General features: G+C 71.1%; 90 protein-coding genes and 1 pseudogene. 39 read left to right on the top strand and 52 right to left on the bottom strand.

All coding sequences use genetic code 11. The annotated features are described in order from the left end of the window. Positions 1 to 644: 644 nt before the first annotated feature. The 5 genes from proC to ACZ68L_RS32915 all read right to left on the bottom strand — a co-directional run bounded on the left by proC (position 645) and on the right by ACZ68L_RS32915 (position 5,039). A complete protein-coding gene (gene proC / locus ACZ68L_RS32935; RefSeq protein ID WP_469584386.1) occupies positions 645 to 1,454 on the bottom strand; it encodes a pyrroline-5-carboxylate reductase in 810 nt (269 codons plus the stop codon). Between the two features lie 116 nt (positions 1,455 to 1,570). Further along, positions 1,571 to 2,401, bottom strand: a complete 831-nt coding sequence (locus tag ACZ68L_RS32930; RefSeq protein ID WP_469584384.1) for an ABC transporter permease — start codon at positions 2,399 to 2,401, stop codon at positions 1,571 to 1,573. Next, positions 2,398 to 3,165, bottom strand: coding sequence for an ABC transporter ATP-binding protein (locus ACZ68L_RS32925; protein ID WP_469584381.1), 768 nt, complete (start codon positions 3,163 to 3,165; stop codon positions 2,398 to 2,400). The genes ACZ68L_RS32930 and ACZ68L_RS32925 overlap by 4 nt, the downstream gene beginning before the upstream one ends. Before the next feature lie 868 nt (positions 3,166 to 4,033). Then, on the bottom strand, positions 4,034 to 4,597 hold the full coding sequence (locus tag ACZ68L_RS32920; RefSeq protein ID WP_469584380.1) for a hypothetical protein: 564 nt from the start codon (positions 4,595 to 4,597) through the stop codon (positions 4,034 to 4,036). 115 nt (positions 4,598 to 4,712) lie between these two features. Further along, a complete protein-coding gene (locus tag ACZ68L_RS32915; protein WP_469584377.1) occupies positions 4,713 to 5,039 on the bottom strand; it encodes an SH3 domain-containing protein in 327 nt (108 codons plus the stop codon). A gap of 137 nt (positions 5,040 to 5,176) precedes the next feature. On the opposite strand from ACZ68L_RS32915, the gene ACZ68L_RS32910 reads away from it, so the two are divergent. Then, a complete protein-coding gene (locus ACZ68L_RS32910) occupies positions 5,177 to 7,501 on the top strand; it encodes a protein kinase domain-containing protein (RefSeq protein ID WP_469584374.1) in 2,325 nt (774 codons plus the stop codon). A gap of 39 nt (positions 7,502 to 7,540) precedes the next feature. On the opposite strand, the gene ilvD is transcribed toward ACZ68L_RS32910, so the two are convergent. The 4 genes from ilvD to ACZ68L_RS32890 all read right to left on the bottom strand — a co-directional run bounded on the left by ilvD (position 7,541) and on the right by ACZ68L_RS32890 (position 12,204). After that, positions 7,541 to 9,391 carry a dihydroxy-acid dehydratase gene (gene ilvD / locus ACZ68L_RS32905; protein ID WP_469584372.1) on the bottom strand — a complete coding sequence of 617 codons (1,851 nt, stop codon included), beginning with the start codon at positions 9,389 to 9,391 and terminating at the stop codon, positions 7,541 to 7,543. Positions 9,392 to 9,573: 182 nt separating this feature from the next. Next, positions 9,574 to 10,215: a TetR/AcrR family transcriptional regulator gene (locus tag ACZ68L_RS32900; protein ID WP_469584369.1), complete on the bottom strand. Its 642-nt coding sequence runs from the start codon at positions 10,213 to 10,215 to the stop codon at positions 9,574 to 9,576. Next, positions 10,212 to 11,039: a sugar phosphate isomerase/epimerase family protein gene (locus ACZ68L_RS32895; RefSeq protein ID WP_469584366.1), complete on the bottom strand. Its 828-nt coding sequence runs from the start codon at positions 11,037 to 11,039 to the stop codon at positions 10,212 to 10,214. Before ACZ68L_RS32895 ends, ACZ68L_RS32900 begins: the two co-directional genes overlap by 4 nt. A 217-nt stretch (positions 11,040 to 11,256) precedes the next feature. Beyond that, positions 11,257 to 12,204 (bottom strand): Ppx/GppA family phosphatase, encoded by a 948-nt coding sequence (locus tag ACZ68L_RS32890; RefSeq protein ID WP_469584363.1) that lies wholly within the window; start codon positions 12,202 to 12,204, stop codon positions 11,257 to 11,259. Positions 12,205 to 12,244: 40 nt separating this feature from the next. Here ACZ68L_RS32890 and ACZ68L_RS32885 point away from each other — a divergent pair, with 40 nt between their 5' ends. After that, positions 12,245 to 13,087: a DUF3109 family protein gene (locus ACZ68L_RS32885; protein ID WP_469584357.1), complete on the top strand. Its 843-nt coding sequence runs from the start codon at positions 12,245 to 12,247 to the stop codon at positions 13,085 to 13,087. Positions 13,088 to 13,357: 270 nt separating this feature from the next. Here the strand turns inward: ACZ68L_RS32885 and ACZ68L_RS32880 are convergent, their stop codons facing one another. Next, positions 13,358 to 15,220: a BACON domain-containing protein gene (locus tag ACZ68L_RS32880; protein ID WP_469584352.1), complete on the bottom strand. Its 1,863-nt coding sequence runs from the start codon at positions 15,218 to 15,220 to the stop codon at positions 13,358 to 13,360. A 252-nt stretch (positions 15,221 to 15,472) separates the two neighbouring features. On the opposite strand from ACZ68L_RS32880, the gene radA reads away from it, so the two are divergent. Together radA and disA are read left to right on the top strand one after the other, a co-directional pair. Continuing rightward, positions 15,473 to 16,885, top strand: coding sequence for a DNA repair protein RadA (gene radA, locus ACZ68L_RS32875; RefSeq protein WP_361446929.1), 1,413 nt, complete (start codon positions 15,473 to 15,475; stop codon positions 16,883 to 16,885). Between the two features lie 80 nt (positions 16,886 to 16,965). After that, entirely contained in the window at positions 16,966 to 18,090 is a 1,125-nt protein-coding gene (gene disA, locus ACZ68L_RS32870; protein ID WP_469584349.1) for a DNA integrity scanning diadenylate cyclase DisA, read from the top strand. 193 nt (positions 18,091 to 18,283) lie between these two features. Here disA and ACZ68L_RS32865 read toward each other — a convergent pair whose 3' ends face one another. Then, positions 18,284 to 19,099 carry a hypothetical protein gene (locus tag ACZ68L_RS32865; RefSeq protein WP_469584346.1) on the bottom strand — a complete coding sequence of 272 codons (816 nt, stop codon included), beginning with the start codon at positions 19,097 to 19,099 and terminating at the stop codon, positions 18,284 to 18,286. A gap of 173 nt (positions 19,100 to 19,272) precedes the next feature. Here ACZ68L_RS32865 and ACZ68L_RS32860 point away from each other — a divergent pair, with 173 nt between their 5' ends. The 6 genes from ACZ68L_RS32860 to cseC all read left to right on the top strand — a co-directional run bounded on the left by ACZ68L_RS32860 (position 19,273) and on the right by cseC (position 24,607). Further along, positions 19,273 to 19,932: a phosphatase PAP2 family protein gene (locus ACZ68L_RS32860; RefSeq protein ID WP_469584344.1), complete on the top strand. Its 660-nt coding sequence runs from the start codon at positions 19,273 to 19,275 to the stop codon at positions 19,930 to 19,932. A 146-nt stretch (positions 19,933 to 20,078) separates the two neighbouring features. After that, positions 20,079 to 20,981, top strand: coding sequence for an HhH-GPD family protein (locus ACZ68L_RS32855; RefSeq protein WP_469584340.1), 903 nt, complete (start codon positions 20,079 to 20,081; stop codon positions 20,979 to 20,981). 174 nt (positions 20,982 to 21,155) lie between these two features. Beyond that, positions 21,156 to 21,791 carry a SigE family RNA polymerase sigma factor gene (locus ACZ68L_RS32850; RefSeq protein ID WP_469584337.1) on the top strand — a complete coding sequence of 212 codons (636 nt, stop codon included), beginning with the start codon at positions 21,156 to 21,158 and terminating at the stop codon, positions 21,789 to 21,791. Beyond that, positions 21,779 to 22,513 carry a hypothetical protein gene (locus tag ACZ68L_RS32845; RefSeq protein WP_469584335.1) on the top strand — a complete coding sequence of 245 codons (735 nt, stop codon included), beginning with the start codon at positions 21,779 to 21,781 and terminating at the stop codon, positions 22,511 to 22,513. The genes ACZ68L_RS32850 and ACZ68L_RS32845 overlap by 13 nt, the downstream gene beginning before the upstream one ends. Before the next feature lie 10 nt (positions 22,514 to 22,523). Beyond that, a complete protein-coding gene (gene cseB / locus ACZ68L_RS32840) occupies positions 22,524 to 23,228 on the top strand; it encodes a two-component system response regulator CseB (RefSeq protein ID WP_469584332.1) in 705 nt (234 codons plus the stop codon). Next, positions 23,225 to 24,607 carry a two-component system sensor histidine kinase CseC gene (gene cseC, locus ACZ68L_RS32835; protein WP_469584329.1) on the top strand — a complete coding sequence of 461 codons (1,383 nt, stop codon included), beginning with the start codon at positions 23,225 to 23,227 and terminating at the stop codon, positions 24,605 to 24,607. Before cseB ends, cseC begins: the two co-directional genes overlap by 4 nt. 75 nt (positions 24,608 to 24,682) lie before the next feature. On the opposite strand, the gene ACZ68L_RS32830 is transcribed toward cseC, so the two are convergent. After that, positions 24,683 to 26,293, bottom strand: a complete 1,611-nt coding sequence (locus ACZ68L_RS32830; RefSeq protein WP_469584326.1) for an MDR family MFS transporter — start codon at positions 26,291 to 26,293, stop codon at positions 24,683 to 24,685. Between the two features lie 126 nt (positions 26,294 to 26,419). Between ACZ68L_RS32830 and ACZ68L_RS32825 the strand changes: the two genes are divergently transcribed. Further along, positions 26,420 to 27,004: a TetR/AcrR family transcriptional regulator gene (locus ACZ68L_RS32825; protein WP_469584323.1), complete on the top strand. Its 585-nt coding sequence runs from the start codon at positions 26,420 to 26,422 to the stop codon at positions 27,002 to 27,004. A gap of 20 nt (positions 27,005 to 27,024) precedes the next feature. Here the strand turns inward: ACZ68L_RS32825 and ACZ68L_RS32820 are convergent, their stop codons facing one another. Both ACZ68L_RS32820 and ACZ68L_RS32815 read right to left on the bottom strand, forming a co-directional pair. Then, the gene (locus ACZ68L_RS32820; protein WP_469584320.1) at positions 27,025 to 27,714 is read right to left on the bottom strand and encodes a M23 family metallopeptidase; all 690 of its coding nucleotides are present in this window, start codon (positions 27,712 to 27,714) and stop codon (positions 27,025 to 27,027) included. 617 nt (positions 27,715 to 28,331) lie between these two features. Next, positions 28,332 to 30,860, bottom strand: coding sequence for an ATP-dependent Clp protease ATP-binding subunit (locus tag ACZ68L_RS32815; protein ID WP_093894034.1), 2,529 nt, complete (start codon positions 30,858 to 30,860; stop codon positions 28,332 to 28,334). Positions 30,861 to 31,289: 429 nt separating this feature from the next. Here ACZ68L_RS32815 and ACZ68L_RS32810 point away from each other — a divergent pair, with 429 nt between their 5' ends. After that, positions 31,290 to 31,898 carry an SCO3374 family protein gene (locus tag ACZ68L_RS32810; RefSeq protein WP_469584314.1) on the top strand — a complete coding sequence of 203 codons (609 nt, stop codon included), beginning with the start codon at positions 31,290 to 31,292 and terminating at the stop codon, positions 31,896 to 31,898. Here ACZ68L_RS32810 and ACZ68L_RS32805 read toward each other — a convergent pair. From ACZ68L_RS32805 to ACZ68L_RS32760, 10 genes are all read right to left on the bottom strand, one after another. Beyond that, entirely contained in the window at positions 31,877 to 32,212 is a 336-nt protein-coding gene (locus ACZ68L_RS32805; RefSeq protein WP_469584311.1) for a histone-like nucleoid-structuring protein Lsr2, read from the bottom strand. The genes ACZ68L_RS32810 and ACZ68L_RS32805 overlap by 22 nt on opposite strands. A gap of 144 nt (positions 32,213 to 32,356) precedes the next feature. Further along, complete coding sequence (locus tag ACZ68L_RS32800) at positions 32,357 to 32,914, bottom strand: amino-acid N-acetyltransferase (protein WP_469584308.1); 558 nt, start codon at positions 32,912 to 32,914, stop codon at positions 32,357 to 32,359. A gap of 9 nt (positions 32,915 to 32,923) precedes the next feature. Continuing rightward, complete coding sequence (locus tag ACZ68L_RS32795) at positions 32,924 to 33,436, bottom strand: BlaI/MecI/CopY family transcriptional regulator (protein ID WP_469584306.1); 513 nt, start codon at positions 33,434 to 33,436, stop codon at positions 32,924 to 32,926. Positions 33,437 to 33,545: 109 nt separating this feature from the next. Next, on the bottom strand, positions 33,546 to 33,725 hold the full coding sequence (locus tag ACZ68L_RS32790) for a hypothetical protein (RefSeq protein ID WP_469584303.1): 180 nt from the start codon (positions 33,723 to 33,725) through the stop codon (positions 33,546 to 33,548). A gap of 61 nt (positions 33,726 to 33,786) precedes the next feature. Next, on the bottom strand, positions 33,787 to 34,365 hold the full coding sequence (locus tag ACZ68L_RS32785) for a hypothetical protein (RefSeq protein WP_469584407.1): 579 nt from the start codon (positions 34,363 to 34,365) through the stop codon (positions 33,787 to 33,789). A gap of 137 nt (positions 34,366 to 34,502) precedes the next feature. Next, positions 34,503 to 35,300, bottom strand: a complete 798-nt coding sequence (locus tag ACZ68L_RS32780; protein WP_114245204.1) for a type III pantothenate kinase — start codon at positions 35,298 to 35,300, stop codon at positions 34,503 to 34,505. After that, positions 35,300 to 36,343: a carboxylating nicotinate-nucleotide diphosphorylase gene (gene nadC / locus ACZ68L_RS32775; protein WP_469584300.1), complete on the bottom strand. Its 1,044-nt coding sequence runs from the start codon at positions 36,341 to 36,343 to the stop codon at positions 35,300 to 35,302. The genes ACZ68L_RS32780 and nadC overlap by 1 nt, the downstream gene beginning before the upstream one ends. A gap of 2 nt (positions 36,344 to 36,345) precedes the next feature. Further along, complete coding sequence (locus ACZ68L_RS32770; RefSeq protein WP_469584296.1) at positions 36,346 to 38,088, bottom strand: L-aspartate oxidase; 1,743 nt, start codon at positions 38,086 to 38,088, stop codon at positions 36,346 to 36,348. Further along, positions 38,085 to 39,164, bottom strand: a complete 1,080-nt coding sequence (gene panC / locus ACZ68L_RS32765) for a pantoate--beta-alanine ligase (protein WP_469584294.1) — start codon at positions 39,162 to 39,164, stop codon at positions 38,085 to 38,087. The genes ACZ68L_RS32770 and panC overlap by 4 nt, the downstream gene beginning before the upstream one ends. Further along, positions 39,161 to 40,111: a Rossmann-like and DUF2520 domain-containing protein gene (locus ACZ68L_RS32760; protein WP_469584290.1), complete on the bottom strand. Its 951-nt coding sequence runs from the start codon at positions 40,109 to 40,111 to the stop codon at positions 39,161 to 39,163. Before ACZ68L_RS32760 ends, panC begins: the two co-directional genes overlap by 4 nt. 196 nt (positions 40,112 to 40,307) lie before the next feature. On the opposite strand from ACZ68L_RS32760, the gene ACZ68L_RS32755 reads away from it, so the two are divergent. Further along, entirely contained in the window at positions 40,308 to 41,555 is a 1,248-nt protein-coding gene (locus ACZ68L_RS32755) for a threonine aldolase family protein (RefSeq protein WP_469584405.1), read from the top strand. A 102-nt stretch (positions 41,556 to 41,657) separates the two neighbouring features. Here the strand turns inward: ACZ68L_RS32755 and ACZ68L_RS32750 are convergent, their stop codons facing one another. Further along, positions 41,658 to 41,900: a hypothetical protein gene (locus tag ACZ68L_RS32750; RefSeq protein WP_469584287.1), complete on the bottom strand. Its 243-nt coding sequence runs from the start codon at positions 41,898 to 41,900 to the stop codon at positions 41,658 to 41,660. A 104-nt stretch (positions 41,901 to 42,004) separates the two neighbouring features. On the opposite strand from ACZ68L_RS32750, the gene ACZ68L_RS32745 reads away from it, so the two are divergent. Further along, the gene (locus tag ACZ68L_RS32745; protein WP_469584403.1) at positions 42,005 to 43,120 is read left to right on the top strand and encodes a DUF5937 family protein; all 1,116 of its coding nucleotides are present in this window, start codon (positions 42,005 to 42,007) and stop codon (positions 43,118 to 43,120) included. 178 nt (positions 43,121 to 43,298) lie between these two features. On the opposite strand, the gene ACZ68L_RS32740 is transcribed toward ACZ68L_RS32745, so the two are convergent. Then, positions 43,299 to 43,976, bottom strand: a complete 678-nt coding sequence (locus ACZ68L_RS32740) for a response regulator (RefSeq protein ID WP_469584283.1) — start codon at positions 43,974 to 43,976, stop codon at positions 43,299 to 43,301. Between the two features lie 42 nt (positions 43,977 to 44,018). Beyond that, entirely contained in the window at positions 44,019 to 45,221 is a 1,203-nt protein-coding gene (locus ACZ68L_RS32735) for a sensor histidine kinase (protein WP_469584280.1), read from the bottom strand. A 96-nt stretch (positions 45,222 to 45,317) separates the two neighbouring features. Here ACZ68L_RS32735 and ACZ68L_RS32730 point away from each other — a divergent pair, with 96 nt between their 5' ends. Continuing rightward, the gene (locus ACZ68L_RS32730; protein WP_469584277.1) at positions 45,318 to 46,310 is read left to right on the top strand and encodes an SAM-dependent methyltransferase; all 993 of its coding nucleotides are present in this window, start codon (positions 45,318 to 45,320) and stop codon (positions 46,308 to 46,310) included. Between the two features lie 110 nt (positions 46,311 to 46,420). Then, on the top strand, positions 46,421 to 47,563 hold the full coding sequence (locus ACZ68L_RS32725; RefSeq protein WP_469584273.1) for an NADH-quinone oxidoreductase subunit D: 1,143 nt from the start codon (positions 46,421 to 46,423) through the stop codon (positions 47,561 to 47,563). A gap of 28 nt (positions 47,564 to 47,591) precedes the next feature. Here ACZ68L_RS32725 and ACZ68L_RS32720 read toward each other — a convergent pair whose 3' ends face one another. From ACZ68L_RS32720 to ACZ68L_RS32705, 4 genes are all read right to left on the bottom strand, one after another. Continuing rightward, on the bottom strand, positions 47,592 to 48,602 hold the full coding sequence (locus tag ACZ68L_RS32720) for a hypothetical protein (RefSeq protein WP_469584270.1): 1,011 nt from the start codon (positions 48,600 to 48,602) through the stop codon (positions 47,592 to 47,594). Between the two features lie 94 nt (positions 48,603 to 48,696). Next, positions 48,697 to 49,686 carry an ABC transporter substrate-binding protein gene (locus ACZ68L_RS32715; protein WP_469584267.1) on the bottom strand — a complete coding sequence of 330 codons (990 nt, stop codon included), beginning with the start codon at positions 49,684 to 49,686 and terminating at the stop codon, positions 48,697 to 48,699. Positions 49,687 to 49,816: 130 nt separating this feature from the next. Beyond that, positions 49,817 to 50,494, bottom strand: a complete 678-nt coding sequence (locus ACZ68L_RS32710; RefSeq protein ID WP_469584264.1) for an ABC transporter permease — start codon at positions 50,492 to 50,494, stop codon at positions 49,817 to 49,819. A 3-nt stretch (positions 50,495 to 50,497) separates the two neighbouring features. Next, positions 50,498 to 51,208 carry an ABC transporter permease gene (locus tag ACZ68L_RS32705; RefSeq protein WP_469584261.1) on the bottom strand — a complete coding sequence of 237 codons (711 nt, stop codon included), beginning with the start codon at positions 51,206 to 51,208 and terminating at the stop codon, positions 50,498 to 50,500. A gap of 130 nt (positions 51,209 to 51,338) precedes the next feature. On the opposite strand from ACZ68L_RS32705, the gene ACZ68L_RS32700 reads away from it, so the two are divergent. Next, positions 51,339 to 52,526 carry an ABC transporter ATP-binding protein gene (locus ACZ68L_RS32700; RefSeq protein WP_469584258.1) on the top strand — a complete coding sequence of 396 codons (1,188 nt, stop codon included), beginning with the start codon at positions 51,339 to 51,341 and terminating at the stop codon, positions 52,524 to 52,526. 154 nt (positions 52,527 to 52,680) lie between these two features. Here ACZ68L_RS32700 and ACZ68L_RS32695 read toward each other — a convergent pair whose 3' ends face one another. Then, a complete protein-coding gene (locus tag ACZ68L_RS32695; protein WP_469584255.1) occupies positions 52,681 to 53,802 on the bottom strand; it encodes an alpha/beta hydrolase in 1,122 nt (373 codons plus the stop codon). A gap of 139 nt (positions 53,803 to 53,941) precedes the next feature. Between ACZ68L_RS32695 and ACZ68L_RS32690 the strand changes: the two genes are divergently transcribed. The 6 genes from ACZ68L_RS32690 to ACZ68L_RS32665 all read left to right on the top strand — a co-directional run bounded on the left by ACZ68L_RS32690 (position 53,942) and on the right by ACZ68L_RS32665 (position 58,881). After that, positions 53,942 to 55,783 (top strand): phosphatidylglycerol lysyltransferase domain-containing protein, encoded by a 1,842-nt coding sequence (locus ACZ68L_RS32690; protein WP_469584252.1) that lies wholly within the window; start codon positions 53,942 to 53,944, stop codon positions 55,781 to 55,783. A gap of 30 nt (positions 55,784 to 55,813) precedes the next feature. Next, positions 55,814 to 56,674, top strand: a complete 861-nt coding sequence (folP, locus tag ACZ68L_RS32685; protein ID WP_469584248.1) for a dihydropteroate synthase — start codon at positions 55,814 to 55,816, stop codon at positions 56,672 to 56,674. Then, the gene (locus ACZ68L_RS32680; protein ID WP_469584246.1) at positions 56,671 to 57,153 is read left to right on the top strand and encodes a nuclear transport factor 2 family protein; all 483 of its coding nucleotides are present in this window, start codon (positions 56,671 to 56,673) and stop codon (positions 57,151 to 57,153) included. Before folP ends, ACZ68L_RS32680 begins: the two co-directional genes overlap by 4 nt. Before the next feature lie 194 nt (positions 57,154 to 57,347). Continuing rightward, positions 57,348 to 57,707 (top strand): dihydroneopterin aldolase, encoded by a 360-nt coding sequence (gene folB / locus ACZ68L_RS32675; RefSeq protein ID WP_469584242.1) that lies wholly within the window; start codon positions 57,348 to 57,350, stop codon positions 57,705 to 57,707. After that, positions 57,704 to 58,315, top strand: a complete 612-nt coding sequence (gene folK, locus ACZ68L_RS32670) for a 2-amino-4-hydroxy-6-hydroxymethyldihydropteridine diphosphokinase (RefSeq protein ID WP_469584239.1) — start codon at positions 57,704 to 57,706, stop codon at positions 58,313 to 58,315. Before folB ends, folK begins: the two co-directional genes overlap by 4 nt. 83 nt (positions 58,316 to 58,398) lie before the next feature. After that, a complete protein-coding gene (locus tag ACZ68L_RS32665; RefSeq protein WP_469584236.1) occupies positions 58,399 to 58,881 on the top strand; it encodes a DUF3180 domain-containing protein in 483 nt (160 codons plus the stop codon). 37 nt (positions 58,882 to 58,918) lie between these two features. Here ACZ68L_RS32665 and folE read toward each other — a convergent pair whose 3' ends face one another. The 6 genes from folE to dacB form a co-directional block, all read right to left on the bottom strand. Further along, positions 58,919 to 59,524 (bottom strand): GTP cyclohydrolase I FolE, encoded by a 606-nt coding sequence (gene folE / locus ACZ68L_RS32660; RefSeq protein WP_469584400.1) that lies wholly within the window; start codon positions 59,522 to 59,524, stop codon positions 58,919 to 58,921. Between the two features lie 151 nt (positions 59,525 to 59,675). Next, positions 59,676 to 61,706, bottom strand: a complete 2,031-nt coding sequence (ftsH, locus tag ACZ68L_RS32655) for an ATP-dependent zinc metalloprotease FtsH (RefSeq protein ID WP_469584233.1) — start codon at positions 61,704 to 61,706, stop codon at positions 59,676 to 59,678. Positions 61,707 to 61,966: 260 nt separating this feature from the next. Next, on the bottom strand, positions 61,967 to 62,506 hold the full coding sequence (gene hpt / locus ACZ68L_RS32650) for a hypoxanthine phosphoribosyltransferase (RefSeq protein WP_469584397.1): 540 nt from the start codon (positions 62,504 to 62,506) through the stop codon (positions 61,967 to 61,969). 99 nt (positions 62,507 to 62,605) lie between these two features. Further along, a complete protein-coding gene (gene tilS, locus ACZ68L_RS32645) occupies positions 62,606 to 63,670 on the bottom strand; it encodes a tRNA lysidine(34) synthetase TilS (protein ID WP_469584229.1) in 1,065 nt (354 codons plus the stop codon). Between the two features lie 199 nt (positions 63,671 to 63,869). Next, a complete protein-coding gene (locus ACZ68L_RS32640; RefSeq protein WP_469584226.1) occupies positions 63,870 to 65,003 on the bottom strand; it encodes a zinc-dependent metalloprotease in 1,134 nt (377 codons plus the stop codon). A gap of 326 nt (positions 65,004 to 65,329) precedes the next feature. Further along, complete coding sequence (dacB, locus tag ACZ68L_RS32635; RefSeq protein ID WP_469584394.1) at positions 65,330 to 66,862, bottom strand: D-alanyl-D-alanine carboxypeptidase/D-alanyl-D-alanine endopeptidase; 1,533 nt, start codon at positions 66,860 to 66,862, stop codon at positions 65,330 to 65,332. 56 nt (positions 66,863 to 66,918) lie between these two features. On the opposite strand from dacB, the gene ACZ68L_RS32630 reads away from it, so the two are divergent. Together ACZ68L_RS32630 and ACZ68L_RS32625 are read left to right on the top strand one after the other, a co-directional pair. Then, positions 66,919 to 67,413 carry an inorganic diphosphatase gene (locus ACZ68L_RS32630; RefSeq protein WP_003968257.1) on the top strand — a complete coding sequence of 165 codons (495 nt, stop codon included), beginning with the start codon at positions 66,919 to 66,921 and terminating at the stop codon, positions 67,411 to 67,413. Positions 67,414 to 67,708: 295 nt separating this feature from the next. Next, the gene (locus ACZ68L_RS32625; RefSeq protein ID WP_469584223.1) at positions 67,709 to 69,430 is read left to right on the top strand and encodes a threonine/serine exporter family protein; all 1,722 of its coding nucleotides are present in this window, start codon (positions 67,709 to 67,711) and stop codon (positions 69,428 to 69,430) included. A 19-nt stretch (positions 69,431 to 69,449) separates the two neighbouring features. Here the strand turns inward: ACZ68L_RS32625 and ACZ68L_RS32620 are convergent, their stop codons facing one another. Then, a complete protein-coding gene (locus tag ACZ68L_RS32620; RefSeq protein WP_469584220.1) occupies positions 69,450 to 70,148 on the bottom strand; it encodes a DedA family protein in 699 nt (232 codons plus the stop codon). Positions 70,149 to 70,294: 146 nt separating this feature from the next. On the opposite strand from ACZ68L_RS32620, the gene ACZ68L_RS32615 reads away from it, so the two are divergent. Next, the gene (locus ACZ68L_RS32615; RefSeq protein ID WP_376211244.1) at positions 70,295 to 70,660 is read left to right on the top strand and encodes a YbjQ family protein; all 366 of its coding nucleotides are present in this window, start codon (positions 70,295 to 70,297) and stop codon (positions 70,658 to 70,660) included. 60 nt (positions 70,661 to 70,720) lie between these two features. Here ACZ68L_RS32615 and ACZ68L_RS32610 read toward each other — a convergent pair whose 3' ends face one another. Continuing rightward, positions 70,721 to 71,479: a MerR family transcriptional regulator gene (locus ACZ68L_RS32610; RefSeq protein WP_469584215.1), complete on the bottom strand. Its 759-nt coding sequence runs from the start codon at positions 71,477 to 71,479 to the stop codon at positions 70,721 to 70,723. A 137-nt stretch (positions 71,480 to 71,616) separates the two neighbouring features. Here ACZ68L_RS32610 and ACZ68L_RS32605 point away from each other — a divergent pair, with 137 nt between their 5' ends. From ACZ68L_RS32605 to ACZ68L_RS32595, 3 genes are all read left to right on the top strand, one after another. Further along, on the top strand, positions 71,617 to 72,936 hold the full coding sequence (locus tag ACZ68L_RS32605; RefSeq protein ID WP_469584213.1) for an ion channel protein: 1,320 nt from the start codon (positions 71,617 to 71,619) through the stop codon (positions 72,934 to 72,936). Positions 72,937 to 73,142: 206 nt separating this feature from the next. After that, positions 73,143 to 73,766, top strand: a complete 624-nt coding sequence (gene wrbA / locus ACZ68L_RS32600) for an NAD(P)H:quinone oxidoreductase (protein ID WP_469584210.1) — start codon at positions 73,143 to 73,145, stop codon at positions 73,764 to 73,766. A gap of 71 nt (positions 73,767 to 73,837) precedes the next feature. Continuing rightward, complete coding sequence (locus ACZ68L_RS32595; RefSeq protein WP_469584208.1) at positions 73,838 to 75,262, top strand: glutamate decarboxylase; 1,425 nt, start codon at positions 73,838 to 73,840, stop codon at positions 75,260 to 75,262. A 16-nt stretch (positions 75,263 to 75,278) separates the two neighbouring features. Here ACZ68L_RS32595 and ACZ68L_RS32590 read toward each other — a convergent pair whose 3' ends face one another. The 6 genes from ACZ68L_RS32590 to ACZ68L_RS32565 form a co-directional block, all read right to left on the bottom strand. Then, positions 75,279 to 76,064 carry an ABC transporter permease gene (locus ACZ68L_RS32590; protein ID WP_469584204.1) on the bottom strand — a complete coding sequence of 262 codons (786 nt, stop codon included), beginning with the start codon at positions 76,062 to 76,064 and terminating at the stop codon, positions 75,279 to 75,281. Then, positions 76,061 to 77,008, bottom strand: a complete 948-nt coding sequence (locus ACZ68L_RS32585; RefSeq protein ID WP_469584202.1) for an ATP-binding cassette domain-containing protein — start codon at positions 77,006 to 77,008, stop codon at positions 76,061 to 76,063. The genes ACZ68L_RS32590 and ACZ68L_RS32585 overlap by 4 nt, the downstream gene beginning before the upstream one ends. A gap of 78 nt (positions 77,009 to 77,086) precedes the next feature. After that, positions 77,087 to 77,728 (bottom strand): PadR family transcriptional regulator, encoded by a 642-nt coding sequence (locus tag ACZ68L_RS32580; RefSeq protein WP_376284767.1) that lies wholly within the window; start codon positions 77,726 to 77,728, stop codon positions 77,087 to 77,089. Positions 77,729 to 77,746: 18 nt separating this feature from the next. Beyond that, positions 77,747 to 78,298 (bottom strand): DinB family protein, encoded by a 552-nt coding sequence (locus tag ACZ68L_RS32575; RefSeq protein ID WP_469584392.1) that lies wholly within the window; start codon positions 78,296 to 78,298, stop codon positions 77,747 to 77,749. Positions 78,299 to 78,397: 99 nt separating this feature from the next. Further along, positions 78,398 to 79,855, bottom strand: a complete 1,458-nt coding sequence (locus ACZ68L_RS32570) for an aldehyde dehydrogenase family protein (RefSeq protein WP_469584198.1) — start codon at positions 79,853 to 79,855, stop codon at positions 78,398 to 78,400. Between the two features lie 54 nt (positions 79,856 to 79,909). Continuing rightward, positions 79,910 to 80,791 carry a helix-turn-helix domain-containing protein gene (locus ACZ68L_RS32565; protein ID WP_469584389.1) on the bottom strand — a complete coding sequence of 294 codons (882 nt, stop codon included), beginning with the start codon at positions 80,789 to 80,791 and terminating at the stop codon, positions 79,910 to 79,912. 326 nt (positions 80,792 to 81,117) lie between these two features. On the opposite strand from ACZ68L_RS32565, the gene ACZ68L_RS32560 reads away from it, so the two are divergent. Next, the gene (locus ACZ68L_RS32560; RefSeq protein ID WP_469584195.1) at positions 81,118 to 81,615 is read left to right on the top strand and encodes an ATP-binding protein; all 498 of its coding nucleotides are present in this window, start codon (positions 81,118 to 81,120) and stop codon (positions 81,613 to 81,615) included. Positions 81,616 to 81,689: 74 nt separating this feature from the next. On the opposite strand, the gene ACZ68L_RS32555 is transcribed toward ACZ68L_RS32560, so the two are convergent. Continuing rightward, complete coding sequence (locus ACZ68L_RS32555) at positions 81,690 to 81,932, bottom strand: DUF397 domain-containing protein (protein WP_266746995.1); 243 nt, start codon at positions 81,930 to 81,932, stop codon at positions 81,690 to 81,692. A gap of 253 nt (positions 81,933 to 82,185) precedes the next feature. On the opposite strand from ACZ68L_RS32555, the gene ACZ68L_RS32550 reads away from it, so the two are divergent. Continuing rightward, entirely contained in the window at positions 82,186 to 82,662 is a 477-nt protein-coding gene (locus ACZ68L_RS32550; protein WP_469584191.1) for a hypothetical protein, read from the top strand. Positions 82,663 to 82,681: 19 nt separating this feature from the next. On the opposite strand, the gene ACZ68L_RS32545 is transcribed toward ACZ68L_RS32550, so the two are convergent. Together ACZ68L_RS32545 and ACZ68L_RS32540 are read right to left on the bottom strand one after the other, a co-directional pair. After that, positions 82,682 to 84,835 carry an FUSC family protein gene (locus ACZ68L_RS32545; RefSeq protein WP_469584188.1) on the bottom strand — a complete coding sequence of 718 codons (2,154 nt, stop codon included), beginning with the start codon at positions 84,833 to 84,835 and terminating at the stop codon, positions 82,682 to 82,684. Between the two features lie 137 nt (positions 84,836 to 84,972). After that, complete coding sequence (locus ACZ68L_RS32540) at positions 84,973 to 86,178, bottom strand: DUF2786 domain-containing protein (RefSeq protein WP_469584184.1); 1,206 nt, start codon at positions 86,176 to 86,178, stop codon at positions 84,973 to 84,975. Positions 86,179 to 86,526: 348 nt separating this feature from the next. Between ACZ68L_RS32540 and ACZ68L_RS32535 the strand changes: the two genes are divergently transcribed. The 4 genes from ACZ68L_RS32535 (at position 86,527) to ACZ68L_RS32520 (ending at position 92,561) form a co-directional block, all read left to right on the top strand. Further along, a complete protein-coding gene (locus ACZ68L_RS32535) occupies positions 86,527 to 87,531 on the top strand; it encodes a DUF1259 domain-containing protein (RefSeq protein ID WP_469584181.1) in 1,005 nt (334 codons plus the stop codon). Positions 87,532 to 87,798: 267 nt separating this feature from the next. After that, complete coding sequence (locus ACZ68L_RS32530) at positions 87,799 to 89,004, top strand: cytochrome P450 (RefSeq protein ID WP_469584176.1); 1,206 nt, start codon at positions 87,799 to 87,801, stop codon at positions 89,002 to 89,004. A 442-nt stretch (positions 89,005 to 89,446) separates the two neighbouring features. Continuing rightward, on the top strand, positions 89,447 to 90,502 hold the full coding sequence (locus ACZ68L_RS32525; protein ID WP_469584172.1) for a type III polyketide synthase: 1,056 nt from the start codon (positions 89,447 to 89,449) through the stop codon (positions 90,500 to 90,502). Positions 90,503 to 90,866: 364 nt separating this feature from the next. Then, entirely contained in the window at positions 90,867 to 92,561 is a 1,695-nt protein-coding gene (locus ACZ68L_RS32520; RefSeq protein WP_469584169.1) for a bifunctional 3'-5' exonuclease/DNA polymerase, read from the top strand. A gap of 18 nt (positions 92,562 to 92,579) precedes the next feature. On the opposite strand, the gene ACZ68L_RS32515 is transcribed toward ACZ68L_RS32520, so the two are convergent. The 3 genes from ACZ68L_RS32515 to ACZ68L_RS32505 all read right to left on the bottom strand — a co-directional run bounded on the left by ACZ68L_RS32515 (position 92,580) and on the right by ACZ68L_RS32505 (position 95,613). After that, positions 92,580 to 92,825 carry a hypothetical protein gene (locus ACZ68L_RS32515; RefSeq protein WP_469584166.1) on the bottom strand — a complete coding sequence of 82 codons (246 nt, stop codon included), beginning with the start codon at positions 92,823 to 92,825 and terminating at the stop codon, positions 92,580 to 92,582. 345 nt (positions 92,826 to 93,170) lie between these two features. Next, the gene (locus ACZ68L_RS32510; protein ID WP_469584162.1) at positions 93,171 to 94,013 is read right to left on the bottom strand and encodes a dioxygenase family protein; all 843 of its coding nucleotides are present in this window, start codon (positions 94,011 to 94,013) and stop codon (positions 93,171 to 93,173) included. Between the two features lie 238 nt (positions 94,014 to 94,251). Then, complete coding sequence (locus ACZ68L_RS32505; RefSeq protein ID WP_469584159.1) at positions 94,252 to 95,613, bottom strand: alpha-lytic protease prodomain-containing protein; 1,362 nt, start codon at positions 95,611 to 95,613, stop codon at positions 94,252 to 94,254. Between the two features lie 127 nt (positions 95,614 to 95,740). Between ACZ68L_RS32505 and ACZ68L_RS32500 the strand changes: the two genes are divergently transcribed. The 4 genes and pseudogenes from ACZ68L_RS32500 to ACZ68L_RS32485 all read left to right on the top strand — a co-directional run bounded on the left by ACZ68L_RS32500 (position 95,741) and on the right by ACZ68L_RS32485 (position 99,617). Beyond that, positions 95,741 to 96,832 carry a DUF2804 domain-containing protein gene (locus tag ACZ68L_RS32500; protein ID WP_469584155.1) on the top strand — a complete coding sequence of 364 codons (1,092 nt, stop codon included), beginning with the start codon at positions 95,741 to 95,743 and terminating at the stop codon, positions 96,830 to 96,832. Between the two features lie 38 nt (positions 96,833 to 96,870). Next, on the top strand, positions 96,871 to 97,551 hold the full coding sequence (locus ACZ68L_RS32495) for a phosphotransferase (RefSeq protein WP_469584150.1): 681 nt from the start codon (positions 96,871 to 96,873) through the stop codon (positions 97,549 to 97,551). Between the two features lie 49 nt (positions 97,552 to 97,600). Beyond that, positions 97,601 to 97,939, top strand: a pseudogene (locus tag ACZ68L_RS32490) (DUF4345 domain-containing protein); the annotation flags it as partial. Positions 97,940 to 99,209: 1,270 nt separating this feature from the next. Next, positions 99,210 to 99,617 (top strand): hypothetical protein, encoded by a 408-nt coding sequence (locus tag ACZ68L_RS32485; RefSeq protein WP_469584146.1) that lies wholly within the window; start codon positions 99,210 to 99,212, stop codon positions 99,615 to 99,617. The last annotated feature ends 296 nt before the right edge of the window (positions 99,618 to 99,913 follow it).

Raw genomic sequence — 99,913 nt, 5'->3', positions numbered from 1 at the left:
TCAGACTCTTTCGTGTCCGATTCCCGGTCGAAGCGGGGCCGCTTTCCAGTTCCACGCTTTCGCGTTTCCCTTTCCGGCGAGTCCGACTCTATCAGATCCTTTCGGGCCTGATTCCCAGTCAGCGGGGTTTGTCTTCCCGGCCGTTGAGCCGTTCCGACGAGTGAGACTTTAGCGGAATCCTGGGCCTCGACGCTAATCGGGGTCGCGTTCCTTCGAACGCGGATTCCTCATTTCGCAAATGCGCACAGGAAGTCGGGCGACAGACGTCGCCGACGAGATGTGGTTACTGCGAAATGGCTGTCCGGGGACCGACCGGGGTCGGCGCTCACGTCGGACAACTCGGAGAACATTACGGTTGTGGGCGTGTCGTGTCAACCCCGAACTGAGCCGGGGCCGGATGGAGGCCCTCGTGGCAGCCGCGAGGGCCGGGAGTGAGGGTGTCGGCATCGCGGCGGTCTCGGCCCCCGTGGGCCGTACGTGTGAGCACGGGTGAGGCGGAGCCGAGGTCGATGCCGGTCGCGGTGCCTGCTGGCGTTCCGGTGTCGTCGTCGCGAACCCACCGTCGTGTCGTTGCCCGGCGGTGGGTTCGCGGAGGCGGTGCGCCGTTCGGAGCTGATCGAGGCCGCGGCGGAGCCCCTGTCCGGTCAGCCGTTGCCGGTGGCGAGTTCGCGGCTGCGGTCGCGGGCGGCTTCCAGGGCGGCGATGAGGGCGGCGCGTACACCGTGGTTCTCCAGCTCGCGGATGGCACTGATGGTGGTGCCGGCCGGGCTGGTGACGGCTTCGCGGAGTTTGACCGGGTGTTCGCCGCTGTCCCGGAGCATCACGGCGGCCCCGATGGCGGCCTGGACGATCAGTTCGTGGGCCTGGGCCCGGGGCAGACCGAGCAGGATGCCCGCGTCGGTCATCGCCTCGACGAGGAAGTAGAAGTACGCGGGGCCCGAACCGGAGAGAGCGGTTGCCGCGTCCTGCTGTGACTCGGGAACGCGCAGGGTCTTGCCGACGCCGCCGAAGATCGCCTCGGCGGCGGCGAGGTGTTCGGTGGTGGCGTGGCTGCCCGCGGAGATGACGGACATGCCCTCGTCGACGAGGACGGGGGTGTTCGGCATGACGCGTACGACCGGGGTGTTCGCGGTGAGACGGTCCTCGATGAAGGCGGTGGTGATGCCTGCGGCGGCACTGATGACCAGGCGGTCGGCGGTGATGTGCTCGGCGAGCTCGTCGAGGAGCCGGCCCATGTCCTGGGGTTTGACCGCGAGGATGAGGATGTCGGCGCGCTTGGCGGCCTCGGCGTTGGTGACGGAATCGACTCCGTAGCGGCTGTGCAGTTCCTCGGCGCGTTCGGAGCGGCGGGTGGTGACCAGCAGGTTCGCCGGGCGCCAGCCTGCCCGGATCATGCCGCTGAGCAGGGCCTCGCCGATCTTGCCGGTGCCGAGGACGGCAACTGTCTGGGTCATGCGGTTCACCCTCCGGGCTGTGCTCGCTGTTCTCGGTGCGTCGTGCTGACGGGTCTCGGTGCGCGGGTCCGTACGCGGGTCCGCGCTTGTGTCCGTCATCCTCGCACCGGGGGCGGTCAGGCGGTACGCCGGCGGAGCGTGGCCGCGCCGAGGGCGAGGACGAGCAGGGCGCAGCCCGCGACGACCAGGACGTCGCGGACGAAGTCGCCGGTGACGTCGGTGTGGTGGAGGACCTCGTTCATGCCGTCGACGGCGTACGACATGGGCAGGACGTTCGAGATCGCTTCGAGGGCGGGCGCCATCCGGTCGCGTGCGATGAACAGTCCGCAGAGCAGGAGCTGCGGGAAGATCACCGCCGGCATGAACTGGACCGCCTGGAACTCCGACGCGGCGAAGGCCGAGACGAAGAGGCCCAGCGCCGTGCCGAGCAGGGCGTCGAGCAGGGCGACGAGGAGCAGCAGCCACGCGGAGCCGGTCACGTCCAGGCCGAGCACCCAGACCGAGAGCGCGGTCGCCAGGAGGGACTGGAGGATCGCCACGGCGCCGAAGGCGAGGGCGTAGCCGCCGATCAGGTCGCCCTTGCCGAGCGGCATGGCGAGGAGGCGTTCGAGCGTGCCCGAGGTGCGTTCGCGCAGGGTGGCGATCGAGGTCACCAGGAACATCGTGATCAGCGGGAAGATGCCGAGGAGCGATGCGCCGATGGCGTCGAAGGTGCGAGGGCTGCCGTCGAACACGTACCGGAGCAGCGTGATCATCACGACCGGGATCAGCAGGAGCAGCGCGACGGTGCGGGGGTCGTGGGTCAGCTGGCGCAGGACGCGGGCGGCGGTGGCCAGGGTGCGGGCGGGGCTCAGCGGTGGCGCGGCCGGGTGGGCGCGGCTCCGGGACAGGGGCCGCGGGGTCGAGTTCGGGCCCGGAGGCGAGGTCGAGGTCGGGGTCGTGCTCATCGGAGGGTCTCCTGACGGGTGGCGGCTTCGTCGACCAGGTGGAGGAATGCCTCTTCGACGGTGGCGGTGCGGGCGGCGGTGCGCAGGGCCTCGGGTGTGTCGTCGGCGAGGATCTCGCCCTCGCGCATGAGCAGCAGGCGGTGGCAGCGCTCGGCCTCGTCCATGACGTGGGAGGAGACGAGGAGTGTGGTGCCGCGGTCGGCGGCGAGGGTGTGGAAGAGGTTCCACAGGTCGCGGCGGAGTACCGGGTCCAGGCCCACGGTCGGTTCGTCGAGCACCAGGAGTTCGGGGGTGCCGAGCAGGGCCACGGCGAGGGAGACCCGGGTGAGCTGGCCGCCGGAGAGGGCCCCTGCCAGGGCGTCGGCATGGCTGGTCAGGTCGACCTCGGTGATCGCGCGGGCGACCGCGGCGCGGCGGGCGTCCCGGTGACGGCGGCCCGGCTGGAGGATCGCCGCGAAGTAGTCGAGGTTCTGCCGGACGGTCAGGTCGGTGTAGACGGACGGAGCCTGGGTGACGTACCCGATGCGCGGGCGGAGGGTGGGGTGGCCCGCGGGGCTGCCGAGCACGTCGAGGGTGCCGGTGACCTTGGCCTGGGTGCCCACGATGGCGCGCATCAGAGTGGATTTGCCGCAGCCGGAGGGGCCGAGCAGGCCGGTGATCCTGCCGGGTTCGACGGTGAAGTCGAGGTCGCGGAGGACGGTGCGGCTGCCTCGTACGACGGCGAGGCCGCGGGCCTCGATGGCGACGCCCGAAGAATTCATCATGCGATGAATTTTGATCCTGGTGGTACCCCTCGTCAAGAGGCGGGGCGGCGGTGGCGAGGCGGCGTGGAGGAGCCGCGGCGGGGGTGGGGCTTGGCGTGGCTGGGGTGCGAGTGGTTGGGGGCGTGATCGGCCGGGGGCATTCCACCTCTCTGTGCTTCCGTGCCCGCCGGCCGGTTCCGGATACGGGACGGATGGGCAACTCCCGTAAAGGGCAATGAATTTCACCGTCCCCCGGTATCCGCGCATCTCCCGGTCCATGACGTGTCCGTCAGTCGATGGAGGTGCTTCCCGTGCGTGGTTTTCCGGATGCCCCGAGCCTTCGATCCTTTTCGATCTCGCGTGCCGACCTCGCTGCTTCGCCCGTCGTCTTCCTGGTCGCCCTGCCGCTGTGCGTGCAGCGCGGTCGCCGTCGGGATCGGGGCGCTCCTCGTACCCATGCTGTGGCCGAAGTGGCGGCGGGCGGCCCGGTCGGTCCCCGCGGCCCTGGAGGGCTGGGCTGCGGAACGGAAGGCCCGAGAGGCTCGCGAGGAACCGCGGCTGTCGGATCAGGAGCGCGGCGGGGTCGGGGCCGGGGGCGAGAGCCAGGGGCGGAGCCGGGGGCGGAGGAGGAGCCGGGGCCGGGCCGGAGCCGGAGCCGGAGCCGGAAGAAGACATGGGGCCATCGTGGCCCGCGCTCGGGGCCCGGTGCCGGTGCTCGCGGGATTTGGCCGCGCGGGTGCGGGCCGGGCCTGTCCGAGCGGGCCTCGGCCGCGCGCGCAAAGCCGGAACCGCGCGCGAAGAGGGCTGCCCGCACGCGAGGGAGAAAGCGCGAGGGAGGAAGTCCGCTGCCGCGCCCGTGCGGTGTGACCCTGGGTCCTGCTTTCGGTTTCTACTTGCGCTTGGGCCGCTTGCCCTTGGCGGTCCTGGTGGTCTTGCGGGCGGCCGGGTTCCCGGTGCGGGACGAGCGGCGCTTCGCGTAGCGGGCCAGGGCCGTCTCGTACTCCGTGCGGCGCAGTCGCTCGCCCGGCGCCTCCATGAACGTACGGAGAAAGTACGCGATCAGCGAGCCGACGAAGCCGATCGTCTTCAGACCGCGCAGACTGGCCTCGCGCGCCGGATCGGCCGGGCGGCGGCTGAACCCCTCCCATGTCTTGCGGAAGGCGATCGCGCTGCAGATGGCGAACATCGCGACGACCAGGATGCCGACGAGGTTGCCGACATCGGCGATCTGCAGTCCCTGGTAGGCGAAGCGCAGGACGAAGCAGGCGGCGACCGCGGCGACGAGGGAGCCGACCGCCGCCCCGGCCCGTCGCAGCCCGTAGCCCCCGTCGTGGTCGACCCAGGTCGTACCGAAGAAGAGCAGGGGCTCGGGCTGCGGCCCCGGAGTGGTGGAGTCGGGCGCGGTGCTGCCGGATGTCGCGCCGGTACCGGGGTCTTCGCTGTTCTCGCTCACGAGGTCGATTATCCCCGGGCGGCCACGGCCTCGGTCGGGCCGGTCACCGACGCGGGAGAACCGCCCCGGTCTCGGCCCTGCCCGGGTCGTGGCCCCGGACGGGTCGCGGTCTCGGTCAGTCGCAGCGCGGGGCGATGTAGCCGTCGCTGCCCGTGTGGACGTAGGCGTCCGCCACGAACTGGCCGTTGGCGATGTTGTCCCAGATGTTCGAGGTGCCGTACGGGCCGGTGACCCGCTCCCCCGGCTTCTGGCAGTAGACCGGAACCTTCATTCCGTACGGGAGCGTCCGGACGATCCCGTACTGAGTGCCCGGCCCCGTGCGGACGTTGACGCGGTAGCCGGGTGCGATGGGGTACCGGGTGACGTCGTCGGTGCCGGCGAGCGCGGCCGTGCCCTCGGCCGCGTCGGCGGTGACGGTGTCGATCTGCTCTTCCATGGCCATGAGGCCCTCCCCCGTTGAGAGACGGTACGTACGAGACGGTGTGTACGACGCGCAGGCTACAAGCCCCGGCCGCATCGCACGCACCATCGACTAGGCTCCGTGCGTCGCGCTTGCGGACGAACACACGGGGGTGGGCGATGCCGCCGCTGCGAGGTACCGGAGCAAATCCGGAAGCGGAGCATCCGGAGTACGCCGGTCAGTACCGCCTTGAGGCCTGTCTCGGCGCGGGCGGCATGGGCGTCGTGCATCTGGCGCGCTCCACCTCGGGGCTTCAGCTCGCCGTCAAGGTGGTGCATCGGCACTACTCCGCGGACCCCGAGTTCAGGGCTCGTTTCCGGCAGGAGGTCGGGGCGGCGAGACGGGTCAGCGGGGCCTTCACCGCATCGGTCGTCGATGCCGATCCGGATGCCGCGCGCCCGTGGATGGCCACGCTGTACGTGCCCGGTCCCACGCTCTCGGATCAGGTGAAGCGGAACGGGCCGATGGCTCCCGCCGAACTGCGCAGGCTGACGGCGGGCCTCGCCGAGGCGCTGCGCGACATCCACCGGGCCGGGGTCATCCACCGCGACCTCAAGCCGAGCAATGTGCTGCTCTCCGACTCCGGGCCCAAGGTCATCGACTTCGGGATCTCCCGGCCGTACGACAGCGACCTGCGCACCGAGACGGGCAAACTGATCGGCTCGCCGCCGTACATGGCGCCCGAGCAGTTCCAGCGGCCGCGCGAGGTCGGGCCCGCCGCAGACGTGTTCGCGCTGGGGGCCGTGCTCGTCCACGCGGCGACCGGCCGGGGGCCCTTCGACTCCGACAGCCCGTACATCGTGGCCTACCAGGTGGTGCACGACGAGGCCGATCTGGCGGGGGTGCCGACGGACCTGGCTCCGCTGATCGGGCAGTGCCTGGCGAAGGACCCCGCGGAGCGGCCCACCCCGGACGAGATCATGTCGGCGCTGCGCCCTCCTTCGTACGACGCCGCCGCGTTCATACCGTCGCAGCGGCGGGCCGGCGCCGTCGGGAACCGAGCCGAAGCCGGATCCGAGGCCGGAGCCGGAGCCGACGTGGGAGCCGAAGGCCCTGCGGTCGCGACGCCGGAGACCGGGGCTGGGGCGGAGGCCGACACGCATGTGGGCGCGGGCGGAGCCGGCCGGGGCAGGAAGGGCATCGCGAACGGCGGCGGCAAACGGCGGTGGCAGCTGGCAGCCGCCGCGGCCGCACTGCTCGTCATGGGTGCCGGCGGGGTGTGGGCGGCCGGTCTCGTGGGCGGCTCCGGCGAGTCGGGGGAGTCAGGTGGCGCGAAGGGGTCGGTGGCGGCGTTCGCGCCGTGGCGGACACCGCTCGTGACCTCGGGCAGCGCGACGCCGGTCTGTTCCTCGGCGGGCGGCACCGGCGAGAAGGCCGAGGAGGGGGCGTCCGGCCGGACCGCGGCGTTGTTCTGCGCCGCGGGCGGTGTCGGCGCCGCCCGGCTGGATCCCGCCGACGGCCGGGTGCTGTGGTCCCGTCGCTCCGCCGGGAACGCTCCCTCGGACGGCGTGCTGTCGGTCTCCGGCGGTCTGGTGCACAAGGCCGTGCCGGGCGGGAAGCTCCGGGCGTACGACCCGGCCAAGGGCGAACAGGTCTGGGCCGCGGATCTCTCCCCGTACGTCGGCACGCCCTTCGCCGCGGGGAACACGCTGCTGCTGTCGGCCGAGGACGGTACGGCCGAGGCGCTCGACTCGGCCACCGGCGTGTCCCGCTGGCGGCATTCGCTCGCGGGGCATCGGCGCCCGGACTTCGCGCTGTACGACGACGCGTCCGGGCTCGCCTACGCGTTCGAGCACTCGGCCTCCGGGTCCACCACGCTGGTTACGGCGCTCGACGCGGCTTCCGGGCACGCGGCGTGGCAGCGGCGGCTGAACGGAATGCTCACCCCGGTGGGGACCTCCGGCGGCGCACTCGTCCTGACATCCATGAACGGGGACGCCCAGACCGTCGGACTCGTCCGCTACTACCCGGGGAGCGGGCACGTCACACGGGTGGCACTGCCGTTCCGGATGAACGAACCGGAGGCCGCGGTGGGTGGGGACACCGCCTATCTGCTGGCCCACGGCGGAACCCTGGTCGCCGTCGACACGCGCCCGGCCGGCGAAAGAGGCGCCGGAAAGGACGAAGAGCGCGGCGGGAAGAGCACCGGAAAGCGGGACGGCGGAGCCGTTCTCTGGCAGTTGGAGACCGCGGCCGGGCGGACGTCGGCGCCCGTGCTCGCCACCGGGAGCCGGCTGTACTTCTCCGCGGCGGACGGGCGCCTGCTCGCCGTGGACACCGAGCGCGGAACCCTGCTGGGCCAGACGAGCCCCCGGCTCCGGGACGGGAAGCTCAGCTACGCCTCGACACTGCCCGCCCCCGTCGCCGTCGGCCGGACGGTCTTCGGGACGGCGCCCGACGGGTCCGTGTTCGGCGTGGACGGCAAGGACCCCGCTCACTGGTGAGAGCGGGGTCCTGACCTTCCACGGCGTTCGCGGCTCGGTTCAGCCGAGCCTGGACACGTCCCGCACCGCGCCCCGGTCCGCGCTCGTCGCCATCGCCGCGTACGCGCGCAGCGCCGCACTGACCTTGCGGTCGCGGTTCTTCGGCGCGTACACGCCGTTCAGCGCCTCGCGGCGGGCGGTCAGCTCGGCCTCGGGGACGAGGAGCTCGATCGAGCGGTTCGGGATGTCGATCCTGATCCGGTCGCCGTCCTCGACGAGCGCGATGGTGCCGCCCGACGCGGCCTCCGGCGACGCGTGGCCGATGGACAGCCCCGACGTGCCGCCGGAGAAGCGGCCGTCGGTCACCAGGGCGCAGCTCTTGCCGAGGCCGCGGCCCTTGAGGAAGGACGTGGGGTAGAGCATCTCCTGCATGCCGGGGCCGCCGCGCGGGCCCTCGTAACGGATGACGACGACGTCGCCCTCCTTGATCTCCTTGCGGAGGATCTTGTCGACGGCCTCCTCCTGCGACTCGCAGACGACCGCCGGGCCCTCGAAGGTCCAGATCGACTCGTCGACGCCCGCCGTCTTCACGACGCAGCCGTCCTCGGCGAGGTTCCCCTTGAGGACCGCGAGGCCGCCGTCCTTGGAGTACGCGTGCGCCATGTCGCGGATGCAGCCGCCGGCCGCGTCCAGGTCGAGGGTCTCCCAGCGCTCGGACTGCGAGAAGGCGGTCGCGGAGCGGACGCATCCGGGGGCCGCGTGCCACAGCTCGACGGCCGCCGGGGACGGGGAGCCGCCACGGACGTCCCAGTTCTTCAGCCACTCGGCGAGGGAGTCGGAGTGGACCGAGTGCACGTCCTCGTTGAGCAGGCCGCCGCGGTGCAGCTCGCCCAGGATGGCGGGGATGCCGCCGGCCCGGTGCACGTCCTCCATGTAGTACGTACCGCCGGGCGCCACATTGGGCGCGACCTTGGACAGGCAGGGGACGCGGCGCGAGACCTCGTTGATGTCGTCGAGGTCGTAGGAGAGCTCGGCCTCCTGCGCGGCGGCGAGCAGGTGCAGGATCGTGTTGGTCGAGCCGCCCATGGCGATGTCCAGCGCCATGGCGTTGTCGAACGCGGCGCGGGTACCGATGGAGCGGGGCAGGACCGTCGCGTCGTCCTGCTCGTAGTAGCGCTTGGTGATCTCGACGACCGTGCGGCCGGCGTCCTCGTACAGCGCCCTGCGGGCGGTGTGCGTGGCGAGGACCGAGCCGTTGCCGGGGAGGGAGAGACCGAGGACCTCGGTCAGACAGTTCATCGAGTTGGCGGTGAACATGCCGGAACAGCTGCCGCAGGTGGGGCAGGCGTTCTCCTCGATACGGAGGATGTCCTCGTCCGAGACGTTCTCGTTGACGGCGTCACTGATCGCGTTGATCAGGTCGAGCTTGCGGACCGTGCCGTCCACGAGGGTGGCCCGGCCGGCCTCCATCGGGCCGCCGGAGACGAAGACCGTCGGGATGTTGAGGCGCATCGCGGCCATCAGCATGCCGGGGGTGATCTTGTCGCAGTTGGAGATGCAGATCAGCGCGTCCGCGCAGTGCGCCTCGACCATGTACTCGACGGAGTCGGCGATCAGGTCGCGGGAGGGGAGGCTGTACAGCATCCCGGCGTGGCCCATCGCGATGCCGTCGTCGACGGCGATCGTGTTGAACTCGCGGGGCACGGCACCCGCGGCCTTGATCGCGTCGGAGACGATCCGGCCGACGGGAGCCAGGTGGGTGTGGCCGGGGACGAACTCGGTGAAGGAGTTGGCGACCGCGATGATCGGCTTGCCGATGTCCTCGCTCGCTACGCCCGAGGCCCGCATAAGGGCGCGGGCGCCCGCCATGTTGCGGCCGTGGGTGACAGTGCGGGACCTCAGCTGGGGCATCGTCGCTCGCTCCTTCGACAGAAAAGACTTCTTCGAGCCTACGCCTCCGGCTCCAAGATCTGGACACGGTGTCCGCTATTCGGGACGGCATGCTCGGTGGGTGGGCGGCGCGTCGAGGCGGTACGGGGGTGGCGGAGCACGCGGCGGGCGGGGCGGCTTCACCGCAGGCCGCGGTGGTGGGATCAGGATTCCGTCAGGTACCGCTGCAGCGTCGGCGCCACCATCTCGATGATTTGTTCGGGAGGTGCCGAAGCCAGTGGCTCCGCCTGGATGACGTAGCGCAGCATCGCGATCCCCAGCATGTGCGAGGCGGCCAGTTCCGCGCGGAAGGTCGCGTCCGGGACGTCCAGTGTCTCCGCGATGCGTTCCAGGAGGCGGCGCAGGACGAAGCCGCGGAGGACCTTCGCCGCCGCCTCGTGCGTCAGCGCGGACCGCATGACCGCCAGCAGCGGAACCCTCGTCGCCGGGTTCTCCCACACGGCGATGAAATAGCGGGCCAGCCGCTCCCCCAGGCCGTCGGTGCCGCTGCCCAGGATGGCCGGGATCACCAGGGCCGGCTCGAAGGAGAGCTCGATGGCGGCCGCGAAGACCTCGTCCTTCGTACCGAAGTAGTGGTGGACGAGGGCGGAGTCGACGCCTGCCGCCTTGGCGATGCCCCGGATCGACGTCTTGTCGTAGCCGCGCTCCGCGAATTCGGTGCGGGCGGCCTCCAGGATGCGGGTACGGGCGTCGGGGCCGGTGGTGTCGGCCGTGCGGGAGGGGCGCCCTCGGCGCCTGGGGGCGGGGTTCGCGGGGCCGTCGGCGTCGGTGGGGCCGTCGGTCACGGGCGCGGCGCCTCGGCCGAGGAGGACGCCAGGTGGAGCCGGGTGAAGGCCAGCGCCTCCGCCAGGTCGGCCTCGCGTTCGGCAGCGGACATGGCACGCCGGGTGTTGACCTCGATGACGACATGGCCGCCGAAGCCGGTACGGGCCAGATGCTCCAGGAGTTCGGCGCAGGGCTGGTCGCCACGGCCGGGCACCAGGTGCTCGTCCTTGTTGGAGCCCTTGCCGTCGGCGAGATGGATGTGGGCGAGCCGGCCGCCCATCCGGTCGACCATCGCCATGCCGTCGGTGCGGGCCGTCGCGGTGTGCGAGAGGTCCACGGTGAAGTGGCGGTAGTCGTCGTTGGTGACGTCCCAGTCGGGGGCGTACGCGAGCATCTCGCGGTCCCGGTAGCGCCAGGGGTACATGTTCTCGACCGCGAACCGCACGTCGGTCTCGTCCGCCATGCGCCAGATCCCCCTGACGAAGTCGCGCGCGTAGTTGCGCTGCCAACGGAACGGCGGGTGCACGACGACGGTCGTCGCTCCGAGCTTCTCGGCGGCGGCACGGGCCCGCTGGAGCTTCACCCACGGATCGGTGGACCAGACGCGCTGTGTGATCAGGAGGCAGGGCGCGTGGACGGCGAGGATCGGTACCCCGTGGTAGTCCGAGAGCCGTCGCAGGGCCTCGATGTCCTGGCTGACGGGGTCGGTCCACACCATGACCTCGACGCCGTCGTAACCGAGACGCGCGGCGATCTCGAAGGCCGTCGACGTCGACTCCGGATAGACGGATGCCGTCGACAGGGCGACCTTCGCATCCGGGATGCGCACCACTGGTTCTGCCACTGGGACAGCGTACGGGCAGCGGTACGCCTCGCCGAGAGACCTCGGCGGAAAGTGAGAAGGGCCATGGCGGCCCCCGGCAGGTCCTGCGGCACCCGGCGGGCCCCGGGCCGGCCTTCCGGCGCTTCAGCGGCCCCCGGCCCCGGTCGGTCGTCCGGCGCTCAGCGACCCCCGGCCGACCCCGCGACACCCGGCGGGCCCCGGGCCGGCCTTCCGGCACTCAGCGCAGCGCGGCCTGCTCCGTGGGCAGGTGGTCCAGGCGGCGCAGGATGACGCCCTCGCGCAGCGCCCAGGGGCAGATCTCCAGCTCCTCGACCCCGAACAGATCCATGGCACCTTCCGCGACCAGCGCCCCGGCCAGCAGCTGCGCCGCCCGGCCCTCGGAGACCCCGGGCAGGTCGCACCGCTGCCGCACGGTCATCGACGCCAGCTTCGGCACCCACTCCTCCAGCGACTTGCGGGTGAGGGCGCGCTGCACGTACAGACCGTCGGTGGTACGCGCGGCGCCCGCGATCCTGGCGAGCTGTTTGAAGGTCTTGGAGGTGCCGACGACATGGTCCGGGCGCCCGAGGCGGGTGAATTCGCCGACACTCCGGGCGATCCTGGCCCGTACATGGCGGCGCAGTGCCTTCACGTCCGCCGGGTCCGGCGGATCGCCCGGCAGCCATCCGGCGGTCAGCCGGCCTGCCCCGAGCGGCAGCGACACCGCGGCGTCCGGCTCCTCGTCCATGCCGTACGCGACCTCCAGCGAGCCGCCGCCGATGTCCAGGACCAGCAGCCGCCCCGCCGACCAGCCGAACCAGCGGCGGGCGGCGAGGAAGGTGAGCCGGGCCTCCTCCGCGCCGCTGAGGACGGCGAGGTCGACGCCCGTCTCCTCCCGTACCCGGGCCAGCACCTGGTCGGCGTTGCTCGCCTCCCGCACCGCGGACGTGGCGAACGGCAGGACGTCCTCGCACCCCTTGTCCTCGGCGGCCTGCAGCGCATCGGTGATCGTCGCCACGAGCCGGTCCACGCCGTGGGGGCCGATCGCCGCGTCCTCGTCGAGGAGTTCGGCCAGGCGCAGTTCCGCCTTGTGCGAGTGCGCGGGCAGCGGGCGCGCACCGGGGTGCGCGTCCACCACCAGCAGATGCACGGTGTTCGAACCCACGTCGAGGACTCCGAGTCTCATACCCGGAACGCTACCGGGGCGGCGGACTTACTCTTGGCCCGTGCCAAAGACGAAAAAGGCGAAGCCGGGCAAAAACACGAAGAAGCAGGGAACGAAGCAGGAGATGCGGCAGCAGGAAGCGAACGGACCGAACCGGTCCGAGGACGAAACGGGTATCGATTTCGCACGGGCCTGGGTCGAGTTCCCCGACCCGGCGGACGACGAGCAGGTCTTCCGCTGCGACCTGACCTGGCTGACCTCCAGGTGGACCTGCATCTTCGGCAGTGGCTGCCAGGGCATCCAGGCGGGCCGCGCGGACGACGGATGCTGCACCCTGGGCGCCCACTTCTCGGACAAGGATGACGAGAAGCGCGTGGCCGGCCATGTCGCACGGCTGACCCCTGATCTGTGGCAGTTCCACGACGTCGGCACCAGGACGGGCTGGGTCGAGGTCGACGACGACGGGGAACGCCAGACGCGGCGCTGGGAGGGTTCGTGCATCTTCCAGAACCGTCCCGGGTTCGCGGCGGGCGCGGGCTGCTCGCTGCACATCCTGGCGCTGCGGGAGGGCAAGGAGCCCCTGGAGACCAAGCCGGACGTCTGCTGGCAGCTGCCGATCCGGCGCACGTACGACTGGATCGACCGGCCCGACGACACCCGTGTGCTCCAGGTGTCGATCGGCGAGTACGACCGCAGGGGCTGGGGTCCGGGCGGTCACGATCTGCACTGGTGGTGCACGTCGGCGACCTCCGCGCACGGGGCCGGTGAGCCGGTGTACGTGTCGTACCGGCCGGAGCTCACCGAGCTGATGGGCAAGGAGGCGTACGACCGGCTGGTCGAGCTGTGCGAGGAGCGCCTGTCCTCGCTGCTGCCGATGGCACCGCACCCGGCGGACCCGGCGTAGGGGCCGGTGCGTGACGACGACGACTGGGGCGTGAGCAGGGGTCGGTTTGACGGTTGAGGCCGACGTGACAGCTGAGGGGCCTCCCGGTGGCTCGGCCGGGCGCCTCGCGCGGGACCGGTCCCTGTGCGTCGGACAGGCGCTCCGCGTCGGCCGGTGTCGCCGTGCGCGGCCTGTTCACGCCGGACGGACCGCTGCCGCCCCCGACGGCTCGCTGTCGCACCGGGCATCTCGTTTCACGCGGGACGGCCCACGCGCCCCCGACGTCCCGTGTCAGCCCGCCGGGGTGGTCGTGCCCGTCCCGGAGTCGGTGGGGGTAGGCGGGTCGGGGGACGGGGTCGGATCGGTCGGGGCCGGGTCCGTCGGTGTCGGCGTCGGGTCGCTCGGGCCGGGTGTCGGGTCGGTCGGCTGTGTGGGATGCGGCGAGGGCGGCGCCGACGGGCCGGAGGGGTCGGGCGGACCTGGGTGTTCCGGACCGCCGGGTGACGGTGCCGTCGCCCCGCGCCCCCGGATCACCACGACCGAATCCGAAGGGGCGAGGGCGATACGGGCGCTCCACGGACCAGCGGGTTCCCGCAGCTGGTCCACGAGGACGCGGACCATGACGCTCTCGCCCGCGGCGAGCGTCCCCGACGAACTGCTCAGACGCAGCCAGGACACGTCCGCGCGGGCCGACCAGGCGACGGGGGCGCCGCCCGAGGCGGTCAGGCGGATCACCGTCGTGCCGCCGGACGAGCGGGCCTCGACGGTGAGCCCGCCGATGCCCCGCACCGAACCCGCGCTGATCACCTCTGCCGAGACGTCCGGCGTGCGGCCGTCCTTGAAGCGGGCGCCCGGCTGGGGACGCGCGTTGCCGGCGTTCTCGTAGTGGCCGTCCGGAGTGCCGTCGTCGTGGCGGACGTCCGTCTCGGTCGCGGTGACCGAGGAACCCTCATGGCCCTCGCCGGTCTGCGGCGCGCCGCGGTAGGCGGTCCACAACGCGATCACCGGGGCGGCCACGACCGTCGCCACCACCGTCGTCGTCACGACCCTGGCCCGCATCCGGTCCCGGCGCGCGGCGTGGTCCTTCGGGTCCAGCGGGAAGCCCGCCCGGTCGAAGCGCGGACCGCCGGACCGGCTCCGCTGGGCGTGGACCATCGCGACGTAGGCGGAGGGCCGCGGTGCCTCGACGACCGGCAGCGCGGCGGCCGGGGTGAGCGGCGCTCCCGGCCAGGGGCCCTCGGCGCCGGCCCGCTCGGCGGCCCGGCGGCAGCGGGGGCAGTCGTCGACGTGGCGGACGAGTTCACGGCGCAGGGTGGCGGAGAGCAGGACGCGGTGCTCTCCGGTGAGCCGGGCGACGGTGGGACAGTTGCCGGTCTCGACGACGGCGAGGGCGGCGCGGGTCCGTTCCACCTCGCAGGCCGCGGCGGCCAGGAGGTCCCGGGCGGTCGCGGGTTCCAGGCCTAGGACGGAGGCGACAGCACGCGGGGCGAGGCGGTGGCGCACGGCGAGTTCGAGCGCTTCGCGCTGTTCGGGGGTGGTACCCGCGGCCTCGGGCCAGGCCAGCTGGGCGAGTTCGCGGCGATGCGCCTCGGCGGCGGCTTCGGATTCGGGGGTGTGGGCCTTGTCCGCCGGGGTGCCGCCCGGAGCGAAGCCGGCGGGGGCGGGGGCCTTCGCAACAGCGGCGGGGGGCGTACGGCGTCCCGCGCGCGCCCCCTGCACGGCCGTCCCGCCCGGCAGCTTGCCCGGAGGTCCGCCCGCCCGCTTCGGTTCCCGCTTCGCCTCCTGCCTGGCCGGCTGCCTTCCCGACAGCTTCCCGGCCTTGTGGCGGTGCGCCTGGCGGCCCTGTTTCCGCTCGGCGAGCTTGCGCAGACACATCCACCTGGCCAGTGCGTACAGCCAGGATTTACGTTCCGCCTCACCCGCCGGGCACCGGCCGCCCTGTCGTTCCGCGATCGCGAGCACTCCGCCGAGCGCCTCGGTGGCGGCGTTGTGGTCGCAGAGCACGGAGAGGCAGTAGGTGAACAGGCCGTCGAGATGCGGCTCGTAACGTGCGGGAGGCCGCCGCGGCGAAGGCTGCGCCGCGGGGTGGGGCGCACGGCGCCGCGCCCGGTGTGCGCCGGTGGTGTGCGTAGGGGGCTCCAGCCTGCTGCTCATCACCTGGCGACCGTAGGCAGCACCCAGCACGCTTTTAGCGCCTCTTCAGCACATTTAATCCTTACGGGTGAACGTATCGCTCAAAAGGGGACAGGAATTCATGGTTCAAGAGGCCGAAACCGGGGATCCGAGGGGTCGGAATCAGACATTCCGGCGGAAGTGCCTGGGTGGTCGACGTGCGCGCACCCGCGTCGGGCGGCGCCCCGGACCGCGCCCGGCGGCACTGTCCGACCCCACCTATACGGTTGCGCCATGGCTGCCCGTACGAAATCCGCGAAGGACCGGCCGTCCTACCGCTGCACCGAATGCGGCTGGACGACCGCCAAGTGGCTCGGCCGCTGCCCCGAATGCCAGGCATGGGGGACGGTCGAGGAGTTCGGCGGCGCTCCCGCCGTGCGGACGACCGCGGCCGGCCGGGTCAGCACGGCCGCGCTCCCCATCGGCCAGGTCGACAGCCGGCAGGCCACCGCCCGGTCGACCGGCGTGGGCGAGCTGGACCGGGTGCTCGGCGGCGGTCTCGTCCCCGGGGCCGTCGTGCTGCTCGCGGGCGAGCCGGGCGTCGGGAAGTCGACGCTGCTGCTCGACGTGGCCGCGAAGGCCGCGAGCGACGACCACCGCACGCTCTATGTCACCGCCGAGGAGTCCGCGAGCCAGGTGCGCCTGCGTGCCGACCGGATCCGGGCGATCAACGACCATCTGTACCTCGCAGCCGAGACCGACCTCTCCGCGGTCCTCGGCCATCTGGACGCCGTCAAGCCGTCGCTCCTCGTCCTCGACTCCGTACAGACCGTCGCCTCGCCCGAGATCGACGGGGCACCCGGCGGCATGGCGCAGGTCCGGGAGGTCGCCGGTGCGCTCATCCGGGCCTCCAAGGAGCGCGGCATGTCGACGCTCCTGGTCGGCCATGTCACCAAGGACGGGGCGATCGCGGGGCCACGGCTGCTGGAACATCTCGTCGACGTGGTGCTGTCCTTCGAGGGCGACCGCCATGCCCGGCTGCGCCTCGTGCGGGGCGTCAAGAACAGATACGGCGCGACCGACGAGGTCGGCTGCTTCGAGCTGCACGACGAGGGCATCACGGGCCTCGCCGACCCGTCCGGGCTCTTTCTCACCCGGCGCGACGAGCCCGTCCCCGGCACCTGCCTGACCGTCACTCTGGAGGGCAAGCGCCCGCTCGTCGCGGAGGTCCAGGCGCTGACGGTCGATTCACAGATCCCGTCACCCCGGCGCACCACCTCCGGCCTGGAGACGTCCCGGGTGTCGATGATGCTGGCCGTTCTGGAGCAGCGCGGCCGGATCAGCTCGCTCGGCAAGCGGGACATCTACAGCGCGACGGTCGGCGGTGTGAAGCTCTCCGAGCCCGCCGCGGACCTCGCCGTCGCACTGGCACTGGCCAGCGCGGCCAGTGACACCCCGCTCCCCAAGAACCTGGTGGCGATCGGCGAAGTGGGCCTCGCGGGCGAGGTCAGAAGGGTCACAGGGGTCCAGCGGAGGCTGGCCGAGGCGCACCGCCTGGGCTTCACGCACGCGCTGGTCCCGACCGACCCCGGAAAGGTCCCGGCCGGTATGAAGGTCACAGAAGTCGCCAACATGGGCGATGCGCTGAGGGTGCTCCCGCGCCGGTCTCGCGCACAGGCCCCACAGGAGGAGAACGCGCGCCGGTAGACTTTGCCCTGGTCTCGCCCGTCCGTACGAACGGCATGAGGGACGCAAGGGCACCACAAACCTGTGACCGGAGGAGTGCAGTGGCAGCCAGCGACCGGGCAACATCGCCCGGAAAGTCCGGCCAAAGCACCGGTAACGAGGCGCTGATGCGCGCCTCGTTGTCCGCCGTCGCGCCCGGAATGGCCCTGCGGGACGGCCTGGAGCGCATCCTCCGCGGCAACACCGGCGGGCTGATCGTCCTGGGCATGGACAGAACGGTCGAGTCGATGTGCACCGGCGGATTCGTGCTGGACGTGGAGTTCACCGCGACGCGCCTGCGCGAGCTGGCCAAGCTCGACGGGGCGCTGATCCTCGACAAGGACATGACCAAGATCCTGCGTGCCGGTGTGCAGCTGGTCCCGGACGCCTCCATCCCCACCGAGGAGACCGGCACCCGTCACCGCACGGCGGACCGGGTCTCCAAGCAGTGCAACTTCCCGGTCGTCTCGGTCTCGCAGTCGATGCGCCTCATCGCGCTGTATGTGAACGGCGAGCGCCGGGTCCTGGAGGAGTCCGCCGCGATCCTCTCCCGCGCCAACCAGGCACTCGCCACCCTGGAGCGCTACAAGCTCCGGCTCGACGAGGTCGCGGGCACGCTCTCGGCGCTGGAGATCGAGGACCTGGTGACGGTCCGGGACGTGACGTCCGTCGCACAGCGGCTGGAGATGGTCCGCCGGATCGCGACCGAGATCGCGGAGTACGTGGTGGAGCTGGGCACCGACGGCCGGCTCCTCTCGCTCCAGCTCGACGAGTTGATCGCGGGTGTCGAGCCGGAGCGTGAGCTGGTCGTGCGCGACTACGTGCCGGAGCCGACTGCCAAGCGGTCCCGCACGGTCGCCGAGGCCCTCACCGAACTCGACGCGCTCTCCCACACCGAGCTGCTCGAACTCCCGGTCGTCGCACGGGCACTGGGGTACAGCGGCTCGCCGGAGACGCTGGATTCGGCGGTCTCGCCACGCGGCTTCCGGCTGCTGGCGAAGGTTCCGCGGCTGCCCGGGGCGATCATCGACCGGCTGGTGGAGCACTTCGGCGGTCTGCAGAAGCTGCTCGCCGCCAGCGTGGACGATCTCCAGACGGTCGACGGGGTCGGCGAGGCGCGGGCGCGGAGCGTGCGCGAGGGGCTGTCGCGGCTGGCCGAGTCGTCGATCCTTGAGCGGTACGTGTAGCGGTACGGACAGAAGGCTGCGCCGGGGCCCGGGAGACCGGGCCCCGAAGTGCTGTCCGGAACGGGCCGCTCCTCGGGCGCTCAGCGGCGCTCAGCCCTTCTTCCAGCCCTCTCCCGGCCTTCCGCCTGCCTTCTCCTCGGCCTTCACCGGCCGTTTCCCGGCCTTCTCCCCGGCCCTTGCCCGCATCCTTCACTCAGTCCTTCTCCAGGCGGAACGAGGCACGCTGCAACGGCTCGCCCGGCGCCTTCGCCTCGACCAGATACGTACCGGGTGCCGCCGTCCCCGCGGGCGCCGTCGCACACTGCGGAACGCTCTTCTTGCGGTCCCACTCCACGGTGTGGACGACGGTCGCGCCCGCCGGAACCTTCAGCAGCAGGCTGCCGCCGTTGCGCGGGCAGTCCTTGGAGGACCACACCTGGTTGTCGTCGCCACCGGCCTCGGTGATGGTGAGCACCGCGCTCTTCGGCCCGAAGTCGGCCTTGCAGGCGGTGGACGAGGTGTTCTTGGCGATCAACCGGAACTTCGGCTTCTCGTCGGGGCCGTAGCTGAGTTTGGTGCTCAGGCTCAACTGCAGTGCGCCGGAGGTGCAGTCGGGGAGCGAAGAGCCGGCCGGGACCTGCTCACCGGTCACCGCACCGCTGCCGCCCGCGCCCCCGGCGCCGGTGCCCGATCCGCTGCCCGTGCCGCCGTCGCCGCTGCCGCCGCTCGCGCCGCCGTCGGAGCCCGCGCTCGTACCGCCGGTGTCTCCGCCGCCGGTGTCGTCCGACTCGTCTCGTCCGCCGGGCTGTTGGCTGATGGCCGTACCCGGCCGGGAGGGGCCGGGAGTGATCTCGTGCGCGGGACTCTGGCCGCCGGGACGGGAGTCGTCCGTGTTCTTCTTGCCGCCGCCGGAAGTGACGCCCCATACGATCAGCAGCGCGAGCAGCGCAACCAGCGTCGCCGCTACGGCCCTCCGTCGCCAGTAGATGGTGGAGGGAAGCGGCCCGATCGGATTACGCAAAGATCCCACGGCGCAAACTCTACGAGAGATCGGCGCCGACTCCCGCCCCACCCGCCGCCCGGCCCGGAAGTTTTGCGGATCATCATCCCGGGTCGACCCGTTCCGCCCGGTTGTCGCGGCCGAGTTGGGCTTTCGAAATCGTCCCGTCCGACCACTCCGTTTCGTTCACTACCCTCTGTCACATGGATAGTTCATCTACTGCCCCGCTCTACCGGGACATCACCGACTTCGCTCATGACATGCCGTCATGGGTGCAACACCTGGCCGAGATATGGACGGAGCTCGGCCTTCTGGTCTTCGGCGTCCTGTTCATCACCGGGTGGTGGCGCGCCCGCCGGGCGGACGAGGGCGCCCTGGCCCTGGCGGTGCTCGCGCCCCTCGCGACGGCCTTCGCCTACGTGGGCAGCGAGGTGTTCAAGTCGCTGGTGAACGAGGAACGCCCGTGCAGGGCGGTCGCCGGGGCGGCCGCGTCGCTGGTGCCGTGTCCGCCGGCGGGCGACTGGTCGTTCCCCAGCAACCACTCCGCGATCGCCGGCGCGGCAGCCGTGGCCCTGGCGATCGCCCGGCCCCGGCTGGCCTGGCTCACCGTGCCGCTGGCCCTGCTGATGGCCTTCTCCCGGGTCTTCGTCGGGGTGCACTACCCGCATGACGTGGCGGTCGGTCTGCTGCTGGGCGCGGCGCTGGCGGCCGTGGTGGTCGCGGTGCTGCGCCGCCCGGCACGGTCGCTCGCCCGCACGGTACGGAGCAGCGGGGCCCCGGTGGCGGCCCTGGTCTCGGGGCCCGGTACGGGAACGGCACCGGCGGCGGCCGGCCGGTCCCGGAGGCGGCGCAAACGGCACTGACGGCCCGGAGGGAGTCCCCTTGGGCCGGTTGCCGGACACCGAGGGGACAAGACGGGTGGCATTATCACCCCAAGGGCCCTCACGAGGCACGACACCACCGTGCACAGAGCCGTTGTCCGCCCTTCCGTGCCAGGATCGTCGGTGCGATGACTGCCATGACTGCGACACAGACGCCCCCCGCCTCCCTCCACGCTCCCGTCATCGGGTGGTTCGAACAGCACGCCCGCGATCTGCCCTGGCGCCGCCCCGAAGCGGGCGCCTGGGGTGTGATGGTGAGCGAGTTCATGCTGCAGCAGACCCCCGTCAGCCGGGTCCTCCCGGTGTACGAACAGTGGCTGGCCCGCTGGCCCCGCCCGGCCGACCTGGCCGCCGAGCCGCCCGGCGAGGCGGTCCGCGCCTGGGGCCGGCTCGGCTACCCGCGCCGGGCGCTGCGGCTGCACGGGGCCGCCCAGGCAATAACGGAACGGCACGGCGGCGACGTACCGAGCGAGCACGGTCAGTTGCTCGCGCTGCCCGGTATCGGCGAGTACACCGCGGCGGCCGTGGCCTCGTTCGCGTACGGACAGCGGCATGCCGTGCTCGACACGAACGTCCGCCGGGTGTTCGCCCGCGCCGCGACCGGCATCCAGTACCCGCCGAACGCGACCACCGCCGCCGAGCGCAAGCTCGCCCGCGCGCTGCTCCCCGAGGAGGACGAGCGGGCCGCCCGCTGGGCCGCCGCGACGATGGAGCTCGGCGCCCTCGTCTGCACCGCCAAGAACGAGGACTGCACCCACTGCCCGATCGCCGAGCAGTGCGCCTGGCGGCTGGCCGGGAAGCCCGCGCACCAGGGGCCCCCGCGGCGCGGTCAGACGTACGCGGGCACGGACCGGCAGGTGCGCGGCCGACTGCTCGCCGTACTGCGCGAGGCCGTGACACCGGTACCGCAGTCGGCACTGGACGCGGTGTGGGACGAACCGGTGCAGCGCGCCCGCGCGCTGGACGGACTGGTCGCCGACGGCCTGGTCGAACCGCTGGCCGGCGGCCAGTACCGGCTGCCGCTGAGCTGAGCCGCGGGCTCCCCTCTCCCCCGCTGTTACACAACCGATGGGCAGCCGTGCGTCGGCGTATGGCTGCTCCGCACAGCCCCGTGACAACAGCTCCGTACCGTCAACGACGTCGGTCCGGCCCATCGGTGGCCGACAGCGGTTCGACGGGGTTCTACGGGGACGGAGGCGGTTGTAATGGCGCAGGGCGAGGTGCTCGAATTCGAGGAGTACGTACGCACTCGGCAGGAGGCACTGCTGCGCAGTGCGCGCCGACTCGTACCCGACCCGGTGGACGCGCAGGACCTGCTGCAGACCGCCCTGGCCCGCACGTACGGCCGCTGGGACGGCATCGCCGACAAGTCCCTCGCCGACGCCTATCTGCGCCGCGTCATGATCAACACCCGTACCGAGTGGTGGCGGGCCCGCAAGCTGGACGAGGTCCCCACCGAACAGCTGCCCGACGCGAGCGTCGAGGACGGCACCGAGCAGCGCGCCGACCGCGCCCTGCTGATGGATGTGCTGGGCGTACTGGCTCCCAAGCAGCGCAGCGTCGTCGTGCTGCGACACTGGGAGCAGATGAGTACGGAAGAGACGGCTGCGGCGCTCGGTATGTCGGCCGGTACGGTGAAGAGCACGCTGCACCGTGCGCTGGCCCGTCTGCGCCAGGAGCTGGAGAGCCGTGAGGCAGCGAGCAGGGAGGCCCGGCTCCGGGAGGAGCAGGGACCGACCGCGGCCGACCGTGCTCCGGTACGTGCGCGGGCAACGGCGCAGGTCCGGATGCAGTCGGGCAGGCGTGTGGACGAACGGGGGCGGGAGCGGTGCGCGGCCTGACAGCCAGCGATGACAGCGGCGACTGTGGCGGCAGCGGGAACGACGGTGGCCGCGAGGCCACCGGCCGGCGTGGCCAGGTCCTGACCGGCTGGGCGGCGAGCACCACGACCCTGGTCGGGCTCGCCGCCTTCGGGCTGTTCGTCGTCGGGTGCTCCACCGGCGGCACCGGCACCCGGGACGAGGGCCCGGCGGGCACCCAGCCGGTCGCCCAGGTCACGCCGAGCACCGAGCCGTCGACCACGGCGAAGGCGACGCCGCGGGTCGATCCCGTGGCGCTGCTCAAGCACGACCCCAAGGTCAGCGAGCGGGTCAGGACGGATCTGAAGCCCTGCAGCGGCTCCGAGTACCCGGTGGACACCTCGTACGGCACTCTGACCGGCGGCCCCTCGGCCGACGTCGTGGTGAACGTGATGACCTGCGGCGATTCGGTGGGGGTCGGCACCTATGTGTACCGCCAGCGGAGCAACGGCACGTACGAGAACGTGTTCGCCATCGAGCAGCCCGCGGTGTACGGCACCATCGACCGCGGTGATCTGGTGGTGACGGCCCAGGTGTACGGGAAGAAGGACTCGGTCGCGTACCCCTCCGGCGAGGAAGTGATCACCTACCACTGGGCGGACAACCGGTTCAACGAGCACGACCGGGTGCACAACGACTTCAACCGAGCCGTCGGTAACGGAGAGGCCGGTCTTCCGGAATCCGCGGAACCGGCGGGGAACTGAGAGCAGCCCGATGGCCGAGACCCACGTCCTGTTCGTCGAGGACGACGACGTCATCCGCGAGGCCACCCAGCTGGCGCTGGAGCGCGACGGTTTCGCGGTCACCGCGATGCCGGACGGCCTGTCGGGCCTCGCCGCGTTCCGCGCCGACCGTCCCGACATCGCCCTGCTCGATGTGATGGTGCCGGGGCTCGACGGGGTCAGCCTCTGCCGTCGCATCCGCGACGAGTCGACGGTCCCCGTGATCATGCTGTCGGCGCGGGCCGACTCGATCGATGTGGTGCTCGGCCTGGAGGCCGGTGCCGACGACTACGTCACCAAGCCCTTCGACGGGGCGGTCCTGGTCGCCCGGATCCGTGCCGTGCTGCGCCGCTTCGGTCATGCGTCGGGCGGGCAGCCGGGCAGCGGGGAACGGGAGCCGCAGCCCGTCGGCGGCGTGCTGGTCTTCGGCGATCTGGCGGTCGACACCGAAGGCATGGAGGTCCGCCGGGGCAGCGAGCAGGTGGCGCTGACGCCGACCGAGATGCGGCTGCTGCTGGAGTTCTCCGCCGCGCCCGGCACGGTGCTCTCCCGCGACAAGCTGCTGGAGCGCGTCTGGGACTACGGGTGGGGCGGCGACACCCGGGTCGTGGACGTCCATGTGCAGCGGTTGCGCACCAAGATCGGCCAGGACCGGATCGAGACGGTCCGCGGCTTCGGCTACAAGCTCAGGCCATGAAGCGGCCGACGCTGCGGACGGGTGTCCGCTGGAAGATCAGCATCGCCATCGCGGCGGTCGGCGCGCTGACCGCCGTCGCGCTCAGCTTCGTCGTCCACAACGCCGCCCGGGTCTCGATGCTGGAGAACGTCCGCGAGGTCCAGCTGGAGCGGCTGACGTACGCGCAGCTGCTGTACGAGGCTAAGAAGACGCAGAAGACCGACCCCCGGTTCGGCGCCAAGCTCAACGACCCGTTGATGCCGCGCAGCCTGCGCGCGGAGACCAGCAGGAACCGGCGCGCCACGCATGTCGAGGAGCTCAAGCAGGGGGGACCCGACGTGTGGGCGGCCGTCCCGGTCGGCAACGGCGATGTGCTCTCGCTGCACACCCGTTTCACCGGCCGCAGCGCCAGGGTCCTGGGGGATCTCGACCGGGCGCTGATCATCGGCTCGGTCTCGGTGGTGCTCGGCAGCTGTGCGCTGGGCGTGCTGATCGGCGGGCAGCTGTCGCGCCGGCTGCGCAAGGCCGCCGCCGCCGCGGGCAGGGTCGCGCAGGGCAATACGGATGTACGGGTCAGGGAGGCCGTCGGCGGGGTCGTCCAGGACGAGACCGATGAGCTGGCCCGCGCGGTGGACGCGCTGACGGACGCGTTGAACGAACGGATCGAGGCGGAGCGCCGGGTCACCGCGGACATCGCGCACGAGCTGCGCACTCCGGTGACCGGCCTGCTGACGGCGGCGGAGCTGCTGCCGCCGGGCCGTCCCACCGAGCTCGTACGGGACCGGGCGCAGGCGATGCGCACCCTGGTCGAGGACGTTCTGGAGGTGGCCCGGCTGGACAGCGCGTCGGAGCGGGCCGAGCTGCAGGAGGTCGCGCTGGGCGAGTTCGTCAGCCGGCGCGTCACGCTGCTGGATCCGGATGTACGGGTGCAGGTCGTCCACGAGTCCTGGGTCAGCACCGATCCGCGCCGGCTGGAGCGGATCCTCGGCAATCTGCTGGGGAACGCCGCCAAGCACGGCGCCACACCGGTCGAGGTCACGGTCGAGGGACGGGTGGTGCGGATCCGCGATCACGGTTCCGGGTTCCCCGCGGCGCTGCTGCGTGAGGGGCCGAGCCGGTTCCGTACCGGAAGCAGTGACCGGGCCGGGCACGGGCACGGTCTCGGGCTGACGATCGCGGCCGGTCAGGCGCGGGTCCTCGGGGCCCGGCTGACCTTCCGCAACGCGGCGCCGGAAGGGGCGCCGCAGGGCGCGGGCGGCGCCATCGCAGTGCTGTGGCTGCCCGAGCACGCACCCACGAACACCGGCAGCTTCCCGGTCCTGCGCCTGTCCGAACAGCGCACCCCGGAGAGCGGCGACGGGAAGAACGCGGAGTCCGGCAGCAAGCAGCCCGGCAGCTGAACCGGATACGGAAGGAGGCTCCCGGGGTGCGCCCCGGAAGCCTCCTCGTGCATCGCTCGTACCACCGCGAAGGGGTCAGACCGCCTCGGGCTGCTTGGCACCGGTGGCCGCGGCCGGCTCCGCACCGCCGTCCGACGACGTGGTCTCCGGGCCCGCTCCCCGCAGCGGCACCTCCTTGACGAACACCGAAGCGACGAGGGCGATCACTCCGACCGAGGCGCCCACCAGGAACGCGATGTGCGTACCGGACGACACCGCGAACTGGTACGCCTCACGCACCGCGTCCGGCAGCTTCGCCAGGCTCGACGCGTCCAGCTGGGCGGACTTCGCGGTGACCGCCCCGCCGCCGCGGGCGGCCATCTCGTCCTGCACCCGGCCGGTGAACAGGGCACCCATGATCGCGACACCGAAGGAGCTGCCGAGCGTGCGGAAGAGGGTGGTCGCGGAGGAGGCGACTCCCATGTCCTTCATCTCCACGCTGTTCTGCGCGACGAGCATCGTGATCTGCATCAGGAAGCCCATGCCCGCGCCGAGCACCGCCATGTAGATGCCCGAGGTGAGCCGCGTGGTGCCGGTGTCCATCCGCGAGAGCAGGAACAGACCGGCCACCATCAGGACCGAGCCCAGGATCGGGAAGATCTTGTACTTGCCGGTGCTGGTGGTGACCCGTCCCGCGATCAGCGAGACGACCATCATCGACAGCAGCATCGGCAGGAGCAGCAGACCCGAGTTGGTCGCCGACGCGCCCTGGACGGACTGCTGGTACAGCGGCAGGAAGAGCACCGCGCCGAACATCACGAAGCCCGACATGAAGCCGACGACGGACATCAGGGTGAAGTTGCGGTTGCGGAATATGTGGAGCGGAATAATCGGTTCTGCGGCCTGCTTCTCGACGAAGTAGAAGCCGGTGAGCGAGGCGGCACCGATCGCGATGAGCTCCACGATCACGGCGGAGTCCCAGGCGTACTCCGAACCACCCCAGGTGGTGACCAGCACGATCGCGGTGATGCCGACGGTCAGCAGCCCCGCACCGAGGTAGTCGATCTTCACCTCGGCGCGCTCCCGCTTCGGCAGGTGAAGTACGAGGGTGACCATGGTCAGGGCGACCGCGCCCAGCGGCAGGTTGATGTAGAAGCTCCAGCGCCAGCCGAGGTGGTCGGTGATGGTGCCGCCGACCAGCGGTCCGCCGATCATCGCGATGGCCATGACGCCGGCCATCATGCCCTGGTACTTGCCGCGCTCGCGGGGCGGCACCAGGTCGCCGATGATCGCCATGACGCCGACCATCAGGCCGCCCGCGCCGAGCCCCTGGACCGCCCGGAAACCGATCAGCTGGCCCATGTCCTGGGCCATGCCGCTCAGGACCGAGCCGATCAGGAAGAGCACGATGGCCGTGAGGAAGACACGCTTGCGCCCGTACATGTCGCCGAGCTTGCCCCAGATGGGGGTGGAGGCGGCGGTGGCCAGGGTGTACGCGGTGACGACCCAGGACAGATGCTCCAGGCCGCCGAGGTCGCCGACGATGGTCGGCATGGCCGTGCCGACTATCAGGTTGTCCAGCATGGCGAGCAGCATCGTGATCATCAGGGCGAGCATCACCACCCGGACGCTGCGCTGCTGTTTCCCGGGTTTCCCGGCCGGCCGGTCACCCGCCTCTCCACCCGTCGCCTTCTTCAGCTCCGCCATGGTCCCCACTCCCCTGATCCCCGATGCGCGCCAGGGCACTTACTTGCCGCCCGGCTAGTTGACTACACTGGGGAAAGTAGACGCGTAACTAGCCGGGCGTCAAGTAAGTTTTTTAGGGAGAGCGCCATGGGCAGCACGCCGCAGGCACGCCGGGGCAACACGCGCCAGCGCATTCAGGACGTCGCCCTGGAGCTCTTCGCCGAACAGGGCTACGAGAAGACCTCGCTGCGGGAGATCTCCGAGCGGCTGGAGGTCACCAAGGCCGCGCTGTACTACCACTTCAAGACCAAGGAAGACATCCTGGTCAGCATCTTCGAGGACCTCAACCGGCCGGTCGAGGAGCTGATCGAGTGGGGCAGGGACCGGCCCCACACCCTGGAGACGAAGAAGGAGATCCTGCGCCGCTACAGCGAGGCCCTGACCGCCGCGGCCCCGCTCTTCCGCTTCATGCAGGAGAACCAGGCGACCGTGCGGGACCTCAGCATCGGAAAGACCATCAAGGGCCGCATCATCGGTCTGGTCGACCTGATCAAGGAACCCGACGCGTCACTGGCCGACCAGGTGCGCTGCTTCACCGCGCTCTTCACGATGCACGCGGGCATGTTCGCCCTGAAGGACATCGAAGGCGACCCCGAGGAGAAGCGCAGGGCCGTCCTCGAAGTCGCCTTCGAACTGATCACCCGGGCGGACAGCCCGGGGTCCGCGGAGTAGCGGGGGTACGTCCGGTCAGGTCAGACCCTGACGCCCTCCTTGTACAGGAACGAGACCGGGTTGATCGCGGAACCGTAGTTCGGGGTGGTCCGGATCTCGAAGTGCAGGTGCGGGCCGCTGGAGTTGCCGGTGTTGCCGGAGAGGGCGATCTTCTCGCCCGTCTTCACGGTCTGGCCTATGCGCACATCGATCTTCGACAGGTGGGCGTACTGCGAGTACGTGCCGTTGCCGTGGCGGATCACGATGGCGTTGCCGTACGCGGGGCCGTCGCCGCCGCCGTTCGGGCCGGCCTTCACGACGGTACCGCCGTGCGCGGCCTCGACCTTGGTGCCGATCGGGACGGCGAAGTCCTGACCGGAGTGCTTGTGGGCCCAGCGGGAGCCGTCGCTGCCGAAGCTCGCACTCAGCGCGTAGTGACCCACCGGGATCTTCCAGGCGGTGGCCTTCTTCGCGGCCGCCTTCTCGGCCGCCGCACGCTCGGCCTTGGCCGCCTTGGCCGCCTTGCCCTGCGAGGCCGCCTGCGCGGCGACGGAGTCGGCCGCGCCGGTGCTGATCAGATTCGCGGTGTCGGGGGCACCCGTCGTGCCGGCCGCGAACGCAGCACCCGCGCCGAGAACCATCGACGTCCCCAGACCGGCCGCCACCACGGCGCCACGGACACGGGACAGGGACGGGCGACGGGAGTGCTGGAACGAAACGCGCTTCGACATAAGCGGAGAACCTCCGGAGATGACTGGACCCGACGCTTCCGTCGAGCTGGCCATCCCTTGGTAACCCGCACCCCCGCCGATACCCAAACGCCCCATCTACGAACAAAAGCCGTATCCGGCAGCTCGGGAATGCGCCGATTCCGACTTCGCGCACCCCGCGTCCGGGCCCACTGAAACTCTCGTTCCGGGCAGGTTTAACCCCAGCTCCAAACCGCTCGAACCGAACCAGACCCGGCGATCCAGGCCTCTCTCGTTCCGGCGCCGAGAGCCCCTCTCCACACCGGGCCGAAGGTCCCTGCCGGGATCGCGGCGCCCTCCCCTATCGCTGGTAGTAGGGGCGGAACGGGCTGTGTGCCTTGTCACCGCCGGAGGGTCCTGGAGCCGCCCGATCCGGGCCGTCCGCCGCGTGCCGACAGCGCGATCGGCGGCCGTCACGCCGACCCGGCCGATGCCGCACGCCGTCGCGGAGCCGCACGCCGTCGACGAGCCGCAGCGGCCACCGACCGCGACCGCCCCGCACGGCACGGTCGCTGCCACACGGAAAAGGGGCTGCCCCGGACCGTTTCTCAACGGTTCCGGGGCAGCCCCTTCAGGCGCTCAGGCGCTCGGTGGCGTCCTTACACGTCCTTCGACATGTTCGGACCCGCACCGCCCGCCGCCTGCTCGATCGGGGGGACGTCGGGCAGAGCCGACTTCTCCTCGCCGCGGAAGGTGAACTTCTTCTCCTCACCCTCGCCCTCGGTGCCGACGACCACGATGTGACCGGGGCGCAGCTCACCGAAGAGGATCTTCTCGGAGAGGATGTCCTCGATCTCGCGCTGGATCGTCCGGCGCAGGGGCCGGGCGCCCATCACGGGGTCGTAGCCCTTCTTCGCCAGGAGCGACTTGGCTTCCGAGCTCAGCTCGATGCCCATGTCGCGGTCCTTCAGGCGCTCGTCCACCTTGGCCAGCATGAGGTCGACGATCTGGATGATGTCTTCCTCGGTGAGCTGGTGGAAGACGACCGTGTCGTCGACACGGTTGAGGAACTCGGGGCGGAAGTGCTGCTTGAGCTCTTCGTTGACCTTGTTCTTCATCCGCTCGTAGCCGGTCTTGACGTCGCCCTGGGCGGCGAAGCCCAGGTTGAAGCCCTTGGAGATGTCCCGGGTCCCGAGGTTGGTCGTCATGATGATGACCGTGTTCTTGAAGTCCACGACCCGTCCCTGGGAGTCGGTCAGACGACCGTCTTCCAGAATCTGGAGCAGGGAATTGAAGATATCGGGGTGGGCCTTCTCGACCTCGTCGAAGAGGACGACGGAGAACGGCTTGCGGCGCACCTTCTCGGTGAGCTGGCCGCCCTCTTCGTAACCCACGTAACCGGGGGGAGAACCGAAGAGGCGGGAAACCGTGTGCTTCTCGCTGAACTCCGACATGTCGAGCGCGATCAGCGCGTCCTCGTCGCCGAAGAGGAATTCGGCGAGCGTCTTGGAGAGCTCCGTCTTACCGACACCGGACGGGCCGGCGAAGATGAACGAGCCACCGGGGCGCTTCGGGTCCTTCAGACCGGCCCGCGTACGGCGGATCGCCTGCGAGAGGGCCTTGATGGCGTCCTTCTGGCCGATGACGCGCTTGTGGAGCTCGTCCTCCATGCGCAGCAGACGGGAGGACTCCTCCTCCGTCAGCTTGAAGACCGGGATGCCGGTCGCGGTGGCCAGGACCTCGGCGATCAGCTCGCCGTCGACCTCGGCCACGACGTCCATGTCGCCGGCCTTCCACTCCTTCTCGCGCTTGGTCTTCGCGGCGAGGAGCTGCTTCTCCTTGTCCCGCAGGGACGCGGCCTTCTCGAAGTCCTGCGAGTCGATCGCGGACTCCTTGTCGCGGCGGACGCCCGCGATCTTCTCGTCGAACTCGCGGAGGTCCGGCGGCGCGGTCATCCGGCGGATGCGCATCCGGGAACCGGCCTCGTCGATCAGGTCGATCGCCTTGTCCGGCAGGAACCGGTCCGAGATGTACCGGTCCGCCAGCGTCGCGGCCTGGACCAGCGCCTCGTCCGTGATGGAGACGCGGTGGTGGGCCTCGTAGCGGTCGCGCAGACCCTTGAGGATCTCGATGGTGTGCGGCAGCGACGGCTCCGCGACCTGGATGGGCTGGAAGCGGCGCTCAAGAGCGGCGTCCTTCTCCAGGTGCTTGCGGTACTCGTCGAGCGTCGTGGCACCGATGGTCTGCAGCTCGCCGCGGGCCAGCATCGGCTTGAGGATGCTGGCGGCGTCGATCGCGCCCTCGGCGGCGCCCGCACCCACCAGGGTGTGGAGCTCGTCGATGAACAGGATGATGTCGCCGCGGGTGCGGATCTCCTTGAGGACCTTCTTCAGGCGCTCCTCGAAGTCACCGCGGTAGCGGGAGCCGGCGACCAGCGCACCGAGGTCGAGGGTGTAGAGGTGCTTGTCCTTGAGAGTCTCGGGCACCTCGCCCTTGACGATGGCCTGCGCCAGTCCTTCGACGACCGCCGTCTTGCCGACGCCGGGCTCGCCGATGAGAACCGGGTTGTTCTTGGTACGGCGGGAGAGCACCTGCATGACCCGCTCGATCTCCTTCTCGCGCCCGATGACCGGGTCGAGCTTGGATTCGCGAGCAGCCTGGGTGAGATTCCGGCCGAACTGGTCGAGCACCAGGGACGTGGAGGGGGTGCCTTCCGCGGGGCCGCCCGCGGTTGCCGCCTCCTTGCCGCCGGAGTACCCGGAGAGCAGCTGGATGACCTGCTGCCGCACCCGGTTCAGGTCGGCGCCCAGCTTCACGAGGACCTGGGCCGCGACGCCCTCGCCCTCGCGGATCAGGCCGAGCAGGATGTGCTCGGTGCCGATGTAGTTGTGGCCGAGCTGAAGGGCCTCGCGGAGCGACAGCTCCAGGACCTTCTTGGCCCGGGGGGTGAAGGGGATGTGGCCGGACGGGGCCTGCTGGCCCTGACCGATGATCTCCTCCACCTGCTGGCGGACCGCCTCGAGCGAAATCCCGAGGCTCTCCAGGGCCTTAGCGGCGACACCCTCACCCTCGTGGATAAGGCCCAGGAGGATGTGCTCGGTGCCGATGTAGTTGTGGTTGAGCATCCGGGCTTCTTCCTGAGCCAGGACGACAACCCGCCGCGCGCGGTCGGTGAACCTCTCGAACATCGTTAATCGCTCCTCAGAGCGGTCAGGCAGTAAGGGGTCGGTCCCCTCCCTGTCCTTCCGCAGCTTAGTCCCGCAAGCGGGGACCGCTCATTCCAACTGCCGACACCGTCCTTGGCCTCCTGACCTCGAACGCCGACATCTGCTCCAACCCGATGGTGCGAGACGATGTTCCCGCAGGCCAGGCAGATACCCCCTTCGCCAGTACGCCGATGGCGAACGTGAGATGCCCGAGCCTGCGTGTCGCCCCTCCCCACTAGGGATGTCTTACCCGTAATTACAGACAGTCCATGCGGCGCGCGCCGGTTCCCTCCGCTACGGGCGAACATCTTTGCGCTCCCGAATGCGTCTCTACGCCCCCATTCCGGACACGCTACGCACCCGTTCACGGACCCTGCGTAACCCTCGGGGCGGCTCGGCCGTTCTTCCGGCATGTCCGTCACCGTCCCGCCGCCCACGCCGTCGCCCTCCGACACGCGGAAGACTCACGCCGGTTGCGCGCAGTGGGCGCGGTGGTACGAGCGCGAGCTCGGCTGGCCTACGGAGGGCACCGCACCGGTGCGTTTGCTGACCGGGCTGCGGTTCGACGTCCTCGAAGTGCCCGCGGCCGCCGGCCGTGCGGCACTGCGGCGGGCTGGCCGCACCGGACCCGTGGCGCTGTCCGGCGGATGGATGAGCCTGCTGGTGGCGGCGGGAAGCGCCGACGAACTGCCCGGGCTGCTCGACTGGCTGGAGTGGGGCGGGGTCGCCCTCTCACTGGCCGCCATCGGCACGGGCGGCCGGATCACCGCGCCGACGCCGCCCGGACGACCGGCCGGCCGGTCGGGGGCCGCCGTATGGCTGCGGCCCCCCGGGCTGCGGCACGAGGGGGAGCCGGAACTCCCGGCCCTCGTCGGCCTCGGGAGCAGGGGTGGGGATGCTCCCGATCTCGTACGGCTCGTGGACGCGGTGGCCACGGAATGCCACCGGGCCCGGTTGATGCGCGCCCGAACGGGGCGGTCGACCGATGGGTCGACAGCTCAGCCGTTGGCCTTCTCGTAAGCCTCGCGGATCTCCGCGGGAACACGGCCGCGGTCATTCACATTGTGGCCGTTCTCGCGGGCCCACCTACGGATCTCCGCAGTGTCCTTGTTGCCGCTGGTGACGGCGCGGCCCTTGCCACGGCCGGCCGCCGCGCGGCCGCCCGTACGCCGACCGCCCTTGGTGTACGGCTCAAGAAGACCACGGAGCTTGTCCGCGTTACTCGTGGTGAGGTCAATCTCGTAGGTCTTGCCATCCAGAGCGAACGTGACCGTCTCGTCCGCCTCGCCACCGTCGAGGTCATCGACAAGAAGGACCTGAACCTTCTGTGCCACCGGATTTCCTTTCATCGAAAATGCAGTACGCGGAAAGGAAACCGCTTTTCCCCGGAAAACACAAACCCCCGGGAGAGGTTCAGGATCGCAAGAAGACGGGAAACATGCGCGATTCGGACATAGGGCGACGGCTTCTTGTGACGGTCACAGGTGCAGAAGCATCCGGCTGTTGCCCAAGGTGTTCGGCTTCACTCGTTCGAGACCCAGGAACTCTGCTACACCTTCGTCATAGGAACGCAGCAGCTCGCTGTAGACATCTCCGTCGACCGGCGTCTCTCCGATCTCCACGAAGCCGTGCTTCGCGAAGAAGTCGACTTCGAAGGTGAGACAGAAAACCCGCCGTACGCCCAGCCAACGGGCGGTCTGCAACAACTTGTCCAGTACTTGATGCCCGACTCCGGCGCCCCTGATGCCGTGATCGACGGCGAGAGTGCGCACTTCGGCGAGGTCTTCCCACATCACGTGCAGTGCACCGCAGCCGATGACCCGGCCGTCCTCATCGCGTTCCGCGATCCAGAACTCCTGGATGTCCTCGTAAAGCGTCACCGTTGCTTTGTCGAGCAGGATGCCTTCACGTACGTACCCGTCGAGGAGACGGCGGACCGATGCGACATCGCTGGTCCTGGCACGGCGGACAGTGATGGCCACGTTTATAACCGACGGTTCGGTACGGAAATCGGTATGCGGAAGCTCGGAGGACATACCCCGACGCTATCGCCCGGTCTCCGGGCCCGCGTCATCGGCCGGATCTTCGGCCGCTTCTCCGGCGGCTTCATCGGCCGGTTCGTCCCCGGGTTCATCGCCCGGTTCGCCCACCGCCCCGTCGACCGCTTCTCCGGCCGGCCGCCCGGGGGCCCCGGGCAGTCCGGGGCGGACGATCCGCATGGCGTCCGCGAGTGCCTCTCGCTGCTCGGCGGACATCATGCCGAAGAAGGCGACAAGAGCGGCGGCCGGGTTGTCGCTCCGCGACCAGGCTTCGTTCATCAGTGCGGCCGAGTAGGCGGCGCGGGTGGAGACCGCCGTATATCGATATGCGCGGCCGTCGACTTCCCTGCGCACCCAGCCCTTCTGATGGAGATTGTCCATTACCGTCATGACGGTGGTGTAGGCGATGGAGCGTTCCTGCTGAAGGTCCTCAAGGACTTCCCGCACAGTGACCGGGCGGTTCCATTGCCAGACCCGTGTCATCACGGCGTCTTCCAGTTCTCCCAATTGGCGGGGCACAATGTCACTTTAGTGCCAGATGCCTGAAATGCCTGGTTATTTACACAGCGAAAGGGCGCACGGCTCCTGACGAGCCGTGCGCCCTTCGGGTACTGCGAGGTGCGGGGAGTCAGACGCCGTCGGTCCGCGGAGCCTGCTGGACGGACTCGGCGCGGGCGACCGCCAGATCCACGGCCGCGTCCTCCTTGGCCTTGTTGGGACCGCCCTGGCTCTTGACGATCGTCACGACGAGGCCGATGAAGAAGGCGGCCATCACCACGGGGGGCACGAGCGCGGATACGTAGTCCATGCCGTCCAGAGTAGCGAGGCCGGTACGGACTTCCGCGCGCCCCCTCCGAGTTGCGGCGCGGCTACCCCGCGGCCCGCTGCTGCCGCGGCGGGGCGGGCTTGCGGGGCGGGAAGACCTCGGAAGGCTTGGGCGCCGGGCGCTCGGAGGGCGGGACCGGCCGGGGCGGGGCCGCCGGGGCCTTGGGCCGTTCGGGTTCGGGGTCGGCCGCCCGGCCGCCGGGCAGGGCCAGGAGACGACTGCGGGGCGCCGGGGCCGCCGCCGGCGCGGCACGTCCGGCCAGGCGGGCCCGTACCGAGCGCTCCGCGAGCATCTGACAGCGCTCCAGCAGCGCCGCGGCCACCGGTCTGTGACGCAGGGCGCGCAGCGCGGCCAGGTCGTCGGGACGAGGGTCGTATCCGCCCGCCAGGGCGTCCTGGAGCAGCTCCAGGTAACCACCGACGGAGCCGGGGAGGGCGTTGCGGTAGCGGACGAGGTCGGCGAGGAGGAACGTGCGCAGCCGTCCCGCCTCGCCGACCGCCTCGTCCACGGCGCCCGCCAGTCGCAGGCAGTCCTGGACGTCCTCGTCGGGCAGGGGCTTGGGGTGAAGGGCGATGGCGAGGGCACGTCGGAGCACCCGCAGCTCGTCCGCGCTGAACGCCATACCGCCGCGTGATCCGTAAGGCGTGGGCATGAAGCGACAATACGTGCTAATTGGACAAAATCCTCTTAGCTGGCCGTCGGCGGCGCGGCGTCGGCCCCGCCACGCCGGACCGTTCCCGCAGGTACGCCCCGCATCCGCTACATCCGGGACACATTCCGCTCGTACACCAGGCGCAGCCCGATGAGAGTGAGCCAGGGCTCGTGCTCGTCGATGACGGAGGACTCGCCCAACACCATCGGCGCAAGGCCGCCCGTCGCGATGACGGTGACGTCGTCGGGGTCGGCCGCCAGCTCCTTCTTCATCCGCGCGACGACACCGTCGACCTGGCCGGCGAAGCCGTAGATGATGCCCGACTGCATCGCCTCGACCGTGTTCTTGCCGATCACGCTGCGCGGCCGGGCCAGCTCGATCTTGCGGAGCTGGGCACCCTTGACACCGAGCGCCTCGACCGAGATCTCGATGCCGGGGGCGATCACGCCGCCGGTGTACTCGCCCCGGGCGGACACCGCGTCGAAGGTCGTGGCCGTACCGAAGTCGACGACGATCGCCGGACCGCCGTACAGGTCGACGGCGGCGACCGCGTTGATGATGCGGTCCGCGCCGACCTCCTTCGGGTTGTCCATCAGGATCGGCACCCCGGTCTTGATGCCCGGCTCGACGAGGACCGCGGGGACGTCGCCGTAATAGCGGCGGGTCACCTCGCGCAGCTCGTGGAGGACGGCCGGGACCGTGGAGCAGATCGCGATGCCCTCGATGCCGTCGCCCAGCTCCTCGCCGAGCAGCGGGTGCATGCCCATCAGCCCCTGGAGCAGAACCGCGAGTTCGTCCGCGGTGCGGCGGGCGTCGGTGGAGATCCGCCAGTGCTCGACGATCTCCTCACCGTCGAACAGGCCGAGCACGGTGTGGGTGTTGCCGACGTCGATGGTGAGCAGCATCAGACGCCGGCCCCGTCGGTGTCGCGGAAGTCCAGGCCGATGTCGAGGATCGGCGAGGAGTGGGTGAGCGCGCCGACGGCCAGGTAGTCGACGCCCGCCTCCGCGTAGGCGCGCGCGGTGTCGAGGGAGAGCCGGCCGGAGGACTCCAGGACCGCGCGCCCACTGACCAGCGCGACCGCCTCGGCCGTCTGCAGCGGGGTGAAGTTGTCCAGCAGGATCAGATCGGCTCCCGCCTCGATGACCTCGCGGACCTGCTGCAGGGTGTCGACCTCGACCTCGATCGGTACGTCCGGGAATTCGTCCCGTACCCGCTTGAAGGCCTCGGCCACACCGCCCGCCGCGACGACGTGGTTGTCCTTGACCAGCGCCGCGTCCGACAGCGACATGCGGTGGTTGACGCCGCCGCCGCAGCGCACCGCGTACTTCTCCATGGCGCGCAGGCCCGGCGTGGTCTTGCGGGTGTCGCGGACCTCGGCCTTGGTGCCTTCGAGCACATCGGCCCAGGCGCGGGTGGCGGTCGCGATGCCGGAGAGCCTGCAGAGCAGGTTGAGCGCGCTGCGCTCGCCGGTGAGCAGGTCGCGGGTGCGGGTGGTGACGGTCAGCAGCTTCTGGCCGGGGACGACGCGGTCGCCGTCCTCGACGTGGCGCTCGACCGCGAACTCGTCCGTGCAGACGATGGACAGGACGGCCTCGGCGACGCGCAGACCCGCCACCACGCCCGCCTCCCGGGCGGTGAAGTCGCCGGTGGCCACGGCGTCCTCGGAGACGGTCGCGACGGTGGTGACGTCGACACCGCCGTCGAGGTCCTCCTCGATGGCGACGTGCGCGACGTCCTCGACCTGGACCGGGTCCAGGCCGGCGTCGGCGAGGAGCTGGGCGAGGTCGGGGTCGAGACCGCACTCCAGCGGGTTGAGCTCGTAGAGCTCGTCCGCGCCGCAGCCGCAGCCGTCCCCGCAGCCGCCCGCGGACGGTGCGGGCGCGCCGATCTGGATCAGCGGTACGTCCACGGGTGTGGGGCGCGGATTCTCTTCGGGCGTGCTCACGGTTACGGCTCCTCGGTGACGTCGGCGGGGTGGGTCGGGGGTGCTGCTGCGCAGTCTGGTGCCTGCGTGGGGCGTACGGGCCCGAATGCCTCGGTCTCCGTCCGACGGAGGACCGGTTGACGCTCCGGGGTGAGCCGGACGACGAGGTGACGGCGCCAGTTCTCGTCGTCGCGCTCGGGCCGGTCCTCGCGCCAGTGGCAGCCTCGGGTCTCCTCGCGCCGACGGGCGGCGGCGACCAGGACGCGCGAGACGAGCAGCAGGTTGGTGGCCTCCCACGCCTCGACGCCGGGCACCGCGACCTTGGGCTCGGTCGCCTCGGCGGCACAGGCGACGCTGTCGTGCAGGGCCTCCAGCTCCTCGGCGGCGGCGGCCAGGCTCTCGGCGGAGCGGAGCACTCCGGCGCCGCGGGTCATGATCCGCTGGATCGTGCCGCGCGCCTCGGGCGCCAGCAGCGGCGAGGAGGCGGGCAGGTCGCCGGCCGTCGGGGCGCCCGCGTGGGGACGGTCCTCGACGATGTCCGCCGCGATGCGCTCGGCGAAGACAAGACCCTCCAGGAGGGAGTTGGACGCCAGCCGGTTCGCTCCGTGCACGCCGGTGCAGGCGACCTCGCCGCAGGCGTACAGGCCGGGCACGGTCGTACGTCCCCGCAGATCGGTGCGGATGCCGCCGGAGGCGTAGTGCGCGGCGGGCGCGACCGGAATGGGCTCGGTGACCGGGTCGATGCCGTGGGCGTGGCAGGCCGCCAGGATCGTGGGGAAGCGCTGTGCCCACATCTCGGCGCCGAAGTGCCGGGCGTCGAGATACATGTGTTCGGTGCCGTGCAGCTGCATCCGGCGGGTGATGGCCTTGGCGACGATGTCGCGCGGGGCCAGTTCCGCCAGTTCGTGCTGCCCGGCCATGAAGCGCGTGCCGGACGCGTCGACCAGATGGGCGCCCTCGCCCCGTACCGCCTCCGACACCAGGGGCTGCTGGCCCTCGGAGTCGGCGCCGAGGAAGAGGACCGTCGGGTGGAACTGGACGAATTCGAGGTCGGAGACCTCCGCGCCGGCCCGCAGCGCCAGGGCCACGCCGTCGCCGGTGGAGACGGCCGGGTTGGTGGTGGCGGAGAACACCTGGCCCATGCCGCCGGTGGCGAGGACCACCGCGGGGGCGCGGACCGCGCCGACGCCGTCGTGCTGGCCCTCGCCCATGACATGCAGCGTGACGCCCGCGGTACGGCCTTCGGCGTCCGTGAGCAGATCCAGGACCAGGGCGTTCTCGACGGTGTGCAGGGCGGCTTCGCGGACCGCTTCGACCAGGGTGCGGGAGATCTCGGCGCCTGTGGCGTCGCCACCCGCGTGGGCGATGCGGCGGCGGTGGTGGCCGCCCTCGCGGGTCAGGGCGATGTCGCCGCTGTCCGTGGTGTCGAAGTGGGCGCCGGTCCCGATCAGCCGGTGTACGGCGCCGGGGCCCTCGGTGACCAGGGTCCGTACCGCCGACTCGTCGCACAGGCCCGCGCCCGCGACCAGGGTGTCGTCCAGGTGCTGCTCGGGGGTGTCGCCCTCGCCGAGAGCCGCCGCGATACCGCCCTGCGCCCAGCGGGTGGAGCCGTCGTCGAGGCGGGCCTTGGTGACGACGACGGTGGCGAGGCCCGCGGCCGCGCAGCGCAGCGCGGTGGTGAGACCGGCCACGCCGGAGCCGACGACCACGACGTCGGCGTCGATGGACCAGCCGGGGGCGGGGGCGGTCAGCCGTATTCCGGTCACGTGGTGGCTCCGAAGGTCAGCGGGATGTTGTCGATGAGGCGGGTCTTGCCGACCTTCGCGGCGATGGCGAGGATCGCGTCACCGGTGGTGCGGTCGTCGGAAATCTCGGTGAAGTCGGCCGGGTCCACGAGCGCGACGTAGTCCAGGGCGAGCGGCGGCTGTTCGGCGGCCGCGTCCTCCAGGATCAGCTGCGCCGCGGCGCGTACCGCCGCGGGGCCGTCCACGGGGCGGGCCAGGGCCACCGCCTGGGTGTCGGCCGCCGCTCGGGTCTCGCCGAGCGCGGTGAGGGCGGCGGCCCGGCCGGTGGTCGCCGCGGTCGTCTGCGCGCGGGCGTGCAGCGCCTGCTGGGCGGCGAGCCTGTCCCGCGCCGCGAACAGGGCCCGGGACAGGGCGAGGGCGGTGTGCCGTTCCTCGGCGTCCAGGAAGCGGTTGCGGCTGGAGAGCGCGAGGCCGTCCGGTTCGCGGACCGTCTCCACGCCGACGATCTCGACGGGGAAGTCGAGGTCGCGCACCATGCGGCGGATCAGCGCGAGTTGCTGGGCGTCCTTCTGCCCGTAGAACGCGGCATCGGGACGGGTGAGGTGCAGGAGCTTGGCGACGACGGTGAGCATGCCGTCGAAGTGCCCGGGGCGACAGGCCCCTTCGAACCGCTCGCCCATGGGGCCCGCCGAGATCCGGACCTGCGGCTCGCCGCCGGGGTAGACCTCCTCGACGGACGGCGCGAAGACCGCGTCCGCCCCGGCGGCGCCCGCCACGGCGAGATCGGCTTCGAGGGTACGGGGGTAGCGCTCCAGGTCGGCGGCCTCGCCGAACTGGAGCGGGTTGACGAAGACGGTGACGACGACCTGCCCGTCCGGGCCCACGGCCGCGCGTGCGGTACGGATCAGGGTGGCGTGGCCCTCGTGCAGGGCGCCCATGGTCATGACGACGGCCCGCGGTCCCTTGCGGGGCGCGAACGCGGCGAGCTCGGCGGCCGTACGGAGAAGGGGAGCGGCGGGGGCGGTGCCGGGCGTGCGGGGCGGGACGGCGGTGTGCGGCGTACCGGTCGTACCGGGCCTGCCGGTCGTGTGGCTCATCGGGGCTCCTGTGATCCGGTACCGCCCGTGGTGCCGGTGCCGTCGGCCAGGACGCCGAGCAGGTCCTCGGCCAGCTCCGGCTTGAGCATGCCGTGGGCGAGTGCGCGGTCGGCGGTGGCGCGGGCCATCGCGACATAGCCGGCCACGGCCTGCGGAGCGTGCGCGCGCAGCTCGCCGATGTGCGCCGCGACGGTGCCCGCGTCGCCGCGGGCCACGGGGCCGGTCAGGGCCGCGTCGCCGGAGCGCAGGGCGTTGTCGAGCGCGGCGCCGAGCAGGGGGCCGAGCATCCGGTCGGGGGCGGCGACCCCGGCCGTGCGCAACAGCTCCATCGACTGGGCGACCAGGGTGACCAGGTGGTTCGCGCCGAGGGCGAGCGCCGCGTGGTAGAGCGGGCGCGACTCCTCCGCGATCCATTCGGGCTCGCCGCCCATCTCGATGACCAGCGCCTCGGCAGCGAGCCGCAGCTCCTCGGGGGCGGTCACGCCGAAGGAGCAGCCGGCCAGCCGCTGGACATCGACGGTGGTGCCGGTGAACGTCATCGCCGGGTGCAGGGCGAGCGGCAGGGCGCCGGCCCGCAGCGCCGGGTCCAGCACCTTCGTCCCGTACCGCCCGGACGTGTGGACGATCAGCTGTCCCGGCCGGACCGCGCCGGTCTCGGCGAGACCCTCGACCAAGCCGGGCAGGGCGTCGTCGGGCACGGTCAGCAGCACCAGCTCGGCGCGCGCGAGGACCTCGGCGGGCGGCACCAGCGGTACGTCGGGGAGCAGGGCGGCCGCCCTGCGCACGGACGCGTCGGAGACGCCCGACACGGCGACCGGTCGATGCCCGGCGAGCTGCAGGGACGCGGCGAGAGCGGGGCCGACGCGGCCCGCGCCCACGACGCCGACCGTGAGGCGGGCGGGGCGGTCCCTCGCGTCGAGGGGCTCCTTGGGGGCTGTTGCATTCACGCGGCGGTGGCCTTCCGTTCCAGTCCGCGGGGGGTACCGGACGATTCCTCTGCATGCTACGCCAGCGTTTCGTCCGGGATCCCGGCTGTCCACAGCCTGTGGGTAAAGTCCGGCGGGGCGCGGCCCGGGGTCCGATGGGCCCGGAATTCGTTCGGGCCCGAGCCGCACTCTGCGTAATGATCGTCCCATGACAGACATGCCGGACACGGATCAGCAGGTACGACAGCGACAGGCGCGGGACGGGGCGCGGGACGGCACGGGGGAGGTCGGGCAGGCCGAGGAGGCTCCGGCGCCCGAGCCGGACCCGTCGCGGGAGGACGCGCGGCGGCTGCGCAGGCTGAATGCCTGGCGTGCGGCGGAGCGGGTCCTGATCAGGCCGCCCATGCACCTTCCGCTCGGCGAGCGGCTGGCCGCGCTGGCGGCGGAGGCGGGATCGGTCACCGATCTCGACCGTCCCACGGACATCTACGGCGACGGCGTCGTCGCCGAACTGGAGGCGCGGATCGCGGACCTGCTGGGCATGGAGGCCGCGGCGTTCTTCCCGACCGGGACGATGGCGCAGCAGGTCGCACTGCGGTGCTGGGCCGGGCGGACCGGCAATCCCACGGTGGCGCTGCACCCCCTGGCCCACCCCGAGGTGCACGAGCGCGGCGCGCTGGGGGCGGTGAGCGGGCTGCGTACCGTCCATCCGACGTCCGAGCCCCGGCTGCCCACGGCGCGGGAGATCCAGGACTTCGCCGAGCCGTTCGGCACGCTGATGCTGGAGCTGCCGTTGCGCGACGCCGGTTTCGTCCTGCCGACGTGGGAGGAGCTGGAGGCCGTGGTGGCGGCCGCCCGGGAACGCGATGCGGTGGTGCACTTCGACGGCGCGCGGCTGTGGGAATGCGCCCCCCACTTCGGGCGGGAGCTGCCGGAGATCGCGGCGCTCGCCGACAGCGTGTACGTCTCGTTCTACAAGACCCTCGGCGGAATCTCCGGGGCCGCGCTGGCCGGGCCCGAATCGCTGATCGAGGAGGCCCGCACCTGGCGCCACCGGTACGGCGGGCAGCTCTTCCAGCAGTTCCCGGCAGCGCTCACCGCCCTGATCGGCCTGGACCGGGAGCTGCCGAGCCTGCCGTCGTACGTGGCACAGGCGAAGGTGGTGGCCGGGGCACTGGCCGAGGGCCTGTCGGCGGCCGGCGCCGGGTGGTTCCGGGTGCATCCGGAGCCGCCGCACACGCATCAGTTCCAGGTGTGGCTGCCGTACGAGGCGGATGTCCTGACAGAGGCGTCGGTACGGCAGGCGGAGGAGACGGGCGTGGCACTCTTCCGCATCTGGCACCCGGCGGCTGCCGGGCCGCCCGGGGTGTCGTTCACCGAGGTCACGGTGGGACGGGAAGGCCTGGAGTGGACGGCGGGGGACGTACGGGAGGCAGTGGCGGAGTTCGTGAAGCGGCTGACCTGACGGAAGGTGGCCGGGCCGGCCGGGTGGCGGTCGGGAGGTGGCCGGACCGGCCGGGAGGCCGGACCGGTCTGCCCCGGGGCGCCGCCCGGGACGGTCCCGTCCTCAGGCGCCGCACCGGCCGGCGGCACCGGAGCGGCCGGCACGGTGGCGTCGGGTGAACAGCGCCCGTAGCGCCGTCCGCCACCGGCGGCGCGCCGGGCGGCCCGCGATCACCGCGTCGAAACGGCGTCGGTCGCGTGCTTCGCGCACCACTCCCCAGTCGTGCCGTCCCGGCAGTGGAGGCGGCAGTTCACCTCGCTGAGCTGCCCGGTAGCTGTCGATCATGTGCTGCTGAATGGCGTCCATGGCCTCAGCGTGGGCCGGACCGGCCGGTCCGGCCCACCAATTGACGACCACCGTCAAATGGCACGTGGCCTTCGGCGCGCACCCCGCACCATGGAGGGGTGAGCGTGCACATCGACATCGCCGGGCTGGCGCCCGAGACCATCGTCTTCGAGACCTCCCCCCTCGCCGAGCTGGGGCTCGCCCTGCACGCCCTCTCCGAGCCGGGGCACCACCCGGGGCTGCACGGCTGGGCGACGGCGACCGCCAGCGCGCTGGAACCCGACCTCGCCGACCGGCTGCACGAGGCCGAGTTCCTGTGGCGCAACACGTTCTCGGACGTCTTCATGCCGTTCGCCGGAGTCCGTGGCGGCAACGGCAGGACGGGCGCGAACCTCGCCGAGGACCTGGACATCCTCGACCGGCTGGACGACGAGCGATTCGTCGCCGCCGCCCTGGAGTTCACCTGCTCCAGCCTGTACGGGCTGGGCGCGCCCTCCCCGCTCTGCGACGCGACGATGCGCGCCCGCGCCCTGGACATGGCGGCGGCGCGCGGCCCCCAGCAGGTGGAGTTCACCCAGCAGCTGCTGGCCGACCCCGCCCGCCTGCGCCGCTGGATCCGCCGCCTGTTCGAGGACTGCGACCAGGCGTTCTTCTCCGACACCTGGCGGCGGGTGCAGGTCCAGCTGGTCGCCGACGCCCGGCACAAGACGGATCTGCTGCGCCGCAAGGGGCTCCGTGAGGCGATGGGCGCGGTGTCCACGGCGCTGTCGCTCGACGAGGCCGGGACCCGGATCAGCGCCGACAAGCTCACCGAGGGCCGGGCCAACGCCGCCGACCCGGCCGTCGGCCGCCCCGGACTCACCCTCGTCCCGTCCGCCTTCGGCTGGCCGCATCTGAACCTGCTGCACGCGCCGGGCTGGCGTCCGGTGATCCACTACCCGGTACACCGCCCCGAGCTGCCCTCCCCCGCCTCCGTGGAACTGCTCCAGCTGCGCATGGAGGCGCTGGCCCACCCGATGCGGATGCGCCTGTGCCGCCATCTCGCCCGGTCCGCGTACACGACCGGCGAACTCGCCGACACGTACGGCATCACGGCGCCCGAGGTCTCCCGGCATCTCGCGGCGCTGAAGAAGGCGGGCCTGGTCACCACCAGGCGGCGCGGCCGGTACGTCCAGCACCAGCTGGACCTGACCGTGGTGGCCCGGCTCGGCAGCGACTTCCTGGAGGGCATCCTGCGCTGAGAGCCTGTCGGGTGACCTCTGATCGGGCGTTCACGCCCTGGCACGCACGCTTCCCGCGTTGCCGAAATGTCCTAGTAGCTCCGCTACGAGGACATCCCGGCGCCTCGGAATCGCACGCACCAGACCGCGTCCACTATCCGATCGAAGGCCACCCGACAGGCTCTGAGCCGCGGCCGGGTCAGCCCGCCCCGCCCCCGCCGGCCCTGACCAGCCCCGTCTCGTACGCGAGGACGACGACCTGCACCCGGTCGCGCAGGTTCAGTTTGGTGAGGATGCGGCCCACGTGCGTCTTCACGGTCGCCTCGGAGAGCACCAGGCGGGCCGCGATCTCGCCGTTCGACAGGCCCTGCGCGACCAGCAGCATCACTTCGCGTTCGCGTTCGGTGAGCTTGGCGATGCCCTTGTGCTGCGGTTCGCTGTTGCCGCTCGGCAGCATCGGTGAGAACCGATCGAGCAGCCGGCGGGTGGTGGACGGGGCGACCACCGCGTCGCCGCTGTGCACGGAGCGGATGGCGGCGAGCAGTTCGCCCGGCGGCACGTCCTTGAGCATGAAGCCGCTGGCCCCGGCCTTCAGCCCGGAGAAGGCGTACTCGTCGAGGTCGAACGTGGTCAGGATGAGCACCTTGGGCGCACCGGGCTGCGCGCAGATGCGCCGGGTGGCCTCGACACCGTCGAGCCTCGGCATCCGGACGTCCATCAGCACCACGTCGACGGCGGTGGCGCGCAGGTTCTCGACCGCCTCCGCGCCGTCGCCGGCCTCGGCCACGACCTCCATGTCCGGCTGGGCGGCGAGCACCATCCGGAAGCCGGTGCGCAGCAGCACCTGGTCGTCGACGAGCATCACGCGGATCGCCATGAGGTGTCCTGTCTCCTGTCTGTCCTGCGAAAATCCGAAGGTCTAGTGGGCCGGCTTGAGCGGCAGCAGTGCGCTGATCCGGAACCCGCCGCCGGGGCGCGGCCCGGCGTCCAGCGTGCCGCCGACCATGCCCACCCGCTCGCGCATACCGATCATCCCGTGGCCCGCGCCGTCGGCGCCGCCGTCCTCGTACAGCTCGTGCGCCGCGCCCCGCCCGTCGTCCTCGACCAGCAGTCCGAGGCCGTCGTCGAAGTAGACCAGCCGCACACTGGCCCCGGCGTCCGGGCCGCCGTGCTTGCGGGTGTTGGTCAGGGCCTCCTGCACGATGCGGTACGCGGTCAGCTCCACCCCGCTGGGCAGCGGGCGGGGCGTGCCCTCGATCTTGAAGTCGACGGCCAGGCCGGTCTGCCTGACCTGCTCGATGAGGTCCTCGATCTGCTCGACGTCGGGCTGCGGGACGTACTCCCCGCTCTCCTTGGCGTCCCCGGTCCGCAGCACCCCGAGCAGCCGCCGCATCTCGGCGAGCGCCTGCCTGCCGGTGCTGGAGATGGTCTCCAGGGCCTGCCGGGCCTGGTCGGGGGCCGCGTCCATGACGTACGCCGCGCCGTCCGCCTGCACCACCATCACCGAGACGTTGTGCGCGACGACGTCGTGGAGCTCGCGGGCGATACGGGCCCGCTCGGCGGCCACCGCGACCTTCGACTGTGCCTCGCGCTCCCGCTCCAGCCGGGCCGCGCGCTCCTCCAGCTGGTCGAAGTACGCGCGCCGGGTGCGCATCGAGTCGCCGAGCACCCAGGCGAGCACGAACGGCACGGTCATCACGACGACGACGAAGGCCTGCTCCGGCCAACCGGTCCGGGGCACGTCCTGCGGCCAGCGCAGCTGGGAGATACCGGCGGCGCTCAGGCTGCACACCAGCGCGAGCCGGGACGCCCAGCGCTCCCCGATGGTGGCCACGGTGAAGACGATCACCAGCATCGCGAAGTTCACGACGCCCGGCTTGACCCCGAACACCACTTGCACGACGCCCATCGCGACGGTGAGCAGCAGCATCTTCGCCGGCGCGCGCCTGCGCAACGCGACGACGGTGCAGAGGCCGATGATGACCGGCACGGCAGCCGGCCGCTCACTGCTGCGGCCGGGATCCGCCACCATGGACAGCCCGGAGAGCCCGAGGAGGAAGACAGCCCAGAAGCTGTCGACGCCCGTCGGGTGTCTGCGGATGAAGTCGTAGAGGCGCTGCACGTAACCCAGCGTAGGGACAGGCGGTGGGTGCACGGGTCAGCCGAAGGGCCGATCCAGCTCCTGGGACCGTACTCCCCAAGGTGGAGACTTGGGAACGTGACGGATGAGTGGCGTGGGTGGCAGGAGGCGGCAGAGGCCGCTTTGTACGGAGACGGGGGGTTCTACCGGAGCCCCGAGGGGCCGGCGGGCCACTTCCGCACCTCCGTCCACGCGTCCTCGCTGTTCGCCTCGGCCGTCGCCCGGCTGCTGGTCGGGACGGCGCGGGAGCTGGGCACCGGCTCGGTCGATCTGGTGGACCTGGGCGCGGGACGGGGCGAACTGCTGACGGGGGTGCTGGCCGCGCTGCCGGCCGCGGGGGCCGGTGGCCTGGACGTGCGGGCGTACGCGGTGGAGCTCGCCGCGCGCCCGGCCGGACTGGACCCCCGGATCGAGTGGTGCGCCGAACCGCCACCGGGAACGCACGGTCTGCTGTTCGCCAACGAATGGCTGGACAACGTCCCCACCGAGGTCGCCGAGACCGACGCGGACGGCGTCGACCGGTACGTCCTCGTGCGGACGGCGGATGGCGCGGAACGGCTGGGCGAGCCGGTGACCGGGGCGGATGCCGAGTGGCTGCGCCGCTGGTGGCCGTCGGCCGGGCCGGGCAGCCGGGCGGAGATCGGCCGCCCGCGCGACGAGGCCTGGGCACGGGCGGTGTCCTCGCTGACCGGGGGCCTCGCGGTGGCGGTGGACTACGCCCACGCACGGGAGGCGCGGCCGCCCTTCGGCACACTGACCGGCTTCCGGTCCGGCCGCGAGGTGCGGCCGGTGCCGGACGGCAGCTGCGACCTCACCTCGCACGTGGCACTGGACGCGTGCGCCGCGTCGGCCGGGGCCGGCGCACCCCCCGAGGTGCTGACGCAGCGCGAGGCGCTGCGCCGCCTCGGCGTCGACGGCGGGCGCCCACCGCTGTCCCTGGCGTCGACCGACCCGGCCGGATACGTACGTGCCCTCGCCTCGGCGGGCGAGGCGGCGGAACTGACGGCCCGGGGCGGCCTCGGCGACTTCGGCTGGCTGATGCAGCGCAAGGACGGCCCCGGCGGAGTCTGAGACGCGGGTCCGGGGCGGAGTCCCGGTTCCGGGAAGTGGCGGGGTGGGCAACGGTCGCGCTCCCCACCCCGCACCGTCCATCACCCCACCGTTCAAGGAATACTGGCCGTATGACGGAGACGACAGTCGGCATCGGCGGCGCGGCGGAGAGCACCGACATGGTGCTCAACATCGGCCCCCAGCACCCCTCCACCCACGGCGTGCTCCGTCTGCGCATCGTCCTGGACGGCGAACGCATCCAGCACGCCGAACCGGTCATCGGCTACATGCACCGAGGCGCGGAGAAGCTGTTCGAGGCCCGCGACTACCGGCAGATCGTGATGCTCGCCAACCGCCACGACTGGCTGTCGGCGTTCTCCAACGAGCTGGGTGTCGTGATGGCCGTCGAGCGCATGCTCGGCATGGAGGTCCCGGAGCGCGCGGTCTGGACGCGCACCCTGCTCGCCGAGCTGAACCGGGTCCTGAACCATCTGATGTTCCTCGGCTCGTACCCGCTCGAACTCGGCGGGATCACCCCGGTGTTCTACGCGTTCCGCGAGCGCGAGGAGCTCCAGGCCGTGATGGAGGAGGTCTCCGGCGGCCGGATGCACTACATGTTCAACCGGGTCGGCGGCCTCAAGGAGGACCTCCCCGCGGGCTGGCTCGGCCGTGCCCGGGACGCCGTCGCCTCGGTCCGGTCCCGGATGGACGTGTACGACGACCTCGTGCTCGGCAACGAGATCTTCCGGGGCCGTACCCGCGGTGTCGGCGTGCTGTCCCCCGCGATCGTCCACGCGTACGGGGTGTCCGGGCCGATCGCCCGCGCCTCGGGGGTCGACTTCGATCTGCGGCGCGACGAGCCGTATCTCGCGTACGGGGAGCTCCAGGACACGCTCAGGGTCGTCACCCGCACCGAGGGCGACTGCCTGGCCCGTTTCGAGTGCCTGCTGGAGCAGACGCACAACTCGCTGGATCTCGCGGATGCCTGCCTGGACCGGATGGCCGGCCTGGCTCCCGGTCCGATCAACCAGCGGCTGCCCAAGGTCCTGAAGGCCCCCGAGGGCCACACCTACGCCTGGACCGAGAACCCGCTCGGCATCAACGGTTACTACCTGGTGTCCAAGGGCGAGAAGACCCCGTACCGGCTGAAGCTCCGCTCCGCCTCGTACAACAACATCCAGGCGCTCACCGAGCTGCTGCCGGGCACGCTGGTCGCCGACATGGTGGCGATCCTGGGCTCGCTCTTCTTCGTCGTCGGCGACATCGACAAGTAGGCCGTCCCGCGGGACGGCCCGCGCGGACCTACGAGATGGCGGTGCGCAGCTGCACCATGTCCAGCTGCTCGGTCTCGTCGTGCGCGGTCAGGTCGATGACCTTGCCGACGGCCCGGTTCTCGGCCGATCCCGTACGGTGCGCGGCCAGCGCCTCCTCGCCCACCACGTCCGCGAGGTCCTCGTTCTGCACGGACTCGATCGCGACGCGCGCCTTCTGCGTACCGAAGAAGTCGAAGCTGCCCTGCGGCACCGGCTGGCGACGGGAGGCCGCGTACGGCGCGACCGTGCTGGCGACCGGCACGGTGCGGGTCGCGGGCAGCGCGGCGGACGGCCGGGGTGCGGGAAGGGCGGCCGGCGGACGGAGGTGCCGCGCGTCCGACGGGTCCGCGGCGGCCGCGTGCTTCCCCTGCCGCTCCTCGGCCTCCCGGGCGCGCTCCGCGAGATCCCGCTTCCTGGCCTGTTCGGCGGTACGGCGCGCCTCCTGGAGAGCCCCGTTGCGCGAGAGGTCCTCCAGCGCCTGGGCGGCACGCAGATAGGCGGCCGGCGTCGGTGTGCTGCGCGCCGCGGGCAGTTCCCGGGGCACGGCGGTTTCGAGCGCGAGCTGCCTGCGGCCCTCCAGCGCGCTGGCCCGCCCGGTCTCGGCGTTGGCGTACCGACGCAGCAGCGCGGCGTGCTCACCGCGCAGGTTGGCGAGCTCCACGCGCTTGCGACGCAGCTTCGTCTCCAGCCGTACGCGCAGCTCCCGCGACTCCTCCAGGTCCGTCTCCAGCTCGGCCACGCGCTCCTCGGCCCGCCATTCGTCGCCGACGCGGGCGCGCGTCAGCTCCGCGACGCGACGGCCCGCTTCCCGGTCCCAGCTGCGCATCAGATACGCACCGGTCACGGCAGCGGCCGCCGCGGCGGTCACCAGACCGCGCAGGACCAGGGGCTCGGCGAGCAGCCAGGCGCCCCCGGCACAGAGGACCGAGACTCCGACGACGGCCGAAGGCGGAAGGATTCTGTGCAGAGGTGGCGAATGGCGATGACGTCCACGTGGCATGGCCTGAAATTTACCGTGTGTAGGAGGCACTTGGGGAGCCGCCCGCCAATCTGTTCCCGGCCGGTTACCTGACGGTCCCCAATCCCCCCGATCCCTACTTCTTGATGAGGCCCTTCGACCGCAGATAGTCCTTGGCCACATCGGCGGGCTTTGCGCGCTCCGCGTCGACCTTGCGGTTCAGTTCCGCCAGATCCTCGGTGGTGAGGGCCTTGGTGAGCTTGCCGAGCGCGTCGGCGACATCCTGGGAACCCGCGTCCTCGGCATTGACGACCGGCAGAACGTTGTCCGCGTTCTGGAGCTTCTTGTCGTCCTCCAGAAACACCAGTCCATAGCTGTCCAGCACCGCGTCCGTGGTGGTGGTGAGGACCAACTGGTCCTTGCCGTCCTTGACCGCCTGCTTGGACTGCGGCGTACCGACTCCCTTGGGGTCGATACCGGTGACATTGACGCCGTACGTCTTCTTCAGACCCGGCGCGCAGAACGGCCGCACCTCGCACTCGTCACCCGCCGCGATCTTCACTTCGGCCTTCGACCTGCCGAGATCCGAAAGGGACTTGAGCTTGTGCTCGGCGGCGAATTCCTTCGTCACCGCGAAGGCGTTCTGGTCTACGGCCGCGCCGGCCGGGAGCACCTTCAGTCCGCGCGGGGTGGCGAGCTTCTCCAGCGCCGCGACCGTGGCGGCCGCGTCACCGGAGGCGACCGGCTTCTTCTCGGCCTGCTTCGCGCCGTTCACCTTGGCATTGAGGAATTCCGCGATCGTCGCGGCATATTCGGGGACGACATCGATCTCGCCCTTCTCCAGGGACGGTTCGTACAGTTCCCGGTTGGCCACCGTGGTGATCGAGGTGCTGTATCCGGCATCGCTAAGGATCTGCGCGTACAGCTCCGCGAGCACCTTGGACTCGGTGAAGGACGCCGCGCCGACGACGAGCGAACCCTTCTTCCCGGAGCCGCCGCCGGAGTCGCCGGCGGATGCCGAGGCCCCCTTGTCCTTCTCCAGGCTGTCGCCGCCGCAGGCGGCGAGCGAGCCGGCCAGCGCCACCATACCGATGACCGCGCCCGCTATTCGCGAGGTCTTGCTCATGAGTTGTCTCCGTCCACAGCAACAGGGATGGTTCGAGAAGGAAACCCGGGACCGGGAGGGATCGCCGGGGCGCCGGGCATGCGAGGGCGCGTGCCCGGCGGATGGTCGTGACGGACGGGCGTGGGGGCCGTCATGCCGTCCCGCGACGCCGGCGCAGCGGTGACAGCATCCGGTCCAGGACCACCAGCACCGCCTCCACCAGCAGAGCGAGCACGGCGACGAGCAGCGCCCCCGCGACCACCTGCGGCGTGTTGTACGTGTTGAACCCCGCGGTGATGATCCGGCCGAGACCGCCCTGGCCGACCATCGCGGCGATCGTCGCCGTGGCGACCACCTGGACCGCGGCCGAGCGCAGCCCGGTCATGATCATCGGGTAGGCCAGCGGCAGCTCGACCCGGACGAAGAGCTGCCCCCCGGACATGCCCATGCCCCGCGCCGCCTCGGCCACCGACCGGTCGACCTCCGTCATCCCGACGTAGGCGTTCGTGAGCAGCGGCGGCACGGCGAACAGCACCAGCGCGATGATCGTCGGCACATATCCGGCGTTGCGCAGCGGCGAGACCATGAAGAGGGCCAGCACCGCGAAGACCGGAATCGCGCGCCCCACATTGGAGAGGTTGACCGCCAGCGCGCCGCCCTTCCCGATATGTCCGAGATACAGCGCGACCGGCAGCGCGATGAGGCAGGCCAGGGCGAGCGCGACACCGCTGACGTACAGATGCTCCCCGAGCCGGTGCGCCGCACCGCTCTCCCCCGACCAGTTGGCGCCGGTGGTGAGCCAGGTCCAGGCCTCGCCGAGAACTCCCATGGTTCAGACCGCCTTCGCCGTGGCGCCCGCGCCCGCGTGCGTGGCGCGTATCCGGGTCCAGGGGGTCAACAGCCGCTGGAGACCCAGCAGCAGCAGATCCGCGACGACCGCGAGCAGTACGCACAGGACGGAGGCGGTGAGCACCTGGGCCTTGAAGAAGCTGGGCAGGGCGTCGCCTATGAGGTTACCGAGGCCGCCTCTGCCGATGATCGATCCGACCGTCGTCAGCGCGATCGTGGAGATCGTGGCGATCCGTACACCGGCCATCAACGCGGGCATGGCGAGCGGGACTTCGACCTCCCACAACAGGCGCACCGGCCCGTATCCCATGCCCTTCGCGGCTTCCTTCGCCTCCTGCGGCACCGCTTCGAGGCCGGCCAGGATGTTCCGCACGAGAATGGTCAGCGAATACAGCACCAGGCCGGTGACGACCAGCGCCGCGGAGAGTCCGAACAGCGGCAGCAGCAGCGAGAACATGGCGAGCGAGGGCACGGTGTAGAGCACCGTCGTCAGCCCGAGCACCGGTCCGGCGAAGCGACGGCTGCGACGGGCGAGCAGCGCCAGCGGAAAGGCCACCAGAAGTCCGATCGCCACCGAGACGGCGGTGATCCAGATGTGCTGGACCGTCGCATCGGTCAACTCCTGGCTGCGGGAACGGAGATACTCCCCGCAGATCCAGTCGTTCGTCACCATGCAGTTCTGCGCGGCAGCCATCCGTCCCCCACCTCCCGATTACCGCCTCGTACCGATGTCTGGCGACCCTATCCCCGACCACTGACAATCGCCGAAGCCGTTGTATTCCAGCAACATGTCCTTCACAGAACACGCGCGACAATGGGGACCCATGATCCGTTTCGAGCACGTCACCAAGCGGTACGCGGACGGCACCACCGCCGTCGACGACCTTTCCTTCGAGGTCGCCGAGGGTGAACTGGTCACGCTCGTCGGACCGTCGGGCTGCGGCAAGACGACCACCATGAAGATGGTGAACCGGCTGATCGAACCGACCGAGGGACGGATATTCCTCGACGGGGACGACATATCCGCCATCGACCCCGTCCGGCTGCGCCGCCGTATCGGCTATGTGATCCAGCAGGTGGGGCTCTTCCCGCACCGCACGATCCTGGAGAACACCGCGACGGTTCCCCATCTCCTCGGCTGGAAACAGGGAAAGGGCCGTGAGCGCGCGGCGGAACTCCTGGACCTGGTCGGACTCGATCCTTCCGTTTATGGCGACCGCTATCCGGAACAGCTCTCCGGCGGTCAGCGCCAACGCGTGGGCGTGGCCAGGGCACTGGCCGCGGATCCGCCGGTGCTGCTGATGGACGAGCCGTTCGGCGCGGTCGACCCCGTCGTACGGGAACGGCTGCAGAACGAATTCCTGAAACTCCAGGCACAGGTCCGCAAAACCGTGCTGTTCGTCACGCACGACATCGAGGAAGCGGTCCGGCTCGGTGACCGCATCGCCGTCTACGGACAGGGATCCATCGAGCAGTTCGACTCCCCGGCGACCGTGCTCGGCGCGCCGGCCACCCCCTACGTGGCGGACTTCGTCGGCGCCGACCGCGGGCTCAAGCGGCTCTCCGTCACCCCCATCGAGGAGGGCGACCTGGACCAGCCGCCGGTCGTCCACCTCGACGACTCCCTGGCGAGGGCGACCGAACGGCTGCGGGCCGAGGGGGCGCGCTGGGCCGTCGTCCTGGACGGCGAGGACAATCTGCACGGCTGGATCCCGGCCGACAGCCCCGTCGGCGGGACCGAGGGCACGGTGCGCGCCCACGCCCGCAGGATGGAGGCATGGCTGCCCGTCGGCGCCCCGCTCAAGCAGGCGTTCGCCACCATGCTCCAGCACGACGCCGGCTGGATCGCCGTCATCGACGAGGAGAGCACCGGCCGCTTCCTCGGCGTGCTCACCCCGGCCCGGCTCCATGAGGCGCTGCGCCGCTCGATCGACGCGGACGCCCAGGACGTCCCGCGCGCCGAGGTCGCCGTCGAGACCGTGGAGAGCTTCGCCAAGACCGCCGCACGCTGAGCCGGCCTCCGGGCCGGAAAGCGAGACCGGGCCGGGCCGGAAAGCGGAACGCGCCCGGCCGGGGCGGGACCGGAACGGTCGGCACCGACGCAGCAACCGAGCCGGGGCGGTCCAGGCCGAGCCGGGCCGAGCCAGGGCGGGAACCGGGCCCGGCTCAGCTCTCGCTGAGCCTGCTGCTCATCCAGTCCAGCGCCGAGGGGATCTCCCGTCGCCAGGTGTTGAAGTTGTGCCCGCCGCTGTCGAGCACGATCGACGAGGCCTGGGCCGGCGGCTTCACCTTGTCGAGGAACCGCATCGTGGAGTGGTAGTTCCCCTCGCCGTGCTTGGAGGTCGTGACCAGGAAGGACGAGTCGGGCTGCGGCAGATTGTCCAGGCTCCACATCAGATCGGAGCGGTTGCGCGCGTCCTGGTCGCCGTGGAAGAGGTCACCGGTCGTCGGGTCCTCGGCCGCCTTGTAGTACGCGGAGAGCCCGGCGCTCGCGGCGAACCGGTCCGGGTGGTGGAGTCCTATCTTCAAAGCACAGTAGCCGCCGGTCGAATTGCCCATGATGCCCCAGTTGCGCGCCAGCTTTCCGACCCGGTACTCGTCCGAGACCGCCCGCGGCACGTCGTTGCCGAGGAACGTCTCGGTCTGCGGTCCGCCCTTTATGTTCACGCACTCGGTGTCCCTCGGTGGCGCCACCGTCGGCCGCAGCATCACCAGGATCATCGGCTGGGCCCGGCCGGCCTTCACCTGATCGTGCGCCGTCCGCGGGTACTGAAGGCCCTTCAGAAGGTTCTCCGAGACGCCCGGGTAACCGGTCAGGACGACGACCGCGGGAAACTTCCGGCGGGCGAACGCCGGCTGGAAGTACTCCGGCGGCAGATACACGTACGCCGAACTCTCGATCTTCGATTCCCGCCCCGCTATGACGACCTTGTCGATCCGCCCGTTCCTCGTGGGCAGTGAACCGCCCGGCCCGTCCGGCCGCTGTATCCCGACCCGGACGATGTTCTTGGAGGCCAGGGCACCGGCCGCATGGTCCGTGACCACACCCAGCTCCTGCTTCTGGCCGAACAGATCGGCCCAGGATCCGTAGAAGAGGAACGAGTTGTTCGCCACCAGGCCGACGGAGACGAAGACCATCACCTGGGTCGCCAGCAACAGACCGACCCTGCCGAACACCGCGGACACACTGCGCCGGGCCAGCCGCGGCCAGAGCCAGACCGTGGCGGCGAAGAGCACCACGGCCAGCATGATGGCGACGGCCAGGAACGCCCTGCTGGTAAGACCCATGAGGGGTGAGCTTTCTTGTCTGGAATTTTCCGGCCGGTGGGTGAACCCTCGGCCCGGAAGCCTCGTCCTACAGGTCGCACATCGTCCGGAGCGCCACGGCCGAAGGACTCAAGAATCTCTCGCGGAACCACGGGAAGCGATGTCTGTCACGCTAGATGGGGATAAATCAGGATCGGTTCCGAGTCCCGTACGCAAGTTCGTACGCGGCCCGCGGCCCGAATCCGTACCGACGCTGGTCGGTACCGCCTGCGCCGTCGTCGGCCTGATCGATGTGGCCGCGGGGGTCTTCCCGCGCTTCCGGCACAGCCGGATGCACACCCTCGCCGAGGTGCTCCCCGGCGCCCTCGGACCGTTCGCCGCCGCCCTCTCCCTGAGCGCGGGCGTCCTGCTGCTCCTCCTCGCCCACGGCCTCAAGCGACGCAAGCGGCGGGCCTGGCGGGCGGCCGCCCTGCTGCTGCCGGCCGGCGCGCTGGCGCAATTCGCCTACCGGCACTCCGTCATCGGCACGCTCGTCTCGCTGGCGCTCTGCCTCCTGCTGGTCCGCCATCGCGGCGAATTCGCCGCGCTTCCCGATCCCCGGAGCCGCTGGCGGGCCCTGGCCAACTTCGTGCTCCTCGGTGCGGGGTCGCTGGGCCTCGGCCTGATCATCGTCAGCGTCCACCCCGGCCGCGTCGTGGGAAGCCCCAGCGTCGCCGACCGGCTCCAGCACGTGCTGTACGGACTGTTCGGATTCGAAGGCCCCGTCGAGTACGCCGGGGTCACCTCCTCGACCGTGGCGTACTCACTCGGCGCCCTCGGCCTGCTGACCGCCGTCACCACCATCTACCTCGCCTTCCGCCCCGAGCATCCGGCCGCCCGCCTCACCGAGGACGACGAGGCCCGGCTGCGCGCACTGCTGGAGAAGCACGGCGGCCGCGACTCGCTCGGCCACTTCGCGCTCCGCCGCGACAAGGGCGCCGTCTTCTCGCCCAGCGGCAAGGCCGCCGTCTGCTACCGCGTCGTCTCCGGGGTGATGCTGGCGAGCGGCGACCCGATCGGCGACGTGGAGGCCTGGCCGGGCGCCATCGAACGCTTCATGGACGAGGCCAAGGCCCACTCCTGGACCCCGGCCGTGATGGGCTGCAGCGAGACCGGCGGCGAGGTCTGGACCCGCGAGACCGGACTGGACGCGCTGGAACTCGGCGACGAGGCGGTGGTGGACGTCGCGGATTTCTCGCTCGCCGGGCGCGCGATGCGCAACGTACGCCAGATGGTGAAGCGCATTGAACGTCTTGGCTACGAGACCCGGGTCCGGCGCGTCCGCGACATCGGCGAGGCCGAACTGGCCCACATCCGGCGGGCCGCCGCCGACTGGCGCGGCACCGACAACGAGCGCGGCTTCTCCATGGCGCTCGGCCGGATCGGCGACCCGGCCGACGGGGACTGCATCATCGCCACCGCCCACAAGGCCGACGAGCACACCGCCGACTCCCCGTACGGCGACCTGAAGGCCGTACTCCACTTCGTCCCGTGGGGCGGCGACGGCATGTCCCTCGATCTGATGCGCCGCGACCGCTCCGCCGACCCCGGCATGAACGAGCTGCTGATCGTCGCCGCCCTCCAGTCCGCCTCGCAGCTCTCCGTCGAGCATGTCTCGCTGAACTTCGCGATGTTCCGCTCGGCGCTCGCCCGCGGCGAGAAGCTGGGCGCGGGACCGGTGCTGCGGACCTGGCGCGGACTGCTGATCTTTCTGTCGCGCTGGTTCCAGATCGAGTCGCTGTACAAGTTCAACGCCAAGTTCCGGCCCCGCTGGGAGCCGCGCTTCGTGGTCTACCGCACCGCCGGCGACCTGCCCCGCATCTCCCTCGCGGCGATGCAGGCCGAGGGCTTCGTGAACTTGGCGCTGCCCCGTCCCTTCGCCCGCCGTTTCCCGCGCCGCCGGGCCCGCCCCTGCACCCACACCCCGCCGCCGGGCCAGGAGCACCACACCCGCGCGGCATAACAGCACGCCGGATCGGCCTACGCTGGTCGCATGAGTACGTTGCGTGGACGAGGCACGGTCCAAGGCCTGCCGGAGTGGGACCGCTGTGCGGTCATGGGTGTCGTCAATGTGACCCCGGACTCCTTCTCCGACGGGGGCCGCTGGTTCGACACCACGGCCGCCATCAAGCACGGCCTCGACCTGGTCGCCGAGGGCGCCGACCTGATCGACGTCGGCGGCGAGTCGACCCGTCCGGGCGCCAGCCGGGTGGACGCGTCGGAGGAGCTGCGGCGCGTGGTCCCGGTGGTCAAGGGTCTGGCGTCCGAAGGGGTCGCGGTCTCCGTGGACACGATGCGGGCCCGCGTCGCCGACGAGGCGATCACGGCCGGGGCCGCCCTGGTCAACGACGTCAGCGGCGGCCTCGCCGACCCGGACATGGTCCGGGTCGTCGCCGCGGCCGGCGCGCCGTTCGTCGTGATGCACTGGCGCGGCTTCAGCGAGTCCATGAACAGCCGGGCGGTCTACGAGGACGTCGTCGCCGAGGTCGTCACGGAACTGCGGGAGCGGATGGACGCCGTGGTCGCGGGCGGAGTCGCCCCGGAACGGATCGTGATCGACCCCGGTCTCGGCTTCGCCAAGGACGCCGGCCACGACCTCTCTCTGGTCGCCCACCTCGACGAACTGCGTGCCCTGGGCCGCCCGCTGCTGGTCGCCGCCTCCCGCAAACGCTTCCTCGGCCATGTGCTGGCCGGTGAGGGCGCGGCGCCACCCCCCGCGCGCGAACGCGACGCCGCCACCGCTGCGATCTCCGCGCTCTCCGCCCACGCGGGCGCCTGGGCCGTCCGGGTCCATGAGGTCCGGGCCACGGCCGACGCCGTACGGGTCGCCCGCGCCGTCGAGGGTGCCGCATGAGCGGGCCCCGCGACGAACACGCGGAGGCGGCCGCCGACATCGCGGCCGTCGAACAGGCCAACACCTCCTTCTACGAGGCGATGGAGCGCGGCGACTTCGAGGAGCTCTCCGGTCTCTGGCTGCCGGGCGAGGACCTCACCGTCTCCTGCGTCCACCCGGGCTGGCCGGTGCTCACCGGCCGCGGCGAGGTGCTGCGCAGCTACGCCCTGATCATGGCGAACACCGAGTACATCCAGTTCTTCCTCACCGACGTCGGGATCGCTATGACCGGCGACACGGCGCTGGTGACCTGCACCGAGAACATTCTCAGCGGCGGCCCGGCGGAGGACGGCAACGCACTCGGACCGCTGGTCGGCCAACTCGTCGTGGCCACCAATGTGTTCCGGCGCACCCCGGACGGCTGGAAGCTCTGGTCCCACCACGGCTCGCCCGTACTGACCGAGTCCGACGAGGACGAGGACGAGGAAACTCCCTCCTGACCGAGGCATCCGCCCGACGGGGGGTTGGAATCCGGGTCCGCGGGTAGTAGCGGCTACCAGCCCCCGCGAGGTCCTTCCCACAGCCCCCCGCGGGCGAGCACTGTCGGTGCTCGCAGGTAGATTCGAAAGAGAGCACCTCGCCGTCCGCACGCGGCCCCGTGTCTCTACGCCCTACGACAGCAGGAGTGATTCGCGTGGATCGTGTCGCGCTGCGCGGCCTCAAGGCCCGTGGACACCATGGCGTCTTCCCCCGGGAACGGGAAGAGGGTCAGACGTTCATCATCGACCTGGTGCTCGGCCTCGACACCCGCCCCGCGGCAGCCGCCGACGACCTGACGAAGACCGTGCACTACGGCGTCGTCGCCGAGGAGGTCGTCGACGTGGTGCAGGGAGAACCGGTCGATCTGATCGAAACGCTCGCGGAGCGCATCGCCCAGCAGTGCCTCAAGCACGAAGGAGTCGAGGAGGTGGAGGTGGTGGTGCACAAGCCCGACGCGCCGATCACCGTCCCGTTCGACGATGTGACCATCACCATCACCCGGAGCCGAGTATGACTGCATTTTCTACCGAGGGGCAGAGCGACCCGACCGTACAGCCGGTGCCCGCCTCCGTGGTCGAGCAGGTGGACGCCGCGGACATCACCCTCTCCAATCCCAAACGTGCCGTGATCTCCCTGGGCTCCAACCTCGGCAACCGCCTGGAGACCCTCCAGGGCGCCATAGACGCCCTGGAGGACACCCCCGGCCTGCGGGTCAAGGCGGTCTCCCCGGTGTACGAGACGGAGCCCTGGGGCGTCGCTCCCGGTTCTCAGCCCTCGTACTTCAACGCGGTGATCGTCGTGAAGACGACGCTTCCTCCGTCCTCGCTCCTGGAACGCGGCCAGGCCATCGAGGAGGCCTTCGACCGGGTCCGTGAGGAACGCTGGGGCCCGCGCACCATCGACGTCGACATCGTGGCGTACGCGGATGTCGTCTCCGACGACCCGGTGCTCACCCTGCCTCACCCCCGGGCCCGTGAGCGGGCCTTCGTCCTCGCTCCGTGGCACGACGTCGACCCCGAGGCCCAGCTGCCCGGCGCCGGCCCCGTCGCGGAGCTGCTGGCCGGTATCGGCCAGGACGGCGTACTGCCCCGGGCCGATCTGGAACTCCGTCTGCCCGAGTAGTCGTTAGGCTCGACGGACACGGATCACTGGCAATACGGACCGGTGGCGACATGGGCCACCGGCGGCGAAGGGCGGAGCACTCGGTGAAGCAACTACGGCTCGGGGTACTGGCCGGCCTCTTCGCCGCGGCCGGGGTGCTCTCCTGGGGAGGCGCCCGCCTCTGGGACTCCGTCGGCAGCCTGCCGAGCGTTCCCCTCGCCGCACCGATCGTGCTCGCGGTGATCGCGGCCATCCTGCTCGCCACGGCACTCTCCATCCGTTCCCGGCTGCGTGCCCAGCGCGAGCGCCGGCCGGGAGCCAAGGGCGTCGAGCCACTGATGGCGGCGCGGGCCGTCGTCTTCGGCCAGGCCAGCGCGCTGGTCGTCTCCCTGGTGTCCGGGATGTACGGCGGCACGGGCGTCTTCCTGCTCGGCTCCCTCGATATCCCCGCCCGGCGCGACCAGGCGATCTACGCGGGCTTCGCGGTCCTGGCCGGCATCGCGGTGGTGGCCGCGGCCCTCTGGCTGGAGCGCATCTGCAAGCTCCCGGAGGACGAGGACAACGACAAGAGCTCGGCGTCCGCGTAGGGACCACCGAGCTCTCCTCCCGCTGTCGTGCCGGGGCTCAGCGCGCCATGATCAGGCTCATGGCCTCGGCTCGCGTCGCGGGATCGCGAAGCTGTCCCCGCACCGCCGACGTCAGCGTCTTCGCACCCGGCTTGCGGATACCGCGCATCGACATGCACATGTGCTCGCACTCGATGACGACGATGACCCCGCGCGGCTCCAGGATGTCCATGAGCGAGTCGGCGATCTGCGTGGTGAGCCGCTCCTGGACCTGCGGTCGCCGGGCGTAGACGTCGACCAGGCGAGCCAGCTTCGAAAGGCCGGTGATCTTTCCGCTGGTCGCCGGGATGTACCCGACGTGCGCGACACCCCGGAACGGCACCAGGTGGTGTTCGCAGGTGCTGAACACCTCGATGTCCTTGACCAGCACCATCTCGTCGTGGCCGAGGTCGAACGTGGTCGTCAGAACGTCCTCGGGCTCCTGGTAGAGACCCGCGAATATCTCCTTGTACGCCCGTGCCACCCGTCCCGGCGTCTCACGCAGTCCTTCACGGTCCGGGTCCTCGCCCACGGCGAGGAGAAGTTCGCGAACGGCGGCCTCGGCCCGCTTCTCGTCGAACTCACCGATCGGACCCTGGCCCTCCAACGTCACCGGGTCGGTCATCTGTGCCTCGTTCCTCTGAGCTGTCACCCGCACCTACCTCCGTACGGGCGTACGAAAAAGCCGCGCCCCCACAGGCTAGAACCTGCGGAGGCGCGGCATCCATTCCGGGCCCGGTGAGGCCCCGTGACAGGGACCACACCGGGGCCGCGGATCAGTTCTCCGGGCGGTCCTCCGGGATCACCTCGGTGGCCGGGACGGTGTCCGTGGGGACGACCGAGCCGTTCGCCGTGGTGGCGCCGTTGGTGAGGGCGAGCTCCTTCGGCGAGAGCACCGGCGGCCGCGTCGACGGGGTGCGTCGGGCGGAACCGGTCCAGGCCGGACGGGCCGGGCGCTTCACGATCGGGGCGAAGATCTCGGCGATCTCCTCCTTGCCGAGCGTCTCCTTCTCCAGGAGCTGGAGAACGAGGGCGTCCAGCACGTCGCGGTTCTCGACGAGGATCTCCCACGCGTCGTTGTGCGCGGTCTCGATGAGCCTCTTGACCTCTTCGTCGACGAGGGCCGCGACCTCTTCCGAGTAGTCGCGCTGGTGGCCCATCTCCCGGCCCACGAAGGGCTCGGTGTTGTCGCCGCCGAACTTGATCGCGCCGAGCCGCTCCGTCATGCCGTACTGCGTGACCATCGCGCGGGCCGTTGCCGTGGCCTTCTCGATGTCGTTCGCGGCGCCGGTGGTCGGGTCGTGGAAGACCAGCTCCTCGGCAGCGCGCCCGCCCAGCATGTAGGCCAGCTGGTCAAGCATCTCGTTGCGCGTCGTGGAGTACTTGTCCTCCTCCGGGAGCACCATCGTGTAACCGAGGGCGCGGCCGCGGGAGAGGATCGTGATCTTGTGGACCGGGTCCGACTGGGGGGAAGCCGCCGCGACCAGGGCGTGTCCGCCCTCGTGGTACGCGGTGATCTTCTTCTCCTTCTCGGACATGATCCGGGTCCGCTTCTGCGGGCCCGCCACGACGCGGTCGATGGCCTCGTCGAGCATCTTGTTGTCGATCAGCTTCATGTTGCCGCGCGCCGTGAGGAGCGCCGCTTCGTTCAGCACGTTCGACAGGTCGGCACCGGTGAAGCCGGGCGTACGACGGGCGACGGCGCCGAGGTCGACGTCCTTCGCGATCGGCTTGCCCTTCTGGTGCACCTTGAGGATTTCGAGACGGCCCTGCATGTCCGGCCGGTCGACCGCGATCTGCCGGTCGAAGCGGCCCGGACGCAGCAGCGCCGGGTCGAGGATGTCCGGCCGGTTCGTGGCGGCGATCAGGATGACGCCGCCCTTCACGTCGAAGCCGTCCATCTCGACGAGCAGCTGGTTCAGCGTCTGCTCGCGCTCGTCGTGGCCGCCGCCCATTCCGGCACCGCGGTGTCGGCCGACGGCGTCGATCTCGTCGACGAAGACGATCGCCGGGGCGTTCGCCTTGGCCTGCTCGAAGAGGTCACGGACCCGGCTGGCACCGACACCGACGAACATCTCGACGAAGTCGGAACCCGAGATCGAGTAGAACGGGACGCCCGCCTCGCCCGCGACGGCACGCGCGAGCAGCGTCTTGCCCGTACCGGGAGGCCCGTACAGCAGGACACCCTTGGGGATCTTGGCACCGACGGCCTGGAACTTCGCCGGCTCCTGGAGGAACTCCTTGATCTCCTGGAGTTCCTCGACGGCCTCGTCCGACCCCGCCACATCGGCGAACGTCGTCTTCGGGGTGTCCTTGGTGATCAGCTTGGCCTTGGACTTCCCGAACTGCATGACCCGGGAGCCGCCGCCCTGCATCTGATTCATCAGGAACAGGAAGACGACCACGATCAGGACGAAGGGCAGCAGCGAGAGGAGGATCGAGATGAACGGGGACTGCTTCGACGGCGAGACGGTGTAGCCCTTGTCGATCTTGCCGCTCTCGAACTTCTGCTGCAGCGTGTCGGCCAGCTGGACACCCTGGTCGCCGATATAGCTCGCCTGGAACTTGCTGCCGGACTCGCCCGAGAGCTTCTGGTCCTTCTTCATCTCGATCTTGATGATCTGTTCGTCACCGGTGGTCAGCTTGGCCTGCGCCACCTGGTCCTTGCTGATCGCCTGGATCACCTTGCCGGTGTCCACCGATTTGTAGCCGCCTGACGAGCCGACGACCTGCATCAACACGACCACGGCGAGGACGGCCAGCACGATCCACATGACCGGCCCACGGAAGTATCGCTTCACGTCCATCCATACGGGGCGATGACGCCCCGTCCCTCCTGCCCGTAGGTAAATGCTGCTGTGAGAAAAGACTGTTCTTCGGACGGTACCCCAGCATTGTCACCCGCGACTGCCGGGGACGTCTGTCAAAAGCCGCCTTCGAAGGGTCAACGGCGGGAATGCGGTGAAAGGTTCCCCGCCGTCCGTCCCGGTCGGGCCGGGCACCCCTGGGCCAGGCAAAAAACGCCGAGCGGAAAACGCCGGGCGGAGAACGCCGGGGGGGGGGGCCGTCAGCCGCCGTAGACGTGCGGGGCGAGCGTGCCGACGAAGGGGAGGTTGCGGTACTTCTCCGCGTAGTCCAGCCCGTATCCGACGACGAACTCGTTGGGGATGTCGAAGCCGACCCACTTGCACTCGAGCGCGACCTTGGCCGCGTCCGGCTTGCGCAGCAGGGTGCAGATCTCCAGGGACGCGGGCTCGCGCGAGCCGAGGTTCGACATCAGCCAGGACAGGGTCAGGCCCGAGTCGATGATGTCCTCGACGATCAGGACGTGCTTGCCCTTGATGTCGGTGTCCAGGTCCTTGAGGATCCGGACGACTCCGGAGGACTGGGTGCCCGCGCCGTACGACGAGACGGCCATCCAGTCCATCGTGACGGGGGTGGACAGCGCGCGCGCCAGGTCCGCCATCACCATCACTGCGCCCTTCAGGACGCCGACGATGAGCAGGTCCTTGCCCGCGTACTCCGCGTCGATCTTCGCGGCCAGCTCGACGAGCTTCGCGTCGATCTCTTCCTTGGTGAGGAGCACCGACTGAAGGTCGGTGCCCATGTCCTTCTCGTTCACCCACGTCTCTTTCTTTGCCTGCCGGGTCCGGGGTGGTGCCCCGGCCCTGCGCGGCCGCTCGCCTGCGTGTCAGCCGCTCGTGCTTCAGCTCTGCCGAATCACCAGTCTGCCACCCTGCCGCCTGGCTTCGACGCGGCCGGGCAGGTTGATGGCCCGCTGGCCCCGCCAGCCGGTGATCAGACGGTCGACTTCCTCGATGTGGCGGGCGAAGAGGGAACCGGGCGGGGAGCCCGCCTCCATGGCTGCCCGGCGCAGCACCCGGCGGCGTACGGCGGGCGGCAGCGCGTACAGCTTGGCGCACTCCAGCCGGCCCGCGTCGTCCCGCACGGTGCGGTCGGCCTCGGCGGCCCAGGTGTCCAGGGCGTCGGCGTCGTCGCGGGAGAGCTGCGCCGTACGGGCGAGGGCCTCGACGACTCCTTTGCCCAGCGCCTTCTCCAGGGCGGGCAGGCCCTCGTGGCGCAGTCGGGAGCGGGTGTAGGCGGGGTCGATGTTGTGCGGGTCGTCCCAGACGGGCAGCGACTGGACGAGACAGGCCTTGCGGGCGGTCTGGCGGTCGAGCTGGAGGAAGGGCCGGCGGTAGCGGCCGGCCGGCCCCGACGCGGCGGCCATGCCGGAGAGCGAGCGGATGCCGGAGCCGCGGGCCAGGCCCAGCAGCACCGTCTCCGCCTGGTCGTCACGGGTGTGGCCGAGCAGGACGGCAGCGGCGCCGTGCCGTTCGGCTGCCGCGTCCAGCGCGGCGTAGCGGGCGTCGCGGGCGGCGGCTTCGGGGCCGCCCTCCTGGCCGACCTGCACGGCGACGGACTCGACCGGGTCGAGATGCATGGTGGTGAGGCGGTCGACGACCTCGGCGGCCCGGGTGTCGGATCCGTCCTGGAGACCGTGGTCGACGGTGATGCCGCCGGCCCGGACGTCGAGTTTGCGGGCCTCGAAGGCGAGGGCGGAGGCGAGTGCCATGGAATCGGCACCGCCGGAGCATGCCACCAGCACGAGTGGGGTACCGGGGCGGTCGGGGAGCAGGGCGCGCTGCCTGCCCGCACTGGCTTCGGCGAGCTCGGGGTGCGGGGTGCGCCGGGTGTGTTCGGTCAGTACGTCGTGGAGTACGCGGCGGACCGCCAGGCGTATCGCCGCGACCGCAGGATGGGGACCCATGTCCGGTGCCCTTCGTGGAGTTCGGGGGACGTTCTTCGGAGTGCCGGGACGCGAGAGCGCCGTCACTCAGAGTGCGTCGATGGTGACAGAGGTAAGCCGTCCATCGAGCATTGCACGCCTTCCCATGCCCCTACGGTCCCTCGGATGGGTGATTACCGGCGCGTTCTCGTCCTGTCGTCCGCCGCCGGGCCCGTCGCGATCAGGACTCTGCCCTACGGTGCACCCTCGCGATCCAGTCCGTCGGCTTCGCGATCTCCGCCTTGGTCGGGAGGGTGTTCGGCGAGGTCCAGACCCGGTTGAAGCCGTCCATGCCGACCTCGTCGACCACGGCGCGGACGAATCGTTCGCCGTCCCGGTACTGGCGCAGTTTGGCGTCGAGGCCCAGGAGCTTGCGCAGCGCCTGGTCGAGGCGGCTCGCGCCGCGCGCCCTGCGCTGCTGGAACTTCTCCCGGATCTCGCCGACGGAGGAGACGACCTCCGGGCCGACGCCGTCCATCACGTAGTCGGCGTGCCCTTCGAGCAGGGACATCACGGCGGTGAGCCGGCCGAGGATCTCGCGCTGGGCGGGCGTCTGGACGAGCTCGACGAGGCTGCGGCCGCCGTCCTCGCCGTCCTCCCCCTCGGGGCGGCCCCCGGCCAGGGACTGGGCGGCCTCGCGGAGCCGTTCCAGCACGGTCACGGGGTCGACATCGGTCTCTTCGAGGAATGACTGGATCTCGCCCTGCAGATGGTCGCGGAGCCAGGGCACCCCGGTGAACTGGGTGCGGTGGGTCTCCTCGTGGAGGGCGACCCAGAGCCGGAAGTCGTGCGGGTCGACCTCCAGCTCGCGCTCCACATGGACGATGTTCGGGGCGACGAGCAGCAGCCTGCCGCCGCCGTCGGCCGAGGCCGGGAACTCACGGGTGGCGGGGGCGAACGTCTCGTACTGGCCGAGGACCCGGGAGGCCAGGAACGACAGCAGCATCCCCACCTCGACGCCGGTCACCTTGCCGCCGACCGCGCCGAGCACGGCGCCGCCCGGCCCGTTGCCACGCCGGTCCTGCATCTTTCCCAGCAGGGGGCGGAGCAGTTCACGGAAGCCCGCGACATTGGCCTTGATCCAGCCCGCCCGGTCCACGATCAGGACCGGGGTGTCCTCCGGCTCGGTCCCGTCCGGGATCATCCGGGTGAAGGAACGGACGTGCTCCTCCGCGGCCTTGGCATGCCGGCGCAGTTCCGCGACGACCTCGCGGGCCTCCTCGCGGCTGATCTCGGGCCCCGGCCGCACAAGTCGGGTCGCGGTCGCGACCGCGAGATTCCAGTCGACCATCTCGGCACCACCGATGCTCGTCATGCGTCAACCGTACGTGCTCGGCTCCGTCCGCGGTGTGGTGTTGACCGGCTCACCCGGTACCGGCGGCGAGGGTCGTCCGGTGCTCCCCGGTGGATCCGCGCGGGGCGTCGGACGCGGTGCGTCGCGCGGCGCGGGGGCGCTCACGCATCGGATGCGCACCGGGCCGGGGAGCGCCCGGGGACCGGAGCCACGCGGGGCGGAGGGCGCCCGTCAGCCGGCGGCGTTCGGGCGTTGCGGTGACGCGGCGCGATGCCGTGGCCGGCGGCGTTCAGGCGTTGCGGTGACGCGGCGCGATGCCGTGGCCGGCGTCGCGCGCCCGCCGGGGATCACCGGACGGACCTGAGGCCGGTGGCGAGTGCGTCGAGGGAGGACTGGGCCTCGGACGGGGAGGTCGTACCGGATGCCAGGAAGGCGAAGGCGAGCAGTCGGCCCCGCCGGTCGACGACCGTCCCGGCGAGGGAGTTCACGCCGGTGAGGGTGCCGGTCTTGGCCCGGATCAGGCCGGTGCCGTCGGACTTCTCGTCGTACCGGCCGCTGAGGGTGCCGGTGAATCCGGCCACGGGGAGGCCGGTGAGGACGGGGCGCAGCTCGGGCTGGTCCGGGTCGGCGGCGCGGGCGAGGAGACCGGCCAGCAGGCCGGCGGTGACCTTGTCCTCGCGGTTCAGCCCGCTGCCGTCGGCGAAGTTCGCACCGGTCAGCGGCAGGCGGAGCTTCTTGAGCTGTGCGGTGACGGCCCGCCGGCCGCCGTCGAAGTCGGCCGGTTCGCCCTTGGCCAGGGCGGTCTGCCGGGCGAGTGCCTCGGCGATGTCGTTGTCGCTGTTGGTCAGGGCCCGTTCGACCAGGGCGGAGAGCGGGACCGACAGATGCGTGGCGACCGTCCGGGACTTGGCGGCCGGCCGGCCGCGCACCGGGTCGGACCGGGTGGCGATCCCGGCGTCGTCGAGCAGTTCGCCGAACGTCCGGGCGGTGTCGCCGGCCGGGTCGTCGCTGCGGGGGGCGGGTCCGCTGTCGCTGCTGTCGAGCCGGCCCTCGTCGGTCATCAGGGCGCTGACGGGGGCGATGTTCTCGTTGGGGCCGATCGGGTGCCGTGCGGGGCCGGAGTAGCGGGAGGTGTCGTACGCGAGGCGGACCGATGTCACGCCGCGGTCCTTCAGGGCGCGCGCGGTGCCGGCGGCCAGGGCGCGCAGCGCGGCCTTGTCGAGGGTGGGGTCGCCGCCGCCGACCAGGGTGAGAGCGCGGGAGTCGGGGGACGCCCGGACCGTCGTGGCGATGCGGTGACCGGGGCCGAGCGCGCTCAGCGCGGCGACCGAGGTGGCGATCTTGATGGTGGAGGCGGGCGTCATGGGCGTGTCGGCACCCTGGCCGTACAGCCGCTCGCCGGTGGCGGTGTCGATGACGACGGCGCTGCGCACGGTCCCCAGCGCGGGGGCCTTCAGCAACGGTCCGAGGGTGACGCGAAGGGCGGCCGCCGTGCCGTTCGGGGTGTCGCGCGTGTCCGGGGCGGAGTTGTCGACCGCGGCGGAGAGGGGCTGGAGGACGGCCGGGGCGCTGGGGGCGGGTTCCGGTCCGGACGGTGTGCCGGATCCGTGATGTACGCCACCTGTGCGGTTCCGGGCGGCGGCCCAGTCCTGCTCGGCCTTACGCTGACCCGAGTCCCAGGGGCCGGCGGCAAGGACGACGCCGGCCGCGAGTGCCAGGCCGAGGCCCGCGGAGACGGCCGTGAACTGCCGATCGCTCAGTCCCCTCAGCCTGATCAAGCCACTCTGCCGGGTGAGCCTGCTCAGTTTGTCCAGCGGGTCGACCGACGGTCTCTTCACCGGCTCGTCCACCGTTGACCAGCCCCTTTCGCGAGCACACATCTGCGTGGGGGACACTTAATCACCAGTCGTATGTGTTGATCATGGAGGAGCCACCCGTGGAGTTCGACGTCACCATCGAGATCCCGAAGGGTTCGCGGAACAAGTACGAGGTGGACCACGAGACCGGTCGGATCCGCCTGGACCGTCGACTCTTCACCTCGACCAGCTACCCGGCGGACTACGGCTTCGTCGAGAACACCCTCGGCGAGGACGGCGACCCGCTGGACGCGCTGGTCATCCTGGACGAGCCGACCTTCCCCGGCTGCCTCATCAAATGCCGCGCCATCGGCATGTTCCGGATGACGGACGAGGCCGGCGGCGACGACAAGCTGCTGTGCGTGCCGGCCTCCGACCCCCGGGTGGAGCACCTGCGCGACATCCACCACGTGTCGGAGTTCGACCGCCTGGAGATCCAGCACTTCTTCGAGGTCTACAAGGACCTGGAGCCCGGCAAGTCCGTCGAGGGTGCGGACTGGGTCGGCCGCGCCGAGGCCGAGGCCGAGATCGAGGCCTCCTACAAGCGCCTTGAGGCGCAGGGCGGCGCGCACTGACCCGAGGGTCACGGCCGGATTCCGGCCGAGGTACGTCGCACGGTTCCGCTTACGGTTCCGTGCTGGAAACGGGCGGCACTCCTCTCGATGGGGTGCCGCCCGTTTCGCGTGCGCCGCGCCCGTTCCGTACGCAGCCCGTCCCGGTCACGCACCGGTCCGTCCCGGTCGCGTACCGGTCCGCCCCGCGGGTCCGCGCGCCCCGTGATTCCGCCCGCCTCGCCTCCGCATACTTGTCCGTGGCCATACTGGGCACAAGCGCAAGCGAAGACGCGCAGCCGATGAGGAGCGAGGCCGAGTGGTGGCGGAACCGGGCGGTCCGGAGGACCAGAAGCCCCAGTCCGACGAGGCGCGCAGCGCCTTCGTCCCGCCGACCGGGGTGGGACGACGGACGTCCGCGTCCGAGGACGACCAGCCGACATCGGAGTTCGCCATTCCGGCTGGTCTGACAACCGAACCCCAGGGGACGGGAACGGGCTCCGCTTCCGGTTCCGGTTCCGGTCAGACCACGGGCTCGGGCTCGGGCTCGGACACGATCGGCTCCGCCTTCGCCCCGCCGCGCACCTACAGCGCCCAGCACTCACCGCCCGCCTTCACCCCGGCGCACGGCAGCCCGATGATCCGGCTGACCAAGGAGGCCCCCTGGCAGGACCGGATGCGCACGATGCTGCGGATGCCGGTCGCCGAGCGCCCGGCGCCCGAGCCGGTGCAGAAGTCCGACGAGACGGGCCCCGCGGTGCCGCGCGTGCTCGACCTGACGCTGCGCATCGGCGAACTGCTGCTCGCCGGCGGCGAGGGTGCCGAGGACGTCGAGGCGGCGATGTTCGCGGTGACCCGCAGCTACGGTCTGGACCGCAGCGAGCCCACCGTCACCTTCACCCTGCTGTCGATCTCGCACCAGCCCTCGCTGGTCGACGACCCGGTGACGGCGAGCCGTACCGTACGCCGTCGTGCCACCGACTACACCCGGCTGGCCGCCGTCTTCCGGCTCATCGACGACATCACCACCGAGGATGTCGAGGTCTCGCTGGAGGAGGCGTACCGGCGCCTGGCTGAGATCCGGCGCAACCGGCATCCGTACTCCGGCTGGGTGCTGACGCTGGCCGGCGGCGGACTCGCCGGTGCGGCATCGGTGCTGGTCGGCGGTGGTGCACTGGTGTTCGTGGTGGCCGCGATCGGCGCGATGCTCGGCGACCGGCTGGCCTGGCTCTGTGCCGGGCGGGGGCTGCCGGAGTTCTACCAGTTCGTGGTGGCGGCGATGCCTCCCGCCGCGTTGGGTGTGGCGCTGACCCTGACCCACTGGTCGGACGTGCGGCCGTCCGCGGTCATCACCGGTGGGCTGTTCGCGCTGTTGCCGGGGCGGGCCCTGGTGGCGGGCGTGCAGGACGGGCTGACCGGCTTCTACATCACCGCCGCCGCGCGGTTGCTCGAAGTCATGTACCTGTTCATCGGCATCGTCGTCGGTGTGCTGCTCGTGCTGTATCTGGGCGTTCAGCTGGGCGCCGAGCTGAATCCCGGGACCCGGTTCTTCGCCCCCGACCGGCCCGTGGTGCAGATCCTGGCGTCGATGGCGCTCTGTCTCGCGTTCGCGATCCTGCTCCAGCAGGAACGCTCCACGGTGCTGGCGGTGACCCTCAACGGCGCCGTGGCGTGGGTGATCTTCGGCGCGATGGCCAGGACCGGCCATATCTCACCGGTGCTGGCGACGGCGACGGCGGCGGGCCTGGTGGGCCTGTTCGGGCAGTTGTTCGCGCGCTACCGGTCCACCTCGTCACTGCCGTTCATCACGGCGGCGATCGGCCCGCTGCTGCCCGGCTCGGCCACGTACTTCGGTCTGCTGGGCATGGCGCAGGGCGATGTGAACGCAGGGCTGGCCTCCTTGTCGACCGCGGTCGCGACGGCGCTGGCCATCGCGATCGGGGTCAACCTGGGAAGCGAGATCTCCCGGCTGTTCATGCGGGTGCCGGGGGCGATCGGCGGGGCGAACCGCCGCGCGGCCAAACGGACGCGCGGCTTCTGAGCCGGGTGCCGGCTCCGGGTCAGCGCTTGGCGTGGCGGCCGCGCTGGCCAGTGACCGGGCCCTGGCCCTCGCCGCCGCCGGTCGCCGCCGCTTCCTTCTTCGACTTGGAGCGGGCCCGCAGGAACTCGATCGCGATCGGCACCACCGAGATGAGCACGATCAGGATGAGCATCGCCTCGATGTTCTGGTGCACGAACTCGATCTTGCCGAGGGCTGCGCCGAGCAGCGTGACCCCGACGCCCCAGAGCACCCCGCCGATGATGTTGAACGTGATGAACGAGCGGTAGTTCATCCGGCTCACACCGGCGATGATCGGCGTGAACGTACGCACGATGGGCACGAAGCGGGCCAGGATCAGCGACTTCGGCCCGTACTTCTCGAAGAACTCGTGCGCCTTCTCGACGTTCTCCTGCTTGAAGAGGCGGGAGTCCGGGCGCTTGAAGAGCGACGGGCCGACCTTGCGGCCGAAGAGATAGCCCACCTGGTCGCCGATGATCGCCGCCAGCGCCACCAGGACGCAGACCAGCCAGAGCGGAGACTTCAGCTGGCCCGTGGTCACCAGCAGCCCCGTGGTGAACAGCAGGGAGTCACCGGGCAGGAAGAAGCCGATCAGCAGTCCGGACTCGGCGAACACGATGAGGAGGACGCCGGGGAGTCCGAAGGTGTTGATGAGATAGTCCGGGTCCAGCCAGCTCGGTCCGAGCGCAAGCGTATTCAAGGGTCCGGGCTCCTGGATCGATCGATGGCGGCTGCGTGGCCGCCCCAAGCTATCAACGCGGGATGATGTCCCCGGGTTCCAGTGCCCCCAGCGAAAATACGCACCGGGCCAACCGGGACAAAGCTCTCTCCAGGAGGTTCCACACGATGAGTATCGAGGATTTCGGCGGCGGTCAGGCGGACCAGTCGGATGTCCTGGTCGTCACCACGAACGACGTACCGGGCTACCAGGTGACCCGGGTGATCGGTGAGGTGTTCGGCCTGACCGTGCGCTCCCGCCACCTCGGCAGCCAGATCGGTGCCGGGCTGAAGTCCATGATCGGCGGCGAGCTGAAGGGGCTGACCAAGACGCTCGTCCAGACCCGGAACCAGGCGATGGAGCGACTGGTCGAACAGGCCAGGGCGCGCGGCGCCAACGCGGTCCTGATGATGCGCTTCGACGTGACCGAGGCGGCCGATGTGGGCACCGAGGTCTGCGCGTACGGTACGGCGGCCGTGATCAGCAAGATCTGAGCGACGGCCGGCACGGGGGCGGGGCCGTCCCCACCGCCGTGCCGGCCGCGCCCGCGCGGGTTACGAGAGGCGCGCCGCGTTGGCCTCGATCGCGTCCCGCAGGTGTTGGGCCAGGCCCGGCCGCATCGACTCGTAGTACGCGCGGAACTGCGGGTCGGACACGTACATCTCGCCGAGCCCCCGGTGGATCTCGGGTGTGCACGCGTAGAACCACCGGGTGATGTGGAGCCGGTGGGCCTCGGCCAGGTCCATCGCCCGTTCGCCGGTGGCCGGTTCACCGGCCGCCATCAACGCGTCGTACGCGGCGCCCCAGTCGGCGACCTCCGCCTGCATCCGCTTCCAGTCGTCCTTGGTGTACCGGGCGACCCGGCGCTGCGACTCGGCGTAGGCGGCGGTGCCGCCCCAGCGGCGTCCGGCCTCCTCCGCGTGCTCCTCGGGGTCCTTGCCCCCGAAGACCTCGAACTTCTCCTCGGGCGTGAGGTTGATGCCCATCTTCCGTGCCTCCATGGCTGTTTCGACGGCGGCGGCCATCTTTCGCAGTTCGGCGATCCGGTCGGTCAGCAGCCGGTGCTGGCGGCGCAGATGCTCCTGCGGGTCCGCGTCCGGGTCGTCGAGCAGTACCGCGATCTCGTCGAGCGGGAAGCCGAGCTCCCGGTAGAACAGGATCCGCTGCAGCCGGTCGAGGTCGTCGTCGTCGTAACGGCGGTGGCCCGCGTGGCTGCGCCCGCCGGGCGAGAGCAGTCCGATGCCGTCGTAGTGGTGCAGGGTGCGCACCGTGACCCCGGCGAATCCGGCGACCTGTCCCACGGAGTGGTCCACGACTCCCCGCTCCCTTCTCCGTTTCCGGTTCGTACCGAGCCTGAGTCCTGACGTGACGTGAGGTGCAAGTCCGAAACACCACCACCTCCGGCGCCATTGGAGGGGTTATGCGGCTTTTGTCTCGTTATGGTGAGCCGATGGCCACAGATTCTCCCCCGCCCGCCGAAATCCCTCCCGCCGGGCCGCCGCCCGCCGGAACCGCTCGCGCCGAGACCACTCCGGTGCACCGGCTGCTGCCCGTCATCGTGCCCGCGCTGGCCGTCGGAGTCGCCTCGGCCCTCGTCCTGCTCGGGGTCAGCCTGCTCGCGGAGAAGCTTCAGGACGTGCTCTGGGGGACGATCCCCGACGCGCTCTCCATCGGCCGCTACTCCTCGCTCTGGATGATCGTGATGCTCACCGCCGGCGGGCTGGCGGTCGGGCTGCTCGTGCGGGCGGTGCCCGGTCACGCCGGTCCCGATCCGGCGACCACCGGGCTGGTGGATCCGCCCCTCGCGCCGGGCGTGGTTCCGGGACTGCTGCTCGTCACCGTCCTCACGCTCGCGGGCGGGATCAGCCTCGGCCCGGAGAATCCGATCACGGCCGCCAATATCGCGCTGGCCTACTGGCTCGGCCGGCGGTTCGCTCCCGGCACGACGGCAAAGCTGTGGATCGCGCTGGCGGCGGCCGGCACCGTCGGCGCGCTCTTCGGCACCCCGGTCGCCGCCGCGCTGATCCTCTCCGAGACGCTCGCCTCCCGCGCCGGACCGGGTGCGCTCTGGGACCGGCTGTTCGGCCCGCTCGCGGCGGGCACCGCCGGCGCGCTCACCATGACGCTGCTGGCCCACCCCAGCTTCGACCTGTCGCTGCCGGCGTACGCCCACCCGCACTGGGGCGATCTGCTCTCCTCGATCGTCATCGCCCTGGCGGGTGCGGTGCTGGGTCTGATGGCGGTGTACGCCTTCCCGTACGCGCACCGGTTCTTCCGGGCCCTGAAGCACCCCGTCCTGGCACTGACCCTCGGCGGGCTGCTGCTCGGCCTGCTCGGGGTACTGGGCGGCCATCTCACCCTGTTCAAGGGGCTCGACGAGGTGAAGGTGCTCGCCGCCGACCCGAACGGCTGGTCGGCGGGGCAGTTCGCGGTCATGGCCGTGGTGAAGACGGCCGCGCTGCTGATCGCGGCGACCTGCGGCTTCCGGGGCGGGCGGATCTTCCCCGCCGTCTTCGTGGGGGTGGCACTGGGGCTCTGCGCCCATGCCCTGGTCCCCTCGGTGCCGGTGGCGCTCGCGGTGTCGTGTGCGGTGCTGGGCGTACTGCTGGCCGTCACCCGGCAGGGCTGGCTGAGCCTGTTCACCGCGGCGGTGCTGGTCGGCGGCGCGGCCGTGCTCCCCATGCTGTGCATCGCCTCGCTGCCGGCCTGGCTGCTGGTGACCGGGCGCCCGCAGATGCAACTGCACGAGGACGGTACAGCGCTGAGGTGAGCCCGGCGCGGCGGCGCACGCCGGGCCCTCTCACCCCGGCCGGCGGCGCACTCGGCGCCACTCATCCCGGAACGGCGGAGCCTACGGCGCGCCCGCTCCGGCCCGGCGCCCCGCTCGACGCGCCGGATGCCACCGGTATCCGTATCGTCTCCCCCGTACGGTTATGCCCCGATACATCCCGCCAGGCCCTGCCGGAGGTCTCCGCGATGCCCACGCCCGTCAACGTCGCCGTCATCTATTACTCCTCGACCGGCACCGTCGCCACGATGGCCAAGGCCATCGCGCAGTACACCGAGAAGGCCGGCGCGGAGGTACGGCTGCGCAGGGCCCGTGAACTGGCCCCGCAGGCGGCCATCGACTCCAACCCGGCCTGGGCCGCCAACGCGAAAGCGACCGCGGACATCGCCGAGGCTTCGAAGGACGACATGATCTGGGCGGACGCCGTGATCTTCGGTACGCCGACCCGGTTCGGCAATGTCACCGCCCAGCTCAAGCAGTTCATCGACACCCTCGGCAGCCTCTGGCAGGCAGGTCGTCTCGCCGACAAGGTCTACAGCGGCTTCACCTCCACCAGCACCGCGCACGGCGGCCAGGAGTCCACGCTGCTCGCGCTCTACAACACCGTCCACCACTTCGGCGGCATCCTGGTCGCCCCCGGCTACACGGACCCGTCGAAGTTCGTCGACGGCAATCCGTACGGCACTTCGCATGTTGCGGGGCAGGGCGACATCCCGGTCGGCGTGCAGACCCTGACCGCCGCCCGGGTCCAGGCCGAACGGGTCGTGAGGTTCACCCGGGCCATCAAGGACGGCCTCGCCGCCGAGAGCTGAACGCACCGCACGTCCACAGGACCGTGGCGGCTCACCGAAGACCGCCGAGAGCCCAGAAAGGCTGTCCGCCGATGCCTCTCCACAAGGGTTCGCCCCACGGTACGGAGCCGTCCGAGAAGCGCCGCAGGCTCGCCCTCAACCCGTTCTACGGAGAGGCCGACCCGATCGCCGGAATGGAGTCGGCGCCGCCCCGGCACCGGCTCCCCGACGGACCGATGCCGCCCTCGATCGCCTACGGCCTGGTCCATGACGAGCTGATGCTCGACGGCAACGCACGGCTCAACCTGGCCACCTTCGTCACCACCTGGATGGAGCCCCAGGCCGGGGTGCTGATGGGCGAGTGCCGCGACAAGAACATGATCGACAAGGACGAGTACCCGCGCACCGCCGAGCTGGAGCGGCGGTGCGTCGCGATGCTCGCCGATCTGTGGAACGCCCCCGACCCCTCGACCGTCGTGGGCTGTTCGACGACCGGTTCCAGCGAGGCCTGCATGCTCTCCGGCCTGGCGCTGAAACGCCGTTGGGCGGCCAGGAACGCCGACCGCTACCCGGCGACCGCCCGGCCGAACCTGGTCATGGGCATCAACGTGCAGGTCTGCTGGGACAAGTTCTGCAACTTCTGGGAGGTCGAGCCGCGGCTGGTCCCGATGGAGGGCGACCGCTTCCATCTCGACCCGCAGGCCGCGGCCGATCTCTGCGACGAGAACACCATCGGCGTCATCGGCATCCTGGGCTCCACCTTCGACGGTTCCTACGAGCCGATCGCGGAACTCTGCGCGGCCCTGGACGCCCTTCAGGAACGCACCGGCCTGGACATCCCCGTCCATGTGGACGGGGCGTCCGGTGCGATGGTGGCGCCGTTCCTGGACGAGGACCTGGTGTGGGACTTCCGGCTGCCCCGGGTCTCCTCGATCAACACCTCCGGGCACAAGTACGGCCTGGTCTACCCGGGGGTCGGCTGGGCGCTGTGGCGCTCGCCCGCCGAACTGCCCGAGGAGCTCGTCTTCCGGGTCAACTACCTGGGCGGCGACATGCCGACCTTCGCGCTCAACTTCTCCCGGCCCGGCGCCCAGGTGGTGGCGCAGTACTACACCTTCCTGCGGCTGGGCCGGGACGGCTACCGGGCCGTTCAGCAGGCCTCCCGGGACGTCGCGACCGCGCTGGCGCAGCAGATCGGGAAACTCGACGACTTCCAGCTCCTCACCCAGGGCGACCAGTTGCCCGTCTTCGCGCTGACGACCGCGCCGGACGTAAAGGCGTACGACGTCTTCGACGTGTCCCGCCGGCTGCGGGAGCAGGGCTGGCTGGTGCCCGCCTACACCTTCCCCGCCAACCGGCAGGACCTGTCGGTGCTGCGGGTGGTGTGCCGCAACGGCTTCTCGTCGGACCTCGCCGAGCTGCTGCTGGAGGACCTCCGGCTGATCCTGCCCGACCTGCGCCGCCAGCCGCACCCGTTGAGCCAGGACAAACAGGCGGCGACGTCCTTCCACCACTGAGCGCCGGGCGCCGCGGTCAGCGGCCGATCCGGGCGAACCTCCGTACCGCCAGCGGGAAGAACACCGCGAGCAGCACCAGCGGCCAGACCACCGCGAGCAGTCCGGCGTGGTCGGACGCCCAGGTGCCGCCCGCCCCGCCCGGATTGCCGAACAGGCCGCGTACCGCCGTGGCCGTGGCGGACATCGGGTTCCATTCGACGGCCGCGCCCAGCCACCCCGGCATCGAATCGGGGGTGGCGAAGACATTGGAGAGGAAGCCGACCGGCCAGACCAGGATCTGCACCGCCTGCACCAGCTCCGGCTTCCCGGCCACCAGCGCCAGCTGGATGCCGGTCCACAGCATCGCGAACCGCAGCAGCAGAAGCAGCCCCACCGCCCCCAGCGCCGCGGCCGGCCCGTGGTGCCAGCGCCAGCCGACCGCGTATCCGACGCCGGTCATCACGGCGAGCGCGGCCACCGACTGGAGCATGTCCGCGACGCTCCGGCCGACCAGCACCGAACCGGAGACCATCGGCATGGCGCGGAACCGGTCGATGACGCCCTTGTCGAGGTCCTGGGTCACCGCGATCATGGTCGACTCCAGGCCGAAGGCCATGGTGAGCGCGAGCATGCCGGGCACCAGGAACTCGGTGTTGTCGCCGTCGACGCCACGCCCGCCGCCCACCAGGTAGGTGAACATCAGCAGCAGCATCACGGGGAAGACCAGTCCGACGACGATCCGCACCGGCTGCCGCGCCCAGTGCGCCAGTTCGCGCCGAGTCATCGTCCAGGAGTCGGACACCGCCCAGCTCATCGCGCTCATGCCGCCACCTCCGCGTGTTCCGGCTTCCGCTCGGTCAGCGAGAGAAAGACCTCGTCGAGTGTCGGGCGCCGCACCGCGATGTCCTCCGCCTTGATGCCCGCCTCCTCCAGGGCCCGTACGGTCCGGGTCAGGGCCGCCATCCGGTCCGGCGCCGACGCCCCGATCAGCCGCCGGTCCGCGTCGACGACCGCGCCGTCACCCAGCAGCCGTGCCGCGGCGGCCAGTCGGGACCCGTCCCGGACGACGACATCGATGCGGTCCCCGGCCACCATCGCCTTCAGCTCGTCGGACGTCCCCTCGGCGGCCACCCGCCCGGCGTCGATCACCGAGATCCGGTCCGCGAGCTGATCGGCCTCCTCCAGATACTGCGTGGTCAGCAGTACGGTCGTGCCGCCGCCCACCAGGGAGCGCACCGCCGACCACACCTCGGCCCGGCCGCGCGGGTCGAGTCCGGTGGTCGGCTCGTCCAGGAAGAGCACCTCCGGGTCGGTGATCAGCGAGGCGGCCAGATCGAGCCGTCGCCGCATGCCGCCGCTGTACTGCTTCACCGGCCGCCGGCCGGTGTCCGCGAGACCGAAGCGGGCCAGCAGCTCGTCCGCCCGCGCGCCCGCCCGGCGGGCGCCCAGGTGGTACAGCCGGCCGAACATCTCCAGGTTCTGCCGGCCGCCGAGCTCCTCGTCGACCGCCGCGTACTGCCCGAGCAGCCCGATGCGGCGCCGGACCTCGCCGGCCCGGTCCCGTACATCGAACCCCGCCACCTCGACCCGGCCCTCGTCGTGCCGCAGCAGCGTGGACAGGATGCGTACGGCCGTGGTCTTGCCCGCGCCGTTGGGGCCGAGCACGGCGTGGACGGTGGAGCGGCGGACCGTGAGGTCCAGGCCGTCCAGGGCACGCTTCTCCCCGTAGCGCTTGTGCACACCTTCGACAACGATCGCGTCGGTCAAAGTCCCCACACCCTCCCGTAGTCAAACTTGACTAGCGGGGTCGAAGGTAACGCCGCCGATCTCATTCGTCAAACTTGATTACTCGTCGTCGCCGGGATCCGGGACACCCGTCGCGTACGGGTTCTCCTGTCCCTCGGCGAGTACGCCGATGAAGGGTTCCCCCTCCCCCGCGAAGGTGTACGCGCCGCCCTCGATGCGGGCGATCAGCCCGCGCGTCCACTCCGCCCCGGCGTCCGCCGAGTGGACCCACATGTTCATGATCTCGCCGATGTGACCGAGCGACCCGGGCCCGGCCTCCGGCGTGTAGTACTCGGTGACCGAGGCCCGCCAGGCCGCGAGACCGGCCACCCGCTCCTTGAGCAGCGCGACCGCCTCGGCCCGCTCCAGGTCGACGATGCCGCCGAGGCCCGCCGACAGCACGTCCAGCTTCTGGTCGTACGAGGTCAGCGCCGCGCGCAGCAGCGCGAGGTACTCCTCGTTGCCCCGCTCGGTGATCTCGTACTCGGTACGGGGCGGGCCGCCCGCCGTGCTCGGAGCGGTCTCGTGGGCGATCAGCAGTCCCTGCTTCGCCATCTGCTTCAGCGCGTGGTACACCGACCCGGGCTTGGCGTTGGACCACTCGTGCGCACCCCAGTACTCCAGGTCGTTGCGGACCTGATAGCCGTGCGCCCGGCCGTGCTGACGCACGGCGCAGAGGACCAGCAGCCGGATCGCGGACATGTCACGCACCCCTTCTATTCAACTTTGATCAGCGTAGCCGCCCGCCTCGGCGACCAGCTCGAACGCGGTACGGCCGTCCAGGGACTCCCGGATGATGTCGGCGTGCCCGGCGTGCCGGGCGTGCTCCTCGACGAGATGGAGCAGCAGCCAGCGCATCGACACCCGCCCCTCCTTCGGGAACCAGGGCGCGTCGGGCAGCGGGAAGGTGTCGTCCAGGCCGGGCACCGAGCGGATGAACGTCTCGACCTCGGCCGCGACGCCGTCCCAGAACTCCAGCATCCGCTCCACGGTCTCGTCGCCGACGAGCCGGAAGCTGTCCGCCCAGGTCTCCTCGGTCCGTGAGGTCTCGCTCGGCCGCCGCTGGGCCATCCGCAGCCAGTTCAGCTCACCCTCGGCGACATGCTTGAGCAGCCCGGAGAGGGAGAGTCCGCTGGCGCTGGGCCGGCTCGCCGCCTGCTCCTCGGTCAGTCCGATGAGCGAGCGCCGGATCGCGCCGCGCTGCGCCTCGACGAAGGAGAGGAACGCGCCGCGCTCGTCGCCGGAGTTCTCCGCGGGAACGTGAGTGACCATGATGACCGCCTCGGTGAGCTGTGCCGGTTTCTTCCTGACACCGGCCAAGCTAAGGACCCTTGCGGTCAGCTTCTGTCCTGGATGCCGCGGAACGGCGCGTCAGAAGGGGAACGCGCTCCGGCCGTACTGAATGGACATCCACGTCTCGGTGGTGAAGGCACGGACGGTCGCCTCGCCGTTCAGCCTGCCGATCCCGGAGAACTTCTCGCCGCCGAAGGCGACCAGCGGATCGTCCTGGACGGTGGAGTCGTTGACGTGGAACATGCCGCTGACGACCCGCTGCGCGAACCGCACTCCGCGTTCGGCGCCGCGGGTGTGCACGGCGCCGCTCAGCCCGTACGGGGTGTCGTTGGCGATGCGTACGGCATCGTCCTCGCCGTCGAACGGCACCAGCAGCGCCACCGGGCCGAATATCTCCTGGGACAGCAGCGGGGAGTCCTCGGGGAGCCCGGTGAGCACGGTCGGCTCGACGAGGTTGCCGCGGGTCCCGCCCCGCACGAGCGCGGTGGCCCCCTCGGCCAGCGCCTGGTCGACCAGGGCGGTCAGGGCGTCCGCCTGGAAGGTGCTGATGACCGGACCGATGTGGGTCTCCGGGTCACGCGGGTCGCCGGTCCTCAGCGCGGCCACCCTGGCGGTGAACTTCTCGGTGAACTCCCGCTCGACGCCGCGGTCCACCAGGATGCGGTTGGCGGCCATGCAGACCTGCCCCTGGTACACGAAGCGGCTGAAGACGGCCGCGTCGACCGCGTAGTCGATGTCCGCGTCGTCCAGCACCACCAGGGCGCTGTTGCCGCTGAGTTCGAGGATCGTCCGCTTGAAGTGCCCGGCCGCGATCGCGCCGACGTGGCGGCCGACGCGGTCCGTGCCCGCGAAGGAGATCACCTTGGGTACGGGGTGCTCGATGAACGCGTTCCCTATTTCGGCGACATCGGTGATCAGGACGTTGAGCAGCCCGGCGGGCAGGCCCGCCTCCTCGAAGATCCTGGCGATCAGTCCGCCGCCGACGACCGGGGCGTTCTGATTGGGCTTGATGACGACCGCGTTGCCGAGCGCGAGGGCCGGCGCGACGGACTTCATCGTCACCAGGAAGGGGAAGTTGAAGGGGCTGATGACCCCTATGACGCCGACCGGCTCGCGGTAGAGACGATTCTCCTTGCCGTCCGTCGGGGAGGGCAGGATGCGGGCTCGGGGGCGCAGCGTCCGATGGATCGCGTCGCGCAGGAATTCCTCGGCGACCCGGACCTCGTACTCCGCCTTGAGACGGGTTCCGCCCAGTTCGTCGACGATCGCCTCGACAATTTCGTCGCGCAGTTCCCCGATGACGTCCAGGGCGCGTTCCAGAACCCCGCGGCGCTCGTACGGGCCGGTGGTGGCCCAGGACCGCTGGGCGCGCTCGGCGGCCCGATAAGCGAGGTCGACCTCGTGCGCGGTCGCGATGGTGATCGCGGCGAGTTTCTCCCCGTTGTAGGGATTGAAATCGATGATGTCCCACGAGCCGGTTCCGGTCCGCCACTCACCGTCGATGTACTGGTCGGCCAGCTCGTAGAAGAAGGACATGCGATCCCTTAACTCAGGTGCAGACTCCCGTCGAACCGCCATCGTACTGATGAATCAGGTGAGTTGGAGTAGACCACGGAGCAGATCACGGCTCTCCTCGGGGCCGGGACTGTCCTCGTGCAGCCGCGCCATGGCCTTTTCGTACTGAGCGACTTCTTCGGCCTTGTCCAGATAGAGCGCACTTGTCAGCTGCTCCAAATATACAATGTCCGACAGATCCGATTCGGGGAATCGAAGCATCGTAAAAGAACCGCTCTCTCCGGCATGCCCACCAAAACTGAAGGGCATCACTTGAAGAGTGATGTTGGGCTGTTCCGACATTTCGATCAGATGCCGCAATTGTCCGCGCATGACTTCACGGTCGCCGTACGGCCGGCGCAACGCCGCCTCGTCCAGTACGGCGTGGAAGCGGGGTGCACGTTCGGAGACGAGGGCCTTCTGACGCTCCAGCCGCAACGCGACGCGGCGGTCGATCTCGACGGCGGGGGCGTCGCCCATGCCCCGGGCGACGACCGCGTGCGCGTAGGACTCGGTCTGCAACAGGCCGTGGACGAACTGGACTTCGTACACCCGGATGAGCGATGCCGCTCCCTCCAGACCGACGTACGTCTGGAACCATCCGGGCAGCACGTCCCCGTAACTGTGCCACCAGCCCGCCATGTTGGCCTCACGGGCCAGGCCGAGCAGGGCGTCGCGCTCCGCCTCGTCCGTGACCCCATAGAGCGTGAGCAGATCCTCGACATCCCTGGCCTTGAAGCTCACCCGTCCCAACTCCATGCGGCTGATCTTCGACTCGGAAGCCCGGATGGAGTAGCCGGCCGCCTCCCGGGTGATGCCCCGGGAGTCGCGCAGCCGCCTGAGCTGTGAGCCCAGCAGGATGCGCCGCACCACAGATCCACTCGACTCGCCTGCCGCCACTGGTCCGATCCTCCCCATCGCTTCCTGGACACCGGGGCTCCCCCTGAACCCCAAGTGCCGGATTCTGCCACCAAAACGCTTCAGCCCGTACTCATTCGATTACGGAGATGAGAAGGCCCACGGAAAGCTACGAAAATACACGCAGGAAGAAATGACCAAGAACCGGCACGGGTTCGGACAGGTCCGGCGCGTGCACGTGCATCTGCCCTTGCATCTGCCCTGCGCATTCGGAAGCATGGCTCTCGCGCACCTGCGTGCTCGTTCGTGTTGTGCCGCTGTACCCCGTAGTACCGATACAGCCGCGAATCCCGGGAGTGCCTCGCATGGGGACGAATGGATCGACGATGCTCGAGCCGTTAAGGCAGGGGCTTCCCCCCATCGATCCCTCAGCCGTCTCCGGCTCGGCCACCTGCACACTGCCCGCCCGCTACGAAGCCGTGGGCGGGGCACGGCGGTTCACCAGGAAGACGCTGAACGGCTGGGGGCTGGACGAGCGCTTCGACGACGTCGCACTGGTCGTCTCCGAACTCGTCACCAATGCCCTGCGGCACGCCCTGCCCGGGGACACCGCACCGGACTTCCAGGAAGCGCCCGTACGGCTGCACTTGATGCGCTGGAGCTCACGCCTGGTGTGCGCCGTGCGCGACCCCAGCCAGGAGAGCCCCGTCGCCGCCGAGGCGGCCGACTCGGCGGAATCGGGCCGCGGTCTCTTCTTGGTGGAGTCCTTCAGCGACTCCTGGGGCTGGCACCCCTCCCCCGCTCTGGGGGCTGAGCACCTGAACACCGCGGCGGCGCCGCGCGGCAAGGTGGTCTGGGCGCTGTTCCGGCTGTCCGACAACTGACGGCGCGCGCCCGGCGCGTGGCCGTCACCGGCCGATCGCGGCGGGCCGGGCCGGACGCCGGCCCGGGGATTCGGTCAGCCGCCCGCTATGAGGTGGTCGAACTCCCCGTCCTTCACCCCGAGAAGCAGCGCCTCTATCTCGGCGGGCGTATAGACCAGGGCAGGCCCGTCGGGGTGGCGTGAATTACGCATCGCCACATCCCCGCCGGGCAGTTTCGCGAACTCCACGCAGGAGCCCTGGGAGTTGCTGTGTCTGCTCTTCTGCCAGACGACTCCGCGAAGCTCTGTGGCCGCCATGCCGTTGTACACGTGGTGCACAGGACGCTCCCCGAGTTGCAAGGTGCAAGTGTCAACAGTCTCGGATCATAGCTCTGTTCAAATATCCCTGCATGAGCAGATGCATGCGCGGATGCACGTGCACGGGGGGTGTTCCCGCGATTACAGCTTTACGGCGTATGCATAGACGCGCGGGAGGTCTGTTTGGCTCCGTCTACCCCGAGCCGGGCACCCCATCCCCGGGACTCGCGCCGGTGGCTCGGCGCGGTCTTTCGTCGACGAGGGGGAATTCCACGTGCACACCGTCATGCGCACCAGCGGCGTCATCATCGCCGGAATCGTCACCGCCGTCGCACAGACCGGCTGCGGCAGCGGCAACGAGAAGAGCGACCCGGGCAGCGGCTCCGACGCCGGGAAGCCCGGCCGGGCCTCGGGCGGCGGCGGTGGATCCGACGCCGGGGCCGACGCGGCGGCGCTGGAAGGCGGTTGGGCCGGAAGGACCGACGGCAAGGCGGTGATCCTGTCCGTCGCGTCCGGGAAGGCCGAGCACGTCACCGAGCGGCAGGCCTGCACGGGCACCGTGAAGGAGACGGGCAGGGTGACGCCGGCACGGAAGTGCGCCGACGGCGACACCGCCCGCACCACGGGGTCGGTCGTTTCGAACGACGGCAAGACCGTCAAGGTGTCCTGGGACGGCGGGACGGAGGACGCCCTGGCCAAGACCGAACCGGGAGCGATCCCGTCGGGTCTGCCGGGCCTGCCGACCCCCTGACGGCCGACCGCGCCGCCCGTCAGTCCGCCCGGTCCCGGGGCCGGGCCGGCTTCGGCGTCCCGTCCAGCCCCCGGGAGAACTCCTCCAGGGCTTCGAGGAGCAGACCGGCCCCGTTCCGCACGAACAGGTCCGCCCCGCCTTCGCCCGTCCGCTGCCGCGCGTCCCACGCCTCCAGCGCCTCGCGCACCTCCGCCCAGTCCGGTACACGCCGCTCCCGCACCTCCTTCGCCCCTTGTTCGGTGGCCCGGCGCAGCGCCTCGGCCAGGCGCGCGGCGGCCGGTACGGGGGTGGCGCCGCCGCACGGGAGGTGGGCCTCCAGCAGCATCGCGACCCGGCCGAGCTGGGCGAGGGCGTGCTGGGTGTCGTCGGCGGCGGCACGGGACAGGCCGCGGTTGCGCACCGGTTCGTGCTGGGCGGTGGCCAGCGCCTCCTGCCAGGCCACACGCGCCTCGCGAGTGTCGAGGAGGGCGGAACGGACGTCGTCGTGACCGCGCTCGGCCGGATCGGCGTACTGGTCGACGACCGAGGCGGCGTACCGCCCGTCCGCCTTCAGCCAGTCGCCGAGCCTGCCGCGGAGCCTCGGGGTCTCCCAGGCCGGATAGGCGGCGTACGAGATCATCGCGAGCAGGCCGCCGACGAGGGTGAGGACGACCCGTTCGAAAACGGTCTGCGACCAGGCCTCGCCCGCCATGCCGAGCAGGAAGACGACATACGCGGTCACGCACACCTGGCCGACGACGTATCCGGTGCGCATCAGCAGATACATCAGCAGGGCGCAGACCACGGCGAGCAGCGCGGACGACGTCACGCCGGGGTGGGCGGTCCGGACGATCGCGGTGGCGAGCGCGACCCCGACGATCGTCCCGCCGAAGCGGGCCACGGAACGCCCGTACGTCTGGGAGAACTCCGGCCGCATCGCCATGACGGCCGCCATGGGCGCCCAGTAGCCGTGGCCGAACGGCAGCGAGACGCCGATGAGGTAGCCCACGGCGACGACGACGGCGACCCGGACGGCGTGCCGCAGGATCGGTGAACCGGGGCGCAGTTCGGCCCGCATCGCCCGCACGACGACCGGGACCATCCGCAGCAGGGTGGGGCGGCGGCGGTGCGGGGCGCCGGGCGCCTCCTCCCCGCCGGCCTTGATGGCCTCGGCGGCCTCCTCGGCCTCGGCCTCTTCCTCCTTCGTCCCCTCGCCCTCGGCCGTCTCGATGACGTCGGAGAGCAGCGCGCCGAGCCGGTCGGCGGCACGGCGGGGCGGGCCGGCGAGGAGGGAGCCGGTGTCGGGGGTCTTCAGTACGGCCACGGCGGACGGGGAGAGCTTGACCGGGTCGCCGTGGCGGATCGCGCGTGCCGCCGAGTCGAGCACGGATCCGGCGGCGGCGAGGAGCTCGCGGACCCGGTCCCGCTCCGGCCCCTCGGCCGGCACGCCCATCGCCGGGTCCGCGAGCGAGGCGAGCACCGGCCTGATCCGTTCGGCGACACCCCGGGAGCCGCGCAGTTCGGGCGGTCGTCGGCGGGCCTGCCAGGGCGTGACGGCGGCGGCGTTGCGGGCCTTCATCAGCGGTACCGGGTCGAAGGCGGCGAGCGGGTCGTGGCGCAGCCGCCGCGCGTAGTCGGCCTCGGCGGCCAGGGCGTCGGCGAGGGCGTCGCGCTGGGCGCCCCATCTCCGTACCGGGAACAGGACGATCAGCGCGGCCTGCACCACACCGCCGAACAGGATCATCGCGGCGTGCACCGCCGAGTTCGCGACGGAGGTGGGCAGGGTGACCGTCACCAGCATGATCGCCACGTTCGACGACGCGATGATCCCGCCCGTCGGCCCCGCCGCCCAGGCCAGGCCCGCCAGGAACGTCCAGAGCACCAGCAGGGCCAGGAACAGCGGCGTGCGGGAGCCGGTGAGATAGCCGAGGAACGTCGATGCGGCGAGACTCGCCCCGGAGACCAGGGCGAGGACGGGCCGCGGACGCCAGCTGCGCTGGAACGTGGCGATGGCCGCCTGGAACGCGCCGAACGCGGAGCTCGCGGCGACGACGGGCCCGAAGAACGCGAGGCCGACCCCGATGACGAGGGCGAGACCGACCGCACCGCGGATCGCGATGAGCGGTTCGAGACGCCGCCGCTCGATCGTCAGCCCCGAGCGGGCCGTCTCCTTCAGCGCCCGGAGCCAGCTCATGCCCAGAGCCTAGCCGGAACAGCCGATAAGCCCGAATTGCCCCAATAGCTGCCGGAGAATTCACGGGAGGGCCGGCCGACGGAGCCGCCGGCGCGGCCCCGGGACGGCCGCCGGCACGGAGGCGGCGCCCGAGGCGCCTATCGGCTCCCCCGCCCGTCGTCGATCCCCCGGCCGCTCCCGCCCGTCCTCGCCCGGTCCGCGGCGGCCGTTCCGTGGGTCCATCCGTCCAGGTCCGTGGCGCCCCGGACGCGCGTGGTCGTGGTCTCGGGGAACATCCGCTCGGCGGTGTCCGTGACCGCCATGTCGCGGGCGGCGAGGACCGGGAGCAGGTGCGGGGTCGCGGACCCCGCGGCTCCGGCTCGGGTGGCGGCCCCGGCCTCCTCGGCCTCGGCATCCGCGGTGACACGGGCGGCGTCGGCGGCGAGCCGGCTGCCCAGGCGCTGGGCGTACGCCATCAGGAAGGACTGCCGAAACGTCTTGGTCCGCCTGCGTCCACCGGCCCGCTGGCCCGCCTCCGCCTTCGTCATCGCCACCGTGCCCTGGACCAGCAGGGAGGTGTACAGCAGCTCCACGGCGTCCAGATCCGGATCGAAGCCGACCACCGTGGAGAAGCCGAGGTCGCCGTTCCACACCGCGCGGCAGCGGTTCGCGGAGGCGACCGCGTCGAGCAGGATCGCCTTCGCCGTCTCGTACGGGGCATCGACCCCGATCCGGCACGCCCCGGGCGCCTCCTTGCTGTGGGTACGGGCGGCGAGCAGGGCCTCGTCGATGGAGTGCCGGGCCATCAGCTCCTGCGCCTTGGTGGTGAGGGCCTCCGCCTCCTCGGGGAAACCGGTCGCCTCCGCCTTGGCGAGCAGGGCACGGATCCGGGTCAGCATCCGGGGTTCGTCGTGCGCGGGCGGCAGGCGGAGTCCGTGCGGGAAGGCGCCGGGCGGGGGACCGACCGGTTCGATGACGGGGAGCCGGAGCAGCAGTCGGTACAGGCCGAGAAGGGCGGAGGCGTAGGCGAACCGGTCGGGCCGGTTCCGGGCCGGCGCGGCGGGCAGCCCGTCGAGCTGGGAGCGCCAGCGGGGCGGCAGTCGCTCGTACCGTCCGGTCTCCGAGCCGATCAGCCCGGCGACGAGTCCGACGGCGGTCTCGTCGAGTTCGCGGCGGACGATGCGTACGACATCGGCGGGGAGCCAACCGCGCTCCCAGGCCCGGCGGACGAACTCCTCACCGCGCCGGTGCAGTTCGGCGTCGACCGCGGGGTGGGCGGCCAGGAGGGAGGCGCCGGTGTCGAGACCGGCGTCGCCGTCCGAGTAGAGGGCTGCCGCGAATGCCTGGTCGATCACCGGTTCCATGAGGTCAGGGTAGGCAGGGCGGTACGGCTCGGTACGCCTGGCCCCGCCCCCGTGGACGGGCATCGGCGGCCGTGACCGCGCAGCCTGTCGGGCGCCGGCCCCGGCCGTGGCGCGACGGCGCGCGGACGCGGACCCGTCTGTCCACACCCTGTGGATATCGAACTCCCGAGCGACCACCCCGTGGGGCGCCCGGCCCGGTGAAGCGCCCCGGGCCGGGCCGGGCGGTGCGATTGGTCCATCCAGCCCGACCCGCTGACGATGCATCCGCTTTCATCCTTATATCCAGGTTTCGCGTGCTTTTTATCCAGGTTTCGCGTGCTTTCATCTCGCCATGGAGGCGATCAAGTGATGACCGGAGACCGACAGCAGGACACGCACGCACGGGCGATCCCGTCGCGGCGGCGGGTACTGGCCGCCGCCGCGCTCGCACCGGTGCTGACCGCGGCAGGGCCCGCCGCCGCCGCTCGCACCCTGCCCGCGACGATGCCCGGGACGGGGCACACCGGGCGGATCGAGCCGGTGCGTACCGACCTGGCGGACTGGGCGGGCGTGGCGAGAGCGCTGGGCCGCAGCGGCAACATGCTGCGCGGAACGACGTACCACACGGGCTTCCCCCGGCGGGACCTCCACGTGGTCTCCAAAGGCGTCCTCGTCACCCCGGGGCTCGCACTGGGCACGCATGTGGCCTTCGTCCGTTACGCCGACGGCTCCACGATGCTGATGGGCGACGTGGTGGTCACCGAGAAGGAACTGCAGCGGGTGACCGACGCCTGGCAGGCGCACGGAATCGAGCAGACCGCGCTCCACAAGCACCTGCTCTCCCAGATCCCCGACCTCTGGTGGACCCATGTCCACGCACACGGCCACGACGCGGTGGCCCTGGCCCGCGGTCTGCGCGCCGGATTCGACCGCACCGGAACCCCGCCCGCCGTGCCGCCCGGCCCCGCGACCACGGTCGACCTGGACGTCGCGGGCATGGAGGCGACGCTCGACGCCAAGGGTTCCGTCGAGGACGGGCTCTACAAAATCATCTTCGTTCGGCGCGAGACCATCGCGGACGGCCATCTGATCCTGCCGCCCGGTCTGGGGTCGACCACCGCGTTCAACTTCCAGCCGCTGGGTGGCGGGCGTGCCGCGCTCAGCGGCGACTGCGCCATGCTCACCGACGAGGTTCCGCACGTACTGAAGGCCCTGCGACGCGGCGGGATCGAACTCGTCGAGCTGCACAACCACCACCTGGCGGAGGCCCCCCGCCTGTTCTTCACCCACTTCTGGGCCGTGGGTGACGGCGTCGAGCTGGCACGGGCGCTGCGCCCCGCGGTGGACGCGACCAACGTCGTACCGTCCGGCTGAGGACGGCACCGCACGCCGGACGCGCCGGTCCTCCCCGGCTGCCGGGCCCCCACCGGCCCCCGCCGTCCCCTCGGCCCTGCCCCCACCGGCCGGCCGGGGTCGCCGGACCGATTGCGCCGGTCCAGCGATCCCCGCCACCGAATCCGTTCTTCATATGGACCAATCGGCCCGGAGCGGCGCGTGTCCGCGCGGACGACCGGGCACCCATGTCCCGTCCAGCCCGCCCATTCCTCGAACCACCCGTCAGATCCCCCTCTGGAGCTCCGTATGGAACCAGTCGCCGGCGCACGGTACTGCCCGTTCGACTACGCCGAGGCCCTCGAATTCGACCCGGTGCTCAGGCACTTGATGACCGAAGAACCCGTCTCCCGCATCCGGCTGCCGCACGGTGACGGCGAAGCATGGCTCGTCACCGGCTACGACGACGTGCGCACGGTCACCACCGACCGGCGCTTCAGCCGGAGCGCCATCATCGGCCGGAACTTTCCGCGCATGACCCCTGAGCCGATCGTCCAGGACGAGGCCATCAACGTGATGGACCCGCCGGGCAGCAGCCGGCTGCGGAGCCTGATCTCCAAGGGCTTCGCGCCGCGTCACATGGAGCGCATGAAAGTGCGTACCCAGCACGTCGTGGACGAGCTGTTCGACCGGATGGAGGAGCACGGCGCCCCCGCCGACCTCTTCGAGCACCTGGCGGCCCCGCTGCCCCTGACCACCATCTGCGAAGTCCTCGACATTCCCGAGTCCGACCGCGCGCAACTGCGCGTCCACGCCCGGACCATGATGGACACGACCGTCGAGAACCGGGACAACGCGATCCGGTCCAAGGCCGAACTCCGCGCCTATTTCCAGACGTTGACGGCACAGCGGCGCGCGAACCCGGGCGACGACCTGATCAGCGCGCTGGCCACGGCGCGCGACGGGGACGAGATCCTCAACGACCAGGAACTGACCGTCATGGCCATGGTCCTGATGATCACCGGCCAGGACACCACCACGTACGAGCTCGGGAACATCTCCTACACGCTGCTCACCAGGCCCGACGAGCTCGCGATGCTGCGCGAGCGACCCGACATGCTCCCGCAGGCCATCGAGGAGCTGCTGCGCTTCATCCCCTTCCGCAAGGGCGTCGGCATCCCTCGGGTCGCCACCGAGGACGTGGAGCTCAGCGGGGTGAGGATCCGGGAAGGCGACATCGTGCATGTCTCCTATCTGACGGCCAACCGCGACCCACGGAAGTTCGACCGGCCCGACGAGCTGGATCTGGAGCGCGAGAATCCGTCCCACATGACGTTCGGCTGGGGCGGACACCACTGCCTCGGCGCGCCGCTCGCCGCCACGGAGCTCCAGGTCGCCATCGGGACCCTGTTGAAGCGCTTCCCCGCTCTGAAGCTGGCCACACCGCCCGAGGAGGTGCGCTGGAACAAGACCTCGATCTGGCGCTACCCCCTGGAACTGCCCGTCAGCTGGTGACGGGGGCGGTCGGGCAGCGCACCGGACCTCCGCGCACGGACTGCGACTGTCCTGGATGACGAGTCGCGGCAGGGCGCCCGGCGACCCGGCACGGTCCCGGGACGTCGGGCGCCCTGCCGCGCTTCGGCGCCCCGCCCGCACCGGCTCGACATGCGGCCCCGATCGGCCTGCCGTAACGTGGTTCCGACGGCCACCCAGCCGTGGCGGATCAACGTTCGATCAATGACCGATCAACGTCCGCCCACGAACGGCTAGAACTCAGTCTTTCGACGGTCGGCCCGTCCGCGCCCGTTCCAGGGGTACCGAACCCGGCGCAGGAATCCACCGAAGCCCTGTACCGCGCCGCGCGTACGGGGCCGTGGTGGCCGTTCCCGCGTCGGCGGACGCCCCCGTGACCGTCCCGGGCCCGGCGGTGTGGACCAAGTCCGCTAGGAGGAGTTCCATGGCGGTTCTCTGCAAGCCGGCCATCGCGGTTCCCGAGTACGTCATCACCAACGAGGAAACCCTTGAGCTGGCGCGACGGTTGCACGGCGACCATCCGCAGATCGACCTGGTTCTTCGGCTCATCGAACACACCGGGGTGCAGAAACGGCACCTGATCCAGCCGATCGAGAAGGTGTTGCAGCACCCGGGCTTCGACGCCCGCAGCATCACGTACGAGGAGCACACCAAGGCCCGGGTGCCGGCGGTGGTGCGCCAGGCACTCGACCAGGCCGAAGTGGAGCCGCGGCAGATCGACTTGATCGTGTACGTCTCCTGCACCGGCTTCATGATGCCCCCGCCGACGGCGTGGCTCATCGGGGAGATGGGCTTCCGCCCGGAGACGCGCCAGCTGCCGATCGCCCAACTCGGCTGTGCGGCGGGCGGTGCGGCGGTCAACCGGGCCCACGACTTCTGCAGGGCCTACCCCGACGCCAACGTGCTGGTCGTCGCCTGCGAGTTCTGCTCGCTGTGCTACCAGCCCACCGACGTGGGTGTCGGATCCCTGTTGTCCAACGGCCTGTTCGGCGACGGCATAGCCGCCGTGGTGCTGCGGGGCCGCGGCGGCACCGGGGTCCGCCTGGAACGCAACGGCTCGTTCATCATTCCGGACACCGAGGACTGGATCTCCTACGCGGTGCGGTCCACCGGGTTCCACTTCCAGCTCGACAAGCGTGTTCCCGGAACCATGGAGCCCCTCGCTCCGGCCCTGAACGCCGTGGCGGAGGAACACCATTGGAACGCGGGCAAGATGGACTTCTACATCATCCACGCGGGCGGCCCGCGCATCCTGGACGATCTGAGCCGCTTCCTCGACGTGCCGCCCGAAGCGTTCCGCTTCAGCCGGGCCACGCTGACCGAGTACGGCAACATAGCCAGCGCGGTCGTGCTCGACGCCCTCGGCCGGATGTTCGACGAGGCTTCGGCCCTCGACGGCCACCGCGGACTGATGGCCGGCTTCGGCCCCGGCATCACCGCCGAGATCTCCCTGGGCACCTGGACGACGGACCCCGATTAGACCTCGGCCCGCCCCGGCATGCGAGGACCCGCGGGGCCCGGGGATCCGGGGACGGGGATCCGGGAATCCGGCAATCCGGGAATCCGGCGATCCGGCGACGGGCCGCGGGGACGGGCCCCGGCACCGGGAGGGGCTGGACGGGGCGGGGCGGAACCTCGCGCGACGGTCCGCGCCGCGCGAGGTTCCGCCCCGGCCTGCGCCGTGTCCCGCCCCGGCCTGCGCCGTGTCCCGCCCCGCGCTGCGCCGTGTCCCGCCCCGCGCCGCCCCACGCGGTCCCCGGCTTCCCGCCGACTCGCACGGTCCCGGCTTCCCGCCCGACCCGCGCCACCGCCCCCTGTCAGTGCCGGGTGCCAGACTCGGCCACATGACCGAACGTTGGGCTCTGGCTGCCACGGAGACCGGCGGCGCCCTGCTCGCCCCGCTGGACTCCGCCGGCCTGCCCACCGCCCCGGTCCTGACCGAAGCGGACCTCGTGGAGGCCGTCCGCTCCCGCCCGGAGGTCACCCGCTGGGTCTGGCGGTCCACCGCCGAGATCTACCCGCGCCTGCTCGCGGCGGGCGTCCCCGTGACCCGCTGTTACGACGTCGAGGTCGCCGAATCCCTCCTCCTCGGCCACGAGGGCCGTCTCGGCGAACCCCGCTCCGCGGCGGCCGCCCACGCCCGTCTGCACAGCGCCCCCGTTCCCCCCGACCCGCCGCCGCGGTCCGCCGAGCCCGGTTCGCAGTCCTCCCTCTTCGAGCCGCAGTCCGGCACCGACCTGCCGTTCGACGACCTCCTCCAGGTCTACGCGGACCAACTCCGCCGCCATGACGCCACCGCGCACCCGGGCCGGATGCGCCTGCTGACGGCCGCCGAATCGGCCGGCATGCTGGTCGCCGCCGAGATGAACCGTTCCGGTCTCCCCTGGCGCGCCGATGTCCACCGGGACGTGCTCCAGGAACTGCTCGGCGAGCGCTACGCGGGCGGCGGCGAGCCGCGCAGGCTGGCCGAGCTGGCCGACGAGGTGTCGGCCGCCTTCGGCAGACGGGTCCGCCCCGACCTCCCCGCCGACGTCGTGAAGGCCTTCGCGCAGGCCGGCATCAGGGTGAAGTCCACTCGGCGCTGGGAACTGGAGGAGCTGGACCATCCCGCGGTGGAGCCCCTCGTCCGGTACAAGAAGCTGTACCGGATCTGGACGGCACACGGCTGGAGCTGGCTCCAGGACTGGGTGCGCGACGGGCGTTTCCGCCCCGAGTACCAGCCGGGCGGCACGGTCAGCGGGCGCTGGACGACCAACGGCGGAGGGGCGCTGCAGATCCCCAAGGTGATACGGCAGGCGGTCGTCGCCGACGAGGGCTGGCGCCTGGTCGTGGCGGACGCCGACCAGATGGAACCCAGGGTCCTGGCCGCGATCTCCCGCGACCGCGGTCTGATGGAGGTGGCGAGCCATGACGGCGATCTCTACACGGCGCTGTCGGACCGGGCCTTCCACGGCGACCGGGACCACGCCAAACTCGCCCTGCTGGGCGCGATCTACGGCCAGACCTCGGGCGACGGCCTGAAGAATCTGGCCGCCCTGCGCCGAAGATTCCCGCTGGCCGTGGCCTATGTCGACGACGCCGCGAAAGCAGGCGAGGAGGGGCGCCTCGTACGGACGTATCTGGGCCGGACCAGTCCGCCCGCGGCCGAGAGCGGGGACGACGACGAGGCCGGCATTCCGCAGGAGAGCGTCGAACAGCTTTCCGGCGACGGCGAGTTCGCCCCGGGCCACGCATCGTCCCATGCCCGCGCGCGGGGCCGCTTCACCCGCAACTTCGTGGTGCAGGGCAGCGCCGCGGACTGGGCGCTGCTGCTCCTCGCAGCCCTCCGCCAGTCGCTCCGCTCCGCCGGGCTCCGGGCCGAGTTGGTCTTCTTCCAGCACGACGAGGTGATCGTGCACTGTCCGCGGGAGGAGGCCGAGGCGGTCGTGGAGGCGATCCGGTCGGCCGGTGACATCGCCGGACGGACCGTCTTCGGCGACACACCGGTGCGTTTTCCGTTCACGACGGCGGTGGTGGAGCGCTATTCGGACGCGAAGTAGCCTGCCCCCGCCACCCGCTCACGCACCGGAGCCGGGCGTGCCGGACTCCCCGTGCCCCCGTTGTTCACCCGTGCCCGGCCGCGCATCGGGTCCCGGCGCGGGCCGGGCGCCCGGAGCGGCCTGTTCGCCGAAGCCGGCCAGCCCGTGGTCGTAGTGCGCGGGACGCAGATGCTGATGACGATGCCGGGCATTGAGCCGATGGATGACGAACGCCGCGATCGCGATCATCACGAGGACGACCACGACAGTGACCAGGGTGTCCATGCGATACCGGCCCCCTTCGACGCGCAGGCCGACAGAAGCGGCTCATCGGGAGCCGTACACATCCAGGCTACTCCGCGGCCGGAAGGACGCCCCTCGGCCGGGCTCAGCCGCAGCCGCACCCACAGCCACACCCACGGCCGCATCTGCACCCGCACTCATGTCCGTGCCCGTGCCATGTCCGTGCCCATGTCCGTGCCCATGTGCGTGTCCGTGTCCTGCCGTGGATGCGGAAGGGCCCGGACCGGAGGAGAAGCTTCGGCCCGGACCGGGCGCGGCGCGCGCCCCGCGAGGGAAACCCCGGGGCACGCCCGCGCGGGGGTGGTGCGCCTCCGCCGTGCTGCGTGTCTACCCGCGTTCCCACAGCGCGGGGACGTTCGGCGGTTCCCAGCCGGCCATGGCCGAGTGCCCCTGCAGACAGCGGTACGCGACCCCGCCGTACGTGACGCGGTCTCCCGCGTTGTAGAGCGTCCCGGCCGCCCAGGTGGAGCCGGGCGGGTCGGTCGGCGGATCGGTGGGCGGATCGGTCGGATCGGTCGGGTCCTGGGCGACGTCGAGGACGAAGTCGAAGGTCCCTTCCTTGGCGGAGCCGACGGCCCGGACGTTCATGAGGAGCGCCGGGTCGAAGAGGGTGTCCGTGTTGTTGCGCGGCTCGTCGGGGAAGTACAGCTGGGTGGTCAGGATGCCCGAGCCGGGAGCCTGGGCCTTGACATGGATGTGCCTCGTTCGGCCCGGGTACAGCCCCGGCACGATCGTGGTCAGGGTGAAGGCCCCCGACTGATCGGTGAACTGGTGGCCGCGGAACGCGTATCCGCTCATGTCGTACGCGCCGTTGGTGTCGGCCTGCCAGAAGTCGAGGAGCACTCCGGGGATGGGCTTGCAGGCCCGCCCGAAGACATAACCGCTGACGGTCAGCCGGACACCGGGCGTGCTGCCGGTCACCAGGCTCGTACGGAGCGGGGAGTTGGGCTTGAAGTAGGGCCCCTCGATCTGCTCGTGGGTCGGGCCGTCGCCGTCGTCGCAGTTCGGGGTGGGGGCCAGGGGCCGGCCCCTGGTACCGGCGTCGCGCGCCAGCGCGACGCCACCGCCGGCGAGCAGCGGGACGGTGCCGACGACGAGAGCGGCCTTGAGGAGGGGCTTGCGGCTGATCCGGCGGTCGTCGCCGGAACCTTCGGTCACTTCTGGGGTCATGGCTGATTCCTCGGGATGGGGGGAAGGGCACGTGCATGACATAGAGCGGAGCGGGGTGCGCGCCGCCCGGCCGGGAGGCCGGAGCGCGAGCCGGGCGGGCGCGGCATTCGGCGGCGGCCTCGCCCAGGGCCGCCGGGGCCGGGGCCTTCCGTTCGGATCGGGCCGGATCGGCGCCACCGTCCCACCAGGGCGTGCCGGCGCGGTGTGATCCGGACGAGAGGCCCTGGGGCGTGTCGGCCTACAGCTGCTGCCAGAGCGCCGGCACGTTCGGCGGCGTCCAGCCGGGCTGCGCCAAGTGCGCCTGCAGGCAGCGGTAACCGCTGGAGCCGTACGTCACGACGTCGCCCGCCGCGTACGTGGTCCCCGCCGCCCAGCTGCCGCCCGGATCGGTGGGCGGGTCGGTCGGGGAGCCGCTGGTGACCAGGGTGAGTCCGTACGCCTGGAGCGCCGGGTTCACCGGCTGGAAGTACGTCGTACCGCCCTGGGAGCAGTTGCCGGAGCCGCCGGAGGTGACGCCCTGCGCCTGGCTGCCGGAGATGAACGAACCGCCGGAGTCGCCCGGTTCGGCGCACACATTGGTGCGGGTGACGCCGGAGACGGTGCCCTCCTGGTAGGTGACGCTGGTGTTGCGCTGCTGCACCGTTCCGCAGTGCCAGCCGGTCGTCGAGCCCGAGCGGCAGACCGACGAACCCTCCAGCGCCTCGGTGGATCCGGTGACCGTCACATCGCCGTTGCCGTAACCGTTGACCAGGGCACGCGGCGTCCAGTTGGTGTGGGTGGCGACCCAGGAGTAGTCGCGGCCGGGGAAGGTGGAGCCCTGGAAGGAGCCCTGGGCCTGCTGGTTGTAGCCGCTGGTGCTGACCCCGGGTGTTCCGCAGTGACCGGCGCTGACGAAACCGGACTGGCCGCTGCCGCGCTTCACGGGGAAGCCGGTGGAACAGCGCCCGGAGCCGTTCATGTAGTACGCGTCACCGCCCCGCAGATCCGTGAAGGTACGGGGCCTCTCGGCCGACCGGCTCACCGTCACCACCCCGAGCGGCACGTCCGCCGAGGCGAGGAAGGCATCGGCGGCCGAGACGCGGGCGGCCCGCACGACCACGCGGTTGGTGGCCATGTCGACGTACCAGACGGGTATGCCCTCCGGGGCCTTGTGCAGCGCGACCCGGTCCAACGCAGCCTTCGCCGCGTCGAGTTCGGCCAGGCTGTGCTCGACGACGACGGGCCGGGCGCCGGCCCGGCGGATCCGGTCGGTGTCCGTCGGATCGGTGGTGGCGACGGTCAGGGAGGCGTCGTCACCGCGCACCCGGGCCCCGGCGAAGTCCGCGCCGAGGGAGTGCCGCAGCCCGGCGGCGACGGCCGCCGCCCGGGACTCGTGGCCGATCCTGTCGCGCGCCTCGGAGGCGGTCAGTCCGAGATCGCGCCGCATGGCCTGCAGCAGACCGGGCGAGAGCTGTCCGGTGCCCGCGGCGGCGGGGGTGGGAAAGTGGGGAGCGGGATCGGCAAACGCGCTGCCGGTCAGACCGGCCAGCGCGAGCACACCGACGGCCACGGTGGCGGTGCACGCGGCCAGGGCACGTCTGCGGAGGATGGTTCTCTCCACGGAACTCTCCTTGACTTCGGGGGAATTGCCGCCAACGTAGCCGCGTACACGTCACCCTCAGGAGATCCCGTTCTCCCCCTCACTTCACGTTATGGGGCCGTTGACCGAAAGCCCTTAGGCTCCGCGCATGGCCACGCATGAGCACGAGATCACCGAGCCCGTCGACCTGTGCCTGCCGGACGGCCGGCTGAACCCGGCGGCCCGCGGCTGGTCCAGACAGCCGCTGCACCGGGCGAATCTCCGGGGCTGGGGGCGGACCAAGCGCTGGGAGTACTGGTGCGTGACCACCCCGACCCATCTCGTCGCGCTGACGGTGAGCGACCTCGACTTCCTGGCCCTGAACACGGTGTACGTACTGGAATACGGGCCGCAGGGGCGCGAGTTCGAGCGCACCGCGATCGTTCCCGGCGGGCGCGGCGTCCGTCTCCCGGAAGTGATCGCGGGCGCGGCCGGCTCACCCGCCGTGGTGGTCGGTCCGCGGCGCCCCACCGGCGGCAGGGTCAGGATCGAGATCCGTGCGGAGGACGGGGGCACCCGGCTGCGGGCCCGTTGCCTGACGCCTCGCGGACCGCGGGGCAGCAGAGGCACGCGGGGAACCGAGGAGGCCGTGGAAACCGTGGAGGTCGACCTCTTCGCCTCTCTGCCCGTCGGTCACGAGACGTTGTCCGTCGTCGTGCCGTGGAGCGGACGCCGCTTCCAGTACACGTCGAAGCACACGGCCCGCCCCGCCTCGGGTACGGTCCGGATCGGTGACAGGGTCCTGGAGTTCGGTGAGGACGCCTGGGCCGTGCTCGACCACGGCCGGGGGCGCTGGCCGCGCTCGGTCGACTGGAACTGGGGGGCCGCCTCGGGGCGCACGGGCGGCCACACGGTGGGGCTGCAGTTCGGCGGCCGCTGGACCCGGGGCACGGGCGCGACCGAGAACGCGCTCTGCGTGGACGGTCGACTCACCAAGATCGGCGAGGAGTTGGAGTGGTGCTGGTCACCCACCGACTTCATGGCGCCGTGGACCGTCACGTCCGCGGGCGACCGGCCCGCGGTGGACCTGACGTTCACCCCTTTCCACAACCGCTCCACCCGCACCGACGCCGGTCTGATCGCCAACCGCACCGACCAGTGCTTCGGCCACTACACCGGTCTCGTCCGGGACGACGAGGGCCGCGAGATCGCCGTGGATCAGCTCCTCGGCTGGGCCGAGGACGTCCATATGCGCTGGTGATCTCCCCTTGCCGCCGCCGGTGCCCATAGGTTCGATCCATGCGAACAGGTGAGCTTCTGGGTACCGGGCGGTCCGCGGATGTGTACGCGCTCGACGAGAAATGGGTCCTGCGCCGTTACCGCGACGGAATGGACGCCACCCATGAATGGACGGTCATGTCCTACCTCAGCGCCCACGGCTACCCGGTCCCCCGGCTCGGCCCCCGTGACGCCGAAACGGCTCGCTGCGACCTGATGCTGCAGCGTCTGACCGGTCCGACGATGCTGCGGTCCCTGCTGACCGGAGACCTCTCCGCGGCCGAGGCCGGCGCCATGCTGGCCGCCCTCCTCGCCGAACTCCATACCGTCCCGGCCCGGCTCTCCCCGCACCCCGGGGACCGGATCCTCCATCTCGACCTGCACCCGGACAACGTGATGCTGACGCCCCGGGGCCCGGTGGTGATCGACTGGAGCAACACCGGGGAGGGCGTGCCGGCCGTCGACCGGGCCATGTCGTCCCTGATCCTCGCCCAGGTCGCGGTCGATCCCCGGTCCCCCGCGTCGGCGGGTGCCCGCGCCCTGCTGGACGCCCTGGTCCCGCACCTCTCCGCCTCCGGCGGCATACCTGCCCACCACCTCGCCGAAGCCGCCTCCCGGCGCGCCGCCAACCCGACGATGAGCGCGCACGAGGTGGCTCTCATCGACCGGGCGACGTCACTGATCACCGAGCTGACACGGTGAACCGACGCGCCGCACCCCGGCCCGGGTTCCGGCCGAGGTCACCACGAGGGTGACCACCCCGACGACACCGCTCGGCCGAATTCCAGGGCCGGTGCTGGGAAACGCCGCGATTCCGGGCGCCCACGCGGCCGGTGCGACAGTGGACAGCCTGGGCCGCGTCTTCGGAGCGGTCTACGCCGGGTACGGTCTGGCGTGGCTGTGGACCGCCCGCCGGACACCCGTCCCGGCACGCGCGGTGCGGTGGCTGTCGGGTGTCTTCCTGCTGGGTGGACTCAGTCGCCTGCCGTCGCTCGTGGCGGGGTGGCCGAACTCGTCCCAGCTGGTGCCGGCCGCGATCGAACTCATCCTGCCGCCTGTGTACTTCTGGCCGGCGGACGCGGATGAACGGGTGGCGTCGACGACGCTGTCGCACGCGGTCTCGCGGGCACAGGACCGAGCGGCGCCCCCGTTTCACCCTCCCGGCCACGACGCACCGCCACCGGAACTCCCCACCTCACGCGGGTTCATGGATCACCGGTTCGCCGGTCCGTTCCGTCACGCCCCGGGCATGAAAAAACCCCAGGTCACGGCGAGTGAGTCCTGGGGTAATTCCGAGCCGCCTTCGGGATTCGAACCCGAGACCTACGCATTACGAGACCGTGAGCGATCATATTGCCCGGTGCTGGATGCTGCCGCCTCGTGACGTTTCCGCTGATCAGAATAGGTGCACCGGGTTGGGTCGTGCTGCCTCGTCATGCACCGTCCAAAGGCGTCTGTCCACCGGCTGTCCACCGGCGCACCTCACCGCTCACCACGTAGTGACCACCCGCTGGCTCGCTGGCACCACGGATGCTCATCCGGTCACCCAGCCTCGTACGCTTGTAGAGACCCAACAAGCGCTCCCTGCATCGGCGCTCCGCAGCTGGGCACGCCTTCTTTCTAACGGTCAACCTCGATCGTTCAGCATCGCCCAGGCCCGCCGCCAGAGTCTCCTTCGACTCGGCGTGTCCCGCAGCATGGCACCCCCGTTGACCCGATACGGTGTGCCGACACAGCCGCGGAGACCGGCTGGCGGTCGAGGACCCCTCCCGGGACGGGTCCGCCACGGGCCAAAGGGTGCGATACCCCGTCTCCTCGCGACGCCAATCACAGCCAAGACGGCTTTCCTCCCGCTGACCGGGCAGCACCTCCATTCGAGGATAGGCCCGTCATGCCCTACGCCAACGACAAAGCCTGCCGCGCGCAGTGCCGCCGACTGCTCGACCTGAGTGCCCACGATCTGAAGCCTCTGCTCGATCCGGCCGGACGGCTTCACCTGGACACTCCAGACCCGTCCCAGCAGATCTTCCAAGCGATGCTGCAGCTCTGTCTGTTCAGCCGCCACCGCGAGCACGCCTTCGACCGCATGAGCGGGCGCACCTTCCCGGAATTGCTGTTGTACTACAGCGTCGTGCTGCCACGCCCGGACCGGCTCGTTCTGCGTCTGTCCTGCGCTGCCCGCGTGGCGCGCTACCTCCTGCCGACACTCACCGCGGCATCGGACAAGCCCGCCGAGCTCACCGGCCTTCCGGGGCTTCGCCTGGAAAAGGCCGGCCGCCGTAGCCTCCTGATGCGGCACCTGCCTACCGGTGGCCGCCTGGAGTTTCAGGACAGTAGGGAGCAGTTGGGGGGGTTGGGACATGCAGCTGCTCAACGAGACCGAGCAGGGGCGGCAACTGCTGAAGGATGCCACGCACATTACGTCGGCCGAGGAGAGCTTCGCCCACTACTGGGCTCCCACCCCCTGCACCGCCTTGCGCAGCGCCCTGATCACCCGTGGGCACCTGTGGTGGTCTACCTTCGCCCACGACGCCGTCACCGAGTACTCCCGCCGCCCCGGGGGCAAATACCGCATCCGCTGGGCGAAGGGCCACCTGGTGGACGAGCTTGGTGGACTGTTGACCACGTCGGCCGTTGCCATTCCCGGCGCCATCTACACTCCTGCAGCCTGCCGGGGTGATGCCGGCATTCTGCGCCTGGCTGATGCCATGGTCGAGCTCGAGGGCCCCCGTACGGCCACGGATGGCCAACGGGACGATGCCGGCTGACGCGTACTGGGGCTTCGGCCCGCCCAGCTTGCGGCCACCCTAGTACTGCAACGGTGTTTGTCGTGACGAGTAGTCAGTCGGTGGAGCGTGTCCTCGTTGTTTGTAGTGGCTGGTGTGGGCTTGGTGTTGTCGTTTTCGGCGCCAGGTTGACCAGTGCAGGATGTGGTCGATGGGTGCGGGCCGTCGGTTGGTGAGGCGGTTGATCAGGCGTCTGATCTCGGCGAGGCTGAGGTGGATGAGCTGGGAGGATCCGTTTCTGCTTTCCCGGTGTCGAGCTGGCGGGCCCGCAGGACGGT

It is taken from the genome of Streptomyces sp. NPDC104309, from assembly GCF_055584025.1.
Note: the sequence above shows the minus strand (reverse complement) of the source record. Positions and strands in the feature narration are given on the sequence as shown.

Bases quoted from the DNA above. Each gene is read 5' to 3' on its own strand.
- ftsH (WP_469584233.1), bottom strand. From the start codon at position 61,706: ATGGACGTGAAGCGATACTTCCGTGGGCCGGTCATGTGGATCGTGCTG.
- ACZ68L_RS32520 (WP_469584169.1), top strand. From the start codon at position 90,867: ATGACCGAACGTTGGGCTCTGGCTGCCACGGAGACCGGCGGCGCCCTG.
- ACZ68L_RS32590 (WP_469584204.1), bottom strand. From the start codon at position 76,064: ATGAGCGCGATGAGCTGGGCGGTGTCCGACTCCTGGACGATGACTCGG.
- ACZ68L_RS32495 (WP_469584150.1), top strand. From the start codon at position 96,871: ATGCGAACAGGTGAGCTTCTGGGTACCGGGCGGTCCGCGGATGTGTAC.
- proC (WP_469584386.1), bottom strand. From the start codon at position 1,454: ATGACCCAGACAGTTGCCGTCCTCGGCACCGGCAAGATCGGCGAGGCC.
- ACZ68L_RS32640 (WP_469584226.1), bottom strand. From the start codon at position 65,003: ATGACGAGCATCGGTGGTGCCGAGATGGTCGACTGGAATCTCGCGGTC.
- dacB (WP_469584394.1), bottom strand. From the start codon at position 66,862: ATGTGTGCTCGCGAAAGGGGCTGGTCAACGGTGGACGAGCCGGTGAAG.
- ACZ68L_RS32860 (WP_469584344.1), top strand. From the start codon at position 19,273: ATGGATAGTTCATCTACTGCCCCGCTCTACCGGGACATCACCGACTTC.
- ACZ68L_RS32890 (WP_469584363.1), bottom strand. From the start codon at position 12,204: ATGAGACTCGGAGTCCTCGACGTGGGTTCGAACACCGTGCATCTGCTG.
- ACZ68L_RS32695 (WP_469584255.1), bottom strand. From the start codon at position 53,802: ATGGGTCTTACCAGCAGGGCGTTCCTGGCCGTCGCCATCATGCTGGCC.
- folE (WP_469584400.1), bottom strand. From the start codon at position 59,524: ATGACCGACCCGGTGACGTTGGAGGGCCAGGGTCCGATCGGTGAGTTC.
- ACZ68L_RS32595 (WP_469584208.1), top strand. From the start codon at position 73,838: ATGCCTCTCCACAAGGGTTCGCCCCACGGTACGGAGCCGTCCGAGAAG.
- ACZ68L_RS32525 (WP_469584172.1), top strand. From the start codon at position 89,447: ATGGCGGTTCTCTGCAAGCCGGCCATCGCGGTTCCCGAGTACGTCATC.
- folP (WP_469584248.1), top strand. From the start codon at position 55,814: ATGAGTACGTTGCGTGGACGAGGCACGGTCCAAGGCCTGCCGGAGTGG.
- wrbA (WP_469584210.1), top strand. From the start codon at position 73,143: ATGCCCACGCCCGTCAACGTCGCCGTCATCTATTACTCCTCGACCGGC.
- ACZ68L_RS32710 (WP_469584264.1), bottom strand. From the start codon at position 50,494: ATGGGAGTTCTCGGCGAGGCCTGGACCTGGCTCACCACCGGCGCCAAC.
- folK (WP_469584239.1), top strand. From the start codon at position 57,704: ATGACTGCATTTTCTACCGAGGGGCAGAGCGACCCGACCGTACAGCCG.
- ACZ68L_RS32740 (WP_469584283.1), bottom strand. From the start codon at position 43,976: ATGGCGATCCGCGTGATGCTCGTCGACGACCAGGTGCTGCTGCGCACC.
- ACZ68L_RS32545 (WP_469584188.1), bottom strand. From the start codon at position 84,835: ATGAGCTGGCTCCGGGCGCTGAAGGAGACGGCCCGCTCGGGGCTGACG.
- ACZ68L_RS32540 (WP_469584184.1), bottom strand. From the start codon at position 86,178: ATGGAACCGGTGATCGACCAGGCATTCGCGGCAGCCCTCTACTCGGAC.
- ACZ68L_RS32720 (WP_469584270.1), bottom strand. From the start codon at position 48,602: ATGCCACGTGGACGTCATCGCCATTCGCCACCTCTGCACAGAATCCTT.
- ACZ68L_RS32515 (WP_469584166.1), bottom strand. From the start codon at position 92,825: ATGGACACCCTGGTCACTGTCGTGGTCGTCCTCGTGATGATCGCGATC.
- ACZ68L_RS32570 (WP_469584198.1), bottom strand. From the start codon at position 79,855: ATGTCCTTCTTCTACGAGCTGGCCGACCAGTACATCGACGGTGAGTGG.
- ACZ68L_RS32930 (WP_469584384.1), bottom strand. From the start codon at position 2,401: ATGAGCACGACCCCGACCTCGACCTCGCCTCCGGGCCCGAACTCGACC.
- ACZ68L_RS32910 (WP_469584374.1), top strand. From the start codon at position 5,177: ATGCCGCCGCTGCGAGGTACCGGAGCAAATCCGGAAGCGGAGCATCCG.
- ACZ68L_RS32575 (WP_469584392.1), bottom strand. From the start codon at position 78,298: ATGGTCACTCACGTTCCCGCGGAGAACTCCGGCGACGAGCGCGGCGCG.
- ACZ68L_RS32755 (WP_469584405.1), top strand. From the start codon at position 40,308: ATGCCGGACACGGATCAGCAGGTACGACAGCGACAGGCGCGGGACGGG.
- hpt (WP_469584397.1), bottom strand. From the start codon at position 62,506: ATGGGCACCGACCTTCAGTCGGTGCTCCTCACCAAGGAAGAGATCGAC.
- ilvD (WP_469584372.1), bottom strand. From the start codon at position 9,391: ATGCCCCAGCTGAGGTCCCGCACTGTCACCCACGGCCGCAACATGGCG.
- ACZ68L_RS32915 (WP_469584377.1), bottom strand. From the start codon at position 5,039: ATGGCCATGGAAGAGCAGATCGACACCGTCACCGCCGACGCGGCCGAG.
- ACZ68L_RS32605 (WP_469584213.1), top strand. From the start codon at position 71,617: ATGGCCACAGATTCTCCCCCGCCCGCCGAAATCCCTCCCGCCGGGCCG.
- ACZ68L_RS32700 (WP_469584258.1), top strand. From the start codon at position 51,339: ATGATCCGTTTCGAGCACGTCACCAAGCGGTACGCGGACGGCACCACC.
- ACZ68L_RS32715 (WP_469584267.1), bottom strand. From the start codon at position 49,686: ATGAGCAAGACCTCGCGAATAGCGGGCGCGGTCATCGGTATGGTGGCG.
- ACZ68L_RS32565 (WP_469584389.1), bottom strand. From the start codon at position 80,791: ATGGGGAGGATCGGACCAGTGGCGGCAGGCGAGTCGAGTGGATCTGTG.
- ACZ68L_RS32855 (WP_469584340.1), top strand. From the start codon at position 20,079: ATGACTGCCATGACTGCGACACAGACGCCCCCCGCCTCCCTCCACGCT.
- ACZ68L_RS32880 (WP_469584352.1), bottom strand. From the start codon at position 15,220: ATGAGCAGCAGGCTGGAGCCCCCTACGCACACCACCGGCGCACACCGG.
- ACZ68L_RS32810 (WP_469584314.1), top strand. From the start codon at position 31,290: ATGTCCGTCACCGTCCCGCCGCCCACGCCGTCGCCCTCCGACACGCGG.
- ACZ68L_RS32530 (WP_469584176.1), top strand. From the start codon at position 87,799: ATGGAACCAGTCGCCGGCGCACGGTACTGCCCGTTCGACTACGCCGAG.
- ACZ68L_RS32815 (WP_093894034.1), bottom strand. From the start codon at position 30,860: ATGTTCGAGAGGTTCACCGACCGCGCGCGGCGGGTTGTCGTCCTGGCT.
- ACZ68L_RS32690 (WP_469584252.1), top strand. From the start codon at position 53,942: ATGTCTGTCACGCTAGATGGGGATAAATCAGGATCGGTTCCGAGTCCC.
- ACZ68L_RS32535 (WP_469584181.1), top strand. From the start codon at position 86,527: ATGACCGGAGACCGACAGCAGGACACGCACGCACGGGCGATCCCGTCG.
- ACZ68L_RS32560 (WP_469584195.1), top strand. From the start codon at position 81,118: ATGCTCGAGCCGTTAAGGCAGGGGCTTCCCCCCATCGATCCCTCAGCC.
- ACZ68L_RS32615 (WP_376211244.1), top strand. From the start codon at position 70,295: ATGAGTATCGAGGATTTCGGCGGCGGTCAGGCGGACCAGTCGGATGTC.
- cseB (WP_469584332.1), top strand. From the start codon at position 22,524: ATGGCCGAGACCCACGTCCTGTTCGTCGAGGACGACGACGTCATCCGC.
- radA (WP_361446929.1), top strand. From the start codon at position 15,473: ATGGCTGCCCGTACGAAATCCGCGAAGGACCGGCCGTCCTACCGCTGC.
- panC (WP_469584294.1), bottom strand. From the start codon at position 39,164: ATGAGCCACACGACCGGCAGGCCCGGTACGACCGGTACGCCGCACACC.
- ACZ68L_RS32785 (WP_469584407.1), bottom strand. From the start codon at position 34,365: ATGGCGTTCAGCGCGGACGAGCTGCGGGTGCTCCGACGTGCCCTCGCC.
- ACZ68L_RS32680 (WP_469584246.1), top strand. From the start codon at position 56,671: ATGAGCGGGCCCCGCGACGAACACGCGGAGGCGGCCGCCGACATCGCG.
- ACZ68L_RS32850 (WP_469584337.1), top strand. From the start codon at position 21,156: ATGGCGCAGGGCGAGGTGCTCGAATTCGAGGAGTACGTACGCACTCGG.
- ACZ68L_RS32800 (WP_469584308.1), bottom strand. From the start codon at position 32,914: ATGTCCTCCGAGCTTCCGCATACCGATTTCCGTACCGAACCGTCGGTT.
- ACZ68L_RS32580 (WP_376284767.1), bottom strand. From the start codon at position 77,728: ATGTCCGCGATCCGGCTGCTGGTCCTCTGCGCCGTGCGTCAGCACGGC.
- ACZ68L_RS32750 (WP_469584287.1), bottom strand. From the start codon at position 41,900: ATGGACGCCATTCAGCAGCACATGATCGACAGCTACCGGGCAGCTCAG.
- tilS (WP_469584229.1), bottom strand. From the start codon at position 63,670: ATGGGTCCCCATCCTGCGGTCGCGGCGATACGCCTGGCGGTCCGCCGC.
- ACZ68L_RS32725 (WP_469584273.1), top strand. From the start codon at position 46,421: ATGACGGAGACGACAGTCGGCATCGGCGGCGCGGCGGAGAGCACCGAC.
- cseC (WP_469584329.1), top strand. From the start codon at position 23,225: ATGAAGCGGCCGACGCTGCGGACGGGTGTCCGCTGGAAGATCAGCATC.
- ACZ68L_RS32830 (WP_469584326.1), bottom strand. From the start codon at position 26,293: ATGGCGGAGCTGAAGAAGGCGACGGGTGGAGAGGCGGGTGACCGGCCG.
- ACZ68L_RS32500 (WP_469584155.1), top strand. From the start codon at position 95,741: ATGGCCACGCATGAGCACGAGATCACCGAGCCCGTCGACCTGTGCCTG.
- ACZ68L_RS32485 (WP_469584146.1), top strand. From the start codon at position 99,210: ATGCAGCTGCTCAACGAGACCGAGCAGGGGCGGCAACTGCTGAAGGAT.
- ACZ68L_RS32820 (WP_469584320.1), bottom strand. From the start codon at position 27,714: ATGTCGAAGCGCGTTTCGTTCCAGCACTCCCGTCGCCCGTCCCTGTCC.
- ACZ68L_RS32790 (WP_469584303.1), bottom strand. From the start codon at position 33,725: ATGGACTACGTATCCGCGCTCGTGCCCCCCGTGGTGATGGCCGCCTTC.
- ACZ68L_RS32825 (WP_469584323.1), top strand. From the start codon at position 26,420: ATGGGCAGCACGCCGCAGGCACGCCGGGGCAACACGCGCCAGCGCATT.
- ACZ68L_RS32925 (WP_469584381.1), bottom strand. From the start codon at position 3,165: ATGATGAATTCTTCGGGCGTCGCCATCGAGGCCCGCGGCCTCGCCGTC.
- ACZ68L_RS32780 (WP_114245204.1), bottom strand. From the start codon at position 35,300: ATGCTGCTCACCATCGACGTCGGCAACACCCACACCGTGCTCGGCCTG.
- ACZ68L_RS32705 (WP_469584261.1), bottom strand. From the start codon at position 51,208: ATGGCTGCCGCGCAGAACTGCATGGTGACGAACGACTGGATCTGCGGG.
- ACZ68L_RS32510 (WP_469584162.1), bottom strand. From the start codon at position 94,013: ATGACCCCAGAAGTGACCGAAGGTTCCGGCGACGACCGCCGGATCAGC.